Source organism: Zobellella maritima (assembly GCF_003075035.1).
Classification (GTDB): domain Bacteria; phylum Pseudomonadota; class Gammaproteobacteria; order Enterobacterales; family Aeromonadaceae; genus Oceanimonas; species Oceanimonas maritima.
On the sequence record NZ_QCZE01000002.1, the window covers coordinates 1 to 114,032 of the forward strand.

The 114,032-nt window shown below is 58.6% G+C and carries 102 protein-coding genes, 5 tRNA genes and 2 rRNA genes (1 of these 109 running past the window's edge); 75 read left to right on the top strand and 34 right to left on the bottom strand.

Features of this window, described 5'->3' with window-relative positions; translation table 11 throughout:
- Nucleotides 1-10: 10 nt before the first annotated feature.
- The 6 genes from rrf (DCS96_RS11875) to DCS96_RS11900 all read left to right on the top strand — a co-directional run bounded on the left by rrf (DCS96_RS11875) (nt 11) and on the right by DCS96_RS11900 (nt 3,844).
- Nucleotides 11-125 (top strand): 5S ribosomal RNA (rrf, locus tag DCS96_RS11875).
- A 10-nt stretch (nt 126-135) separates the two neighbouring features.
- Nucleotides 136-211 (top strand) — tRNA-Thr (locus DCS96_RS11880).
- Between the two features lie 27 nt (nt 212-238).
- Nucleotides 239-353, top strand: a 5S ribosomal RNA gene (rrf, locus tag DCS96_RS11885).
- Between the two features lie 238 nt (nt 354-591).
- On the top strand, nt 592-2,010 hold the full coding sequence (gene ccoG / locus DCS96_RS11890; protein ID WP_116474629.1) for a cytochrome c oxidase accessory protein CcoG: 1,419 nt from the start codon (nt 592-594) through the stop codon (nt 2,008-2,010).
- Nucleotides 2,011-2,232: 222 nt separating this feature from the next.
- A complete protein-coding gene (locus DCS96_RS11895) occupies nt 2,233-3,201 on the top strand; it encodes a serine/threonine protein kinase (protein WP_116474630.1) in 969 nt (322 codons plus the stop codon).
- A gap of 40 nt (nt 3,202-3,241) precedes the next feature.
- A complete protein-coding gene (locus DCS96_RS11900) occupies nt 3,242-3,844 on the top strand; it encodes a thiol:disulfide interchange protein DsbA/DsbL (RefSeq protein WP_116474631.1) in 603 nt (200 codons plus the stop codon).
- 29 nt (nt 3,845-3,873) lie between these two features.
- On the opposite strand, the gene DCS96_RS11905 is transcribed toward DCS96_RS11900, so the two are convergent.
- Both DCS96_RS11905 and DCS96_RS11910 read right to left on the bottom strand, forming a co-directional pair.
- The gene (locus tag DCS96_RS11905) at nt 3,874-4,179 is read right to left on the bottom strand and encodes a hypothetical protein (RefSeq protein WP_116474632.1); all 306 of its coding nucleotides are present in this window, start codon (nt 4,177-4,179) and stop codon (nt 3,874-3,876) included.
- 65 nt (nt 4,180-4,244) lie between these two features.
- Nucleotides 4,245-5,756: a YifB family Mg chelatase-like AAA ATPase gene (locus tag DCS96_RS11910; protein WP_116474633.1), complete on the bottom strand. Its 1,512-nt coding sequence runs from the start codon at nt 5,754-5,756 to the stop codon at nt 4,245-4,247.
- A 381-nt stretch (nt 5,757-6,137) separates the two neighbouring features.
- Here DCS96_RS11910 and ilvG point away from each other — a divergent pair, with 381 nt between their 5' ends.
- The 7 genes from ilvG (at nt 6,138) to DCS96_RS11945 (ending at nt 14,502) form a co-directional block, all read left to right on the top strand.
- Nucleotides 6,138-7,787: an acetolactate synthase 2 catalytic subunit gene (gene ilvG / locus DCS96_RS11915; protein ID WP_116474634.1), complete on the top strand. Its 1,650-nt coding sequence runs from the start codon at nt 6,138-6,140 to the stop codon at nt 7,785-7,787.
- The gene (gene ilvM, locus DCS96_RS11920; protein WP_116474635.1) at nt 7,784-8,044 is read left to right on the top strand and encodes an acetolactate synthase 2 small subunit; all 261 of its coding nucleotides are present in this window, start codon (nt 7,784-7,786) and stop codon (nt 8,042-8,044) included. Before ilvG ends, ilvM begins: the two co-directional genes overlap by 4 nt.
- Nucleotides 8,045-8,055: 11 nt before the next feature.
- A complete protein-coding gene (locus tag DCS96_RS11925; protein ID WP_116474636.1) occupies nt 8,056-8,979 on the top strand; it encodes a branched-chain amino acid transaminase in 924 nt (307 codons plus the stop codon).
- A gap of 229 nt (nt 8,980-9,208) precedes the next feature.
- Nucleotides 9,209-11,059, top strand: a complete 1,851-nt coding sequence (ilvD, locus tag DCS96_RS11930; RefSeq protein ID WP_116474637.1) for a dihydroxy-acid dehydratase — start codon at nt 9,209-9,211, stop codon at nt 11,057-11,059.
- A 1-nt stretch (nt 11,060) separates the two neighbouring features.
- Nucleotides 11,061-12,614, top strand: a complete 1,554-nt coding sequence (gene ilvA / locus DCS96_RS11935) for a threonine ammonia-lyase, biosynthetic (RefSeq protein ID WP_116474638.1) — start codon at nt 11,061-11,063, stop codon at nt 12,612-12,614.
- 168 nt (nt 12,615-12,782) lie between these two features.
- Nucleotides 12,783-13,622, top strand: a complete 840-nt coding sequence (locus DCS96_RS11940) for an urea transporter (RefSeq protein ID WP_116474639.1) — start codon at nt 12,783-12,785, stop codon at nt 13,620-13,622.
- A gap of 7 nt (nt 13,623-13,629) precedes the next feature.
- Entirely contained in the window at nt 13,630-14,502 is an 873-nt protein-coding gene (locus DCS96_RS11945) for an NAD(P)-dependent oxidoreductase (protein ID WP_232818261.1), read from the top strand.
- 66 nt (nt 14,503-14,568) lie between these two features.
- Here DCS96_RS11945 and DCS96_RS11950 read toward each other — a convergent pair whose 3' ends face one another.
- The 4 genes from DCS96_RS11950 to hemC are packed head-to-tail and all read right to left on the bottom strand — an operon-like array spanning nt 14,569 to nt 18,517.
- Nucleotides 14,569-15,747: a heme biosynthesis HemY N-terminal domain-containing protein gene (locus tag DCS96_RS11950; RefSeq protein WP_116474640.1), complete on the bottom strand. Its 1,179-nt coding sequence runs from the start codon at nt 15,745-15,747 to the stop codon at nt 14,569-14,571.
- Between the two features lie 10 nt (nt 15,748-15,757).
- Nucleotides 15,758-16,849, bottom strand: coding sequence for a uroporphyrinogen-III C-methyltransferase (locus DCS96_RS11955; protein WP_116474641.1), 1,092 nt, complete (start codon nt 16,847-16,849; stop codon nt 15,758-15,760).
- Nucleotides 16,839-17,591 carry a uroporphyrinogen-III synthase gene (locus DCS96_RS11960; protein WP_116474642.1) on the bottom strand — a complete coding sequence of 251 codons (753 nt, stop codon included), beginning with the start codon at nt 17,589-17,591 and terminating at the stop codon, nt 16,839-16,841. Before DCS96_RS11960 ends, DCS96_RS11955 begins: the two co-directional genes overlap by 11 nt.
- On the bottom strand, nt 17,588-18,517 hold the full coding sequence (hemC, locus tag DCS96_RS11965) for a hydroxymethylbilane synthase (RefSeq protein ID WP_116474643.1): 930 nt from the start codon (nt 18,515-18,517) through the stop codon (nt 17,588-17,590). Before hemC ends, DCS96_RS11960 begins: the two co-directional genes overlap by 4 nt.
- A 203-nt stretch (nt 18,518-18,720) precedes the next feature.
- On the opposite strand from hemC, the gene DCS96_RS11970 reads away from it, so the two are divergent.
- Entirely contained in the window at nt 18,721-21,240 is a 2,520-nt protein-coding gene (locus DCS96_RS11970; protein ID WP_232818262.1) for a class I adenylate cyclase, read from the top strand.
- Nucleotides 21,241-21,259: 19 nt separating this feature from the next.
- Here the strand turns inward: DCS96_RS11970 and cyaY are convergent, their stop codons facing one another.
- Nucleotides 21,260-21,571, bottom strand: coding sequence for an iron donor protein CyaY (cyaY, locus tag DCS96_RS11975; RefSeq protein ID WP_116474644.1), 312 nt, complete (start codon nt 21,569-21,571; stop codon nt 21,260-21,262).
- Between the two features lie 72 nt (nt 21,572-21,643).
- Here cyaY and lptM point away from each other — a divergent pair, with 72 nt between their 5' ends.
- The 7 genes from lptM (at nt 21,644) to uvrD (ending at nt 28,623) form a co-directional block, all read left to right on the top strand.
- The gene (gene lptM / locus DCS96_RS18610; RefSeq protein ID WP_157953632.1) at nt 21,644-21,766 is read left to right on the top strand and encodes an LPS translocon maturation chaperone LptM; all 123 of its coding nucleotides are present in this window, start codon (nt 21,644-21,646) and stop codon (nt 21,764-21,766) included.
- Between the two features lie 11 nt (nt 21,767-21,777).
- A complete protein-coding gene (gene lysA, locus DCS96_RS11985) occupies nt 21,778-23,034 on the top strand; it encodes a diaminopimelate decarboxylase (protein WP_116474646.1) in 1,257 nt (418 codons plus the stop codon).
- 9 nt (nt 23,035-23,043) lie between these two features.
- Nucleotides 23,044-23,871 carry a diaminopimelate epimerase gene (gene dapF, locus DCS96_RS11990; protein WP_116474647.1) on the top strand — a complete coding sequence of 276 codons (828 nt, stop codon included), beginning with the start codon at nt 23,044-23,046 and terminating at the stop codon, nt 23,869-23,871.
- On the top strand, nt 23,868-24,551 hold the full coding sequence (locus DCS96_RS11995; RefSeq protein WP_116474648.1) for a DUF484 family protein: 684 nt from the start codon (nt 23,868-23,870) through the stop codon (nt 24,549-24,551). Before dapF ends, DCS96_RS11995 begins: the two co-directional genes overlap by 4 nt.
- Nucleotides 24,538-25,455 carry a tyrosine recombinase XerC gene (gene xerC / locus DCS96_RS12000; protein ID WP_116474649.1) on the top strand — a complete coding sequence of 306 codons (918 nt, stop codon included), beginning with the start codon at nt 24,538-24,540 and terminating at the stop codon, nt 25,453-25,455. The genes DCS96_RS11995 and xerC overlap by 14 nt, the downstream gene beginning before the upstream one ends.
- 128 nt (nt 25,456-25,583) lie before the next feature.
- Complete coding sequence (locus DCS96_RS12005; RefSeq protein WP_116474650.1) at nt 25,584-26,291, top strand: HAD-IA family hydrolase; 708 nt, start codon at nt 25,584-25,586, stop codon at nt 26,289-26,291.
- A 163-nt stretch (nt 26,292-26,454) separates the two neighbouring features.
- Nucleotides 26,455-28,623, top strand: coding sequence for a DNA helicase II (gene uvrD / locus DCS96_RS12010; protein WP_116474651.1), 2,169 nt, complete (start codon nt 26,455-26,457; stop codon nt 28,621-28,623).
- Between the two features lie 225 nt (nt 28,624-28,848).
- Here the strand turns inward: uvrD and DCS96_RS12015 are convergent, their stop codons facing one another.
- From DCS96_RS12015 to rarD, 3 genes are all read right to left on the bottom strand, one after another.
- Nucleotides 28,849-29,484, bottom strand: a complete 636-nt coding sequence (locus tag DCS96_RS12015; protein ID WP_116474652.1) for a LysE family translocator — start codon at nt 29,482-29,484, stop codon at nt 28,849-28,851.
- A gap of 61 nt (nt 29,485-29,545) precedes the next feature.
- A complete protein-coding gene (locus tag DCS96_RS12020; RefSeq protein ID WP_116474653.1) occupies nt 29,546-30,334 on the bottom strand; it encodes an AraC family transcriptional regulator in 789 nt (262 codons plus the stop codon).
- Nucleotides 30,335-30,338: 4 nt separating this feature from the next.
- Nucleotides 30,339-31,259 (bottom strand): EamA family transporter RarD, encoded by a 921-nt coding sequence (gene rarD, locus DCS96_RS12025; protein ID WP_116474654.1) that lies wholly within the window; start codon nt 31,257-31,259, stop codon nt 30,339-30,341.
- A gap of 233 nt (nt 31,260-31,492) precedes the next feature.
- Between rarD and recQ the strand changes: the two genes are divergently transcribed.
- The gene (gene recQ / locus DCS96_RS12030; RefSeq protein ID WP_116474655.1) at nt 31,493-33,319 is read left to right on the top strand and encodes a DNA helicase RecQ; all 1,827 of its coding nucleotides are present in this window, start codon (nt 31,493-31,495) and stop codon (nt 33,317-33,319) included.
- A gap of 26 nt (nt 33,320-33,345) precedes the next feature.
- Here recQ and DCS96_RS12035 read toward each other — a convergent pair whose 3' ends face one another.
- Entirely contained in the window at nt 33,346-33,645 is a 300-nt protein-coding gene (locus DCS96_RS12035; protein ID WP_116474656.1) for a c-type cytochrome, read from the bottom strand.
- 119 nt (nt 33,646-33,764) lie between these two features.
- Between DCS96_RS12035 and DCS96_RS12040 the strand changes: the two genes are divergently transcribed.
- From DCS96_RS12040 to DCS96_RS12055, 4 genes are all read left to right on the top strand, one after another.
- Complete coding sequence (locus DCS96_RS12040; protein ID WP_116474657.1) at nt 33,765-35,201, top strand: protein adenylyltransferase SelO; 1,437 nt, start codon at nt 33,765-33,767, stop codon at nt 35,199-35,201.
- Entirely contained in the window at nt 35,201-35,455 is a 255-nt protein-coding gene (locus DCS96_RS12045) for a DUF3630 family protein (RefSeq protein WP_232818263.1), read from the top strand. Before DCS96_RS12040 ends, DCS96_RS12045 begins: the two co-directional genes overlap by 1 nt.
- A 130-nt stretch (nt 35,456-35,585) precedes the next feature.
- Entirely contained in the window at nt 35,586-36,485 is a 900-nt protein-coding gene (locus tag DCS96_RS12050) for an EamA family transporter (RefSeq protein WP_116474659.1), read from the top strand.
- A gap of 121 nt (nt 36,486-36,606) precedes the next feature.
- Nucleotides 36,607-37,269: a 7-cyano-7-deazaguanine/7-aminomethyl-7-deazaguanine transporter gene (locus tag DCS96_RS12055; RefSeq protein ID WP_116474660.1), complete on the top strand. Its 663-nt coding sequence runs from the start codon at nt 36,607-36,609 to the stop codon at nt 37,267-37,269.
- Nucleotides 37,270-37,276: 7 nt separating this feature from the next.
- On the opposite strand, the gene DCS96_RS12060 is transcribed toward DCS96_RS12055, so the two are convergent.
- Nucleotides 37,277-37,852 carry a hypothetical protein gene (locus DCS96_RS12060; protein ID WP_116474661.1) on the bottom strand — a complete coding sequence of 192 codons (576 nt, stop codon included), beginning with the start codon at nt 37,850-37,852 and terminating at the stop codon, nt 37,277-37,279.
- 266 nt (nt 37,853-38,118) lie between these two features.
- The gene (elbB, locus tag DCS96_RS12065) at nt 38,119-38,766 is read right to left on the bottom strand and encodes an isoprenoid biosynthesis glyoxalase ElbB (RefSeq protein ID WP_116474662.1); all 648 of its coding nucleotides are present in this window, start codon (nt 38,764-38,766) and stop codon (nt 38,119-38,121) included.
- Between the two features lie 345 nt (nt 38,767-39,111).
- On the opposite strand from elbB, the gene polA reads away from it, so the two are divergent.
- The 8 genes from polA (at nt 39,112) to mnhG (ending at nt 48,182) form a co-directional block, all read left to right on the top strand.
- Complete coding sequence (gene polA, locus DCS96_RS12070; RefSeq protein ID WP_116474663.1) at nt 39,112-41,856, top strand: DNA polymerase I; 2,745 nt, start codon at nt 39,112-39,114, stop codon at nt 41,854-41,856.
- Between the two features lie 553 nt (nt 41,857-42,409).
- The gene (locus tag DCS96_RS12075; protein WP_116474664.1) at nt 42,410-44,704 is read left to right on the top strand and encodes a putative monovalent cation/H+ antiporter subunit A; all 2,295 of its coding nucleotides are present in this window, start codon (nt 42,410-42,412) and stop codon (nt 44,702-44,704) included.
- Nucleotides 44,704-45,135 carry a Na+/H+ antiporter subunit B gene (locus tag DCS96_RS12080; protein WP_198650058.1) on the top strand — a complete coding sequence of 144 codons (432 nt, stop codon included), beginning with the start codon at nt 44,704-44,706 and terminating at the stop codon, nt 45,133-45,135. Before DCS96_RS12075 ends, DCS96_RS12080 begins: the two co-directional genes overlap by 1 nt.
- Nucleotides 45,136-45,483 (top strand): Na+/H+ antiporter subunit C, encoded by a 348-nt coding sequence (locus tag DCS96_RS12085; protein ID WP_116474666.1) that lies wholly within the window; start codon nt 45,136-45,138, stop codon nt 45,481-45,483.
- Nucleotides 45,480-46,982, top strand: coding sequence for a Na+/H+ antiporter subunit D (locus DCS96_RS12090; protein WP_116474667.1), 1,503 nt, complete (start codon nt 45,480-45,482; stop codon nt 46,980-46,982). The genes DCS96_RS12085 and DCS96_RS12090 overlap by 4 nt, the downstream gene beginning before the upstream one ends.
- Before the next feature lie 17 nt (nt 46,983-46,999).
- Nucleotides 47,000-47,452, top strand: coding sequence for a Na+/H+ antiporter subunit E (locus tag DCS96_RS12095; RefSeq protein WP_232818264.1), 453 nt, complete (start codon nt 47,000-47,002; stop codon nt 47,450-47,452).
- Between the two features lie 4 nt (nt 47,453-47,456).
- Entirely contained in the window at nt 47,457-47,732 is a 276-nt protein-coding gene (locus tag DCS96_RS12100) for a cation:proton antiporter (protein ID WP_116474669.1), read from the top strand.
- A gap of 63 nt (nt 47,733-47,795) precedes the next feature.
- Entirely contained in the window at nt 47,796-48,182 is a 387-nt protein-coding gene (mnhG, locus tag DCS96_RS12105) for a monovalent cation/H(+) antiporter subunit G (protein WP_232818265.1), read from the top strand.
- Between the two features lie 28 nt (nt 48,183-48,210).
- On the opposite strand, the gene DCS96_RS12110 is transcribed toward mnhG, so the two are convergent.
- Complete coding sequence (locus DCS96_RS12110; protein ID WP_116474670.1) at nt 48,211-49,212, bottom strand: 4-hydroxyproline epimerase; 1,002 nt, start codon at nt 49,210-49,212, stop codon at nt 48,211-48,213.
- Between the two features lie 137 nt (nt 49,213-49,349).
- Between DCS96_RS12110 and DCS96_RS12115 the strand changes: the two genes are divergently transcribed.
- From DCS96_RS12115 to DCS96_RS12145, 7 genes are all read left to right on the top strand, one after another.
- A complete protein-coding gene (locus DCS96_RS12115; protein WP_116474671.1) occupies nt 49,350-50,660 on the top strand; it encodes an NAD(P)/FAD-dependent oxidoreductase in 1,311 nt (436 codons plus the stop codon).
- Between the two features lie 30 nt (nt 50,661-50,690).
- Nucleotides 50,691-52,154 (top strand): Na+/H+ antiporter NhaC, encoded by a 1,464-nt coding sequence (gene nhaC, locus DCS96_RS12120; RefSeq protein ID WP_116474672.1) that lies wholly within the window; start codon nt 50,691-50,693, stop codon nt 52,152-52,154.
- A gap of 54 nt (nt 52,155-52,208) precedes the next feature.
- Nucleotides 52,209-53,084, top strand: a complete 876-nt coding sequence (locus DCS96_RS12125) for a dihydrodipicolinate synthase family protein (protein WP_116474673.1) — start codon at nt 52,209-52,211, stop codon at nt 53,082-53,084.
- 10 nt (nt 53,085-53,094) lie between these two features.
- Nucleotides 53,095-54,579, top strand: a complete 1,485-nt coding sequence (locus DCS96_RS12130) for an aldehyde dehydrogenase (RefSeq protein ID WP_116474674.1) — start codon at nt 53,095-53,097, stop codon at nt 54,577-54,579.
- A gap of 143 nt (nt 54,580-54,722) precedes the next feature.
- Nucleotides 54,723-55,784 carry a TRAP transporter substrate-binding protein DctP gene (gene dctP, locus DCS96_RS12135; protein ID WP_232818266.1) on the top strand — a complete coding sequence of 354 codons (1,062 nt, stop codon included), beginning with the start codon at nt 54,723-54,725 and terminating at the stop codon, nt 55,782-55,784.
- A 112-nt stretch (nt 55,785-55,896) separates the two neighbouring features.
- Nucleotides 55,897-56,460: a TRAP transporter small permease subunit gene (locus DCS96_RS12140; RefSeq protein ID WP_232818267.1), complete on the top strand. Its 564-nt coding sequence runs from the start codon at nt 55,897-55,899 to the stop codon at nt 56,458-56,460.
- The gene (locus tag DCS96_RS12145; protein WP_232818268.1) at nt 56,453-57,766 is read left to right on the top strand and encodes a TRAP transporter large permease; all 1,314 of its coding nucleotides are present in this window, start codon (nt 56,453-56,455) and stop codon (nt 57,764-57,766) included. The genes DCS96_RS12140 and DCS96_RS12145 overlap by 8 nt, the downstream gene beginning before the upstream one ends.
- Before the next feature lie 42 nt (nt 57,767-57,808).
- On the opposite strand, the gene rsuA is transcribed toward DCS96_RS12145, so the two are convergent.
- From rsuA to yihA, 3 genes are read right to left on the bottom strand one after another with little or no spacing between them, the layout of a single operon-like run.
- On the bottom strand, nt 57,809-58,495 hold the full coding sequence (gene rsuA, locus DCS96_RS12150) for a 16S rRNA pseudouridine(516) synthase RsuA (protein ID WP_116474677.1): 687 nt from the start codon (nt 58,493-58,495) through the stop codon (nt 57,809-57,811).
- 16 nt (nt 58,496-58,511) lie between these two features.
- Complete coding sequence (locus DCS96_RS12155; protein WP_116474678.1) at nt 58,512-59,171, bottom strand: GntR family transcriptional regulator; 660 nt, start codon at nt 59,169-59,171, stop codon at nt 58,512-58,514.
- A gap of 37 nt (nt 59,172-59,208) precedes the next feature.
- Entirely contained in the window at nt 59,209-59,859 is a 651-nt protein-coding gene (gene yihA / locus DCS96_RS12160) for a ribosome biogenesis GTP-binding protein YihA/YsxC (RefSeq protein ID WP_198650059.1), read from the bottom strand.
- A gap of 142 nt (nt 59,860-60,001) precedes the next feature.
- Here yihA and DCS96_RS12165 point away from each other — a divergent pair, with 142 nt between their 5' ends.
- From DCS96_RS12165 to hemN, 5 genes are read left to right on the top strand one after another with little or no spacing between them, the layout of a single operon-like run.
- Complete coding sequence (locus tag DCS96_RS12165) at nt 60,002-60,619, top strand: c-type cytochrome (protein ID WP_116474679.1); 618 nt, start codon at nt 60,002-60,004, stop codon at nt 60,617-60,619.
- A 41-nt stretch (nt 60,620-60,660) separates the two neighbouring features.
- Nucleotides 60,661-61,323 carry a class I SAM-dependent methyltransferase gene (locus DCS96_RS12170; RefSeq protein ID WP_116474680.1) on the top strand — a complete coding sequence of 221 codons (663 nt, stop codon included), beginning with the start codon at nt 60,661-60,663 and terminating at the stop codon, nt 61,321-61,323.
- A complete protein-coding gene (gene yihI, locus DCS96_RS12175) occupies nt 61,320-61,883 on the top strand; it encodes a Der GTPase-activating protein YihI (RefSeq protein WP_116474681.1) in 564 nt (187 codons plus the stop codon). Before DCS96_RS12170 ends, yihI begins: the two co-directional genes overlap by 4 nt.
- On the top strand, nt 61,880-62,338 hold the full coding sequence (locus tag DCS96_RS12180; RefSeq protein ID WP_116474682.1) for a DUF2489 domain-containing protein: 459 nt from the start codon (nt 61,880-61,882) through the stop codon (nt 62,336-62,338). Before yihI ends, DCS96_RS12180 begins: the two co-directional genes overlap by 4 nt.
- A 16-nt stretch (nt 62,339-62,354) precedes the next feature.
- A complete protein-coding gene (gene hemN, locus DCS96_RS12185) occupies nt 62,355-63,725 on the top strand; it encodes an oxygen-independent coproporphyrinogen III oxidase (protein WP_116474683.1) in 1,371 nt (456 codons plus the stop codon).
- 34 nt (nt 63,726-63,759) lie between these two features.
- On the opposite strand, the gene DCS96_RS12190 is transcribed toward hemN, so the two are convergent.
- Nucleotides 63,760-64,803 (bottom strand): LacI family DNA-binding transcriptional regulator, encoded by a 1,044-nt coding sequence (locus DCS96_RS12190; RefSeq protein WP_116474684.1) that lies wholly within the window; start codon nt 64,801-64,803, stop codon nt 63,760-63,762.
- A gap of 345 nt (nt 64,804-65,148) precedes the next feature.
- On the opposite strand from DCS96_RS12190, the gene DCS96_RS12195 reads away from it, so the two are divergent.
- From DCS96_RS12195 to DCS96_RS12205, 3 genes are read left to right on the top strand one after another with little or no spacing between them, the layout of a single operon-like run.
- The gene (locus DCS96_RS12195; protein ID WP_116474685.1) at nt 65,149-66,507 is read left to right on the top strand and encodes a uracil-xanthine permease family protein; all 1,359 of its coding nucleotides are present in this window, start codon (nt 65,149-65,151) and stop codon (nt 66,505-66,507) included.
- 51 nt (nt 66,508-66,558) lie between these two features.
- Entirely contained in the window at nt 66,559-67,998 is a 1,440-nt protein-coding gene (locus DCS96_RS12200; RefSeq protein WP_116474686.1) for an amidohydrolase family protein, read from the top strand.
- Nucleotides 67,988-68,695, top strand: coding sequence for a sulfite exporter TauE/SafE family protein (locus DCS96_RS12205; protein ID WP_116474687.1), 708 nt, complete (start codon nt 67,988-67,990; stop codon nt 68,693-68,695). The genes DCS96_RS12200 and DCS96_RS12205 overlap by 11 nt, the downstream gene beginning before the upstream one ends.
- 73 nt (nt 68,696-68,768) lie before the next feature.
- Here DCS96_RS12205 and add read toward each other — a convergent pair whose 3' ends face one another.
- The 4 genes from add to DCS96_RS12225 all read right to left on the bottom strand — a co-directional run bounded on the left by add (nt 68,769) and on the right by DCS96_RS12225 (nt 72,880).
- Entirely contained in the window at nt 68,769-69,773 is a 1,005-nt protein-coding gene (gene add / locus DCS96_RS12210; protein ID WP_116474688.1) for an adenosine deaminase, read from the bottom strand.
- 36 nt (nt 69,774-69,809) lie between these two features.
- Nucleotides 69,810-71,237 (bottom strand): nitrogen regulation protein NR(I), encoded by a 1,428-nt coding sequence (glnG, locus tag DCS96_RS12215; RefSeq protein WP_116474689.1) that lies wholly within the window; start codon nt 71,235-71,237, stop codon nt 69,810-69,812.
- Nucleotides 71,238-71,245: 8 nt separating this feature from the next.
- Complete coding sequence (gene glnL, locus DCS96_RS12220) at nt 71,246-72,298, bottom strand: nitrogen regulation protein NR(II) (protein WP_232818270.1); 1,053 nt, start codon at nt 72,296-72,298, stop codon at nt 71,246-71,248.
- Nucleotides 72,299-72,370: 72 nt separating this feature from the next.
- Entirely contained in the window at nt 72,371-72,880 is a 510-nt protein-coding gene (locus DCS96_RS12225; protein WP_157953633.1) for a hypothetical protein, read from the bottom strand.
- A 119-nt stretch (nt 72,881-72,999) separates the two neighbouring features.
- On the opposite strand from DCS96_RS12225, the gene slyA reads away from it, so the two are divergent.
- Genes slyA through DCS96_RS12240 form a run of 3 tightly spaced genes read left to right on the top strand, consistent with a single transcriptional unit; the run spans nt 73,000 to nt 75,519 of the window.
- Entirely contained in the window at nt 73,000-73,440 is a 441-nt protein-coding gene (slyA, locus tag DCS96_RS12230) for a transcriptional regulator SlyA (RefSeq protein ID WP_232818271.1), read from the top strand.
- Nucleotides 73,441-73,447: 7 nt separating this feature from the next.
- Entirely contained in the window at nt 73,448-74,497 is a 1,050-nt protein-coding gene (locus tag DCS96_RS12235) for an HlyD family secretion protein (RefSeq protein ID WP_116474693.1), read from the top strand.
- A gap of 8 nt (nt 74,498-74,505) precedes the next feature.
- Nucleotides 74,506-75,519 (top strand): DUF2955 domain-containing protein, encoded by a 1,014-nt coding sequence (locus DCS96_RS12240; protein ID WP_116474694.1) that lies wholly within the window; start codon nt 74,506-74,508, stop codon nt 75,517-75,519.
- 88 nt (nt 75,520-75,607) lie between these two features.
- Here DCS96_RS12240 and glnA read toward each other — a convergent pair whose 3' ends face one another.
- On the bottom strand, nt 75,608-77,017 hold the full coding sequence (gene glnA / locus DCS96_RS12245; RefSeq protein ID WP_116474695.1) for a glutamate--ammonia ligase: 1,410 nt from the start codon (nt 77,015-77,017) through the stop codon (nt 75,608-75,610).
- A gap of 330 nt (nt 77,018-77,347) precedes the next feature.
- Between glnA and typA the strand changes: the two genes are divergently transcribed.
- The 7 genes from typA to DCS96_RS12280 all read left to right on the top strand — a co-directional run bounded on the left by typA (nt 77,348) and on the right by DCS96_RS12280 (nt 83,919).
- Nucleotides 77,348-79,174 carry a translational GTPase TypA gene (gene typA, locus DCS96_RS12250; protein ID WP_116474696.1) on the top strand — a complete coding sequence of 609 codons (1,827 nt, stop codon included), beginning with the start codon at nt 77,348-77,350 and terminating at the stop codon, nt 79,172-79,174.
- Between the two features lie 204 nt (nt 79,175-79,378).
- On the top strand, nt 79,379-79,900 hold the full coding sequence (locus tag DCS96_RS12255; RefSeq protein ID WP_116474697.1) for a cytochrome b: 522 nt from the start codon (nt 79,379-79,381) through the stop codon (nt 79,898-79,900).
- Between the two features lie 26 nt (nt 79,901-79,926).
- Complete coding sequence (locus DCS96_RS12260) at nt 79,927-80,505, top strand: YceI family protein (protein WP_116474698.1); 579 nt, start codon at nt 79,927-79,929, stop codon at nt 80,503-80,505.
- Nucleotides 80,506-80,660: 155 nt separating this feature from the next.
- Nucleotides 80,661-81,563, top strand: coding sequence for a virulence factor BrkB family protein (locus DCS96_RS12265; protein WP_116474699.1), 903 nt, complete (start codon nt 80,661-80,663; stop codon nt 81,561-81,563).
- Nucleotides 81,563-82,522, top strand: coding sequence for a prolyl aminopeptidase (gene pip / locus DCS96_RS12270; protein ID WP_116474700.1), 960 nt, complete (start codon nt 81,563-81,565; stop codon nt 82,520-82,522). Before DCS96_RS12265 ends, pip begins: the two co-directional genes overlap by 1 nt.
- The gene (gene dtd / locus DCS96_RS12275; protein ID WP_116474701.1) at nt 82,519-82,956 is read left to right on the top strand and encodes a D-aminoacyl-tRNA deacylase; all 438 of its coding nucleotides are present in this window, start codon (nt 82,519-82,521) and stop codon (nt 82,954-82,956) included. The genes pip and dtd overlap by 4 nt, the downstream gene beginning before the upstream one ends.
- A 72-nt stretch (nt 82,957-83,028) precedes the next feature.
- On the top strand, nt 83,029-83,919 hold the full coding sequence (locus tag DCS96_RS12280; RefSeq protein WP_116474702.1) for a bifunctional GNAT family N-acetyltransferase/hotdog fold thioesterase: 891 nt from the start codon (nt 83,029-83,031) through the stop codon (nt 83,917-83,919).
- 55 nt (nt 83,920-83,974) lie between these two features.
- Here DCS96_RS12280 and DCS96_RS12285 read toward each other — a convergent pair whose 3' ends face one another.
- From DCS96_RS12285 to DCS96_RS12310, 6 genes are all read right to left on the bottom strand, one after another.
- Complete coding sequence (locus DCS96_RS12285) at nt 83,975-86,002, bottom strand: AsmA family protein (protein WP_116474703.1); 2,028 nt, start codon at nt 86,000-86,002, stop codon at nt 83,975-83,977.
- Between the two features lie 69 nt (nt 86,003-86,071).
- The gene (gene recG / locus DCS96_RS12290; protein WP_116474704.1) at nt 86,072-88,144 is read right to left on the bottom strand and encodes an ATP-dependent DNA helicase RecG; all 2,073 of its coding nucleotides are present in this window, start codon (nt 88,142-88,144) and stop codon (nt 86,072-86,074) included.
- 115 nt (nt 88,145-88,259) lie between these two features.
- Nucleotides 88,260-89,609 carry a CDP-diacylglycerol--serine O-phosphatidyltransferase gene (gene pssA / locus DCS96_RS12295; RefSeq protein WP_116474705.1) on the bottom strand — a complete coding sequence of 450 codons (1,350 nt, stop codon included), beginning with the start codon at nt 89,607-89,609 and terminating at the stop codon, nt 88,260-88,262.
- A 173-nt stretch (nt 89,610-89,782) separates the two neighbouring features.
- Nucleotides 89,783-91,573, bottom strand: coding sequence for an aminopeptidase P family protein (locus DCS96_RS12300; RefSeq protein WP_116474706.1), 1,791 nt, complete (start codon nt 91,571-91,573; stop codon nt 89,783-89,785).
- Nucleotides 91,574-91,911: 338 nt separating this feature from the next.
- A complete protein-coding gene (locus tag DCS96_RS12305) occupies nt 91,912-92,832 on the bottom strand; it encodes a DMT family transporter (RefSeq protein ID WP_116474707.1) in 921 nt (306 codons plus the stop codon).
- 80 nt (nt 92,833-92,912) lie between these two features.
- Nucleotides 92,913-93,113: a hypothetical protein gene (locus tag DCS96_RS12310; protein WP_116474708.1), complete on the bottom strand. Its 201-nt coding sequence runs from the start codon at nt 93,111-93,113 to the stop codon at nt 92,913-92,915.
- A 111-nt stretch (nt 93,114-93,224) separates the two neighbouring features.
- On the opposite strand from DCS96_RS12310, the gene DCS96_RS12315 reads away from it, so the two are divergent.
- From DCS96_RS12315 to DCS96_RS12340, 6 genes are all read left to right on the top strand, one after another.
- Entirely contained in the window at nt 93,225-94,202 is a 978-nt protein-coding gene (locus tag DCS96_RS12315) for a LysR family transcriptional regulator (RefSeq protein WP_198650060.1), read from the top strand.
- Between the two features lie 330 nt (nt 94,203-94,532).
- Entirely contained in the window at nt 94,533-95,969 is a 1,437-nt protein-coding gene (eat, locus tag DCS96_RS12320) for an ethanolamine permease (protein WP_116474709.1), read from the top strand.
- Nucleotides 95,970-96,056: 87 nt separating this feature from the next.
- A complete protein-coding gene (locus tag DCS96_RS12325) occupies nt 96,057-97,427 on the top strand; it encodes a glutamine synthetase family protein (protein WP_116474710.1) in 1,371 nt (456 codons plus the stop codon).
- A 27-nt stretch (nt 97,428-97,454) separates the two neighbouring features.
- Nucleotides 97,455-98,846 (top strand): aldehyde dehydrogenase family protein, encoded by a 1,392-nt coding sequence (locus tag DCS96_RS12330; RefSeq protein ID WP_116474711.1) that lies wholly within the window; start codon nt 97,455-97,457, stop codon nt 98,844-98,846.
- Nucleotides 98,847-98,855: 9 nt separating this feature from the next.
- Entirely contained in the window at nt 98,856-100,019 is a 1,164-nt protein-coding gene (locus tag DCS96_RS12335; RefSeq protein ID WP_116474712.1) for an iron-containing alcohol dehydrogenase, read from the top strand.
- 19 nt (nt 100,020-100,038) lie between these two features.
- Complete coding sequence (locus DCS96_RS12340; protein ID WP_116474713.1) at nt 100,039-100,740, top strand: glutamine amidotransferase-related protein; 702 nt, start codon at nt 100,039-100,041, stop codon at nt 100,738-100,740.
- A gap of 68 nt (nt 100,741-100,808) precedes the next feature.
- Here the strand turns inward: DCS96_RS12340 and DCS96_RS12345 are convergent, their stop codons facing one another.
- Genes DCS96_RS12345 through DCS96_RS12355 form a run of 3 tightly spaced genes read right to left on the bottom strand, consistent with a single transcriptional unit; the run spans nt 100,809 to nt 105,610 of the window.
- Nucleotides 100,809-103,886 (bottom strand): multidrug efflux RND transporter permease subunit, encoded by a 3,078-nt coding sequence (locus DCS96_RS12345; RefSeq protein ID WP_116474714.1) that lies wholly within the window; start codon nt 103,884-103,886, stop codon nt 100,809-100,811.
- 12 nt (nt 103,887-103,898) lie between these two features.
- Nucleotides 103,899-105,020: an efflux RND transporter periplasmic adaptor subunit gene (locus DCS96_RS12350; RefSeq protein WP_116474715.1), complete on the bottom strand. Its 1,122-nt coding sequence runs from the start codon at nt 105,018-105,020 to the stop codon at nt 103,899-103,901.
- Nucleotides 105,021-105,040: 20 nt separating this feature from the next.
- Entirely contained in the window at nt 105,041-105,610 is a 570-nt protein-coding gene (locus DCS96_RS12355) for a TetR/AcrR family transcriptional regulator (RefSeq protein ID WP_116474716.1), read from the bottom strand.
- Between the two features lie 221 nt (nt 105,611-105,831).
- On the opposite strand from DCS96_RS12355, the gene DCS96_RS12360 reads away from it, so the two are divergent.
- The 4 genes from DCS96_RS12360 (at nt 105,832) to DCS96_RS12375 (ending at nt 106,262) form a co-directional block, all read left to right on the top strand.
- Nucleotides 105,832-105,908, top strand: a tRNA-Arg gene (locus DCS96_RS12360).
- A gap of 27 nt (nt 105,909-105,935) precedes the next feature.
- Nucleotides 105,936-106,011 (top strand) — tRNA-His (locus DCS96_RS12365).
- A gap of 38 nt (nt 106,012-106,049) precedes the next feature.
- Nucleotides 106,050-106,135 (top strand) — tRNA-Leu (locus DCS96_RS12370).
- A 50-nt stretch (nt 106,136-106,185) separates the two neighbouring features.
- Nucleotides 106,186-106,262, top strand: a tRNA-Pro gene (locus DCS96_RS12375).
- Between the two features lie 235 nt (nt 106,263-106,497).
- On the opposite strand, the gene DCS96_RS12380 is transcribed toward DCS96_RS12375, so the two are convergent.
- Complete coding sequence (locus DCS96_RS12380; RefSeq protein ID WP_116474717.1) at nt 106,498-106,695, bottom strand: hypothetical protein; 198 nt, start codon at nt 106,693-106,695, stop codon at nt 106,498-106,500.
- Between the two features lie 668 nt (nt 106,696-107,363).
- Here DCS96_RS12380 and DCS96_RS12385 point away from each other — a divergent pair.
- Entirely contained in the window at nt 107,364-108,554 is a 1,191-nt protein-coding gene (locus DCS96_RS12385) for a diaminopropionate ammonia-lyase (RefSeq protein WP_116474718.1), read from the top strand.
- A gap of 96 nt (nt 108,555-108,650) precedes the next feature.
- Here the strand turns inward: DCS96_RS12385 and DCS96_RS12390 are convergent, their stop codons facing one another.
- A complete protein-coding gene (locus tag DCS96_RS12390) occupies nt 108,651-109,133 on the bottom strand; it encodes an Lrp/AsnC family transcriptional regulator (RefSeq protein WP_116474719.1) in 483 nt (160 codons plus the stop codon).
- A 575-nt stretch (nt 109,134-109,708) separates the two neighbouring features.
- On the opposite strand from DCS96_RS12390, the gene DCS96_RS12395 reads away from it, so the two are divergent.
- The 5 genes from DCS96_RS12395 to DCS96_RS12415 all read left to right on the top strand — a co-directional run.
- On the top strand, nt 109,709-110,527 hold the full coding sequence (locus DCS96_RS12395; RefSeq protein WP_116474720.1) for a maleate cis-trans isomerase family protein: 819 nt from the start codon (nt 109,709-109,711) through the stop codon (nt 110,525-110,527).
- Entirely contained in the window at nt 110,520-111,683 is a 1,164-nt protein-coding gene (locus tag DCS96_RS12400) for a M20 aminoacylase family protein (protein WP_116474721.1), read from the top strand. The genes DCS96_RS12395 and DCS96_RS12400 overlap by 8 nt, the downstream gene beginning before the upstream one ends.
- Before the next feature lie 67 nt (nt 111,684-111,750).
- The gene (dctP, locus tag DCS96_RS12405; RefSeq protein WP_116474722.1) at nt 111,751-112,803 is read left to right on the top strand and encodes a TRAP transporter substrate-binding protein DctP; all 1,053 of its coding nucleotides are present in this window, start codon (nt 111,751-111,753) and stop codon (nt 112,801-112,803) included.
- 36 nt (nt 112,804-112,839) lie between these two features.
- Complete coding sequence (locus DCS96_RS12410) at nt 112,840-113,415, top strand: TRAP transporter small permease (RefSeq protein ID WP_198650061.1); 576 nt, start codon at nt 112,840-112,842, stop codon at nt 113,413-113,415.
- A protein-coding gene (locus tag DCS96_RS12415) for a TRAP transporter large permease (RefSeq protein WP_116474724.1) crosses the window boundary here: on the top strand, nt 113,412-114,032 show its 5' portion. The gene runs 723 nt beyond the window's last position; the window shows 621 of its 1,344 coding nt (coding positions 1-621); it begins with the start codon at nt 113,412-113,414; the stop codon falls past the right edge of the window. The genes DCS96_RS12410 and DCS96_RS12415 overlap by 4 nt, the downstream gene beginning before the upstream one ends.

Below are 114,032 nucleotides of genomic sequence, written 5' to 3' on the forward strand. Positions count from 1 at the left end.
CCAGTTTATGCCTGGCGGCGATAGCGTTGTGGTCCCACCTGATCCCATGCCGAACTCAGAAGTGAAACGCACCCGCGCCGATGATAGTGTGGCAGCTGCCATGTGAAAGTAGGTCACTGCCAGGCACCAAATTCTGCTGATATAGCTCAGTCGGTAGAGCGCACCCTTGGTAAGGGTGAGGTCCCCAGTTCAAATCCGGGTATCAGCACCATATTACAATTAGATGTAGAAAGTTTTGTTTGACTGCCATAGCGTTGTGGTCCCACCTGATCCCATGCCGAACTCAGAAGTGAAACGCACCCGCGCCGATGATAGTGTGGCAGCTGCCATGTGAAAGTAGGTCACAGTCAAACACCTATTACCAAGCCCCGCTCAACAGCGGGGCTTTTTCGTTTTTGCATTCCGCTCAAGCACCTATACCCATATTTTTAATAAGTGATCATGCTATTAAAAGGTGAAGATGATCACCTTTTTTTATCTGTATTTGCCGCAGAATGTGGCATAACACGCATTTTATCTGCAAGTTAACAAAAGGTTACCAGCTTGCCTGGCGATCAGCTGCAGCAATGTCCAACTAACCATGTGAGCAAGATGAACGACAAAAACAACCAGATTGACATTAAAGATGTCACAGGCGCTGTGCGTTCCCACAGGCCGGTAGACAATGGCCATATTTATGTCCGATCCCAGCAAGGCCGGTGGCAGCGTCTGCGTAAACAGATGGGCTGGTTTTTTATGTTGTTGTTCCTGATGGGACCCTGGCTGACCTGGAACGGCCGTCAGGCTGTATTGCTGGATGTGGTTGAGCAGCGTTTTCATATCTTTGGTACGACCATCTGGCCACAGGATTTCACTTTATTGGCCTTGTTGTTTGTGGTGGCGGCGTTTGGCCTGTTTTTTATTACCACTTTTCTGGGCCGGGTGTGGTGCGGTTACCTGTGTCCGCAAACCGTATGGACCTTTCTATTTATCTGGTTTGAGGAAAAGTTTGAGGGCAGTGCCAACAAACGCAAGGTGTTGGACAAGTCTCCTTGGAATTTCAACAAGGTATGGCGTAAGACCGGCAAGCATCTGAGCTGGTTGCTGGTTTCGCTGTTTACCGGTTTCACCTTTATCGCCTACTTCGTGCCGGTAGAGGAGCTGGGACTGGGTTTGCTCACCTTCTCCGCCGGCTTCTGGGTTACTTTCTGGGTGGTTTTTTTCGCCTTCTGTACCTACGGCAACGCAGGCTGGATGCGCACTATTATGTGTACCCATATCTGTCCCTATTCCCGTTTCCAGTCGGCCATGTTCGACAAAGACACCTATACCGTCAGCTACGATGTGAAGCGGGGTGAGGCTCGTGGTCCCAGGCCCCGCAAGAAAGATCCCAGGGAACTGGGGCTGGGCGACTGTATCGATTGTGATATGTGTGTACAGGTCTGCCCGGCGGGTATCGATATCCGTGACGGCCTGCAGTATGAGTGCATCAACTGTGGCGCCTGTGTCGACGCCTGTGATCAGACAATGGATCGCATGGGCTACCCAAGGGGGCTTATCAGCTATACCACGGAGCACAAGTTGCAGCATGATCACACCCATGTGGCCAGGCCCAAGCTGATAAGTTATGGACTGGTCATGGTTATCATGCTGGCGGCCTTTGTATATATGGCTGCCAGTATCATGCCCATGGGACTGGAAGTGATCCGCGACCGTAACCAGCTGTATCGTGAAACGGCCGAGGGCCTGATCGAAAATACCTATACCCTCAAAATCATCAATAAGACCCTGGCGGCGGAAACCTATCAGCTGCATGTGGAAGGGTTGGATGAGGTTGAGTGGATAGGCGCGACCGAAGTAACCGTCCAGGGAGGAGAGGTCTATACCCTGCCCATCAGTTTGTCGATAGATCCTTATAACCTGAATGGGACGGTGCGAGATCTGGAGTTTGTGGTGACCCGCAAGGGCGTGAGTCCGGATCAGCGGAAAGCGGTTATCCGCAATCCAAGCAAGTTCTTCAGCTCACTCTAAATGCTTTAGGTCACTCGAGACAGCGAGCGAGTATTGCCAAACAGACGCTCGGCGCCAGGGTCGGAAAGGTCCCTGCCATTTCGGCATCTCTGTCGTTCAATGGCGCGGCGAAGCCTGTGACCCGGTCGATGTAGTAGCATTCGAATCGGCTATTTAGCAAGCCCTGCAGCCATGGAGGTGATAATCTCCATGGCTGCCTTCCTGTTATTTGTAGGATTTCTTATGGAATATACCCAGCTAACGCCGGACTTCATTGCCGATGCCCTCGGCAGCATAGATATTTATCTGGACTCCGGCCTGTTGGCGCTCAACAGTTATGAGAACCGGGTCTATCGATTCAAAAATGATGAGTTGGGCGCCTTGGTGGTGAAGTTTTATCGCCCGATGCGTTGGACCAGGGAGCAAATCCGGGAAGAGCATGGCTTTCTGACCGCCCTGTCTCAGGCCGGCGTCAGGGCGGCGGCACCCATGAGTCTGCAGGGGGAAACCCTGTTCGAGTATCAGGGACGTTTGTTTGCCCTCTGGCAAAGTGTGGGAGGCCGGCAATTTGAGGCCGATAATCTGGATCAGCTGGAGGCGCTGGGCGAGCAGTTGGGGCGCTTGCATCAGGTGGGAGAAACCTTTTCTTTACAGCACAGGCCGAAGCTCACCACCGCCGACTACCTGCATCGCTCCCGTGACACCTTGAAACAGAAGGCACAGATCAAGGCCGACACTGCCAGGGAGTTCTTCGATGTCTTGGAAAGGCTGATAACCAAATCGGAGCAGCTGTATCGTCCCCGCCATGAGTTGACCCTGCATTGTGATTGTCATGTCGGCAACATTTTATGGCGGGATGGTCCCTTGTTGGTGGATTTTGATGATTGCCGTCGCGGACCTGCAGTACAGGATATCTGGATGATGCTCAGCGGTTCTCGCCAGGAGCAGCTGGTACAGCTCGATACCTTGCTGGCGGGCTATGAAACGGTGCGGGATTTTCCCCAGGCTGAATTGGCGCTGATAGAGCCGTTGCGAGCCATGCGCATGGTGCACTATATGGCCTGGCTGGCGGCACGTTGGCAGGATCCGGCGTTTCCGGCCAGCTTTCCCTGGTTCAATACTGATGAGTATTGGCAGCAGCAGATCCGAATACTCGGCGATCAGCTGATGGCCCTTGATGCCCCGCCTTTGTCCTTGACGTCCTGGAATTGATTGCTTAATTTGAAGGCGCCTTTACTGAATAGGATCCACTATGAAAAATATACTGTTTTCGCTGTTCGTGTTTATGTTTGCGCCCTTAGCGATGGCTGCCACTGAGTTCAAGGAAGGCGTTGAATACACAGTCGTTAAAGAGACCGCGACCAGTACTCCCGAGGTGATCGAGTTCTTCTCTTATGTCTGCCCTCACTGCTACAGCTTTGAACCCTTGGTAAACGGCCTGGCGAAACGGGTGCCTGAAGCCGAAATAAAAAAAGTGCCGGTGGGCTTCCTGGGGCGTGACATGGGGCCGGTATTGCAAAAGGCCTATGCCGCTGCCCGCTTGTTGGAGGTAGAAGACAAGATGACCCCGGTTATCTTCGAGCAGATCCATCGGCAGAAGAACATGCCCCAGTCCATGGATGATGTGAAGGCGATATTTGTCGCCAATGGGGTGGAGGCAAAAACATTTGATGGTGTTATCAATAGCTTCGCCCTGAATGGCATGGTGGCTCAGTATGACAGGACGACCGAAGCCTTCAATATTAGGGGAACGCCGACCATAGTGGTTAATGGCAAATATGAGCTTAATATGGGTGAGATCGGTTCGGAAGAGCGTTTTTACCGTGTTGTTGAATATTTGCTTAGCGCAGAATAAACGCTATCGGGGCCCTGGCTGGCCCCATATCAACATTTTGTTTTTTTATCGGTAATGGAGTGTACATTGCTGGTTTTAGGCTCTTGGGAGCCTTCACCATGCACGATCCATTGCTTGGTGGGGAGGTGAAACAGGTAGTATTTTTCTCGGTGGAGATCGCCGACAAAGCCCATCCCATAGAATGCCAGCTCATAGTGAACATCGCGGATAAAATCCGGGGTGAAGCGTTGTCGCCCCGACAAGGTGCCAATATCGTTTCTGGTTAGATAGACGCCGGATTTTACCTCTTTCAGCTGCCCAGCCAGCCAGTTGGCGAACTCTTTTGCACTTTTCATCCATACTTCCTTTTGCCGCCTCATCCTATTTATAGCAGTAGTGCAAGCCCCAGTCTTGTTATTGTTTAGCCTTGCAGTTCTCGCAACAGCCTGTCCATGGCCCGATAGCCGAGGGCTTCGATTAGGTGTGCCCTGGCTATCTCCTGCTCCCCTTCCAGATCGGCGATGGTGCGGGCAACCCGTATCAGCTTGTGCCAGGCGCGGATGGATAACTGCATGCGGTTCAGAGCCAGTTCGAGGAAGGCGGCATCATCGCGTTTGAGCGGACACAGCTTGTCCAGCTCGGATGAGTTCAGACGGCCATTGGTTTTGCCGGCCCGGGCCAGCTGCCGCGTCCGGGCTGCCAACACCCGCTCCCTGACCGTTGCCGTGCTTTCGGATTTGGGCCTGGGACGACTCAGGGCACCGGGGGGCAACAGGGGGATTTCAACCGACAGGTCGAACCTGTCCAGGAAAGGCCCGGATACCTTGCCCAGGTAGCGCAGTATCTGTTCGGAGGAACTGCGGCTCATGCCGTCCCCATAGTGGCCGCAGGGGCTGGGGTTCATGGCACCGATCAGCTGAAAATGGGCGGGAAAGGTAACCCTGTGAGCCGCCCTGGAAATGGACACAATTCCGGTCTCAAGTGGTTCCCTTAGTGCATCCAGTACCCGCCGCTCAAACTCGGTCATTTCGTCGAGAAACAAGACGCCGTTATGGGCCAGGGATATTTCTCCCGGCCTGGGGTAACTGCCACCGCCTACCAGGGCAACGGCCGAAGCGGAATGATGAGGTTGGCGGAAGGCCCGCCGCCGCCAGTCATGGGGATCCAGTCCCTGGCCGCTGATGGAACGAATCGCCGCCGCTTCCAGCGCCTCTCGCTCAGACATGGGCGGCAACAATCCGGGCAGACGGCTGGCAAGCATGCTTTTTCCTGTGCCCGGTGGTCCCAGCAACAAGAGGTTATGTTCGCCAGCAGCGGTAATTTCCAGGGCCCGCTTGCCACTTTCCTGACCGATTACATCGCTGAGGCAGCCGTCTTGTGGTTGATGATGGTGTGCTGTCGGCGTCGGTGTCGGCAAATCTCCCTGCTGGTGCAGCCAGCCGGTAATGGCCAGCAGGTGGGGGGCGATCCTGGCTGGGGTAGGGTGGATCAGGCCGGACTCGGCTTCATTGCCGGCAGGCAATATCAGCTGCCGGCCGGCTTCCCTTGCAGCGAGTACGGCCGGCAGGGCGCCTTTGATCGATCTCAGCTCACCTGTCAGTGCCAGTTCCCCCAGGAACTCCAGCTGTTCCAGTGACTGAGCCGGGATCTGTCCGGAGGCGGCGAGGACGGCGATCGCGATGGGCAGGTCGAAGCGACCTCCCTCCTTGGGCAGATCGGCGGGAGCCAGGTTGACAGTGATCCGCTTGGCGGGAAATTCAAATCCGGCATTAAGCAGGGCGCTGCGTACCCTGTCCCTGGCCTCCTTGACCGTGATCTCCGGCAGTCCGACGATATTGAATGCCGGTAGGCCATTGGCCAGGTGGGCTTCAACCGTGACCAATGGGGCGTTAATTCCCAGACTGGCCCGGGCAAAAACAACGGCTAGTGACATCCCTGCACCCTTATGTTTATTATTCTGATAAAGCTTATTTAGCTGGTATTTTATACTGATGTTATTCGAACCAAATTTAGCGGTTAACTTGCCTTTTTGTGATAAAAATCTTGTTAATGATAGCCGGCCATGCTAGTTCTATAGGCCAGTTGCAGCCGGTTTAGCCGGCAATCTTATTTATTATGGTCGGTATATGAATTTGTTCGCTCGTTTCGTCAACATTATCGTGGTCCTAGTGGTGGTGATTTACTCACCGCTCGGGGTACCGTGGTCTGACGAAAAGTAACAACACCGGCAGACGACAACAAAACCCCCGAGCCAATCGCTCGGGGGTTTTTTTTTACGCATACTTTCAGGCAAGTGACAGGGACAAAAACGCAAATGAATGGCGCTCAATACATTGTTCAGGCATTAAAACAACAAGGGGTAACCCAGATCTTCGGCTACCCGGGAGGAGCCATCATGCCGCTGTATGATGCCCTGTACGATGGTGGTGTCGAGCATCTGCTGTGTCGACACGAGCAGGCCGCCGCCCTGGGCGCCGTCGGCTATGCCAGAGCCAGTGGTCAGGTAGGTGTCTGTATGGCCACGTCAGGTCCGGGCGCCACCAACCTGATCACCGGTCTGGCGGACGCCATGCTGGATTCCATTCCGGTGGTGGCCATCACCGGCCAGGTGCCGATGGCCGCCATCGGCACAGATGCCTTCCAGGAAGTGGATGTATTGGGCATGTCCCTGTCCTGTACCAAGCACTCCTATCTGGTTGAACGAGCGGAGGATCTGGGTGCCATCATCGCCGAAGCCTTCGAAGTGGCCTGCTCCGGCCGTCCCGGCCCGGTATTGATCGACGTGCCCAAGAATGTCCAAACAGCGTTGGTAGAACCCAAGCCACTGAGCGCCAGTCGTATCGAGTCTGAGCCTCTGGATAACCAGGGTATCGAGGCCGCCAAGACCCTGCTGGCGGCTGCCGAAAAACCGATCCTGTATGTGGGGGGCGGTGTCGGCATGGCGTCGGCAGAGGCAGAATTACGTGCTTTTGCTGCCAACAGTCAAATCCCTTCGGTGACCACCCTCAAGGGCATAGGAACGCTGGAGCCGGAAGATGAACTGTTCCTGGGTATGCTGGGTATGCATGGAACAAAATCTGCAAACCTGGCTGTTCAGCAGTGTGATCTGCTGATGGTGGTCGGTGCCCGTTTTGATGACCGGGTAACCGGCAAACTGGATGCCTTTGCAGTAAATGCCAAGGTCATCCACCTGGATAAAGACGCAGCCGAATTCGGTAAGGTACGTCATGCCCAGGTGGGTATAGCGTCCGAGCTGAAGGAGGTCCTGCCCGCCCTGAATGTCGGTAAATTGCAGATTGATGCCTGGCGGCAGGAATGCCGGGCGTTAAAGGCCGAACATCCCTGGCGCTACGATCATCCGGGCGAGAATATCTTCGCACCCTTGATGCTCAAGCAATTGAGCCAGGCGCTGGATGACAGCGCCATGGTCAGCTGCGACGTGGGCCAGCATCAGATGTGGGTGGCACAGCATATGCGTTTTACCAGTCCCCGCAACCATCTGAGCAGTTCCGGCCTGGGCACTATGGGCTTCGGCCTGCCGGCAGCGATCGGTGCCAAGCTGGCCCGGCCCGAGGATGAGTCGGTACTGGTCTCCGGCGACGGCTCCTTTATGATGAATGTACAGGAGCTGGGGACCCTCAAGCGCGCCCAGCTGCCGGTGAAGATGGTGCTGCTCGACAATCAGCGGCTGGGCATGGTGCGCCAGTGGCAGGAACTGTTTTTCGACGGCCGTTACAGTGAAACCATCCTTACCGATAACCCCAACTTCGTGGCTCTGGCCGCCGCCTTCAATATTCCCGGGGAAACCATTACTCGCAAGGCCGAGGTCGAGCCGGCCATCCAGCGTATGCTGGCGGCCGAGACCGCCTATTTATTGCATGTTCGCATTTCAGCGGAAGACAACGTCTGGCCTCTGGTGCCGCCGGGCGTCGCCAATGATCAGATGATGGAGGATCAATCATGAACCAGCACAACCTGCAGATAGAAACCCAGTTTCGCCCGGAAGTACTCGAAAGGGTGCTGCGTATGACCCGCCACCGCGGTTTCCGGGTCGATGATATGGAGATGTCGACCTCGGTTGACTGTAAAAAGTTGAACATTCGGGTTACTGTCAGTAGCGAAAGACCCATACAGCTGTTGAGTCGCCAGCTCGAAAAGCTGATGGATGTCACCCGTGTAGAAGCACAGCTACTGGAACAGCAGCTTAGAAAAACGGCTTGAGGAAACAATCCATGTCTACCGCGAAATATATCTGGTTCAATGGTGAAATGGTGCCCTGGGAAAACGCCCAGGTGCATGTGATGACCCATGCCCTGCATTATGGCTCTTCGGTGTTTGAAGGCATCCGTGCCTACAAGACTCCCCAGGGTTCAGTGGTGTTCCGCCTGGAGGAGCATGTGCAGCGGCTGTTCGACTCCGCCAAGATCTACCGGATGCATATTCCCTATACCAAGACCGAGCTGATGGATGCCTGCCGTCATGCGGTCAGCAAGAACGATCTGGACAGCGCCTACCTGCGCCCACTGGCCTTTATCGGCAATGTGGGTCTGGGCCTGAATGCCCCCAGGGATGTGCCCTGCGAAGTCATCGTCGGCGCTATTCCCTGGGGCGCCTACCTGGGCGAAGAAGGGCTGGAGCAGGGGGTGGACGTGTGCGTGACCTCCTGGAACCGGCTGGCGCCCAATACCATGCCCACCGGTGCCAAGGCCGGTGGTAACTACCTTTCTTCTCAGCTGATTTCCGGTGAAGCCAAGCGTCACGGTTACGCCGAGGGGATTTCCCTCGATGTACACGGCCACCTGAGCGAAGGGGCCGGCGAGAACCTGTTCCTGATCAAGAACGGCGTGCTCTATACCCCGCCGGTTACTGCCTGTATCCTGCCCGGTATCACCCGCGATACCCTGATGACCCTGGCTCGCGAAGCCGGATATCAGGTTCGCGAAGAAGCCATCTCCCGTGAGGCCCTGTATCTGGCCGACGAAATGTTTATGACCGGCACCGCCGCCGAAGTCACCCCGGTGCGTAGCGTGGACGGCATCACCCTGGGCGAGGGTAAACGTGGTCCCATCACCGCCCAGTTGCAGCAGGCGTTCTTCGGGCTGTTTGACGGTACCACTGCCGATAAATGGGGTTGGTTGACCCCGGTGAAGGATTGATTTTCAGATAGAGAGAAGGGTGCTATGTGTCTGATGCCGGTTAGTTAGGAAGTACATCAGGATAAGGATCCCCCGTGCCAGCCTCGCAGCAAGTACATCCATGTATGCTCGACGATGGCATCCATGCCATCAACGGCTGGTCCGGGGGACACCTTATCCTGCCTGGCTGAACAGCAGACAGACCGATAGCGCCCCTGTTTTACTCAATTGTTTTTTCAGGAGTTATAGAATGCCAAGGTATCGTTCAGCCACCACCACCCACGGCCGCAACATGGCCGGCGCCCGCGCCCTCTGGCGTGCCACCGGTATGACCGAAGAAGACTTCGGCAAACCGATTATCGCCGTGGTCAACTCCTTCACCCAGTTCGTGCCGGGTCATGTACACCTCAAGGACATGGGCCAGCTGGTGGCGCGTGAAATCGAGGCTGCCGGCGGGGTTGCCAAGGAATTCAATACCATCGCCGTGGATGACGGCATCGCCATGGGCCACGGCGGCATGCTCTACAGCCTGCCCAGCCGAGATCTGATCGCCGATTCTGTCGAGTATATGGTCAATGCCCACTGTGCCGATGCCATGGTGTGTATCTCCAACTGTGACAAGATCACCCCGGGCATGCTGATGGCCGCGCTGCGGGTCAATATACCGGTGATCTTTGTCTCCGGCGGCCCGATGGAAGCGGGCAAGACCAAGCTGTCCGATCAGATTATCAAGCTGGATCTGGTGGATGCCATGATCCAGGGCGCCGATCCCACTGTATCCGACGCCCAGAGCGAGCAGATCGAGCGTAGCGCCTGTCCGACCTGCGGTTCCTGCTCCGGCATGTTTACCGCCAACTCCATGAACTGCCTGACCGAAGCCCTGGGGCTTTCCCAGCCCGGCAACGGTTCGCTGTTGGCTACCCATGCGGATCGGGAGCAGTTGTTCAAGGCGGCCGGGCATCGTATCGTCGAGCTGACCAAACGCTATTACGAGCAGGAAGATGCCTCTGCCCTGCCTCGCGCCATCGCCACCAAGGCGGCGTTCGAAAACGCCATGGTGCTGGATATCGCCATGGGCGGCTCCACCAATACGGTGCTGCACCTGCTGGCCGCGGCTCACGAGGCTGGCGTCGACTTCACCATGACCGATATCGATGCCCTGTCGCGCAAGGTGCCCCAGCTGTGCAAGGTGGCTCCGTCCACCCAGAAATACCATATGGAAGATGTGCACCGCGCCGGTGGCGTTATGGGCATCCTCGGCGAACTGGCCCGGGCCGGCCTGCTGCATACCGATGTGCCCACCGTGCTGGGCATGACCCTGGCCGATCAGCTGGGCCGGTATGACGTGATGGTGACCGAGGACGAGGCGGTGAAGACCATGTTCCGTGCCGGTCCTGCCGGTATCCGTACCACCAAGGCCTTCAGCCAGGATTGTCGCTGGCCGACCCTGGACGATGATCGCACTGAGGGCTGTATCCGCAGCATCGACAACGCCTACAGCCAGGAAGGCGGTCTGGCGGTGCTGGCCGGCAACCTGGCGGTGGACGGCTGTATCGTCAAGACCGCCGGTGTCTCCGACGACAACCTGACCTTCCGCGGCCCCGCCCGCATCTATGAAAGCCAGGATAGCGCCGTGGCCGGTATCCTCGGCGGTGAAGTGCAGGCCGGCGAGGTGGTGGTGATCCGCTACGAAGGCCCCAAGGGCGGTCCTGGCATGCAGGAAATGCTCTATCCGACCACCTACCTCAAGTCCATGGGCCTGGGCACCAAGTGCGCGCTGATCACTGATGGCCGTTTCTCCGGCGGTACCTCCGGCCTCTCGATCGGCCATGTGTCGCCGGAAGCGGCTTCCGGTGGCACCATAGGTCTGGTACAGAACGGTGATATGATCAATATCGATATCCCGACCCGTAAAATCGAGCTGGATGTACCTGCAGCCGAACTGGCAGCCCGCCGTGAGGCGATGGAAGCCAGGGGCGAGCAGGCCTGGCGCCCGGAAAACCGGGAGCGGGAAGTGTCCTTTGCCCTGCGCGCCTACGCCTCTCTGGCGACCAGCGCCGACAAGGGCGCGGTACGCGATCTCAGCAAGCTGGGAGGCTAACATGGCAGATTCGGGACCCAAGGAAAGCGTACAGCCCCGTTCGGCGGCCGAGTATTTACGCAAGATCCTGCTGTCCCCGGTGTACGAGGCGGCCCGGGTGACGCCGCTGTCTCCGCTGAAGAAACTCTCCGAGCGTCTGGGGCACTCTGTGTCCCTGAAACGGGAGGATATGCAGCCGGTGCACTCTTTCAAGCTCAGGGGCGCCTATAACAAGATCGCCCAATTGAGCCAGGCACAGCAGCAGGCCGGGGTGATTGCCGCTTCGGCAGGCAACCATGCCCAGGGGGTGGCCCTGTCCGCCGCCAAGCTGGGCATAGACGCTACCATAGTGATGCCGACCACCACCCCGGATATCAAGGTGGAGTCGGTACGCCGTTTCGGCGGCAAGGTGGTGCTGTTCGGCAACAACTTCGATGAGGCCTATGGCCACTGTTGCCAACTGGCCGCGGCCCAGGGGCTGACCCTGATCCCGCCATTTGACGATGAAGAGGTGATTGCCGGCCAGGGCACCGTCGGCCGGGAACTGCTAGAGCAGGACACTCGCCTGACCCATGTGTTTGTGCCGGTGGGCGGCGGCGGCCTGGCCGCCGGGGTGGCTGTTTATATCAAGCAGTTATTACCCGAGGTCAAGGTGATCGGTGTTGAGGCCGAGGGCTCCGCCTGCCTGAAGGCGGCGCTCAGTGCCCGTGAGCCGGTTACTCTGGAACGGGTCAGCCTGTTTGCCGATGGAGTGGCGGTTAAGCGTATCGGCAGTGAAACCTTCCGTCTGTGTCAGCAGTATCTCGATGGGGTGATTACTGTTACTTCCGACGAGATCTGTGCTGCGCTCAAGGATATCTTTGAGGATACCCGGGCCATCGCCGAGCCTTCCGGGGCGCTGTCACTGGCCGGTCTGAAAAAATACAGCCAGGCCGGTGATTACCGCCACGCCCGTATGGCGGCCATCCTCAGCGGCGCCAATGTCAACTTCCATGCACTGCGTTATGTGTCGGAGCGTTGCGAGCTGGGTGAAAAGCGGGAAGGGTTGCTGGCGGTGACGATCCCCGAACGCAAGGGCGCCTTCCTTGAGTTCTGCGAGGTGCTTGGCAACCGCATGGTCACCGAGTTCAACTATCGCTATTCCGCCGAAAACAAGGCGGCCCTGCTGGTGTCGGTTCGGCTCACTGAGGGTGACCGGGAGCTGGCGCAGATCATGGCAGAGCTGGAACAGGCCGGTTATCCGGTGGCCAACATGACCGACAACGATCTGGTCAAGTCCCATGTACGTTACATGGTCGGTGGTCGGCCACCCAAGCCGCTGCAGGAGCGACTGTATAGCTTCAAGTTTCCGGAGCAGCCGGGGGCCCTGATGCGCTTCCTGCGCACCCTGGGCACCTTGTGGAATATCAGCCTGTTTCACTATCGCAACCATGGGGCCGAATACGGTCGTGTGCTCTGTGCCTTCGAACTGCCCGAGGCGGATCTGGCGTCGTTCGAGCAGCACCTGGCCGAGCTGGGCTATGTCTGGCACGACGAGACCCAGGATCCCGCCTATCGGTTCTTTCTGGCGAATTGAACGCTGCATCCAGGCGCAGGCCTGTGTGATTAAAGGAGTGGCCGGTTCTGCCGGCCCCTTAATTTGTCAGCGTTATTGTGCACAATGATGTATTGATAAAGATTGATAAAGCCCGCTTATCCTGCTCTAATCCCGAACGTTTCTTTTTGCTTTCAGGGGTCCCTGTCGATGGGTCTGTTGTCTGCTGTACTGGCTGGGATTAGCCAAATCTATTTTATCAATCGTCCTCTTCCCGGTTTGCTGATCACCCTGGCGGTGGCCTGGGTCTCTCCCTACATGGCGCTGGTCATGCTGCTGGCTACGGCCAGTGCGACCCTGACCGCTCACAGGCTAAAGTTTGATGCACAGCCGTTGGCCGAGGGAGTCTATGGCTACAATGCCGCCCTGGTGGGGCTGGCCCTGACCCTGTTCGCACCGGATACTGTCTGGGTACCCTTGATAGCAGTAGTGCTGGGCTGTGTATCTTGCCTGGTGTATTTTTTGTTGCGTAAGCTTGGCAATATTCCCTGGTATACGCTGCCCTTCAACCTGCTGATCCTGCCTTGGTTATACTGGAGTGGACAGCGCCTGGCCGATGAGGTCCCGGGTGGGTATCAGTTTATCCTGTCGGCGGTGGGTCAGGTGGTGTTTCTGCCCGACACCCTGCCGGCGGTGCTGCTCTGCATTGCCTTGCTGACGGCGGGTATCGGTATGTTGGGCTGGGCGCTGGCAGGTGGGTTGCTTGCCAGCCTGGTGGCGTTGGGACTGCTGGTCAACCCGGATTATATGAACTTTGGATTGACCGGCTATAACGGGGTACTGGCGGCGCTCGCCATGTTCTGGCAGCGATCGAGGTTCGGCTGGAGTCTGATCGCCGCCCTGTTGGCTGGGGGGATGACGGCTGCCATGCTCAGGCTGGGTCTGCCGATGCTGACCATGCCCTTCATATTGAGTTGCTGGCTTTGCCTGCTGGCTCAATGGCTCGCCGGAAATAAGTGTCAACCGACACCTCCGAAGATAAGGATATAGAAAAGAGATGATGAAACTGGGATTTATTGGTATCGGCCTGATGGGTCAACCCATGGTGCTGCGTCTGCTGGCGGCGGGATTCGATGTTCGGGTATGGAACCGCAGCCCGGACAAACTGGAGGTTGTGAAGGCGGCGGGTGCCACCGAGGCGGCAACCATCGCCGAGCTGGTTGCCGGGGTGGATCTGGTGCTGCTGTGCCTGGCCAACACCCAGGTAGTGGAGCAGCTGGTGTTCGGCAAAGAAGGGGTGGCGGCCCATGGCCGGCTCGGGCAGCTGCTGGTGGATTTCTCCAGCTCGGATCCGGAGGCGACCCGTGATTTTGCCGCCCGCCTGCAGGCGGAGTGCGGCATGGGTTGGGTTGATGCGCCGGTGTCCGGCGGGGTGGCCGGAGCCGAAGAGGGAAACCTGGCGATCATGTGCGGTGGCCAGGCGGCGGATATCGAGCGCATCCAGCCGGTCTTGGCCCCCCTGTCCCACCGTGTCACCCATATGGGCCCGATTGGGGCGGGCCAGGTGACCAAGGTCTGCAACCAGATGATAGTGGGCTGCAACCTGATGGTGCTGGCGGAGATGATGGCCCTGGCCAAGTCCTGTGGCGTGGATGCGGAAAAGATACCCTATGCCCTGGCTGGCGGCTTTGCCGACTCCAGGCCGATGCAGCTGACCGGCCCGCTGATGGCCACCGAGTCGGATCCGGATCCGAAATGGCATGTGCGCACCCTGCTCAAGGATCTGGATATGGCGGTGGCCCAAAGCCAGCGTGCCGGCAGCGCCACCCCCATGTCGGGGCTGGCCGCCCAACTGATGCGTCAGCACGGCAGCAAGGGCTTCCTGGAGCGGGACCCCGCTACCCTGATCAGGCTGTACAAGGACGCCTGACCCACTTGGTCAAGCATCGAAAAAGAGGAGCCGATAGGCTCCTCTTTTTCGTTTCAAGAACACGGCTCAGGCCGTTTTGAGCGCCAGGCTGTGTCGGTAGTAGTCATTGGCCTTGGCCAGGTCCTTGCGCTGTTCAGCCAGGCCGGCCAGCAGCACATAGTCCCGGGCCTCTGGCTGGAGGGCCACCGCCTTCTGCAGGTGTTCCTCGGCCTCTTTGGGCTGATTGTCCTTCAGATACAACTGGCCCAATACCGAATGCAGTTGATGGCTGTTTTCCTGTTTGGCCCGCTTTTCCAGTATGGTCAACAGGGGGTGATAATCACTCAGTTGCAGCTGGGTCATGCAGGCCAGCAGGCGATTGTCGGCATGCTTGTCCATACCGTCCAGCAGCAGTTGCTGAGCCTCCTGGTGAGCCTTCAGATGGATCAGTCGATCGCAGAGGGGAATCAGGATATCGGGCTGGTACTTCTGCTTGCGGGGCAATCCCTGCCAGGCATTGAGCAGGCCTTCGCTGCCGTCCTGTCGGGCGGTGCGATCAAACCAGCCCTCATAGGCCTGTTGCTGAAGACGTTGTTTTTCATCGTCCTGAATCAGCTGCTTACGGCTCAGGTTGTCGAGGATGGCCAGCAGCTTTTCCCATTCACCCAAGGCCAGGTAGACCTCTTTCTGCAGCTTGAGGAGGGCCGGCTGGCTGCCGTGATCCTGTTCCAACTGCTCCAAGCCGGCCAGGGCCTGATCAAGCTGGCCCTGCTGTATCTGCAGCTTGGCCTGGGTAATCCCCACCGCCAGGCTGGCGCCAGGGCTCTGCTCGTGAGCCTGACGCAGGTAATCATCCCGCTTGCTGTCGTTTCCCTGGGCTTGGGCGGCGGTGGCGGCATTCAAATAGTTGAGCAACGCCAGCTCGTTACCCTTGGTGCCCTTGACCAGCATTTTTTCGGCGGTGGCATAATCCTCGGCCACCAGGGCCTGCATGCCGGTCTGGGTGAAATTCAGCGCCTTGCGACGGCGGCGGCCGATAAACCAGCCGCGGGTGCGGTGGCTCAGGCCAAACATACGGCCCAGCAGCCATTCCAGAAACAGCAGTAGCAGATAGAACAGCACGGCCGAAATCAGCAGCACGGTGACAGTCGATTCGATAGTATATTGGCCAGCGGCGATCAGCACATAGCCCTGACGACCGGCGATATCCGGGCCGATAATCAGGCCGGCGGCCAGGAAGGCGACAATAATGGCGAGGCGTATCATGGTCTCCCCCTTATAAACCGGTTAACAGGCGTTGCAGCCGGTCATCCAGCAGCTGTTGCAGACGATCCTGGGCACTGAACTGCTCGGGATACTCCACATCGATTTGCTGGTCACGCAGCTGGGCTATCTGCTCCAGCATGAACTGACGTACGCTGTCGTCCGCATAGTAGTCAGTCAGCCATTCACTGGCCTGGGCCAGGGAGCTGTCGTAGACCGCCTGTTGCTCACGGTAGACCGCCAGCTGGGCCTGCAGCAGCTTGCCCTTGAGGTTTTCGGTCAGGTACCAGTGCTGCTGAGGAGAGATCAGGGCTTCCACCTTGCCGTCCCGACGACGCACGGTCACAAAGTTTTCACTGAAGCCGGCCCAGCTCTTCTTGAGGTTTTCTTTCCAGTCGGTGACCGATTCGGACAGGGTATGATCGGGCTCGGCTGCTTCGGCCATAACAATGCCGGCCAACTTGAGCTTGTCAACCTGGTCGTTAATGGTATTCAGCTTGATCACCAGGCCCTCCCGGTCGACCTTTTTCAGCGACTTGATGCTGGCGATGTCCTGGGCCAGCGCCTGGCGTACGGCCACCAGGCTGGGATCATTGAGGGCGGCGAGACGGGCGTCGGCATTGGCCAGCATCATGGCGGCAGCGACCACATCCTGCTCCAGCCAGAGTTTGCGACCGGCCATCCTCACCAGGTATTCAGCCTCGGCCAGCATCCAGTCGCTGGGGCGCTTGTTGTCCAGATCCAGTACCTTGCGTGACAGGCCGGCGAGCTGTTCGTCGGTACTGGTCTGGCTGTTGTCCAGTCTGCCCAGATGGGACTGCAGGGCGGCCTGAGCGGCCTGTTGGCGTGTCAGCTCGGCCTCCAGTTTGGCCAGTTGCGCTGTCTGGGCCACGGTCTGATTATGCCCATGCCAATACAAGCCGGCGGTCAGCAGTATGGCCAGCACTATGGCGATGACAGCCAGCACTATGGCTGAGGAAGAGGATTTTTTCTCTTTGGCCCGGGGCTGGGTTGCTGCCGGTTCAACCGGCTTTCCGGCCGCTTTTTCAGGCACGGCGCTGCTCGTCACGGGTTTGGCTTGCTTGTCTTGGTTATTATTTGTCATTCCTTTTCCTCTCATCCAGCGCTTTGAGCAGCGCCTGGTTGGATGCACCTTCTGCATTGATGACCAGAGTAAATCCCAGTGTCTTGGCTGCTTGGGCCACCCGCTCACTGGGTACTATCAACAAACGGCTAAGCAGCCAGTCCTTTGCTCGGGTGGCAGCCAGCTGAAAAAGATGGTTCAGCAATCCGCCACTGGTGACGATGATACTGTCGACACCCTGTCTCTGCCAACCTTTCACCAGCCCTCCGTCGGGATCCGGTCGATATTGGCGACGATAGACCTCGCAATAGCGCACCCGGGCGCCCCAGGCCTCGAGGGTCGGGGCTATCAGGTCTCTACCGCCATCACCGCGCAGGATAATCACCTGTCTGCCTGCCGGTTGTTGCAATTCGGGCAGGGCGATGATCCCCTCCGAACGGGGGTCATCGGGCACACTGACCCGACGGATGCCGATGCTGGCAAAGGCCTGTGCCGTGGCCTCGCCGACGGCAATATAATGGGTATCTGGCCAAGGTCGATTTTGGCTTTTCAGCGCATTATCGGCAAAAGTCACCGCCTGTACGCTGACCGCTATCACATAATCCCGGGGACCGCATAATGCCAGCTTTGGACCCAATCGGGAAATATCCCGGCCGGCGGCAAAGTCGAGCAACGGACAGGTTACGGGTTGATGTCCCGCCGCAGCCAGCTGCCGACAGAGAGATTCGGACTGGGGCTCGGGTCTGACGACCAGAGGGGTCATGCCTTGTAGATCTCGTCCAGTATCCGATCGGCTCCCTGGGCCAGTAGCCGTTTAGCCAGGGTCTGGCCCAACTGTTCGCCGGTGTCGGCCGGGCCGCGAATTTCATCATGGATAATCTGGCTGCCGTCCGGCCGGCCTACCAGGCCGCGCAACCACAGTTGGTCGCCCTCCAGCTCGGCATAGGCGCCGATCGGTACCTGACAGCCTCCTTCCAGGCCGTGATTCATGGCGCGCTCGGCCAGCACCCGCAAACGGGTTGGCTGGTGGTCCAGGGGGGCGAGCAGCGCCAGCAATTCCTGATCATCCAGCCGACATTCGATACCGACGGCGCCCTGACCATTGGCGGGCAAACTTTCTTCCGGGCTCATCAGCGCCTTAATGCGCTCGTCCAGCTCCAGTCGTTTCAGGCCGGCCGCCGCCAGAATGATGGCATGGTATTCCCCCTCATCCAGCTTGCGCAGTCGGGTCTGGACATTGCCGCGCAGGGTCTTGACCACCAGATCCGGACGGCGGGCGCGGATCTGGCATTCCCGGCGCAGGCTGGCGGTGCCGACTACGGCCCCGGCGGGCAGTTCGTCCAGGCAGGCATAATCATTGGATACAAAGGCATCCCGGGGATCTTCCCGTTCACAGATAACCGACAGCCCCAGGCCCGGGGGGAATTCCACCGGCACATCCTTCATGGAATGGACGGCGATGTCGGCGCGGCCTTCGAGCATGGCCACTTCCAGTTCCTTGACGAACAGGCCTTTGCCGCCAACCTTGGACAGGGGGGTGTCGAGCAGTACATCGCCCTTGGTGGTCATGGGTACCAGATCAACCTGGATATGGCTATGGAGTGCCTCCAGGCGCGCCTTGACATGGTTGGCCTGCCACAGGGCAAGCAGACTTTTGCGGGTGGCGATACGGATAATGCGACTGGCCATTTGCGTCTCTGTGTTGGTCCTTGATGTCCCGATATTATCACCCTTGACAGCCGATTTCAGGGAAGAAAGGCGCACGGATTGGTTGTGCATCAAGATGTTGCAGGAATGTGTCATCGAACATGTTGTTCATTCCTTGGCTAATTGTTACCATGATCACACTTTTGACCTGTAAGGTCGTTGTCGGTCAACCAAAGGCCCTATCCTTGCACGAGAATTTTCATCGACTCGTTGAGCGATGTGAACAGTTTAATCAGCAAAAACAGGCTCGGGCGCTCGCCGTTATGAGCCGTCACGGCCAGCAGGTTTTCCAGCTGTTGCCCGTGTTGCTGCATTATCATCACCCTCTGTTACCGGGCTTTGTGCCGGGGAAGGTGCCTGCAGGTGTCTGTCATTTCCAGCCCAACCGGCGGCAGCAGGAATTTATAGATGAGCTGTGCCTGGCGGCGAATGGCTGCCAGGGATTGCACAATGAGAGTCCAGAGATCTTCGGCCTCTATTCCATGGGCAGTACCTCCTCCATCGGTCAGTGCCGGCATTCGGATCTGGATATCTGGGTATGTTATTCCCACCACCTGCCTGTTGAGCGGGTCGAGCTGCTGCAACAAAAATGTCTGCTGATCTCCAAGTGGGCCGAACAACGGCAGGTTGAACTGAACCTGTTTCTTATTCCCGACAATAAATTCCGTACCGACAACCAGCAATGGGTCGAAGGCGAAAGCTGCGGCAGTGCCCAGCATCTGCTGCTACTGGATGAGTTTTATCGCAGCCACCTGCGGATCGCCGGCAAGAAGCTGGTATGGATGTTTGCCCCGGGCAAGCTGGGGCCCAACTACGACAAGTTTGTGACCGAGCAGTTTGCCAACGGCACCCTGAACAGCGATGAATGGCTGGACCTGGGGGGCTTTGCCCGTATTCCGGCCGAGGAATATTTCGGTGCCGCCCTGTGGCAGCTGTATAAAGGCATAGATTCGCCTTACAAGGCGGTGCTGAAAACCGTGCTGATGGAGGCCTATTCCCATGAATATCCGGATACCCAGCTGCTGTGTCGTGATCTGAAGGGACACTTTCAGACCGCCGAGCAACTGGACGAGCGTCAGGATCACTATATGCTGATGCTGAAAAAGGTCACCGACTATCTGAGCTCGATCGGTGACACCACCCGGCTAGATCTGGTGCGGCGCTGTTTCTATCTCAAGGTATCGGAAGGGTTGCATCTGACTCACGGGGATAACGAACAGTACGGCTGGCGGAATCAGCTGATAAGCCGGCTGGTGGCGGAATGGGGCTGGTCGGAAGACAAGCTCGCCTACCTGAACAACAGGGCCAACTGGCGGGTGGAAGAGGTGAAAACCGCCTACGGCGAGCTGCTTGATGCGCTGATGCACAGCTATCGCAACCTTATCCAGTTTGCCCGTCGTAACAACATCAGCGAGTCCATCAACCCGGAGGATATCGGCATACTGTCGCGCAAGCTGTATGCGGCGTTCGAGAACCTGCCCGGCAAGGTGCGGTTGATCAACCTCAAGATAGCCCCCAACCTGAGCGAGGCCGACATCAGCCTGGTGCAGGTGCCGGAGGGCAAGGTCAACAGGGCCGGCTGGTATCTGTATAAATATGGCCTGACCCCGGGCGAGATCATCGGTCGCAGCCCTCTGGAATACAATGCTTACATCAGCAAGCTGGTGGCCTGGGCGCATTTTAACGGTCTGTTGGTGCCGGCAACCCGGGTGCACCTGTTTAATCAGGGATCGGACGTGATCCATCAGCATCTGCGGGAATTTTGTCGCGATCTGGCACAAACCTTTCCGGTGCGTTGTCCCGCCCCGACCAACCTGGCCCTGAGTCGTCCCTGTGAGGTGCGCAACCTGGGCATCTTCCTCAACCTGGAGGTCGATCCCACCAGTCACTGGCAGGGTAAGGCCATCGAATTCAGCGCCGAAACCAGCGATCCCTTCAGCTTTGGCCACCAGCTGGAAAACCTGGTGGGGTCGGTGGATATCCTGTACCGCAACTCCTGGGACGAGATCCGCACCCTGCATTTCAACGGGCCGACGGCGGTTGTGGATGCTCTGACCACCATACTCGGCAAGATGCATCAGGATGCCAGCGGACCGGAAAGCCTGAACGTATTCTGCTACAGCCGGCACTTCCGTAGCCTGTTGCGTACCCGTTTCGAACAGCTGGTGAAAGAAAGCGTCAAGCTGCGGCTGGCCCGTCAGCGGGAAAGCGCCGTCAAGACGCTGGTGCTGGGCCGGGAAAAATACGGCATCTTCTTCGAGCGTCGCGGAGTCAGCGTACAGAAGTTGGAGAATGCGGTGGATTTCTACAACCAGCTGTCCGCCCAGAAACAGCATCGCCACGCCCTGCGCCTGGACAAGACCGAAGACAGGGCGGTGCCGGATATCGTCGATGCCTATGCCAGCGAAGGCCTGATGCAGTTTTTCTTTGAAGATACGGAGGAAGGCTTCAACCTGTACATACTGGATGAAACCAACCGTATCGAGGTATACCCGGATGTGTTCGGCAGCAAGGATGAGCTGGTGCAAAGCATCAACCGCTTCTACACCTCCAACCACGAACACCAGCCGCCTGCCGGCAACTTCGCCAACTTCAACCTGCCCCAGTACTACGAAATTGTGGCCGGGGACGATGGCCTAGCGCAGGTATTACCCTACCGCAGCGTCAAGGAAGACAAGGACAGTTCCCGGGCCTGTACCGGCTGAGGAGCCGGTACCGCCGCGATTAAAACGTGATTTCGGTGTCACCCTGGCGTTGTGCCTGCAGGGTCAGCCAGGCCATCAGCTCATGGCCCTGGCGGTTATCTATCCAGCGGCCCTCCTGGTAGGCGAAATGGTGGCCGTTTTCCCGGGTGGCCAGCCAGATCTGGTGCAGGGGCTCCTGGCGGTTGAGTACAAACTTGATGCCGTTCTCGAAGGTCAGGTTCATGACCCCACCGATGGTCTCGCAATCGATATCGACTCCGCTCTGATCGATGCATTCTTCTATATGCTGATAAATGGCGTCCGCCAAGGCATGGAATTCACTGTCGTTCATCGCCTGCTTCCTATTGCTTTTGAGAATCTGAATGCGATTATAAGAGCCTGGAACCATATTCACAGTCATATGATGCACAAAATCAAGCTGACCGTTCTCGCTGCCCTGGCACTGACCCTGGCGGGCTGCGGCCTCAAAGGCCCCCTGACCCTGCCCCAGGCCGAACAGAACAGCACTCAGGTTGCGCAACCTTAAAGGGAAGAACCTTGGATTACTTTAATTATCAGGATAACGGCCACCTCTTTGGTGAAGCCTGCGAACTCGCCCGTTTGGCCGAACAACACGGCACCCCCTTGTACGTCTATTCCCGGGCGACCCTGGAGCGCCACTGGCATGCCTTCGATCAGGCTGCCGGTGAAGTGGAGCATCTGATCTGTTATGCGGTCAAGGCCAACTCCAACCTGGCGGTGCTCAACGTGCTGGCCCGCCTGGGCTCCGGCTTCGATATCGTCTCCAAGGGCGAATTGTGCCGGGTGATCGCCGCCGGTGGTGATCCCCGCAAGGTGGTGTTTTCCGGAGTCGGCAAGCGTGTTGACGAAATCCGCTTCGCCCTGGAACAGGACATCTTCTGCTTTAATGTCGAATCGGTGGCGGAGCTGGAGCGCATCAACCGGGTGGCCGGCGAGATGGGCCTTCAGGCGCCCATCTCCATCCGGGTCAATCCGAATATTGACGCCGGTACCCATCCCTATATCTCCACCGGCCTGAAAGAGAACAAGTTCGGCATTCCCATCGAACAGGCCCTGGACATCTACCGTCAGGCGGCTGCCTTGCCGCACCTCAATGTCAGCGGCGTGGACTGCCATATCGGCTCCCAGCTGACCGAGCTGTCCCCCTTCCTGGAGGCGGTCGACAAGCTGCTGTTGTTGATCGATAACCTGGCCGCCGAAGGTATTCATATCCGTCATCTGGATGTGGGGGGCGGACTGGGTGTGAAATATGATCAGGAGGCGCCACCCGAGCCCAGCCGCTATGCGGAGCAGTTGAAAGCCCGGCTCAGCAACCGCGATCTGACCCTGGTGTTTGAACCGGGCCGGGCCATCGCGGCCAATGCCGGTGTGCTGTTGACCCGGGTGGAGCACCTGAAACCCAGCGAAGCCAAGAACTTCGCCATCGTCGATGCGGCCATGAACGACCTGATCCGCCCGGCCCTGTACAGCGCCTGGCAGGCTATCATCCCCACGGATCTAAATTTGCAGCGCGAGGCGGCGGTCTATGATGTGGTTGGGCCCGTGTGTGAGACCGGCGACTTCATCGGCAAGGACCGCGAGCTTGCCATCGCCGAAGGCGACCTGCTGGCGGTTCGCTCGGCCGGCGCCTATGGCTTTGTGATGGCGTCCAACTATAACAGCCGGCCCCGTGCCGCCGAGATCATGGTGGATGGGGATCAGGCCTATGTGGTGCGGGAGCGGGAACAGCTGGCCGAACTGTGGCAGGGCGAAACCCTGTTGCCCGACGCATAAGAGGTTGTCGTGATTCATTTTTCCAAGATGCATGGCCTGGGCAACGATTTCATGGTGGTGGACGGGGTGACCCAGAAGGTGTTCTTCAACCCCGAGGTGATCCGCCAGCTGGCGGACCGTCATTTTGGTATCGGTTTCGATCAGCTGCTGCTGGTCGAACCCCCCTATGATCCCGAGCTGGATTTTCATTACCGCATCTTTAATGCCGACGGCTCCGAGGTGGAGCAATGCGGCAACGGCGCCCGTTGCTTCGCCCGTTTCGTACGGCTCAAGGGGCTCACCAACAAGGACAGGGTCAGAGTCAGCACTCAGAAAGGCACCATAGTGCTGCAGCTGGAAAATGACAACCAGGTCACCGTCAATATGGGGGTACCCGAATTCGAGCCGGCCAATATCCCTTTCAAGGCGCAGAAGGCGGAAAAAACCTACCTGGTTCGCACCCGGGAGCAGACCCTGATGTGCGGCGCCGTGTCCATGGGTAACCCTCACTGCGTGCTGGAAGTCGATGATGTGAACACGGCACCGGTTGAAACCCTGGGGGCCGAGCTGGAATGCCATGAACGGTTCCCAGAACGGGTGAATGTCGGCTTTATGCAGATAATAAATGCCAAGGAGGCCCGCCTGCGGGTCTTCGAACGGGGTGCAGGTGAAACCCTGGCCTGCGGCACCGGCGCCTGTGCCGCCGCCGTGATGGGCATGAGCTGGGGTAAGCTGGCAGAGCGGGTGCAGATCCATCTGCCGGGCGGCACCCTGACCATTTCCTGGAAAGGCCCGGGCAAGCCCGTCTATATGACGGGGCCGGCCGAACATGTCTTCGATGGACAGCTTAACCTATGACAGACGGTACCCTGGTGGACGACACCGAACTGGATGAGGCGCAGGTAGCGGACTACCTGCGGGATACCCCTGACTTCTTCGTGCGTCACGGCGCACTGCTGGAACGACTCAGACTGCCCCATGAGCAGAAAGGCAGCATTTCCCTGGTGGAAGCCAGGCTGGAGCGTCAGCGCCAGCGCATCCAGGCCCTGGAAGAGGAGATTACCGGGCTGATGACGGTGGCCGGAGAGAACGAACGCATTTTCCGGGTCTATGTGGATCTGTTCCCCCGGCTGTTCGCCTGCTCCAGCCTCAGTCAACTGGAGCGGCTGCTGGCCCGCACCTTCCAGCAGCAACTGCGGCTGTCGGCCATCATGCTGGTGATCGATCCGCGTTGGCGGCCGGTGTCATCGACATTGTCCGGCGAGCAGCTGGAGCGTTTGTACCGGGAGCGCATGGTCAGCAGGGATATCTATCTGGGACGGCTCGGCAAAGACGAAAAACAGCGGCTGTTCGGTGATGCCATGGTCAGCTCCTGTGCCCTGGTGCGGTTGGGCGCCAGGGGCGAGCAGGGGCTGTTGGCCTTCGGCAGCGTCGATGCGGGACATTACGGGGCGGAAAAGGACACCCTGTTCCTCAGCCAGCTGGCCGATGTGGTGTCGCTGCTGTTGCCCAGGCTGGTGGCTGATGAGCAGCCCTGAGCTGACCACCGACATTGCCGACTTTATCGACTACCTGCGGGTCGAGCGCCAGCTTAGTCCGCATACCCGGGATGGTTACCGGCGGCATCTTACCGCCATGGCCAGCCAGCTGGCGGAACTTGGCCTCGACTGCTGGCGGGAGCTGTCCGTCAGCCATGTACGGGGGCTGGCCACCCGTATGCATAAGCGGGGTCTGGCACCCCGTTCCATTGCCACCCAGCTGAGCGCGCTGCGCAGTTTCTGCGACTGGCTGATCCAGCGTGGTCTGCTGGCCGCCAATCCCGCCAAAGACGTGAGTGCGCCCAAGCAGGGCCGACCGCTGCCGAAAAACCTGGATGTGGATGAACTGCATCAGCTGATGAATATCGACGAGTCGGATCCGCTGGCGCTGCGCGATCGGGCCATGATGGAGCTGATGTACTCTTCCGGACTGCGCCTGGCCGAGCTGGTAGCGCTGGATCTGGGAGATATCCAGTTTGCCGAGCGGCAGGTGCGGGTGACCGGTAAGGGCAACAAGCAACGTATATTACCGGTGGGCAGGATGGCGCTGGAATGGCTGGATAAATGGCTCAAGGTGCGTGACTCCCTCGCCGGCCCCGCTGAGCAGGCGCTGTTTGTCAGCAAGCAGCAACGGCGTATCTCTCATCGCAGCGTGCAGCTGCGGCTGGCGGAGTGGGGCAGCAGGCAGGCGCTGTCCAGTCATATTCACCCGCACAAGCTGCGCCATTCGTTCGCCACCCATATGCTGGAGTCGAGCGGCGATCTGCGGGCCGTGCAGGAGCTGTTGGGCCATGCGGATCTGGCCACCACCCAGATCTATACCCACCTCGACTTTCAGCACCTGGCCAAGGCCTATGATCAGGCCCATCCCAGGGCCAGGCGCGGCAAGAAGGATGAAGAGTGAGCAAGGTCGAACCATAAGGTCAAGGGTCAAGCGAGGTCGAGCCTTGGCTTGGCAGTGCCCTTTCATCAATCTGTATAGTGCGTAGGTCGGTCCTTGGGCCGACATCTTTTATCGTCAAGGGAGACCCCATGCGCTTTTATAAACGACTGACATCCATCAAGGTGGTCAGCTTCGATCTGGATGATACCCTGTACGACAATGTGCCGGTGATCGCGGCGGCGGAAAACTGGCTGCTGGATGCGCTCAAGCATGATCACCCGGAGTCGACCCTGCTCGACAAGGCCAGCCTGGCGACCATAAAGCGGCAAGTATTACAGGCCCGACCCGAGCTGGCCCATGATGTCGGTGCCTGCCGGCTGGCTGTGCTGACCGAAGGGCTGACCCGGCAGGGCGTGGCCAACGGCCGGGCCAGGGAGCTGGCGGAAGAATACTACCGGGGGTTCCTGGCGGTGCGTGGCCGAATTCAGGTACCGGAGGCCACCCACAGGGTGTTGACCGCCCTGGGCAGACACTACCGGCTGGCGGTGATTACCAATGGCAACCTGCCGATCGAGCATACCGAGCTGGCCCCCTATTTCGAACTGGTGCTGCAGGCGGGCAGGGACGGCCGGATGAAGCCGGCCCCGGACATGTTCCAGCGACTGGCCGAACAGGCCGGAGTGAGTCTGGCTGAGATACTGCATATCGGTGACCACAGAAGCACGGATGTGGCCGGGGCCGTACTCAGTGGCTGCCAGGCGGTGTGGCTGAACGACGCCAACCAGTCAGAAGCCGGGTTAAGCTGTTTGCCCCATCTTACCCTGGAGCGGTTGGAGCAGCTGCTGGAGCTGTTATAATCGCCGGCATACCGCAATACCGGTCAGCCTCTGCGCTATCGGAACAGAGGGTGGCCATGCCAACACGCAGCAAGTACTTTCCTGTATGCTCGACGATGGCTTAGACCACCCCCCTGTTCTCTAAACGCCCGGTATTGCTTTTAAAGTACAGACAGGAGTTGTGATGGATGTATCCAGCCTGCTTGACGGCATGAACGACAAGCAAAGGGAGGCCGTGGCGGCCCCCGCCCAGAACATGCTGGTGCTGGCCGGCGCCGGCAGCGGCAAGACCCGGGTGCTGGTGCATCGCATCGCCTGGTTGATGCAGGTTGAGCAGGCGCCGGCCTCGGCCATACTGGCGGTGACCTTTACCAACAAGGCCGCGGCGGAAATGCGCGCGCGCGTCGAGCAGCTGCTCGGCGGCCAGTTGTTCGGGCTCTGGCTCGGCACCTTCCATGGCCTGGCCCATCGTCTGCTGCGCGCCCATCACCTGGATGCCGGCCTGCCCCAGGATTTTCAGATCCTCGATTCGGACGACCAGCTACGGCTGCTGCGCCGGATCCTGAAAAGCATGAACCTGGACGAGAAACAGTGGCCGCCACGGCAGGCCGCCGGCTTTATCAATGCCCGCAAAGACGAAGGCTTGCGCCCCAAGGACATCCAGGTACTGAATGATCCCCTGCAGCAAACCTACCAGCGCATCTATCAGGTGTATCAGGATACTTGCGATCGGGCCGGGCTGGTGGACTTCGCCGAATTGCTGCTGCGTGCCCATGAGCTGTGGCTGCACCAGCCCCATATTCTGGCCCACTACCAGGACAGGTTCCGCCATATCCTGGTGGACGAGTTCCAGGATACCAACAGCATCCAGTACGCCTGGCTGCGGATGCTGGCCGGCGATCGCGCCCGGGTGATGATAGTGGGTGACGACGACCAGTCCATCTACGGCTGGCGCGGTGCCCGGGTGGAAAATATCGCCCGCTTCCTGGCCGACTTCCCCGGTTCTGACACCATTCGCCTGGAGCAGAACTACCGCTCCACCGGCACCATCCTCAAGGCCGCCAACACCCTGATCGCCAACAATGCCGAGCGCATGGGCAAGGAGCTGTGGACCGAAGGCAGCGAAGGCGAACCCATCGCCCTCTATGGCGCCTTCAACGAGGTGGATGAAGCCCGCTTCGTGGTGGAACGCATCAAGCAGTGGCGGCAGCAGGACGGCACCCTGAGCGAAGCCGCCATCCTCTACCGTAACAACGCCCAGTCACGGGTGCTGGAAGAGGCGCTGATCCAGGAGCGTATTGCCTACCGTATCTACGGTGGCCTGCGCTTCTTCGAACGTCAGGAAATCAAGGACGCCCTCGGCTACCTGCGGCTGATCAACAACCGGGGCGACGAGGCGGCGTTCGAGCGCATCGTCAATACACCCACCCGTGGTATCGGCGAGCGTACCCTGGGGCTGATTCGCGATGCGGCCCGGGATCGTCAGCTGACCCTGTGGCAGTCGGCCTGGGCGCTGGTGGAGGAAAAAATCCTCACCGGGCGGGCCGCATCGGCGGTCAGCCGCTTCCTGGCGCTGATCAACCAGCTGGAGGACGATACCCGCGAGTTGCCGCTGCATGTGCAGGCCGACCGGGTGATCGAATTGTCCGGGCTCAAGGCCATGTATCAGGCCGAAAAAGGCGAAAAGGCCCAGGCCCGGGTGGAAAACCTGGAGGAACTGGTCAGCGCCACCCGTCAGTTCACCCCGTCGGAAGAGGACGATATGCCGCTGCTGTCTGCGTTCCTGTCTCATGCGGCGCTGGAGGCGGGCGAGGGCCAGGCGGATCAGTTCGACGATGCGGTCCAGCTGATGACGTTGCACTCTGCCAAGGGCCTGGAATTCCCGCTGGTGTTCATGGTGGGCGTGGAGGAAGGCATGTTTCCCAGCCAGCAGTCGGCGGAAGAGAGCCAACGGCTGGAGGAAGAGCGGCGGCTGGCCTATGTGGGCATGACCCGGGCCATGCGCAAGTTGTATATCAGCCACGCGGAGAGCCGGCGGCTCTATGGCCGGGAAATGTTCCACCGACCCAGCCGTTTTATCAGGGAACTGCCCGGCGATTGCCTGGAGGAGATCCGGCTCAAGGCGACCGTTAGCCGGGCGATGCCCAACGGTCGCTTCAGCCAGGACAGGGTACAGCAGACCTTCGACCAGACCGGATTCCGCCTTGGCCAGCGGGTTGCGCATCCCAAGTTCGGCGAAGGCATAGTGCTCAACTTCGAAGGCGCCGGCGCCCAGAGTCGGGTACAGGTCAACTTCGACGATGGCGGCGCCAAATGGCTGGTCACCGCCTATGCCCGGCTGGAAGCGCTTTAACAGACAGCGGCAAGTCGTAAGCGGTCAGCCATAAGTAAAAATCAACCCGGACGAATCATGCTTGTTATTGGTCCGGGCTTGGTTTCATTCCTCACTTTGCTTGTTTCGTCCGTTTCCCGGGTTTTCGGGAACCTTTTGCTCCCTCGCCGTCCCGGGCGTCGTTGGCCGGCGGGCTCCTCAGACCGTTATTTAGTTGGCTGTTCTCTGGCAGTCGGCCAGGCGCAGCTACCTCAATCTCTCACCCAGCACCAGCCACAGGATGGAGCCGGCCACACCGCAGAACAACAGGCCGCACAGGCCATTGAGCGGGCGACCCCAGGCCAGCAACCGGGCCTGCACCCGCGGCGATGACAGCCACCAGGCGAGCAACACAAACCAGGCCAGGCTCAGCAGGAACAGTTCCACCACCAGGGCGGTGCGGGTCAGCCAGTTGATTTCCGGGCCGACCAGGGCGGCGAGCAGGCCGATAAAAAACACCAGGGCCTTGGGGTTGAGCAAATTGGTGCTGAAGCCGGTCCAGAAGCCGTGGGCCGGCAGGCCTGGGGTAAACCCTTCCGTGGTGCCGGCCACCTGTTGTGGGAAGAGGGCTGCCCGTAGCGCGGACAGGCCCAGCCAGCCGAGATATACAGCCCCCGCCAGCCGTACCAGGGTAAACAGCAGCGTATGGCCCTGGAGCAGCAGGCTGATCCCGGTGATGCTCAGTACGCTGTGCACCAGGATGCCGGCGGCGATGCCTACCGCCGCACCCAGCGCCACTCGGCGGTGGACCGAAAAGCGCAGCATCAGCGCCAGATCCGGTCCTGGGCTGGCCAATGCCGCCAGGTGGATGACGCCTATTGTCAAAAGAAGTGAGAGATTCATGTTTGGCTCCTGCGATGAGTTGCCCACAGGTTAAGGAGTCGGACGACGGCCGGCTTGTAAGTTATTGCATTTGGCTGCGAAAGCGGGCCGGGGTGATGCGATAGGCGGCCACGAAGGCGCGGTGGAAGTGAGCCTGATCGAAAAAGCCCACCGCTTGGGCGGTGTCGGCAACGGTAGCGCCGGAAGCCAGGTATTTCTTGGCCGTTTCCAGGCGCAATCGCTTGAGGTAGGCGTGAGGGGTGATACCAACCGCCGCCTTGAACCGGCGTAAAAACTGGAAGCGCGACAGGCCCTGTTCATCGGCCAGCTGTGTCAGACTATGGGGCAGGGCCGGCTCGGCAAGCAACCGCTCCCTGATCTTGAGCAGGGTGTCGGTGGCCAATGGCCGGTTGCCCGCCTGGGGGAAGAAGGCGGACAACAGGCTCAACTGCTGGCTCTCGGCTTCCCGGCAGTCGAGCCATCCCTGTTCCAGCCGCCGATGCAGGGCCAGGCTTTGCCGGTACAGGTCGGGATGATCCAACAGGGGTTGGCCGAAGAAGGGGAGGGGCTGTTCCAGCTCGTTGGCCAGGCTGGCCATCAGCTCCGGGGCGATGGAAAATACCCGGACCCGGAAGCCTCGTTCGTCGAAGCAGCCGCCGTCATGGGCGATATCCGGGTTGAGCAGCGACAGCCGGCCCGCGGCTAGCGGCGCCGAACTGCCTTTATGGATAAACTTCTGGGCACCCGATTCGACCAGACCGATATGGTAGTCGAGATGAACATGCCGACCGTAGCTGAAGGCGGCATGGTCAGCCAGGCACAGTTCCATGCCCGGCAGTGAAGGATGTTTCCAGTATCTGGCAGTGTTCATGGCCCTATTTTAGCGGTACCGCCGAGGGGTCGTTTTGTAAAGAATTGCGCCGCCGCTGCTTGACGCCGTCCAGGGTATAGATGACCAGTGCCACCCAGATCAAGGCAAAGGTGATCGCCTTGTCGAGGGTAAAGGGTTCGTCATAGAGCAGCACCGCCAGCAGGAACATCAGGCTGGGACCCAGGTACTGGAAAAAGCCCAGGGTCGACAGCCGGAGCCGCCTGGCGGCCCCGGCGAACAGCAGCAGAGGTGCCGTGGTTACCAGCCCGGCGGAGATCAGCAACAGGTTGGTGTTCAGGGAGTTGTGGCTCATCTGGCTGGTGGCGCTGTCGGCAAATCCCCACAGGTAGAGGGCGGCGGCGGGCAGCAGGACCAGGGTTTCCAGCATCAAGCCGGTAAAGGGATCGACCGGCACCTTCTTGCGGATCAGCCCATAGCAGCCGAAGGAGGTGGCCAGCACCAGCGCCACCCAAGGCAGGCTGCCGAATACCAGCAACTGGATCGCCACGCCGCTGCAGGCCAGCGCCACCGCCAGCCACTGAGTGGGCCGGAAGCGCTCCCCCAGGAACAGCATGGCCAGCACTATGTTGAACAGGGGGTTGATGTAGTAGCCCAGGCTGGCGTCCAGCATATGATCGTTATTGACCGCCCAGATAAAGATCAGCCAGTTCAGCCCTATGATGACCGAAGAGGTTAGCAGCATCAGCAGGTGTTTGGGTTCGCGCAGCATGGCCCTGACCCTGGGCCAGTAGCCGAGTGCGCTGATCAGTGCCAGCAGTAGCAGAAAGGACCAGATCACCCTGTGGGTGAGGATCTCATAGGCCGGCACATGCATCAGCTGTTTGAAATAGATGGGGGCTATGCCCCATAGAAAATAGGCCCCGAGGGCGTACAGGGCACCCTGGGCGGCGTGATCTTTTTCCATAGCAAGAAATCTGGCAAGAAGGTAGAAAACTAGTTTAGCCACAATAGCCGGCCGCTGGCCAGTAGCAAATATAACTAAATAACCGGGCCAGTTCCGATCCCCGTCTGTTGCCGGCAGGGCTGCATCCTGGCGCCGTTCGGCCGGCCGCCGGGGAAGATACCCATGGCCGGCCCGGTTTATTGTTTGCCCCCCCTGCTTTACAATGCCCCTTCCTTCTGAAATAGCGGATTCACATGACTGCCTTGCCCGAACAGCCCCAGGCCCTGGCCATCCCCGATACGCCCCTGGCGGTGTTGCAGCAGGTGTTCGGCTACCAGAGCTTCCGGGACGGTCAGGAAGACATTATCCGCTCGGTGGCCGATGGCCGCGATGCCCTGGTCATCAAGCCCACCGGCGGTGGCAAGTCCATCTGCTACCAGATCCCCGCCCTGTTGCGGCCCGGATTGACCATAGTGGTGTCGCCGCTGATTTCCCTGATGAAGGATCAGGTAGACAGCCTGGTGGCCAACGGGGTGGCCGCCGTCTATATCAACAGCGCCCTGAGCCGCGAAGAGATGGTGCGCCATTTCGCCGCCATGCGCCGGGGCGAGATCAAGCTGGTCTATGTGTCGCCGGAGCGCCTGCTGCAGCATGAGTTTATGGAGCGACTCGGCGAACTGCAGCTGGCGCTGTTTGCCATCGACGAGGCCCACTGTATTTCCCAGTGGGGTCATGACTTCCGGCCCGAATATGCGGAACTGGGCAGGCTCAAGCAGTGGTTTCCCCATATTCCGGTGATGGCGCTGACCGCCACCGCCGACGAGGCTACCCGCCAGGATATGCTGGGCCGGCTGGGCCTGCATGACCCCCTGATCCATATCGCCAGTTTCGACCGGCCCAATATCCGCTACACCCTGGTGGAAAAGTTCAAGGGGATCGACCAGCTGTTGCGCTATGTGGCCGAGCAGCAGGGCCAGTGCGGCATCGTCTATTGTTCCAGCCGCAAGCGGGTGGAAGAGGTGGCCGAGCGGCTACTGTCCCGGGGCTACCGGGCGGCCAGCTACCATGCGGGCCTGCCGCTGGCGCTGCGCCAGTCGGTGCAGGAGCAGTTTATTCGTGACGATGTCGACATTGTGGTGGCGACCGTGGCCTTCGGTATGGGCATCGACAAGCCCAATGTGCGCTATGTAGTGCACTATGACATTCCCAAGAATATCGAGTCCTATTATCAGGAAACCGGCCGGGCCGGACGGGATGGCCTGCCTTCGGAGGCGCTGCTGCTCTATGATCCGGCCGATGTCGGCCGGGTGCGGCGGCTGCTGGAAAACAGCGATAACGAGCAGCAGCTGCAGGTGGAGCTGTACAAGCTCAATGTGATGGCGGCTTTTGCCGAGTCACTGACCTGTCGGCGCCAGGTCCTGCTCAACTATTTCGGCGACTACCAGAGCCAGCCCTGCGGCAACTGCGATATCTGCCTGGACCCGCCCCAGAGTTATGACGGCACCGAAGACGCGCGCAAGGCGTTGTCCTGTGTGTACCGGGTCGGTCAGCACTTCGGTGTCATGTATGTGGTGGAAGTGTTGCGCGGCGCCGCCACCCAGCGGGTGCGTGACCATGGCCATGACAAGTTATCCACCTATGGTATCGGTCGGGACAAAAGCCAGGAGCACTGGGTCAGCGTGATCCGCCAGCTGATCCATCTGGGGCTGTTGACCCAGAATATTACCCGTAACATGGTATTGCAGCTGACCGAGGCGGCCCGTCCGGTACTGCGTGCCGAGGTGTCACTGCAACTGGCCGAGCCCCGGCTGGTGCGAGTCAGGCAGAAGGACAAGGGAGAGTCGGTGCTCAGCCGGGCCGAAGACAGGGCCCTGTTCAAGGAGCTGCGCCAACTGCGCAAGAGCCTGGCGGAGGAAGCCGACGTGCCGCCCTATGTGGTGTTCAGCGATGCCACCCTGACCGAGCTGGCCCGTTACCGGCCACGCACAGAGGCAGAACTGCTGGGCATCAACGGCGTAGGGGTACGCAAGCTGGAACGTTACGGTGCGGCCTTTCTGGCGCTGCTACGCCGGCAGGGATAAGGCCCGCAAGGGCGGACCTTAGCACATTACAGGCCGGCGAAGTGGGCGGCCAGATCCTCGATATCCTGATCAGACAGGGGCTTGGCCATGGGTGCCATGATGGGGTCGTTACGATCGCCGTCGCGGAAGGCTTTCAGCTGTTTTACCAGGTAGCCTTCTTTCTGACCGGCCAGGTTGGGGTAGATATCTATGGCGGAGATACCTTCGGCACCGTGGCAGGCAGCACAGACCGCAGCCTTGGATTTGCCGGCGGCAGCGTCACCGGCCGCGAAGGCAGGGGCACTGAGCAAGGCCAGCATGGCGGCGGCTGTCATCAATTTCTTCATCGTGGACTCCGTTATTGTTAGAAAGACGAATTGCTTCCGGGCTCCTTTATTGAGCAGAAGCAGTATAAAGTAAGCTATGGTGAAAAATAAAACGCTGGTGCAGGCCAGAGGATGAAAGTGTGATATTAAAGAATTTGTATGCGACTTTTGACTGGGCCGGCACCCGGGTTGAACCCACGCCGTTGACGGACCCCCGGTTGCTGTTGGTTAACCATGAGTTGGCGAGTCAGATGGGGCTGCAAGGGCTGAGTGATCGCCAGTGGCTGGAGATCACCAGCGGTACCCGGCTGCCGGCCGGGATGGAGCCGTTCGCCCAGGTTTATGCCGGCCATCAGTTCGGTGGCTACAGTCCGCGGCTGGGGGATGGCCGCGCCCTGTTGCTGGGCGAGGTGGAGGCACCCGATGGCCAGCGCTGGGATTTGCACCTGAAAGGTGCCGGTAAGACCCCCTATTCCCGCTTCGGTGATGGCCGGGCCGTGTTGCGTTCTTCGATTCGTGAATATCTGGCATCCGAAGCCATGCACTACCTGGGCATTCCCACCACCCGTGCCCTTTGTCTGGTGGGTAGTGACGAGCCGGTGTACCGGGAAGAGGTGGAAACCGGCGCCGCCCTGTTGCGCGCTGCCGCCAGCCATGTGCGCTTCGGTCATTTCGAATACTTCTTTTACAGCGGTGAAGAACAGCATATTGCCGCCCTGCTCGATTACCTGATCGACACTCAGTGGCCGGATCTGACCAAGGACCAACAGGGTTATGCGGCCCTGTTCGAGCGGGTGGTGGAGCGCACCGCGCGCTTGATTGCCCAATGGCAGGCGGTGGGTTTCTGCCACGGGGTGATGAATACCGACAACATGTCGATCCTGGGGCTGACCCTGGACTACGGTCCCTACGGCTTTCTCGATGCTTATGATCCCTTCCATATCTGCAACCACTCGGACCATGCCGGTCGCTACGCCTATGATCAGCAGCCGGCGGTGGGTTTCTGGAATCTGCAGCGTCTGGCCCAGGCCCTGTCCAGGTTGATCCCCATCGAGCAGCTGCAGGAGGCCCTGGGCAAATACGAGTATGGCCTGTTGTCGACCTTTTCCGAGTTGATGCGACAGAAACTGGGGTTAAGCGGCTGGCAGGACGAGGATCCCGAGCTGTTCCGGCAGATGTTCGAGCTGATGGCCGAGCAGAAGGTGGACTATACCGCCTGGTTCCGCCGGCTATCGAGCCTCGAGGCCGGCCACCCCGTGCCCGAGGCGATCCTGGCCCTGCTGGCCAAGCCCGATGCCTGGCAGCAATGGTTCCGCCGCTATCAGGCTAGGCTGGCGGTCGAGCACCGTGAGCAGGCGGAGAAAAAAGCGCAGATGGATCTGATCAACCCCAAATACGTGCTGCGCAACCACCTGGCGGAGCAGGCCATCAAGGAGGCTGAACAGGGGAACATGGGCGAATGCGAGCGGCTGCTGGCCGTCTTGCGTCGTCCCTTCGATGAACAGCCCGAAGCCGAATCCTATGCCCAGCCGGCGCCGGAATGGGCCAAACAAATCTGTGTATCCTGCAGCTCATGATGAACATACTGACAACCGAACCCCCGCTGACCATGGACAGCTTCCCCGCCTGGGCCGCCGCCCTGGTAGACACCCTGGAACTGCGGCTGATAGAACAGGAGATCGGGGCCGACTATCACCAGTGGTTGGTGGAATTTGAAGGCACCCGTCTGCTGCTCTGTTACCAGCATTATCTTGACTGTGCCTGGTTCAGCCCCCTGAGCGAGCAGGATCAGCCGGTGGCTGACTGGCTGGCCGGCCGTTGGAACGACTGAGCACAGTGGAAACGAGGGATTGGCTAGTCCCTCGTTATCAACTTCTTCTTTTCCCGCTTGCCTTCCAACCCGGTACTGCAGGCTTCCTGCATTCTTTCATCCTGTCTTGTTAACTAAAGGAAACCCGGATATGGCGCTCAAGGATTTGTTACTGGCACTGGTGGTGATTGGGGTCTGGGGCATGAACTTCGTGGTGATCCTGGTGGGGTTGGAAGGGGTGCCGCCCATGCTGCTCGGCGCACTACGCTTTACCCTGGTCGCCGTTCCCGGGATATTTCTGATCAGGCGACCTCAGGTACCCTGGCGCTGGTTGATTGCCTATGGCAGCACCATTTCGCTGGGCCAGTTCGCCTTCCTGTTCTACGCCATGGCCAATGGCATGCCGGCGGGCCTGGCCTCTCTGGTGTTGCAATCCCAGGCCTTCTTCAGCCTGCTGTTTGCCGCCGTGCTGCTGGGGGAGCGGGTCAAGCCGGTCCATCTGGTCGGGTTGTTGTTGGCGGCGGCCGGGCTGGCGGTGATTGGCCGGGGTGGCGATGGCAATATGACTATGTTGGGGCTGGGACTGACCCTGACGGCGTCAGCCATGTGGGCATTGGGTAATATCGTGACCAAGAAAATAGGCCGGGTCGATCTGGTAGGCCTTATCATCTGGGGAAACCTGGTACCGCCGCTGCCGTTTCTCGGCTTGTCGCTCTGGCTGGAAGGGCCGCAACAGATAGCGGACGCCTTGCGCCACATCGGCAGCCATACCCTGCTGGCGCTGGGATATCTGGCATTTGTGGCCACGTTGCTGGGCTATGGCCTGTGGAGTCGCCTGTTACAACGCTATCCGACGTCCATGGTGGCGCCGTTTTCGCTGCTGGTGCCGGTGGTGGGCTTAAGTTCGGCGGTATGGTTGCTGGACGAGCGACTCACATCGGCCCAGTGGGCCGGAGCCCTGCTGGTGATGCTGGGATTGGGGCTGAATGTATTTGGTGCGCGCCTGTGGCAATTATTTTCAAGTAAAGACAAAGTGGAAGCGAAAGGGTAAGATGCGGCGCACGCATTCCGGTTTTGGTCAGAAAAAAGCGCTTGTCAATGTTGGCCCTGTGACTGTACTGGCCCCGCTTCCGGGATGGGTTCCCTAACCCCATTGATCAAAAAGGTAAAAGATGGTTATTTCCACCGCCCAATACCGTACCGCCCTGATCCGGTTGTCGCTGCTGCATATTGCCATTATTGCCGCCAGCAACTACCTGGTGCAGCTGCCCTTTAGCGTTTTCGGCCTGCATACTACCTGGGGAGCGCTCAGTTTCCCCTTTATCTACCTGGCCACGGATCTGACGGTGCGCATCTTTGGTGCCGGGCTGGCCCGGCGTATTATCTTTTATGTGATGCTGCCGGCGCTGGCCACCTCCTATGTGCTGTCCGTGCTCTTCTATGAAGCCGACTATCAGGGGTTGGCTTCTCTGGGTGAGTTCAACCTGTTTGTCGCCCGTATCGCCCTGGCCAGCTTTATGGCCTATGTGCTCGGCCAGATCCTCGATGTGTCGGTGTTTAACCGGTTGCGACATCTGCGGGCTTGGTGGGTGGCGCCCACCTGCTCCACCATTTTCGGCAACCTGCTCGACACCCTGGCCTTCTTCAGCCTGGCCTTCTACCGCTCACCGGATCCGTTTATGGCGGCCAACTGGATGGAAATCGCCCTGGTGGACTATGGGATCAAGCTGTTGTTCAGCCTCGGACTGTTCGTTCCTGCCTATGGCCTGCTGCTCAAGTATCTGAGCCGCAAGATAACCGGCGAGGCGCTCCGGCAACCAGAGACTTTGTGTTGAGGCACCGCTACAGCCGGGTCAGGGCCTGATAGTCGACGGCCTCGGCATAGGCCGTCAGCTCTGCTTCGCTGAGGCCTCGGCCATTGAATTGCAGCAGCAGGGTGTTGGCGATCAGCATTTGCAGCTCCATGCTGGTGCCTTCCTCCTTGAACATGGCGGTATGCCCCTGAATGCGCCTGACCTTATAGCCGCCCATGGTCGCCATGCTGGGATTGGTAAACAGCATGGCCATGGTTTGCAGCAGGGGTGAATCCTTGGTGATGACGATTTCCAGGCGCTTATCGGCCATCCGGTAGGTGCGGGAAGCATTGAGGCCGCCGCCGAAGAAGGCGGCCGATCCTGCCTGACTGCTGACTTCCCCCGCCTGCCAGCCGTCCAGCGGTTCTGGAAACAGCTCGCCCATCCCGGCCGCCTGTTGCTGGCGGATCAGGGTGGCGACATAGTCGAACTGGGAGGCCGCCCGGGACAGCTCGCCGGCCAGGTAGGCCTTCTGACCCTCTTCGATGGCCTGTTTGATATCGGCCTCGTTGGCGGTGAGCAATAGTGGCAGACACAGACCTAACAGCCATAATCCGTATTTCATCGGTTTTCCCCTGCACGCTTAATGCTACCTAGTTTAGTCAAGGGGAGGCTGATAGGGGCGACTGGAAAGGAGTCGGGCAGGAAAAAGTGTTGCAATCGGTAATGATAACGATTATCGTTAACTTGCGTTCCAGACAGGCTTCGGGTTTTCTCTCAATGCTGATGAAGGCTGCTTGTGAAGGCACGACATTGCTCACATTGCTTCCAGAATTTCAGGCCGGCGTTTGCCGGCCTTTTTTTATTTTGCCAACCTCTGTTGGCGTCGGCTTACATTTCCAGCAGTCGCTTCACCAGCTTGCCGATGCCGGTGTCGGCCTCGGCGATATTGCCGGCCAGCATATAGGCGGGGGTAGAGAGTACCTGGTAGTGGCTGTCTTCCACCACATCGGTCACCGCGCAGCCCACATGATCGCCACCCATGGCGTTAAATGCCTCGGCCACCCCAGCGTCCGTCCCTATGGTGCCTCTGACCCCGGCGGGATAGGCATGGGGGATCAGCACGGGGGCGATGCAGCAGTAGCCGGCCGGTTTGCGGGCCTTGGCGAAGGCCTTGCAGGCGGTCAGTACCTGGGGATCGATCTCGGCGTCGGCTCCCTTGGCTGCAAAGTCGCACAGGTTCTTGGCGGCACCAAAGCCGCCGGGCAACAAGAGGGCATCAAACTGGCTGGCATCCAGCTCCTGCAACGGCTTGATTTCACCCCGGGCGATACGCGCCGATTCTTCCAGCACATTGCGCGTTCCGGGTTGTTCTTCGCCGGTCAGGTGATTGACCACATGCTGTTGCGCCTTGTCCGGGGCAAAACACTGGTAACGGGCTCCCTGTTTGGTCAGGTGCAACAGGCACAGTACGGCCTCGTGAATTTCGGCGCCGTCATAGACGCCACAGCCACTCAGGATCACGGCTACATTCTTCATCAATGCTTATCCTTATTGAGTCCCAAACAATATCTATCGCGACTGGCGCCCCGATAAAACTATGCTAGCATTAATTCACTTTACGGGTTACCTGCGTTCCACTCTTCGCTGATTTTCCACATTCAATAACAGTTTTCATTGATCCATATGTTGATCCTATCACTCTGATAAATTAGGAAAAATATTATATCTTCCAGGTTTTGGTCGGCACTTGTTGCACAGACTTATCCACAGGCCTGGCAGGCGGGAGGACGGCCGGTAAGGCGGGGCGCCTGCCCCCGATGATTTGGAACGGTCAGGTAGCTATGGCATGCTAGCGGCCAATCGAACAAAGAGAAAAAAGTCATGGTCGCCATTCCTGCCAAACCCCTGATCCTGGTCGATGGATCCTCCTATCTGTACCGGGCCTATTTCGCTTCCCAGCAGGCGGATCTGAGAACCAGCGACGGCCGTCCCACCGGCGCTATCCGAGTGGTTACCAATATGCTGCGTAGCCTGCACAAGCAGTTTCCCGAATCCCGGGTGGCGGTGGTATTTGATGCCAAGGGCAAAACCTTTCGCGATGACATCTATGCGGACTACAAGGCCAACCGACCGGCCATGCCCGATGAGCTGCGGCAACAGATAGCGCCGATCCACGACATTATCCGAGGCATGGGCCTGCCGCTGATCATCGAAGAAGGAGTGGAAGCGGACGATGTGATCGGTACCCTGGCCCGGCAGGCAACCGAGCAACAGCTGGATGTGCTGATTAGCACCGGCGACAAGGATATGGCCCAGCTGGTATCCGATCATGTCTTGCTGATGGACACCATGAAAAACAGCTTTATGGACAGGGAGGGGGTGATCGAAAAGTTCGGTGTGCCGCCCGAGCTGATTGTGGACTTCCTTGCGCTGATGGGGGACAAGGTCGACAATATCCCCGGTATGCCCGGTGTGGGTGAAAAAACCGCCCTGGCGCTGTTGCAGGGGTTGGGCTCCATTGATGATGTTGCCGCCAACCTGGAGAAGGTTGCCGGGCTGGGATTTCGCGGTGCCAAGAGCTTTGCCGCCAAGTTCCAGGAGCATCAGGAAATGGTGCGGCTTTCGCGCCAGCTGGCGACCATCAAGACCGATGTGGAGCTGGAGTTCGGCCCGGCCGAGCTTCAGCAGAGCGAGCCCGATAGCGAAGCCCTGCGCGACATTTACCGGGAATATGAATTCCGCAACCTGCTGGAGGAGCTGGAGCGCGGCGAGGGTAGCGAACCGGCGCATGAAACCGAGCCGGAGGCACAGCTCGCCACCGACTACCAGACCATCCTCGAGCAGGCGCAACTGGACGACTGGCTCGCGCGGCTGGCGCAGGCCCCCTATTTCGCCTTCGATACCGAGACCACCAGCCTGAATTATCGGGATGCCCGGGTAGTGGGGGTCTCTTTCGCGGTTGAACCGGGCCAGGCCGCCTATGTGCCCTTTGGTCACGATTATCTGGATGCGCCCGAGCAGCTGAGCGAAGCGGCGGTATTGGGGGCGCTCAAACCGCTGCTGGAGGATGAGAACCGCATCAAGCTGGGCCAAAACCTGAAGTACGATGCCAATGTGCTTAAGAATCACGGCATCGACATGAAAGGCATCGGCCTGGACACCATGCTGGAGTCTTATGTGCTCAACTCGGTGCAGACCCGCCATGATATGGACAGCATGGCCGCCTTTTACCTGAATCATGACACCATTTCCTTCGAATCCATTGCCGGCAAGGGCGCCAAACAGTTGACCTTCAACCAGATCCCGTTGGAGCAGGCAGGACCCTATGCGGCAGAAGATGCGGATATCACCCTGCGGTTGCACCATCATCTCGCGCCCAGGCTGGCCGCCGAACCGGAGCTGCAGCGGGTGTTCAACGACATCGAAATGCCACTGGTGCCGATCCTGGCGAAGATGGAATATACCGGGGTGCGCATCGACAGCGGGCTGCTGGCCATTCAGAGCGACGAGATCGCCAAGCGGCTCAAGGCGCTGGAAAAGGAAGCCCATGAGCTGGCCGGCGAGCCTTTCAATCTCAGCTCCACCAAGCAGCTGGGCCAGATCCTGTTTGAAAAACTGCAGCTGCCGGCGCTGAAGAAGACTCCCAAGGGGGCACCGTCCACCTCGGAAGAAGTACTGCAGGAACTGGCCCTGGACTATCCTCTGCCCAAGGTGCTGATCGAATACCGGGGGTTGAGCAAACTCAAGTCCACCTATACCGACAAGCTGCCGCAGATGGTCAATCAACACAGTGGCCGCATCCATACTTCCTATCACCAGGCCAACGCTGCCACCGGCCGGTTGTCGTCGTCGGATCCCAATCTGCAGAACATTCCCATCCGCACTCAGGAAGGACGGCGTATCCGCCAGGCCGTTGTGGCCGAGCCCGGTTACCGGCTGGTGGCGGCCGATTACTCCCAGATCGAGCTGCGTATTATGGCCCACCTGTCCCAGGACAAGGGGTTGCTCGATGCGTTTGCCCACGGCCTGGATATTCACAAGGCGACTGCTGCAGAGGTGTTTGGAGTGGCGGTGGACGAGGTCACCACAGAGCAGCGCAGGCGGGCCAAGGCCATCAACTTCGGCCTTATCTATGGCATGAGCGCCTTCGGCCTGTCGCGTCAGCTGGGTATCCCCAGATCCGAATCCCAGGCCTATATGGATATCTATTTTGAACGTTATCCGGGGGTGCTGCGTTATATGGAAGAAACCCGCACTCAGGCTGCCGAACAGGGTTTTGTATCGACCCTGTTCGGCCGGCGACTCTACCTGCCGGACATCAAGTCCAGGAACGGCGCCCGCCGAAAGGGCGCAGAACGGGCTGCCATCAATGCGCCCATGCAGGGCACGGCGGCGGACATCATCAAGATGGCGATGATCAAGGTGGCTGCCTGGATCGACCAGCAGCCGGCTGACAGCATCCGCATGCTGATGCAGGTGCACGATGAACTGGTATTCGAGATCAGGGAAGACCAGGTAGAGCACTACAAGACGGTGCTGACCGGGCTGATGGAGCAGGCGGCCAGCCTGGATGTGCCCCTGCTGGTGGAAGCAGGGGTGGGGGATAACTGGGATCAGGCGCACTAAGTCAGGTTGTCAAAAAACAAAAGTGTAAAAATATTACAATTCTGGCTTTTTTTATCTGTACAGCTGTTGTACAGTGCGAGAGTAGGGTACAGAGGTAGGACGCAAGTCTTGCTGACCTTTTATTCACGTAATTGAAGCTGGCTAGCTAAGCCGCCCCCGGACTTCGTTCGGGGGCATTTTTTTCTGTCAAAGTGCGATTTTCCAGGGCCTTGGGCGTAGGCGATATGACCACTGCCGGCAGTGCCATAGCGGCCAGTGAAGCGCCTTGAAGCCGGTCCTCATCAGGTATCCCCCCGAATTTTTATGTTTTTTTATTACATTTTTGTTCGTGCTGATGGCGCGGCATGGCCGGCTCGACAGGGGCGGGGGCAACGGCTTGCCATCTTGCCTTTTACCGGGGGCTTGCTAGTATCCAAGGTGTTAATAATTAAAAATAAATAACCGCGCGAAGGGTTATCCATCCATTCCCAAACTATAGTCTGCACAGTGCTGTTTCTCTGTCCCCTCAGCTGATCCCGGGCTGTTTCAGGTGTAGAAAGGAGGCGGTCTGACCATGCTTGTTGCTGTTCTGGCGGGGTTTATCCTGGCCTGTATCGTGCCCCGGCTGTCTCTGTTGATGGGGCGTCATATCGGTTGGTGCCTGGCCTTGCTGCCTGCGGCCCTGTTTGTCTATTTTGCCGGTTTCCTGCCCGGGATAGTGCAGGGGGGCAGCCGGGTGATCGAATATCCCTGGATCCCCAGCCTGGGGATCAGCCTCAACTTCCTGGTCGATGGTCTCAGCCTGATGTTCGCCCTGCTGATCACCGGCATCGGCACCTTTATCCTGGTCTATGCGGGCGCCTATCTCAAAGGCCATAAGGATATCCATAAGTTGCTGATGTATCTGCTGGCCTTTATGGCGGCCATGCTTGGCCTGGTGCTGTCCAGCAACCTGATTGCCCTGTTTGTGTTCTGGGAGCTGACCAGCATTACCTCCTATCTGCTGATCGGTTTCAATCACGAGCATGACGCCGCCCGCAAGGCGGCGCTGCAAGGCCTGATGGTGACCGTGGGCGGCGGGCTGGCGCTGATGGCGGGGTTGCTGCTGCTGGGCGGAATGGGCGGTAGCTTCGAGTTGCCCGAATTGCTTGCTCAGGGCACAGTACTGCAGGCCAGCCCGTTGTTTATGACGATGATGGTGCTGATACTGGCGGGCACTTTCACCAAGTCGGCCCAGACCCCTTTCCATTTCTGGCTGCCCAATGCGATGGCGGCGCCCACCCCGGTAAGTGCCTATCTGCACTCGGCGACCATGGTCAAGGCCGGGGTCTATCTGATGGCTCGGCTGCAGCCGGTGATGGCGGGTCATCAAAGCTGGGCCCTGACGCTGACCCTGATCGGGGCGCTGACCATGCTGGTGGGCGGAGTGATGGCGGTATGCAGTACGGATCTGAAACGCATCCTGGCCTTTTCTACCGTGATGGCCCTGGGTACCCTGACCATGCTGATCGGCATTGGCACGCCGGGAGCCCTGATGGCGGCCATGGTGTTTCTGCTGGCCCATGCCCTCTACAAGGGGGCGTTGTTTATGGCGGCGGGCACCCTGGATCACAGTACTGGCACCAAGGATGTCCATGATCTGGGCGGCTTGCGCCGGCTGATGCCCCAGACCGCCCTGTTTGTCGGGCTGGCGGCCCTGGCCCTGGCCGGGGTACCGCCCTTGTTCGGATTTATTGCCAAGGAACTGATGCTGGAAGCCACCCTGCAGGCGGGCGCCCTGTCCGGTCTGTTGCTGGTGATGGCCATGCTCACCGCCGTTTGCATAGTGGCGGCTTCCGCCCTGGTGGCGGTCAAACCCTTTATGGGCGAACTCAAGCCAACCCCGAAAACACCCCATGAGGCGCCGTTCGCCATGCGCCTGGGATTCAGTGTGCTGGCCCTCTCCGGCTTGCTGCTCGGCTTGTTTCCCGGCCTGGCCGAACCCTTGCTGCGGGCGGCGGTGCAGGCGATCAGTGGTCATCCGGTGGCTCCGCTCGAGCTGGCACTCTGGCATGGCTTCAATTTGCCCCTACTGTTCAGCGGCCTGGCCCTAGTGGCGGGGGTCTGGCTGTACCGGGAATGGGACCGATGGCGCGAGCCATTGGCGCGGCTGATCAGGCCATTGGCCTATGGCCCTGAGCGGGGCTATGAGCGGATGATGGACGGTCTGGTGCGGCTCGCCGACTGGCAGACCCGGGTGCTGCAGAACGGTTACATGACCCGCTATATTCTCACCATACTGGTGACTACCATAGGGTTGCTGGCCTATACCCTGGTTTCCCGAAATGCCTTGGTGTATAGCCTGTCCTTCGAGGGGGTGCGCTTCTACGAGGTGGTGGTCAGCCTGTTGATGCTGGTGGCAGTGGTCTATGCCAGCGCGACCCATCTGCGGTTGGGCTCGGTCGCCGCCATCGGGGTGCTGGGTTTTGCCATGGCGCTGATCTATGTGTTCTTCAGTGCCCCGGATCTGGCGATTACCCAGGTGTTGGTTGAAACGTTGACGGTGATCCTGCTGGTACTGGTGTTGTTCCGGTTGCCCGGTTTTCAGGACTTGTCCACTCCCTGGACCCGCTGGCGCGACGCCCTGGTCGCCGGCAGCTTCGGAGCTCTGATCACCCTGCTGGTGTTGACCGTCAACCAGTCTTCCCTCGGCGACAGTATCAGTAGCTTCCTGGTGGAAAACAGCTACGTAGTCGCCCACGGTCGTAATATCGTCAACGTGATCCTGGTGGATTTCCGGGCGCTGGATACCCTGGGTGAAATCTTTGTGCTGGCATTGGCGGCGATTGGCGTCAATGCCATGATCCGCTTTCGTGGGGAGGCGTCATAGTGAGAACCGATACCTCGCTTATCCTGCAGATGGCGACCCGCTTTCTGGTGCCCCTGTTGCTGCTGTTTTCGGTGTTCCTGCTGTTGCGCGGCCACAACGAGCCGGGTGGCGGTTTTATCGCCGGCCTGGTGGCGTCCAGCGCCTTTGCACTGCACCTGTTTGCCTTTGATGCCGGCAGTACCCGCAAGCTGATGGGAGTGGAGACACAGCTGCTGATGGGCATAGGCCTGCTGCTGGCCCTGTTCAGCGGTCTGTTCGGCATGCTGGTGCATGGCCAGCCGTTTCTGAGCAGCCAGTGGTGGAGCCTGAGTCTACCCGGTATCGGTGAGGTGAGTCTGAGTACGCCACTGTTGTTCGATATCGGTGTTTATCTGGTGGTGGTCGGGGTGGTGACCACCATAGTGCTGTCCCTGGCCAAGGCGGAGGAATAAATGGAAAACCTGTTCGCATTCGTGATTGGCGGTCTCTACGCCACTGCCCTGTTTATGATGCTCAGGCGCAGTATCGTCAAGCTGGTGATCGGCCTGATGATACTGTCGAATGCCGCTAACCTGCTTATTTTTACCGGCGGTGGACTGGTGCGCGGTGCGCCGCCGCTGATCCCCGAGGGCATGACGGTGCCGGACGGTCCGATCGCCGATCCCTTGCCCCAGGCGCTTATCCTTACGGCCATCGTCATCAGCTTCGGGGTGCTGGCCTTTGCCGTTGTGCTGATCCACAGGGCCTACGAGGTGATTGGTGCCGATGACATGAACGAAATGAAGAGCACCGACACGTGAGAACCGAAGTGGTCATTCCCATCCTGATCCCCATGCTGGCCGGGTCCCTGTCCCTGATCAGCTGGCGTTCACGCCTGATCCAGCGCTGGATAGCGGTGCTGGCCACCGGTGCCCTGTTGGGCGCCGGCCTGATACTGCTGATGCAGGTGCAGCAGGACGGCATACAGGTCACCTATGTGGGCCGCTGGGCGGCGCCCTTCGGCATCACCCTGGTGGCGGATCTGTTCAGTGCCATCATGGTGCTGGTGGCCGGAGTGATCGGCTTTGCGGTGGCCGTCTATGCGCTGGCCACCATGAGCCGCAGCCACGAGGCGTTCGGCTATTTTCCCCTGCTGCACCTGATGCTGGCCGGGGTGGTGGGCTCCTTCCTGACCGGGGATATCTTCAACCTCTATGTGTGGTTCGAGATCATGCTGGTGGCCTCGTTCGGCCTGTTGATACTGGGGGGGGAGCGGGCCCAGATGGAGGGGGCGCTCAAGTACGTGACCCTCAACTTGATCTCTTCGGCGCTGTTTCTGACTGCGGTGGGCCTGCTTTACGGCTATGCCGGCACCCTCAACATGGCGGATCTTTCCCAGAAGCTGGGCCAGGCGGAGCAGACCGGCCTGGTGACGGTAATCGCCATGCTGTTCCTGGTGGCCTTCGGCATCAAGGCGGCGGCCTTCCCGCTGTTTTTCTGGTTGCCCGCGTCCTACCATACGCCGCCGGTGGCGATTTCGGCGGTATTTGCCGGTCTGCTGACCAAGGTCGGGGTCTATGCCCTGTACCGGGTGTTTACCCTGATCTTCACCCAGGATGTGGCCTTTACCCATCATGGCATACTGCTGTGGATGGGCATGGTGACCATGGTGACCGGGGTGCTGGGCGCGGCGGCCCAGTACGAGGTCAGGCGGATACTGTCGTTTCATATTGTCAGCCAGATAGGCTACATGCTGGTGGGGCTGGCGCTGTTTACCCCGCTGGCCATTGCCGGCGGTGTCTTCTATATCTTCCATCACATAATAGTCAAGACCAACCTGTTCCTGGTCAGCGGGATCATCTATCGCTACCACGGCAGCTACGAGCTGGGCAAACTGGGCGGCCTGTACCGCTCGGCACCCTGGCTGGCGGTGCTGTTCATGATCCCGGCCATGTCGCTGGCGGGCATTCCGCCCCTGTCCGGCTTCTTCGCTAAATACACGGTAATCCAGGCGGGCTTGCTGGCCGAGTCCTGGTTGATGGTGGCGGTGGCGTTGCTGGTGGGGCTGCTGACGCTTTTTTCGATGATTAAGATATGGGCCGAGGCCTTCTGGAAGGAGATACCGGAGCAGGCCAAACCGATGCGCGGCGCGCAGGATCCTCACCTCTATCTGCTCTACCTGCCGGTGCTGGGACTGGCGCTGATCACCCTGTCCATCGGCTTTGGGGCCGAGGGGTTTGTGCGGTTGGCGACCGATACCGCCGATCAACTGATGACGCCGTCCGGTTACATTGATGCGGTTTTGGGGGGGAGGCGATGAGGGCGTTTGGATGGAACATGCTTCTGGCCCTGGCCTGGATGATACTGTCCGGCACCTATACCATCGGCAATTTGGTGGTGGGCATGGTATTGAGTTACCTGGTGCTGGCCTATGTGCTGCGCGACAAGCCGATGTTTGCCCGCTATTTCGGCAAGCTGCCGAAGATTGTCGGCTTTATCCTGTTTTTTATCTGGGATTTGATCAAGGCCAACGCCCGGGTTGCCTACGATGTGATGACCCCGACCCACCTGATGCGGCCCGGGGTGATCGCCATTCCCCTGGATGTGAAGGACGAAGGCGCCATCACCATGTTTGCCAACCTGATCACTGTGACTCCGGGTACCCTGACCCTGGACGTGTCCAGCGACCGCCGGGTGCTGTATGTTCATATCATGTATCTGGACGACGAGGCCCGCCAGCTGGCGGAACTGAAGGCCCTTGAGGCCCGTGTCATCGATTTGCTGGGATAAGCCTATGTTCGATCTTGCCCTGACCATTGCCTTTGTTTTTCTGAGCCTGGGTCTGGTGTTGGCAGCCATCCGTCTGCTGCTGGGCCCGACCCTGCCCGACCGGGTGGTAGCGCTGGAGCTGATCGCCTCCATTACCGCCGGCTTTATCCTGCTGTATGCGGTGGCTTTCGAGCGGCCCCAGTTTATCGATGTGGTGATCGTGCTGGCGCTAACCTCCTTTATGACCGCCGTCGGCTTTGCCCGTTACCTGGAGCGGGGAGGCAAGCGCGATGATGACTGAACTGCTGACGGGATTCCTGCTGTTGTTGAGCTCCTTCCTGATGCAGTCCGGAGAGAAGGAGGTATGCCTGTGGTGACCGAGCTGTTGACCGGGTTCTTGTTATTGTCGGGTTCCTTCCTGATGTTGCTGGCCGGTATCGGCATTATCCGCATGCCCGATCTGCTGACCCGCATGCACGCCACCAGCAAGGCCGGCGCCCTGGGGGTCGGTCTGATGGCCTGCGGCTTTGCCGTGTACTTTCAGGAGACAAGCGTGGTGGTGCGGGCCCTGGCGGTGGTGGTGTTCGTAATCATGACGGCGCCGGTGGCCGCCCATGTGCTGGCCCGGGCCGGCTATTTCGTGGGTATCAGGCTATGGGAAGGCACCGTCAAGGATGTGATTAAGGAACGTTACGATCTCAACACCCACCAGCTGGGCAGCTCCTCCCGCAAGCGGGAAGAAGAGGATTGAATGGCACCCATGTCGGATGCCAGCTCTATCATTTCACTTCAAAGCCGTAGGCGTAGGGGTCTTCGCTGTCGACCCAGATGGTGTTGTGACCGGTGACCCGGGCCCACCCCTGAATGCTGGGCATAATGGCTGGATAGTCACCCACTGCAGCCTCGCTCTCCACCCGGCCGACAAACAGGCTGCCGATAATGCTTTCGTGCACAAACTCTTCACCAATCCCCAGTTTGCCTCTGGCCACCCACTGGGCCATGCGCGCGCTGGTACCGGTGCCACAGGGGGATCTGTCGATCGCACGGTCACCGTAGAACACCGCATTACGGGCATGGGCGCCCGGTTGGGTTGGCTGGCCGGTCCACATCACATGGCTGGCGCCGCGCACAGTCGGGTCCAGCGGGTGCACACAATCCACCACCTTGTTGATCGCTTCCCGTACCTTGGGAGAGTAATGCAATACCTGATCGGCGCTGAACGACTCTAAACCAGGGAAGTTAGCCTGAGGGTCGACGATGGTGTAGTAATTTCCGCCATAGGAAACGTCCACGGTCAGCTCGCCCAGTCCCTCCACTTCTATGGTGACATCCCTGTGCGCCAGATAGCTGGCGACGTTGTAGATGCGTACCTTCTCAACCTTGCCACCATTTTGCTCGTAATCGATACGGATCTGCCCGGCGGGCACGTCGAGGATCAGCTTGCCCGGGGTTTTGGGTCTGAGCAGACCATGTTCGATAGCGCTGGTAACGGTACCTATGGTGCCGTGGCCACACATGGGCAGGCAGCCGCTGGTCTCGATAAACAGAATGGAGGCATCGGCCTGCTCGCTGCACGGCGGGTAAAGGATGGAGCCGGACATCATCGAATGCCCCCGAGGCTCGAACATCAGTGCCTGGCGAATCCAGTCGTGATGGGTCAGAAAGTCCTGCCGTTTTTCACTCATGTTACTGCCTTGCAAGGCAGGATAGCCTCCTGCCACCAGTCGTACCGGGTTGCCACAGGTGTGGGCATCTATACAGAAAAAAGTACCTTCTCGCATCGCATGTTTCTCCTGGAAATGATTTCGACTTGTGAGATCTGGATCATGATTTTACAAATGATTAACCAGCATCACTGGCATCCAGATATAAATTGTATATTTTATACAATCAAGAAATTTGGTGAAGGGATACACAGATGCAAGACCTGAATCACGATTTGGTGGTCATCGGTGGTGGAATTATCGGCGTTACCTGCGCCTGGCAACTGACTCGTGCGGGTTACAGGGTCTTGCTGCTGGAAAAGAATGAAATCGGACAGGGTGCTTCCTTCGGCAATGCCGGCCATATCGCCACCGAGCAGGTCTTGCCACTGGCCTCACCCGCCGTATTACGGCAGTTACCGCGTATGTTGCTGGATCCGTTGGGGCCCTTGCGCCTGGACTGGCGTTATCTGCCTCGCATAGCACCCTGGTTGTTAAAGCTGGTTGCGAACATGTGCCCCCAGGCCCAGCGCACCAGCAGTGATGGATTACGCTCGCTGAATGAAGCCAGCCTGTCGGCCTGGCAGCAACTGTTACAGCAGGCAGGTCTGAGCCGGTTGCTGAAGGAAGACGGTTCCTTGCTGGTGTGTGAAAGCGAGTCTGCATTTGCCGAGTTGCAGCGGCATGCGCAGGTGCTGGCCACACTGGGAGTGGTGACCGAGTCCTGGTCCGCTCCGACATTACATCGGCAGTTTGATGGCTTGGCATCGGCGGTCAGCGGCGGTTTGTTCTTCCCCGCGACCGGCCATGTGACCGACCCTTATCAGCTGGTGGCGCAGCTGTTTGCCAAGGCGCAGGCCGGCGGCCTGGAGCGGTGGCAGGCGGAGGTTCATGGTGGACGTTGTCTGGATAACGGCATCGAGCTAAGTACCAGCAAGGGCAAGCTGTTCGCCAAGCGGGTGCTGGTCGCCACCGGCGCCTGGTCCGCGCCTCTGGTCAGGGAGCTGGCCGGTATCAAGATACCTATGGATACCGAGCGGGGCTATCACCTGATGCTGCCGGCCGAACCCGACCGCCTGCCGATGGCGGTCAGCTCCCTGGAGAGAAAATTCATCATGACCCCGATGTCGGGCGGGCTGCGTCTGGCCGGTACGGTGGAATTTGCCGGTCTGCACAAGGCTCCGGATTACCGTCGAGCCCAGGGGTTGTTGCGCCATGCGGATGCGCTGTTCGATCGGCATTTGGATACTCGGGATGCAACCCCCTGGATGGGCTGCCGTCCTTCCTTACCGGATTCATTACCGGTTATAGATCGGGTTGGCCCGCAAGGGCGTCTGTTGCTGGCCCTGGGTCATCATCATCTGGGGCTGACCCAAGCGGCGATCACTGCCCAACTTATTCAGGGCCTGCTGTCGGGAAAACCGTCCGGGCTCGACATCGCTCCTTTCCGCCTGGCGCGGTTTGGGCAACTACCACCCTCGCACACCTTAAACAACAGTGTTTGCCTGCCCGGCTCAGAAAGCTGACCGGACAGGCGTCACACAGGGAGAACGTATATGGATATCAAGCAGTCAACTCCGGCGGATCGGATTCGCCTGCCCAGCAGCGTTGAAGTGCTGGGCCTGCTGGCGGCCTTTATTGGCGTTATGTATTTGTTTTTGAATGTGTGGGCCCTGCCCATACAACTGGCATTGTTCGTGTCCTGGTTTCTGGTCATCGGCTTGGGCATTCGCTTGGGGCTGGGGTATGAGACCATCCAGAAAGGCTTGCTGAACGGGATCAACAACGGCATGGAAGCCGTGCTGGTGCTGATTACCGTCGGGGCGCTGATCGGTACCTGGATTGCCGGTGGCATAGTGCCCAGCATCATCTATTACGGCCTGTCGGTGATGAGCCCCAGCATCTTCCTGTTTGCGGCTTTCATTATCTGCGGCCTGACCTCGCTGGCGACCGGAACCTCTTTCGGTACCGCGGGCACCGCCGGCATCGCCATGATGGGTATCGGCCACAGCTTCGGCATCCCAATGCCGCTGGTGGCCGGCGCGGTTATTTCCGGGGCCTATGTAGGTGACAAGCTGTCGCCCCTGTCCGACACCACTGTGATGACAGCATCACTGTGCCGGGTGGATCTGATTGACCATATCAAGTCCATGTTGCATGTCAGTGCGCCTTCTGCGCTGATCGCCAGCCTGCTGTTCCTGGGAGTCGGTTATTTCTATGTTGACGGTGCCGTTGATACCAGCCGGGCGGATGCGGCCATGGTGGCCCTGGCCGAACAGTTCAACATCAGCTGGTATCTGCTGCTGCCGACGGTGGCGGTCATCGGCCTGCTGGCCATGCGTAAGCCGTCCATCCCGGTGATCAGCTTTGGCGCCGTAATGGGCATCGTCTGTGCTGTGTTGTTTCAGGATATGGCGGCGCTGGATGCAGTCAACACTGCCTACTTCGGCAATACCATGAGTTCAGACGTCGACTTCCTCAACACCCTGCTCAACCGGGGCGGTATCGAGTCCATGTTCGGGGTTATCGCCCTGGTGCTGTTCGCGCTCGGGCTGGGCGGGCTGATGGATCGCATCGGTATCCTGACCGTTATTTGTAACGGCTTCCTGTCCTGGGCCAGCAACGCCGGCCGCCTGACCTTGTCGACCCTGCTGGGCGGTTTCTTCGGCAACTTCTTTGGTGGTGCGGCCTATGTGTCGCTGATCACCGCCAGTACCATCACCGAGAAAAATTACGACAAGCAGGGTATCGACCGTCGAGTGCTGTCCCGTAATGCCGAGGCCGGCGGTACCGTTACTACCCCCATGGTGCCCTGGTCCGATGGTGGTGTCTTCATGGCCACCACCCTGGGGGTCAGTACCCTCAGCTATCTGCCTTTCCTCTGGTTCCACTTCCTGGTGCTGATCATCTCGCTGATTTACGGCTACGCCAATATCGCCATCTGGCGCACTGGTGGCGACGGTGCAGTGGCCGCAGACGAACTCGAAGAGAATCTGGCTCTGGCAAAGGTTTCTTCATAACTCACTTTTCCGGGCCTGTGTCTCAGGCCCTTTATCACGATAAGGATATGCATAATGAAAATTGAAGGTGTAATGGTTCCGGTCGTCACCCCGTTTGCTCAAGACGGTCAAATCGATTACCCGGCATTGGCGGCGCTGCTGGCCCACCAACTGGACGCCGGTGTCAGCGGCATCGTCGCTTGCGGTACCACCGGTGAGTATTACGCCCTGAGCCAGGCTGAGCGCCGTGAGCTGATGGCCTTTATTGCCAAAGAGGTGGGTGACAAGGCGTTACTGGTGGCCGGTGTTAACGACACTCACTCGGCAGGATCCATTGCCAAGGCGCTGGAAGCGAAGGAGCTGGGCTATCAGGCACTGATGCTGGCTCCCCCCATCTACTGCCTGCCGGAGCAGGACGAAATTATCGCCCATTACCAGACCGTGAGCCGCGAAGCAGACATGCCCATCATCATGTACAACTTCCCGGCCCGCTCCGGGGTGGAGATCGGCATCGAGGCAGTCAAGGTACTGGCGAAGGATCCCAATATCGTCGGCATCAAGGAAAGCAGCGGCGATTTCACCCGCGCCGTCACCCTGCTCAACCTGGGTCTGGAAGACTTTGAAGTGGTGTGTGGCTCCGATGACCAGGGAGCGGACTATCTGTTCTGGGGCGCCCGCTCCTGGATTGGCGGTGGCGCCAACTACCTGGCCGCCGATCATGTCAACATGATCGAAGCGGCCAAGACCGGCGACTGGCAGCAGGTGCGAAGCATTATGGCTCATATTCTGCCCGTGCTGCAGAACATGGAGTCCGGTGGTTATAACCAGAAAGCCAAGCTGGGCTGCGGCCATATCGGTTACCCGGTCGGCCCGGTCAGGGCGCCCCTGTACCCGGTGAGCCAGCAGGATGAAGACGACTTTCTGACCCTGCTGACCCAGGCGCTGAAGTAAGGAGATAGGCATGTCAGAACAAGTGCAAAACGTCTTTGCCAAGGCAAGGCAGGGAGAACTGCGAGCCGAGGCCATCATCGTCGGTTATAGCACTGGTAGCCAGACACTGGAAACCCGGGATCCCTTTGATGAGTCTGTTATCGGTCAGGTTGAAGCCTGTACCGAAGAACAGGTGAACCTGGCGGTGGCTGCCGCCCGTGCCAGCTTCGAGCAGGGTGAGTGGCGTAAGCTGGCCCCGGCCGAGCGCAAGCAGCGGATGCAGGACTGGGTTGCGCTGCTGGAGCAGCACCAGGAAGAGCTGGCGGCGCTGGATTGTGTTGATGGTGGCAAGCCGATCAGCGAGTGTCTGAACACCGACATTCCGGAAACCATCAACACCCTGGCCTGGTATGCCGAAGCGGTGGACAAGGTGTTCGGCAAGGTGGCACCGACCGGGGATGATACCCTGGGCCTGGTGGTCAACGAGCCCATCGGGGTGGTTGCTGCCGTGCTGCCATGGAATTTTCCGGCGCAGATGTTTGCCTGGAAGGTGGGCCCGGCGCTGGTGACCGGCAACTCGGTGATTGTAAAACCGGCCGAACAGACTTCCCTGAGTGCCTGGCGCATGGTGCAGCTGGCCCATCAGGCCGGAATTCCGCAAGGAGTGCTGCAGCTGGTGACCGGTCTGGGTGAGCAGACCGGTATGCCGCTGGGGCTGCACCCGGATGTGGACATGGTGTCCTTCACCGGCTCGACCGAGGTCGGCCGTTTGTTCCTGCAGTATTCGGCCCAGAGCAACCTGAAAGAAGTGGTGCTCGAGTGTGGCGGCAAGAGCCCGCAGCTGGTGTTCGATGATGTGGAAGATCTGGATGCCATCGTCGACGATGTGCTGGCGGCGGCCTTCTGGAATATGGGCGAAAACTGCAGCTGTGGATCCCGTCTGCTGGTGCAGCAGGGCATCAAGGAGCCGTTGCTTGACAAGCTGTGTTCCCGTCTGGCTGGCTGGAAACTGGGTGATCCCAAGGAAGCAGACACCATGGTCGGGCCCATGGTGGAGCCGGTGCATTTCAACAAGGTGAAGGCCATGGTCGAGCTGGCCGGGGAACAGGGGGCCAGGCTGCGTTACGGCGGTAATACGCCCGCCTTGGGTGCCGGCCTTTTCGTGGAGCCCACCATTTTCGATGAGGTCAGTGCCGACATGACCCTGTTCCGGGACGAGGTATTCGGTCCGGTACTGGCGGTAACCGAATTCTCCAGCGAGGAAGAAGCGGTGTCGCTGGCCAACCAGACCCAGTATGGCCTGGCCGCTTCCCTCTATACCAGTCATATGGGGCGGGCCCACCGGGTTTCCCGGGCACTGAAGGCGGGCACCGTCTCCATCAACTGTTTCAGTGAAGGCGATATTACCACCCCCTTCGGCGGCTATGGTCAGTCCGGCTTCGGTGGCAGAGACAATGGTCTGGAAGCCATGGAACAATATCTGCAAAAGAAAACCATCTGGTATAACCAGGGGTGAATAAATAGTTAATAGCATGGCGTCAGACAAATGAATGGCGCCATTTTTAATAAAGTTAAATTATTAAACTTCTGATTATGATGTTCGTCATATTGTTTCCCATTGTATGGGAAGCAATGATTTATTTTTAAAAGGATATAAAAATGAAAATAGCTAATAAATGTGGTTCCATTATTACAGCCTGTGCTCTTCTTGTCGCACCGGCTTTAGCAGCCAAGGAAGTGACCTGGAAGGTTCCCACTTCTGTGCCGGAAGGCTCCTTTTTCTACAATAACTTTCTGCAACGTTTCAGCGACCATCTGAAGGTATACTCCGAAGGGGAAATAAAATTGAGAACCTTCGGTGCCGGTGTAGTGGTGCCGGCATTTCAGGTATATGAAGCGGTGCAGGATGGTATTGTTGAAGCAGGACATTCCACCCCTTCCTATTTGGTCAATCAGGATCCGACCAATGCCATATTTGCCGGTTTTCCCGGAGGTATGTCTCCCGAGGCAACCATTACCTGGCTTTATGAAGGCGGTGGACTGGAAAGTCTGCAGCAATATCGGCAGGAAACCATGGGACTGCATACCATGGTGGTAGGGTTGGGTACTTCCGAAATCCTGGCGCATGCCAATAAACCGATTCATGGTATTACCGATTTCGAGAATCTCAAGTACCGAACCTCCGGTGCCTGGGCCGGGGTATTAAAAAATCATCTCAACGGTGTCCCTACTGTTGTGCCGTCCGGTGAGATATATACACTGCTGCAACGAAAAGGGGTCGATGCGGTGGAATGGGCCACTCCGGGCTCGAATATTATGGAGGGGTTCCATGAGGTAGCGCCTTATATTATTACTCCCGGTATTCACCAGCCTACCTTTGTGTGGGAGTTCTTTGTGAAACAGGAAACCTGGGATGAGCTGTCTCCCGAATTACAGGGACGTATCGAAGATGCCGCCCGTCTGACGACGATGGAGTCTTATCTTCACTTTGCCCACGAAGATATGAAAGCCATGGACAAATATAAGGATTATGGCACTGAAGTCATCACTCTGGATCAGGATGTCATCGCGCAGATACGAGGCTATGGTCATCAATGGATGGAAGAGCGGGCCAGTGAACAGGCCGAGAAAGGAAATAAAAAAATGATGGGTATTCTCAAGGATTATCAGAATTATCAGGATCGTTGGTCGAGGAACTCATCCGTACTGGTAAGAGATTGAGTCTCTTACTTATAACCTCCTGACTCAGAATTAGGAACAGGCTGTCTATACAGCCTGCCCTGTATTTATTTTGAAATAATAGGGTTGTTTTGATAATGACAAGGTAAACCTTATGGTGTCACTTGTTAATGGGGTGAAAGTTTTGAATGCGTTATTTTTACGTCTCGATGGTATCTCCGGTTTATTGGCGAAGACCTCCATGGCTATGGTGCTGATGCTGGTTACTTCTATCCTGTATGAAGTGGTATCACGCTATGCGTTTGGTGCGCCGACATTATGGTCATTTGATATATCCTATATGTTAAATGGCGCTTTATTTTTATTGGCGAGTGGTTATTCACTCAAGGTAGAGGCTCATGTAAGAATTGATTTTCTTTCTTCCAGGCTCTCTTTGCGACGTCAACAGTTAATCAATCTGTTTTTTTACTTCTTCCTGATAGGGCCATCATTTTTCTTGCTGAGTTATGTGGCAGGAGAGAAAGCCATCAGTGCATGGATAACGGGTGAAGTGGAAAGTGTCAGTCCCTGGTCGCCTCAGGTCTGGCCTTTCTATGGTGCTATCGCCATCGGTTTGATGGCGTTTACCCTGCAGGTCTATATAGACGGTATCAGATATTTACAGGGGGACAAGATCCCCGGAGAGTCGGTTACCAAGGATGAGATGAGTCATGGCTGAGTTAATTCCATTGTGGATGTTTATCATCCTGTTTGTATTCGTGTTTCTCGGTATTCCCGTGGCGCTGTCATTGATAGTCACCTCGGTAATTTTTGGTTTTTTCACCTTTGGCGATCTGCTGTTTAGTCAGCTTTATGGCGCCATATTGCATACCGCATCAAACTTCACGCTGTCGTCCATTCCGTTGTTTATTTTAATGGGCGCCATCCTGGAGAAAACGGGTCTTGCGCTCCGGCTGTTTCAGGCATTGCAACTGTGGTTTGGTCGTCTACCCGGCGGTCTGGCGCTGTCTACCATAGTGATGTGTGCCATCTTTGCCGCCGCTTCGGGAGTGGTAGGCGCGGTGGAAATCGTCGTGGGCATGATGGCCCTGCCCGCCATGGCCAAATATAAATACAACAAGGGACTGATGGCGGGTACCGTCTGTGCCGGCGGTTCTCTCGGTACCATCATACCGCCTTCCATTGTGGTGGTGGTTTATGCCTCTATGGCCCAGTTGTCGATTGGGCAGTTGTTTGCGGCCAGTCTGATCCCCGGTGTGATGATGGTTGCTTTCTTCATGATCTATATGGTTGTCGCCTGTTATTTCAAGAAAGACCTGGGGCCGGCGGTGATACTGGAACAGGAAGTGGCATTGTCAGAAAAACTGCTGATTACTGCCAAGGCCATCTTGCCTCCCCTGCTGTTGATCAGCTCGGTACTGGGTTCTCTGCTACTGGGTATCGCATCACCGACAGAGGCGGCTGCGGTAGGCGCTGCCGGTGCGGCACTCATTGCCCTAGTTTTTCGTGAGTTGTCCTGGCCCAGTTTTATCGGTGCCCTGAAAACCACGATACAGATTACCGCCATGATCATGATGATTGTGGTTGGCGGAACCATGTTCACCAGTATCTTCGCGGTTTCCGGCGGCGGCTGGATGATAGTCGATATGATTAACAGCCTGGATATCGGTGTCTATCAGCTTACCTTTATACTGATGGCGGTAATCTTTCTGGCCGGTTTCGTGCTGGACTGGATCTCAATTGTGCTGATTTTTGTACCTATCTTCACGCCACTTATAAAAATGGCCGGCATAGATCCTATCTGGTTCGCGGTGATGTTTATGGTGGTGATACAGACTTCCTATCTGACTCCACCAATGGCACCTTCGATTTTTTATCTGAAGTCCATAGCACCGAATGATATGACATACAGGCACATGTACCAGGGGGTGATGCCCTTCGTTATCCTGCAGTTACTGGTCTTGTTGTCGGTGGTGGTATTTCCGATGGCGGCAACCTACCTGCCCAGCTTGATAACTAATTAAAATAATGGCGCCAGCAAGGCGCCATTTTCATGAGGGGTATACCTATATGCTGGCGATTTCTTCTTCGGTCAGGTGTCGCCACTGACCGGGCTCCAGGTTGTCATCCAGCCGGATATCTCCGATCTGAAGCCGGTGCAGGCTTTCAACGTGGTTGCCGACGGCGGCAAACATGCGCTTAACCTGATGGTATTTGCCTTCCTGTATGGTCAGCAGGACCCGGGTCGGGGTGATGGTTTCAAGGGTGGCGGGAAGCGTGGCCTTGTCTTCGCCATGGAGCATCACACCTTCGGCAAAACGTTGGGAGACATCGCTCGCCAGCGGCTCGGACAGGTCGACCTGGTAGACCTTATTGCAGGCTTTTTTGGGGGAGCGCAGGCGATGCGACCATTGGCCGTCATCGGTGAGCAGCAACAGACCCGTGGTATCCACATCCAGTCGGCCGGCACACTGCAGACCGCGACACAGTTCGGGTGGCAGCAGCCGCAGTACACAGGGATAGTTTTCATCCTGAGTGGCGCTGATGTAGCCGGCGGGCTTGTGTAACAGCAGGTAGCGTGCGGACGGCGCGCTCAGCAGTCGACCTTCGAGACGTACTTCCTGGTCGTTGATTTGCAGGTCGCTCTTTTTGACGACTATGCCATCGACGGTGACGTCACCCCGATGCAGGGCTTTTTTGGCTACAGAACGGGTCAGGCCGGTGCTTTCACATAAAAAACGATCGAGGCGCATTAAATTTCCAGTGTTGTCAGCAATCCTGTTGCTGCTGTTGATGTAGTAGGGCGACGATATCATCGGCCGCAACCAGAATGTGACGTCGCAGCAGGTCGCAGGCGGCGGCGATATCGCCACGGCGGCACAGTTCCAGCAGTTCCCGGTGCTCTGCCTCGGCTTTGTGTACGCCGGCGGCATGCAGTAAGTGAATCCGGATATAACGGTCGGACTGGGTGTTCAGCTGGGTGATCAGTGCCATGGTTTCCGGTTTTTCAGCGGCCTCGTAGAGGGCCCGGTGAAAGGCGAAGTTATGATCGCTCCAGTGATCAATCTGGCTTGAGGTATCCAGCAGATGATCCAGTTCAATTAACAGGGTTTCTGCGTTATCCAGCTGCTCCTTGGTCAATCTGGGAATGGCCGCCGCCAGGATGTGACATTCCAGCAACACCCGCAGCTCAAACAGTTCCAGGATCTTGGGGGCCGACAGCTCGGTGGCGTAGGCGCCCTTATGGGCTTCGAATTCCACCAGCCCTTCCGCTTCCAGGGTGAGCAGCGCCTCGCGCACCGGTATACGGCTGACATTGAACTCCTTTGCCAAGGCATCCTGGCGCAGGGCCGAACCGCCTTTTATTTCACCGCGCAGGATCTTGGTCCTGACGGCGTCGGCGACAAATTGCGTTCTGGTTTTGTGCATATCATTCCTGGCAAAGGTGTTGTTGGTGGGGCGGTGATTATGCTAGTTCGTCGGGTGTTGTTGCAGTGATGGCTTCATCATCGCCCTGCAGCAGCCATTCTCCGAGGATTTCCTTGACCTTGTCCAGCCCAGTACCTTTGAGTGAACTGAAGGCTTCAACCTGGATATCGCCACCGAATACGGTGACCGCTTCGCGTACCTTGAGGACCTCGGCCTTGCGGGCGCCGGACTTGAGCTTGTCACATTTGGTCAGCAGCGCCAGCACCGGCAGCTTGCTTTCGCAGGCCCACTGCAGCAACTGCTGATCGATGTCCTTGAGCGGATGACGAATGTCCATCAGCACCACCAGACCCTTGAGGCTGTCGCGTTTCTGCAGGTATTCCGACAGGGCCTCCTGCCACTTCAGCTTCATTTCTTCCGGCACCTTGGCATAGCCATAGCCGGGCAGGTCGATAAGCCGCTTGCCTTCACTCAATTCAAAGACGTTGATGAGCTGGGTTCGACCAGGGGTTTTACTGGTTCTTGCTAGACTTTTCTGCTGTGTTATTGTGTTCAAAGCAGATGATTTGCCAGCATTTGACCTTCCTGCAAACGCAATCTCTATTCCGGTGTCTTCCGGCATATGTTTGATATTGGGCGCGCTGGTGATAAAGCGGGCGACTTGAAAATTTATCTGCTTGCTATTCAATGTTAAATCCCCGTGGTTCTGAACCAGCCTTGCTTACTTTCTCGCAAATTTGTGTAAAATGGTGCCGTTTTCTAAGTCGCATTGTAACATGCCCCATCAGGTATGTGATCTGGAAGCTATTACAACGAGAAGTCGGAACATCATGAAAAAAATTGTCTTCACGCTAGCCTTAATGCTCGGAGTCGTCGGTGTAGCACAGGCTCAGGGCGATGCCGAAGCCGGCAAAGCCAAGGCCGCTACCTGCGTCGCCTGTCATGGTGCTGATGGTAACAGCCCTACCGACATGTATCCCAAGCTGGCTGGCCAGCATGCCAGCTATCTGGAAAAACAGTTAGTCGAATTTAAGTCCGCCGCCAGCGGTGGTGCTGGTCGTAGTAATGCCATCATGGCCGGTATGGTGATGCCCCTGTCCGAACAGGACATGGCTGATCTGGCTGCCTATTTTGCCAGCGAATCCGTCACGCCAGTTGCCGTATCGGAAGACGTGATCGAACAGGGGGCCGCCTTGTATCAGGGAGGTGACATAGAGCGCGGCATTACCGCCTGTATCGCTTGCCATGGTCCCCGTGGCGAAGGCTTGGAATCAGCCAAGTTCCCGCGTATTTCCGGTCAGCATCCGGCCTATGTGGCTGCTCAGCTGAAGGCATTCCGTGCCGGTGAGCGGGATAATGACCCCAACGGCATGATGCGCGATATCGCCAAAAAACTGACCGATCAGGATATCGAAATCCTGTCTCAGTATGTAGTTGGTTTACGCTAACACCGAAGGGGGCATATGCCCCCTTGTTTCCTGGTTTGCCCATGCAATGTCAGTCTAGCTACTTGTTGTGTCCCCTCTGCGATCATTCCGGAACTTCCCCTTTCTGGCAGGACAAAACCCGAGATTATTACCGTTGCGACCGCTGCCGGCTGATTTTTGTCGATCCCGCTCAACGGCTGGATGCGAATGCGGAAAAAGCCGTTTACGATATCCATCAGAATGATCCCGGCGATCCCGGCTATCGGCGTTTTCTGGCACGCCTGGCCGAGCCGTTGACGGCCCGGCTGGCGGCAGGCAGCCGGGGCCTGGATTTTGGCTGTGGCCCGGGTCCGGCACTGGCCCAGATGATGGGGGAGGTTGGTTTCTCCACCCGGACCTATGATCCCTATTATGCACCTTATTCCGAGCACCTGGAGCAGACCTATGATTTTGTCACCTGCACCGAGGCGATCGAGCATTTTTATCAACCGGGCAAAGAATGGCAGCGCCTGCTGGGCTTGCTCAAGCCCGGTGGCTGGCTTGGACTGATGACCAAGCTGGCCTTGGGCAAAGATGCCTTTGCCAACTGGCACTACAAACAGGACCCCACCCACGTCAGTTTTTTCAGCCGGGAAACCTTCCACTGGCTGGCGGCGCGGGATGGGCTGAGCATCGTCATCATTGGTGCCGATGTGATATTACTGCAAAAACCGGAGTCCGTATGACACGTATCAAGAAGACCCGTACCCCGGGTCAAATCGGTTCCCGCAAGGAAAGTCGCGAAAGTGCCGATCAAAGCAGGGAGCGCAAGCGCAAGGCCAAACGCAAGGGCCTGGCCCCCGGTTCCCGTCATAATACGGAATCGGGTTCTGGCCAGGGCGGCGGTGCCAAGGCTGCCCAGGATCCCCGTCTGGGCTCCAAAAAACCGATTGCCCTGATCAAGGGTGAACAGCCAGCAGCGGTAGCCCAGCAAGCCAGGCCCAAGGCCGAGAAAGTAACGGTGCCGGCGCTCGAGCTGACCCCCGAGCAGGAACTGGAGCAGCTGGAAAACAACGAGCGACTCAACGCGCTGCTGGATCGAGTAGAGGCCGGCGACAAGCTGAACAAGGACGACACCCTCTGGCTGGACAAGACCCTGGCCCGCCATCAGCAGCTGTTGGAGCAACTGGGCCTGCTGGACGAAGACGACACGGAAGCCGGGGATGAGCCCGATGATCTGTGGAACCGTTTTATGGACGCAGAGTTTGATCCTGCTCAATACCAGGAGAAAAAAGACAAGTCATGATCTCCCCCTGGCTAATCGCCGCCCTCATGGGCGGCGTTATTATCGTAGGCCTGGCCGGCTATGCCGGCGTCCTGTTGGCCCGGCTAAAACAACAACAGCAGCGTCGCGAACAGGCGATTGCCCGGCGCAACGCCCGTATTCTCGACAGCATACGGGTGATTGCCGCTGCGGTGCGGGATGAGCAGTGCAATCCGTCCGAGGGGGCGATACGCCTGACCAACCTGCTCGATACCCTGCAGTTTCGTCAGCCGAGAGACTTTACCAGCGAGTATCCCGGCCTCTATGGTCTGTACGACAAGGTAAAGCATATGCCGACCCACGAGGCCCGCAAGCAATACAAGCGCAATGAAATCATGCGTATGGACCTGGACCGGGCCGGTTTTGAACATGAATTGGAAGGGCAGATAAAGACAGAGGTAGCACTGCTGGCGACCCTGGAGCTGTCCGACCGATAAGCTATCGGAGACGGACATGTCGCTACAGATTGAATGGGACCAGGGGTTAATCGAAAAATACAACTACTCGGGTCCCAGATACACCTCCTACCCGACGGCGCTTGAATTCAACGAATCCTTTGGCATGGCGGAATTCGGTGCTGCCGTCGGTCGCTACCCGGATCGGCCACTATCCCTCTATGTGCATATCCCGTTCTGCCACAAGCTCTGTTATTACTGCGGCTGCAATAAGGTCATCACCCGTCACCAGGGCAAGGCCGACACCTATCTGGATTTTCTCGAACGGGAAATAGAAACCCTGGCGCCCCGCTTTGCCGGCCGCACCGTGACTCAGTTGCACTGGGGCGGCGGTACGCCCACCTTCCTTAGCGAGCCACAGATCCGCCGCCTGACTGGCCTGCTGCGCAGCCACTTCCACTTTGCCGAACAGGGCGAGTTCAGTATCGAGATCGACCCGCGGGAAATCGAACTGGATGTGCTGGCGCTGCTCAGGCGGGAAGGCTTCAACCGCATCAGCCTGGGGGTACAGGACTTCAACAAGGAGGTGCAGCAGGTCGTCAATCGGGAGCAGGATAACGACTTTATCAAGGCGCTGGTGCTGCGCGCCCGGGAGCTGGGTTTTGTATCCACCAACCTGGATCTGATCTACGGCCTACCGCTGCAGACGCCGGAAAGCTTTCACCATACCCTGGAGCAGATAGTGGCCCTGTCACCGGACAGGCTATCGGTGTTCAACTATGCCCATTTGCCCGGTCGCTTCCCGGCCCAGCGCAAGCTGAATGAGGCGGACATACCCAAGCCGGCCCGGAAGCTGGCCATGTTGCAGGATACCATCGGCTACCTGACCGCCGAGGGGTACCAGTTTATCGGCATGGATCATTTCGCCAAGCCGGACGACAGCCTGGCGGTGGCCCAGCGCCAGGGCCAGCTGCACCGTAATTTCCAAGGCTATACCACCCAGGGTGACTGTGATCTGCTGGGGCTGGGGGTGTCGGCGATCAGCATGATCGGCGATGCCTATTCCCAGAACCATAAAGATCTCAAGCGTTACTACGGGCAACTGGACAAACTGGGCCATGCCCAGTGGCAGGGTTATGCCCTGAACCAGGATGACTGCCTGCGCCGGGATCTGATCAAGACCCTGATCTGTAACTTCGAACTGGATTTTGCCCCGCTGGAGCAGGCTTACAACATCAACTTTGCCGACTACTTCGCCGAAGATATCCGCCTGATGCAGACCTTTGTCGACGACGGCCTGGTGGAGCTTTCCGCCGATCGCCTCTCGGTCCCGCCCAGGGGACGGCTGTTGATCCGCAATATCTGCATGTGCTTCGACGTACATCTGCGTCGCCCGGCCCGGTTGCAGCAGTTCTCAAGGGTGATTTAATACCTCACTAAAAACGCGTAGAGGGGCATGGGCCCTATGCCTGCCCCTGGCTTCCAGAGGAGGCACGGACGATCAGCTGTGGGCGGGGGCCTCTAACGATGGTGCGCTTTCCTTTACCGTTGATGTGTTCCAGCAGCAGTGCGATGGCCTGGGCGGAGATATCTTCCAGGTGCAAATTCACGGCCGTCAGCGGCGGCTGGCATTGCTGTGCCCGTAGGCCATCGTAGCGGGTGACCACCCTGACGTCTTCCGGTATCCGCCGGCCGGCCTGCCGCAGGGCCCTGACGGCACCGACGGCAAAGGCATCCACCGGGGCGCAGATGGCGTCCAGATCTGGATGGCTGGCCATCAGTTGGCGGCAGGCCTCGGCTCCCGCGGCTTCGCCCCCGGCTTCGTCGGCCTTGGCAATCAGGCAAGGCATGCCCCGGGCAGAGGTGAACTCCCGGTAGGCCTGTTCTACGTCCACATAGGAGTGGCGGCGTTGCTCGCCGATCAGCAGGGCTATCTGCCTGGCCCCCTGTTCCGCCAGATGATCAAGCAACAGCAGCCCGGTTTCCCCGGCCTGCAGATCGATATAGGGCAGGGTGGTGTCTGCCTCCGGCTGACGGCCGATGGACACTATACCGATACCGCGACGTTGCAGTTGGGCTATCTGTGTATCCTGAGCCGACGGCTCTATGATAATGGCGCCGTCTATATCCAGCTCGTCCAGTAGCCTCCTGGCTTCCTCCAGGGGCGGTACCAGCACCAGCGCCAGCCCCTGTTTCAGGGCCGCTTCCGCCGCCGTAGCGGCAATCTCCATCATAAAACCCAGGCGGGAGGCGCCGCCGGCCACGGCAAAAGGCATGGAGGAGAGCAGAGCGATGGAATTGGTGCGGCCGGTGCGCAGCCGCTGGGCCCGTAAATTGGGCCTGTATCCAAGCAGCTTGGCGACCTCCTTGACCCTGGCCCGGGTCTGGGGATCTACCTGTCCCCGGTCGTTGAGGGCATGGGATACCGTGGTACGGGACACGCCCGCCGCTTCGGCGACATCGGCAATGGTAAGGCGACGTAAACCGTTGTGCTTGGCTGAACTCATAACTTCCCTGGGCGCTGATAGCAGAACCAGTCGAGTATACAGGAGCCCAGGCCCTCAGCCAAATCGATTTAGGTTGGCATGTAAGCCCGATTAAATTCGGGCTGTTTTCCGATTGACAAGCTGACAAACCCAGATTACGGTTTAACCAAATCGATTTGGGTTTGCAATATATAACTCCGAAATCGATTTTATCTGGACCTTTTCCTTGGGTTGGGCGATCCGTATAGCCAAGATTACCTGCGGATCGTTTTCGCCCACTACCCAAATCGATTTGGGTTTGGTTCATGATGATAAGGACCCGGTATTTACCGCCACTTAGCAAGGTATTGCTTTAAGGAGATTATCATGTTGAAAGAACACAAGGACGTCACCGCCCCGGTAGACGAAAAGCTGCCGCTGAAGACGCTGCTGGCGTTTGGACTGCAGCATGTACTGGTGATGGCGGCTTCCCCCATCGCCTCCGTATTCCTGATGGCCACGGCCCTGAACTTCCCTTCCGAACTCACCATTAACCTGCTGAGCGCCACCTTCATCATCTGCGGCATAGGTACCCTGCTGCAGTCGGTCGGCTTCAAGGGATTCGGCGCCCGCCTGCCCTTTATCATGCTGCCGGGCGGCGCACCCGTCATCCTCTTTATCCTGATCGCTCAACAGACCGATGTAGCCACCGCTTCGGGGGCTGTGATACTGACGGCGCTCTTCTATTTCTTGGTATTGCCCGTCTTCAAGAAGTTCCTGCGCTTTTTTCCCTCTGTGGTGGTGGGCACCATGCTGTTGCTGGTGGCCGTCAACCTGGTGAAGATCTCCGGTTTCCTCATCGTGGGCAAGGCCGGCTCGGCGGATTATGCCAACCCTACGCATCTCTTGCTGGCTTTCGCCACCATCGCGTTTACCGTGCTGTTCGCCCGCCTGCTCAAAGGCATGTGGAGCCAGCTGGCCATCCTTCTCGGCCTACTGGGGGGGACTCTGGTGGCAATGGTTCTGGGCGCTTTTCATTTCGAGCACCTGTCGCTGTTCCCCCTGTTCAGCCTGCCGTCGCTGATGCCCTTCGGGATGCCCAAATTTGACCTCTTCGCGGCCCTGCCGCTAATGATCTTCTGCGTCATCTCCATGGTGGAGGCCACGGGCCAGACTATCGCCATCGGTGAGGTGGTGGACAAGAAACTCGATACCGAAAACGACGTCGCCAAGACCATCAGGGGGGATGCCGCCGTTTCCCTGTTGGGGGGGCTGTTCGGAACCTCGCTGATCATCACCAGTGGCGAGAACATCGGTGTGGTGCGGGCCACCGGTATCCGCTCCCGCTATGTCACCCTGATGTCCGGCCTGATGTTGATAGCCTTTGCCCTGCTCGCGCCCCTGGCCCGGGTGATTCATGGCGTGCCCGAGGCCGTGGTTGGCGGCACCGGCTTGGTGGTGTTCGCCATCGTCGGCACCATGGGCATCGACATGCTGCGGCGTGTCGATCTGCGTCATCACGCCAACATGTATGTGGTGGCCGTGGCTCTGGCGGTGGGACTCTTCCCGATACTGGTGCCGGGGGTGTACAGCCAGTTCCCCGCCGGGCTGGCTTCCTTCTTGGGTAACGGCGTGGCCATGGGGGCCATCACCGCCGCCCTGATGAACGCCCTCTTTCATTGCCTGGGCAAGAAAGCGGCCCAGGCTCCGGTGACCGAGGAAAAGCCTGAGTTACAGAGCCAATAACCCATGAGTGGGGCAATTACGTTCTGCCCCCAGTTTGACACAAGGATCAATATGAACAGTCAACTCAGTCCCCAACAGTTCGACAATCAGGCTCAGCTCCTGGCTCCCGACTGGTTACTGCTGCCGGAAGGACCGGCACGGGAGCAGGCCATTCTGGTGGACGGCGATAAATTTGCCGCCGTCGGCCCCCTGACCCAGCTGCAGGACAAGTACCCCGGCCTGCCATTGACCCGGCTCCCCGGCAAGTTGCTGATGCCCGGTTTTGTCGATACTCATCATCACCTGACCCAGGCCTTCGGCAAGGCCCTGGTATTCGGGGAGCCTTCGGAAATCTTTCGTCGGGTCTGGGTGCCGATGGAAGCCACTCTGAACCCGGATAGCCTCTACCTTACCGCCAAGCTGGCAGCCCTGGAGGCCCTACGTGGCGGTTTTACCACCGTCTGCGATGCGGGTACCCGGGCAAGCCAAGGTCTGGACGCCATCGCCCGGGCGACCATTGAGGCGGGCATCCGCTGCGTGTTGGGCCAAGTATGTAACGATAAACGGGGTCCGGAGCAGCTGGACAGGGCGCGGCTGATGGGCCAGGCCGAGCGGCACATAGCCGCCTGGGAAGGGCATGAACTGGTGGTGCCTTCCCTGGCGATTCCCATTCCGGAGATCGCCACGGATCCCATGCTGCATGCAGTTTCCTCGCTTTGTGCCGAGGCCGGCATTGTGTTCCAGACCCATGTCAACGAGCATCTGGTTGCGGTTGAGCGCTCCCTGGAACAGCGTGGCCTGAGACCGGTGGAGCACCTCTACCGGGTGGGCGCCCTCGGCCCCCAGGCCCTGCTGGCCCACGCCACCTTGCTCACACCCACTGAGCTTAAGATGGTCAAGGACACAGACGCCGCTGTCAGTTACAACCCGGTGGCCAGCGCCTGGAAGGGCAACGCCGTGGCCCAGGCTCAGCTGATGGACACCCTGGGTATTCGTCTCGGTCTAGGTACGGACGGCACCCGCAGTGACGGCTTCCGGCTGCTGGATTACGCTGAGGCGGCCCAGCGTTTCGCCTTCGGGCTGGCGGTGGGGGATTCTTCCTGCGGTGGCGGTTGGCCTTGGCTGGAGCAGGCGACCCAAGGCGGGGCCGGTGTGTTGGGTCTGGCTACGGGGGTGATAGCCGAGGGCAATGCTGCCGATTTCCTGCTGGTGGAGTTGGAAGTGCCTGAGATGCTGCCCTCCTGGGATCTGTCCTGGGAATTGGTACGTCTGGCTAACCGGGATCAGATCCAGGGCGTTTTTGTCGCCGGACGGCTGAGGCTATGGCAAGGCTGGCCCCTGGACTGGGATGCCAGGGCACTGATGCGGGAAGTCAGTGTGCTGGCCAAGGCGGCCGTGGATCAGGCCCCAATCCAGAAGATCCACGCCTTCTCTTCCCAGCACCGGAGCGAGCTCTGGGAGCTGCCGACCCCGCCTTGCTGCACGATGACGGAAAGTACGCATGAATCCTGACACCTTTATCTGGGTCGCTTTGGCGGTAGCGGGGGGCGCTTTTATCCAGGGTACTACCGGCATGGGCTTTGCCTTGGTAGTGGCGCCCGTGCTGGGACTGCTGGCGCCATCGTTGCTGCCGATTAGTCTGCTGTTGTTGATGCTGCCGCTCAACGCACTGGTCGCCTGGCGGGAGCGGCACGCCATCGATATGTTGGGCACTAAATGGATATCTCTCGGCCGGGTATTGGGGACTTTTGGCGGGCTCTGGGTGCTGGTTGTATTGCCCCTGAGTCAGCTCAATATCCTGATCGGTGTTTCCACCATTGCCGCCTCCCTGGTCAGCTGGTTGGCACCGGCCTTCTCTCCGGGCCGCAAGGCCTTTGTTTCCACCGGCGTGATCACAGGCATTACCGAGACCGCTACCGGTATCGGCGGGCCGCCCTTGGCCCTGGTCTATCAGCATATGCCGGTGGCGACCCTGCGTGCCTCTGTGGCTCTGTGCTTTCTTATTGGTGAACTGGTGTCATTGCTGGTGTTGGCGGCCAGCGGTCACCTGCACGGTGAGCTTCTATTACCGGTGTGCTGGATGCTGCCGGCCTTGGCGGCTGGCCTGATCCTGAGCCAGCTGGTACACAAGACGGTCAACGCCCGTTTCCTGCGTCAGTTTGTGCTGGTGTTTGCCTTGGGTTCGGGCATCTTGGTGTTGCTGCAATAACCTGGATAGGCTGATCGTACCCAGTCGGGCACGATCAGCCTATCCAGAGTCAGAGCTAAAAGGTGTCCTGCTGCTATTGCCGTTCGGCGCTGGCCGTCAGCAGCGTGGCTTTTTCCTCGGCGCTGATAAAGGCCATGGCCAGGGCGTTTTCCTGGCACTGGCGGGTCTGGGCGGCGGTCAGCCCGGCCTTGACGGCAGCAACCTGGTACTCATGGCGCAGCTCTATACCTTCCACCGCCGGATCGTCGGTATTCAGGCAGACCGCAATACCGTGTTCCAGAAAACGGTGAATGGGGTGGGAGCCCAGCTCGGTCACCGTGCTGGTCTGCAGGTTGGAGGTCAGGCAGGATTCGATGCCGATGCGCTGCTCGGCCAAGTGGCTCAGCAGGGCGGGATCCTGCACGGCGTTGACCCCGTGGCCGATACGTTCGGCGCCCAGCTCTCTAATTGCCTGCCAGATGCTGGCGGCGCCGGCGGCTTCGCCCGCATGGACTGTGATACGCAAGCCCGCATCGCGTACCCGTTTGAAGTGCTCGTTAAACAGTTCACCGGGAAAGCCCAGCTCGTCGCCGGCCAGGTCCATCGCCACCAGCTTGTCTTTGTGGGCCAGGCAGGCAGCCAGCTCCCGCTCGCAGGCATCCTGACCGAAGGTGCGGCTCATGATGCCGATCAGCTTGACCGGTATGCCGAAATCCCGACTGCCGGCGGCCACGCCGTCGATCACTGCCTCCACCACTCCCTGGGGATCAAGGCCGTGAGTCATGGCCATATAGGCCGGGCTGAATCTGAGCTCGGCATAATCGATGCCGGCGGCCTGCAGGTCTTCGACATTTTCAAAGGCGACCCGGCGGCAAGCGTCGTAGTCGCCCAGCACCTTGACACCCCAGTCCAGCTTGCTGAGGAAAGACACCAGATCCGGGGCATTGTCCATGACCTGTACGTGCGGCCTGAGCCCTGCCAGATCGGTGGCCGGCAGCATCATGTCAAAGGTGCGGCCCAGCTCCAGTATGGTGGAAGCCCTGATGTTACCGTCCAGGTGGCGATGCAGATCGAGCAGGGGCAGGCTTGGGTCTATCATGGTTTTTCCCTTTATCATTGCGGTCTGCGCTATATGTTAGTCTTCGACCAGGCTGTCGTCACCATGCAATTCCTTTAACTTGCGGGTCAGGGTATTACGCCCCCAGCCCAATAGACGGGCGGCTTCCTGCTTGTGACCCTGGCTGTGTGACAGGGCGCAATCCAGCAGGATACGTTCAAATTCCGGCTGCAGCTCCGACAGCAACTCCTGCTGTCCCCTGGCCAGTGCCTGCTCGGTCCAGTCTTTCAGGGCCTGGCGCCAGTCATGGTCGCCCCCTTCCCGGTCTTTTTCCCGCTCCTTCTGCATCAGTTCGGGGGGCAGGTCGGCGATCAGCACCTCCTGGCCCGATGCCATTACCGTCAGCCAGCGGCAGACATTTTCCAGCTGACGCACATTGCCCGGCCAGGACAGGGTCTGCAGATAGGCCTGGGTATCCGGATGCAGACTCTTGGCCTCTACCGACAGCTCCTTGGCCGCCCGGGCCAGGAAATGCCGTGCCAGCTTGGGGATATCTTCCCGCCTGTCCTTCAACGCCGGCATATGTACCCGGATCACGTTCAGGCGGTGGAACAGATCTTCCCGGAAATCCCCTTCCTCCACCTTCTGTTCCAGGTCCTGGTGGGTAGCGGCGATGATGCGCACATCCACCTTGATCGGCTGGTGGCCGCCGACCCGGTAAAACTGGCCGTCTGCCAGCACCCGCAGCAGCCGGGTCTGGATATCGAGGGGCATATCGCCAATTTCATCGAGGAACAGGGTGCCGCCGTCGGCCTGCTCGAAGCGGCCCTGGCGCACGCTGTTGGCGCCGGTAAAGGCGCCTTTTTCATGGCCGAACAGCTCAGACTCGATCAAGTCTTTTGGAATGGCCGCCATATTGAGGGCGATAAACGGATTGCGCGCTCGCGGGCTGTGTTTGTGCAGGGCGTGGGCAACCAGCTCCTTGCCGGTCCCGCTCTGGCCGTTGATCAGCACCGAAATGGAGGAACGTGCCAGCCGACCAATAGCCCGGAACACCTCCTGCATGGCCTGGGCCTCGCCGATGATCTCCGGGGCATTGACGGCCTCCGGTTCGCTGGCCCTGCCCTTGGACTTGCTTTCCTTGAGATGGGCCACGGCCCGCTGCACCAGGGCAACCGCCTCATCGATATCGAAGGGCTTGGGCAGATACTCGAAGGCGCCTTGTTGATAGGCGCTGACCGCGCTATCCAGATCCGAGTGGGCAGTCATGATGATGATCGGCAGCTGGGGGGCCTGGTCGTGGATGGCGTTGAGCAGCGCCAGGCCATCCATGCCACCCATGCGGATATCGGAGATCACCACGCTGGGCTTGCCCTGGGGCAGAGCCGTCAGCACGCTCTCGCCATCTTCAAAACTGCGGCAGCGGAAGCCGGCCTGTCCCAAGGCCCGCTCCAGTACCCAACGGATTGAGCTGTCGTCGTCCACTATCCATACCAGTTCAGCCATAAGCCCTCCTATCGTCGTAGCGGCAGATAGATAATAAATTCGGTGTGTCCCGGCCGGCTCTGGCATTCGATGCGGCCCTGATGCTGGTGGATCAGGTCCTGGGCAATTGACAGGCCGAGGCCGGTGCCTCCCTCCCGTCCGGTGACCATGGGGTAGAAGAGGGTATCCCGCAGTTGCTCGGGAATACCCGGACCATCGTCGATAATGCGAATTTCCGCGGCCAGTCGGTAGCGGCGGCCCTGCAGCATCACCTGGAAGGCGGTTCGGGTGCGGATATGGATCTGCCCCCGCCCGGCCAGGGCTTCGACCGCGTTGCGTACAATGTTGAGTATGGCCTGCTGCAACTGTTCGGGATCCATCTCGAAGTCGGGGATGCTGGGGTCGTAGTCGCGGCCGATACGGATTTCCTGGGGGATCTCCATGACTACCAGCTGTCGAACCTGTTCCAGCACCGAATGCAGGTTGGTGACCTGGCGCAGCCCCGGTCGTTGGGGGCCCAGCAGCCTGTCGACCAGGTTTCGCAGTCGGTCGGCCTGGGCGATGATCAGTTGGGTGAATTCTTTCAGTTCTTCCTGGGCCAGTTCCCGTTCAAGCAGCTGGGCCGCACCGCGCAGGCCACCCAGCGGATTCTTGATTTCATGGGCCAGGCCGCGCACCAGCTCCCGTGCCGCCTGCTGCTGGGCTCGCTGCTGCAGTTCCTGAGTGATTTTCTTTTGCTGATCAATCAGGCGCAGTTCGATCAGGGCCAGGGTACTGCCTTCGAGAATAAACGGCGAGACGGTCACATCGACCCAGCGGGGCGCACCATCGATCACCAGTTGCACTTCGCTGTCGGTAAAGCCCTGCTCGGTCTCGATGCAGCGTTTGATACGCCGGATATCCAGGGAGATATCCTCGACCAGCTGGTCGAGACAGGCTTCCTGCAGGCGCCGCTGGCTCAGGGTCAACAGCTGCTCGGCGGCGGTATTGGCATAACAGACCAACAGGCCGCCATCGACCACCAGTACGGCGGTCAGCAGGTTGTCAATAATCGCTTTGGTGGTGATTTGGGATTCCGGCACCCTTGTCCCCTCAATGGTATCTGCACCAATATGGTGCATTCATTCTAACCGGCCCGGACGCTGTCTGCAGCCTTATGGTGCGGCCTGACTGGCCTGGCCGACCCGAGCCCTGCGTAGGTAGAAGGTTATGGTAGAGGATTCTGCAAGAAACTTGCCGTTTTTATCTAACAGCTTGAAAAAAGCCTGATATTGCTCACTCGCCAGGTTTTCCAGGGTCAGTCGAGGGCTGTTACTGACCCGGGCGGCGGCCTGCCCATCGAGCCACAGTTCCAGTTGATAGTATTCCGGCAACGGATCGAGGGCGGCAGACAGGCTGACATTGCCCTGCTGGCTGCAGAGGGTGTCGCCATCCCTGGGGCTGTTGAAGGTAACCCGATAGTTGGTAATGGGCAGGGGCGGGGCTGCGGCCATGGGTGAGGAGCCGACGGCTATGCCTGCCGCTTGCTGGTGGTCCGAGGCCCTCTCGGTGTGCGGATGGGGGACATCGGAAAGGTGACTGACCCCGCTGTCATCTACCCGCTGGGACAGGGTGTCAGCCGCTGCCGGCAGGCTCAGCAGCAGGGATAACAGGCAGTATTTCATCATAGCCCCAAGGGCGTGATCATCTTTTAATCATAGTGAAGGCCATCGGCGGGATAAATAAATCTTGTAGATATAGTTAGCATTAATATAATTAGCATGCTAACTATATTGGAGCCACTATGAACACATTGGGAATGACCCTGGCCTACATAGTACGCCAGTGGCGCTGGGTGAATGATGAGCGGCTCAAACCACTGGGTCTGACCCAAAGTCGCTGGATCACCCTCTATCACCTGAAAGTGAAAGATGGCGTGCTGCAGACTCACTTGGCCCGTTGTGTCGGGGTAGAGAATCCGACCCTGGTGCGTACCCTGGACGGCCTGGAAGCGGCGGGCCTTATCGAGCGCCGACCCTGTGCCGATGACAGGCGTGCCAAGACAGTGCACCTCACCGAGCAGGCCACGCCCCTGCTGGTGCAGATGGAGACAGTACTGGATGACAGTCGGCAGCAGATACTGGACGGCCTGAGCGAACAGGATCTGCAGCATTTCTGTCGGGTGATGGATCAGATAAAGAATAATCTGCAGCATATGAGCGGTCATTCCCCCCTATCGAGTTGAGGCGATCATGACTCCCGAACAAAGCTTCAGTCATTGGGTCAGGGGGGCGCTGCTCGTCTTCCTGCTGCTCTTTGCCTATTTTATTCTCGCCGACAACTATATGCCGATGACGCCCCAGGCTCAGGTTCAGCGTTATGTGGTGCCGGTTGCATCCCGTGTGGCCGGCCAGGTGAGCCGGGTTTACGTAGAAAACAATCAGCATGTCGAGGCGGGCACCCTGCTGTTTGAACTGGATGACAGTGACTATCGGTTGGCCGAACAGCAGGCCGAGCTGGCACTGGCGCTGGCCAGGGTGGAGCAGCGACGGTTGCAGGCGGCCCGCCAGGCCGCCGCAGCGACCCTGCAGCAGGAACGCATCCAGGCCGATGAGTTGTCGCGTGAGGCCGGGAGGATCGGCCGTCTGCACCAGCAGGGACATATGTCGGTGCAGCAGCGGGAACAGGCGGCCAGCCATGCGGAGCAGGCGCAGAGCCGGCTGCGGGCCATCGCCGCCCGGCTGAACGAGACGGAGCAGGCGGTCAAGGCGGGCGAGGTGCGGTTGCAGCAGGCTGAGAATACCCTCAGCCAGGCCCGGCTGGCCTTGTCGCGCACCCGGGTGCGGGCCGAGTTGTCCGGGAAGATCGGCAATCTGCAGCTGCAGGAGGGTACCTATACCCAGGTTGGCCAGCCATTGCTGGCGCTGGTATCGGACCAGGCCTGGGTGACGGCGGATCTGCGGGAGAAAAGCCTGCGTCATGTCACCGGGGGCACGCCGGTCGAGATCATCTTCGATGCTCTGCCCGGGCAGATCTTCAGCGGACAGGTCAGCGACATCGACAGCGGGGTGCGTGACGGTCAGCAATTGGCCGATGGCCGGCTGGCCCAACCGGCCAACACGGATCGCTGGGTGCGTGACGCCCAGCGGTTGCGCGCCCATATCCGCCTGGATCAGGACTGGCCGCCACTGGCCACCGGCGCCAAGGCCACGGTGCAGTTGTATCCCAGTGATAACCCGTTGTTGCGTGGCCTGGGCAGGATGCAGGCCCGGCTGGTCAGCCAACTACGCTATCTATATTAGGTGACGGCATGGCGCTGAGTGAAGACCGGTTGCGCCTCTGCCTGCGGGTTGCCATCGGCAGTACCGCCGGTATGGTGCTGGCCAAGGTGATGAACTGGAACTTCGGGGTGTTCTTTACCGTCTATCCCATGTTGCTGCTGGGCATGGTGCCGGTGCTCAACCATTCGGTGGCGCTGCAGTTTATTGCCTCGTCCCTGCTCACCTCCCTGGAGGTCATGATCCTGCCCGGGCTGCTGAGCCACTGGCCGCCGGCCTATACGGTGGTAGTGTTCGTGCTGTTTCTGGGGCGCTTCTTTTTAATGGCCAGGGGGCCGCTGATGTTGTTCGGGGCCACGGGTTGCGTCAGCCTCAGTATCATGCTGCATTTTGCCAGCTATCCTCAGTTTGACTTGACGGATATGGCGATGAGCAACATCACCGCCTCGGTGCTGTCGGTGGGGGTCGCCTATCTGCTCTATGCCCTGTTGCCCAATAGCTCTCCTCTCCAGGTGCGGGCCTTGCCTGAGAAGGGGGCCAGCCTGATCCGTCACCAGACACTGCTGGGGGCGATAGTGGCGACCCTGAGTTTTGTGGTGTTCCAGACAATGGATCTGGTGGATTCGCTGTCGGCTCAGGTGGCCACTGTGCTTATCCTGTTTCCCATGAGTTTCAGCGGCGCGGTCCAGTCTGGCAGGCAGCGCTGTATGGGAACTCTGCTGGGGTGTGGCTTGGGCATGCTGTTCCAGCTGCTGCTCTATGACCATTATCATAACCTGTTGTTGCTGGTACCGGCGTTCTGGATATGCGCCATGCTGTTTGCCCGTATGCATGCCAGAGAGGGGCTGCCTGGTGTCGGCTTTGCGGGACTGACCACCATAGGCATTCTGTTTGGCCAGTATGTCACGCCGGAGCACGATCTGGTTTACAGCGCCCTCTACCGGATGAGCTCGATGACGGTGGCCATACTGCTGACTCTGTGCTGTGTCTATCTGGTGCACAAGCTGCTGAATGTCTTTCCCGCCACCAGGCTCTTTGAGCCGTAAGCGGAAAGCGTGAAACTGGAAGTAAAAACAAAAAGGCCCGGGATGACCCGGGCCTTTCATTTCTGGCTTCCAGCTTATTGCTTCAAGCTTAAACTGAGTAGTACAGGTCAAACTCCAGCGGGTGGGTGGTCATGTTGATCAGCTCGGCTTCCTTACGCTTGTACTTGATGTAAGAGTCGATGAAATCGTCGCTGAACACGCCGCCACGGGTCAGGAACTCGCGATCCTTGTCCAGTGAGTCCAGGGCGTTGTCCAGCGAGGTGGCCACGGTCGGGATCTCGGCGGCTTCTTCGGCCGGCAGGTCGTACAGATCCTTGTCCATGGCGTCGCCCGGGTGGATCTTGTTCTGGATACCGTCCAGGCCGGCCATCAGCAGGGCGGCGAAACACAGGTAGGGGTTGGCTGCCGGATCCGGGAAGCGGGTCTCGATCCGACGGGCCTTGGGTGAACCTACCAGCGGGATACGGATGGAGGCGGAGCGGTTACGGGCAGAGTAGGCCAGCATCACCGGGGCTTCGAAGCCGGGCACCAGACGCTTGTAAGAGTTGGTGGACGGGTTGGTGATGGCGTTCAGGGCGCGAGCATGCTTGATGATACCGCCGATATAGAACAGCGCCATTTCGGACAGGCCGCCGTACAGGTCGCCGGAGAACAGGTTTTCACCGTTCTTGGCCAGAGACTGGTGTACGTGCATGCCGGAACCGTTGTCACCGACCAGCGGCTTGGGCATGAAGGTGGCGGTCTTGTTGAAGGCATGGGCAACGTTGTGCACGACATACTTGTAAATCTGGATTTCGTCGGCCTTCAGGGTCAGGGTATTGAATTTACAGGCAATTTCGTTCTGACCCGCGGTAGCCACCTCATGGTGATGAGCTTCGACCACCAGACCCATTTCTTCCATGATCAGACACATGGCGGAACGGATGTCATGAGAGGAGTCAACCGGAGCTACCGGGAAATAACCGCCCTTCACGCCGGGACGGTGACCCTTGTTGCCTTCGGCGTAGTCACGGCCGGAGTTCCACTTGGCTTCTGAGTCGTCGATCTTGTAGAAGCTGCCGGACATGTCGGTGCTGAAACGCACGTCGTCGAACATGAAGAATTCGGGCTCCGGGCCGATCAGCACGGTATCGGCGATACCGGTAGACACCAGGTATTCTTCTGAACGGCGGGCGATGGAGCGCGGGTCACGGTCGTAGCCCTGCATGGTGCTTGGCTCAAGCACGTCACAGCGGATGTTCAGGGTGGCATCTTCGGTAAAGGGATCCAGCACGGCGGTAGAGGCGTCAGGCATCAGCACCATGTCAGATTCATGGATGGTTTTCCAGGCGGTCATGGAAGAACCATCGAACATTTTGCCATCTTCAAAGAAATCATCATTGATTTGGTTGAGCGGAATCGTCACGTGCTGCTCTTTACCCTTGATATCGGTAAAACGCAGATCGATGAATTTGACATCGTGTTCTTTGATCATAGCCATTACGTTTTCAGCTGACATCTATGTCGACCTCCAAAGTTGTTATCCAGGATCTGATGAGCAAATTCATCAGTTGAAAAATATAAAGCGAAAACCGTGCCAGATCGTAAACCTGCTGTCACACAGGGATTTTAACCTCAGGCCCAGGCCAGGATAGGCCGGAATTGCACTATCGTGGTGCAATCTCGGATCTTTTTGGTGCAAGCACCTACTGGCAATGGCCATCATGGTGCATTCCGGCCCGCTTGAACAGCCGTTGTGCAGTAATTTTCAAATCTGCTAGGCAGATCATCGGTGGCCGAGTAAAATGACCGACCATTTTTTATCCACCCCGGTATTTTTGAGGCAGGAATGTTAGACAACTTACGTAATATCGCCATCATTGCCCACGTTGACCATGGCAAGACCACCCTGGTAGACAAGTTGCTGCAGCAGTCAGGCACGCTGGAGTCACGCGGTGAAACCGAAGAGCGGGTCATGGACTCCAACGATATAGAGCGGGAGCGCGGCATTACCATTCTTGCCAAGAATACCGCCATTCGCTGGACTTCTCCCGACGGCCAGGACTATCGCATCAACATCGTGGACACCCCCGGTCACGCCGACTTCGGTGGCGAAGTCGAACGGGTGATGTCCATGGTCGACTCGGTACTGCTGCTGGTCGACGCCCAGGAAGGCCCCATGCCACAGACTCGCTTCGTGACCCAGAAGGCGTTTGCCCAGGGCCTGAAGCCGATCGTTATCATCAACAAGGTCGACAAGCCTGGCGCGCGTCCCGACTGGGTGATGGATCAGGTATTCGACCTGTTCGATAACCTGGGTGCCACCGACGACCAGCTGGACTTCCAGGTGGTCTATGCCTCTGGCCTGAACGGCTGGGCATCTCTGGACGCGGATACCCCGGCCGAGGACATGACCGCCCTGTTCCAGACCATAGTGGATCAGGTGCCGGTTCCCGATGCGGATCTGGAAGGCCCGCTGCAGATGCAGATCTCCCAGCTCGACTACTCCTCCTATGTGGGCGTTATCGGTGTGGGCCGCATCAAGCGTGGTACCGTCAAGGTCAACCAGCAGGTCACCGTGGTCGGTGCCGATGGCAAGACCCGCAACGGCAAGATTGGTCAGGTCATGGGGTATCTGGGCCTCAAGCGTCACGAAGTCACCGAGGCCAATGCCGGCGATATCGTCGCTATCACCGGCTTGGGCGAGCTGAAGATCTCCGATACCGTCTGTGCCCAGGGCGCGGTCGAAGCCCTGCCGCCGCTGTCGGTCGATGAACCGACCGTGACCATGACCTTCCAGGTCAACACTTCGCCCTTCGCTGGCCTGGACGGCAAGTATGTCACGTCCCGTAACATTCTGGAGCGCCTGACGTCAGAACTGGTGCATAACGTGGCCCTGCGCGTGGAAGAAACCGGTGACCCCGATAAATTCCGTGTATCCGGCCGGGGTGAACTACACCTGGGTATCCTGATCGAAAACATGCGTCGCGAGGGCTTCGAGCTGGCGGTGTCCCGCCCCGAGGTTATCTTGAAGGAAGAAGACGGCCAGCTGATGGAACCGTTCGAAACCCTGACCGTGGATGTGGAAGAAGACAGCCAGGGCTCCATCATGGAAAAACTGGGTGAGCGCAAGGCCGAGATGACCGACATGGTACCGGACGGCAAGGGTCGGGTACGCATCGACTTCATGATCCCGGCTCGTGGCCTGATTGGCTTCCAGACCGAGTTCATGACCCTGACTTCCGGCTCGGGCCTGATGTACCACAGCTTCGACCATTACGGTCCGCACAAGGGTGGCAACATCGGCCAGCGCATCAACGGTGTGCTGATCTCCAACGGCAAGGGCAAGGCCCTGGCCTACGCCCTGTTCAACCTGCAGGAGCGTGGCCGCCTGTTTATCGAACACGCCACCGAAGTGTACGAAGGTATGGTGATCGGTATTCATAACCGTTCCAACGATCTGACCGTCAACTGTCTGAAAGGCAAGCAGCTGACCAACATTCGTGCCGCCGGCACCGATGAAGCATTGACCCTGGTGCCGCCGATCAAGATGACCCTGGAGCAGGCGCTGGAATTCATCGATGACGATGAGCTGGTGGAAGTGACCCCCAACCATATCCGTATCCGCAAGCGTCTGCTGACCGAAAACGATCGCAAACGTGCCGGTCGCGCGTAACGCGTAAACAGGCGGTTGGCCTGACAGCATACAAGGGCGCCTCGGCGCCCTTTTTGCTGTCTGCAGCCCAGATATTCAAATTATTTGAATATATAGAACAATAATCGTCGCTTGGATTGTGCCGTTGGATGGTTACACTGGGGTCCGGTTAACTATATGAAGTTGAACTCGCTGCCATTTTAGCGGGCGGAGGGGAGAGTATTTATGCATAAATATTCGGTTGCAATACGTCTTTTACACTGGGTGACCGCCTTGCTGGTGCTTGGCCTGTTCGGCGTGGGGCTATGGATGCGCAGCCTGGGTTACTACGATGCCCTCTATCAGGTGCTGCCTTACTGGCATAAAAGTGTCGGGTTTCTGCTGGCGGCCCTGGTGGTGGTTCGTTTGTTGACTCGCTGGATGGCAGCCCTTCCGGGGCCGCTGGACAGCCATCAGCAGTGGGAACGCCTGCTGGCGCGGCTGATGCATTGGCTGCTGTACGGCCTGTTGTTTGCCCTGTTTATTAGTGGCTACCTGATCGCCACTGCCGACGACAGACCCGCCTCCTTCTTTGGTTGGTTCGACATTCCGGTGTTGTTTGCCCCGTTTGAAAATCAGGAAGAAGTGGCCGGTCTGATCCATGAATACTGTGCCTGGTCACTGATTGGCCTGGTGGTGCTGCATGCGCTGGCTGCAGTCAAGCATCACTGGCTGGACCAGGACGACACGCTCAAACGCATGTTTTAAGTCTTACCCAAGAGGAGATATCTCAGATGAAAAAAACCGTGATGGCTGCCGCTCTGCTGGCAATGACCGCCCCTCAGGCCTTTGCCGCCGTGGAAAACTACACTGTGGACTCCGAGGGCATGCACGCCTCGGTGAACTTCAAGGTCAGCCACCTGGGCTACAGCTGGTTGGTGGGACGCTTCAACGATTTCAAGGGTAGCTTTGCCTATGATGAAGACAATGCCGCCGACAACAGCGTGGAAATCACCATCAACACCGCCAGCCTGAATACCAACCATGCCGAGCGGGACCGCCACCTGCGCAGTGACGACTTCCTGGACGTGAGCAAGTTTCCCGAAGCCAGCTTCAAAAGCACCAGCGTCACCAAGACTGACGATGAAGGCGAATATCTGGTGCGCGGCGATTTGACCCTGCACGGTGTCACCAGACAGGTGGAGTTCGAGGTTGAGCAGGTCGGTGCCGGCAAGGATCCCTGGGGTGGCTTCCGCCGGGGGTTTGAAGGTGAAATGGAACTCAAGCCTGCCGATTTTGGCATCGAGTACGATCTGGGGCCGGCCTCATCCACCGTCTATTTGGAAATGCACCTGGAAGGGGTGCGTAGTTAATTACCCAGGTTACGGCTTTCCAGGTCCGTTACTTACCGCCCGAGCCGCAAGGCCGGGCGGTTTTTCATTTGAAGCCGGTTATTTGGGGATTGGCTGGCGACCGGTGCACAAAATTTGCCACAATAGACACACCTTTGTTGCAAACAGGACTCGCCATGACCAAGGTTATCGTCCCTATCGGAGACCGACTGCACTTTATTCGTGAGCATGGTGCGGGTTTCGGCCGCTTCCTGCTTAAGCGGATCAATCAGGACCGGCTGACGGTGACCGCCGGTTACCTGGCCTATATCACCCTGCTGTCGCTGGTGCCTCTGGTGTCTGTGGTGTTTGCCATGATGTCGGCCTTTCCCATGTTTGCCGAATTACGGGATACCCTGCAGGACTTCGTGTTTGCCAACTTTGTGCCGACCGCCGGTGAGGTGGTCAAGCAGCATATCGAGGGCTTTGTGGACAATGCCTCCGGCATGACGGCGATAGGGGTGGCCGCCCTGGCGGTGACCGCCATGTTGCTGATCTCCGCCATCGAGCAGAATTTCAACCATATCTGGCGGGTTACCCATAAACGGCGCTGGTCGGTGGCCTTCTCCACCTACTGGATGATACTGACCCTGGGTCCGATACTGGCGGGGGCCAGCCTGGCGGTGAGCTCCTATGTGGTGTCGCTGCGTATCTTCCAGGCCGAGAGCTTCCTCGGTATCGGCGCGGTGCTGCTGTCGCTGCTGCCTTTTATTCTTTCCTGTCTGATGTTTGTGGTGTTTTATATGGTGGTGCCCAATACCCGGGTACGCTTCGGCCATGCCATCTGTGGGGCCCTGGTGGCGGCCCTGCTGTTCGAACTGGCCAAGCGGGCATTCGCCTTGTACATCACCCAGTTTCCCTCCTATCAGTTGATTTACGGCGCCCTGGCGACCATTCCCATCCTGTTCGTTTGGGTCTATGTCAGCTGGCTGGTGGCACTGCTGGGCGCCGAATTGACAGCCAGCCTGGGTGACTATGAGCGCAGCCACGGGCTAAGCTTTAGGAAAAACGAAGAACAATCAGCGAAGGATGGCTCCTGATGCGAATTTTATATCCGGCGATTGCCGAGAATCACAGCCGTTGGCTGGCGGTATCCGAGCGCCACCGGCTCTATGTGGAAGAAAGCGGTAATCCGCTGGGTATTCCTGTGGTGGTGGTTCACGGTGGTCCGGGGGCCGGTACCAGTCCGGAACACAGGCGTTTTTTCGATCCGCGATTGTACCGTATCATTTTGTTTGACCAGCGCGGTGCGGGGCGCTCCGAGCCCCATGCCGAGCTGGCAGACAACCATACCCAGGCGCTGGTGGAGGATATGGAAACCATCCGCAATGAGCTGGGCATAGATCGCTGGCTGTTGTTTGGCGGTTCCTGGGGCTCCACCCTGGCGCTCTGTTATGCTCTGTCCCATGCCGATAGGGTACTGGGACTGGTGTTGCGAGGCCTGTTCCTGGGCAGGGAGCAGGATTTGCACTGGTTGTATCAGCCCGATGGCGGGGCTGCCCAGCTGTTTCCCGATTATTATCGGGATTTCCTGGCTCCTCTGGGCGGCGATGCCCGACACCTGCTGAGTCATTATTATCGCTTGCTGACCAGTAACGATGAACTTGCCCGGCTGCAGGCCGCCCGGGCCTGGGCCATCTGGGAAGGCAGGATCTCCACCCTCTTGCCCCGGATCGATGCCGAACAGTATTACGGTGAAACCCACAGCGCCCTGGCGCTGGCCAGAATTGAATGCCATTACTTTGTAAATCGCTGTTTTTTCGTGGAAAACCATATCATTCGTAACATAGAAAAGCTTCGCCACCTACCCGCGGTCCTGATCCATGGTCGTTACGATGTCATCTGCAAGCCGGCGGGCGCCCTGAGCCTGAGCGACCACTGGCCCGAGCTGGAGCTGCAAATCGTGCCCAATGCCGGACATTCCGCCTTTGAACCGGGTATGATAAATGCCTTGGTTAAAGCCACAGATACCATGGCACGGGAGTTGGCACACGCATGATTGCATTGATCCAGAGAGTGAGTCGGGCGTCGGTTACCGTCGCGGGTGAGCGGGTGGGGGCCATAGGGCCCGGCCTGCTGGTGTTGTTGGGGGTTGAGCGTGAAGATGACAGGGCCAAGGCCGACAAGTTGTTGAACAAGGTGTTGGGTTATCGGGTGTTTGCTGATGAGGCGGGCAAGATGAACCTCAACCTGAAGCAGGCCGGCGGTGAACTGCTGGTGGTGTCCCAGTTCACGCTGGCGGCGGATACCAACAGTGGATTGCGACCCAGCTTTTCACGTGGGGCCAGTCCGGCGGAGGCCGAGCGCTGGTACGATTATTTCGTGATGGCGGCTCGTGACCTGGGAATCAGGACCGAATCCGGCCGCTTCGCCGCCGATATGCAGGTATCCCTCGAAAATGATGGTCCGGTAACCTTCTGGTTGCAGGTATAATTCCCCGCCTTAATTGCACTCTGTCGGTACTCGCGGCAAGATGGGTACTGACAAACTAAACAGGAGCAGACCATGTACCGGGTGGTCACCCCGCAAACGGACGCGGAACTGGAAGCCTATTATCGGCTGCGCTGGGAGTTACTGCGCAAGCCCTGGCAACAGCCGAGGGGTTCTGAACGCGATGAATTTGACGAGTATGCCCTCCATCGGATGATGGTGGACGACGACGGCAGGCTGGCTGCCGTCGGACGCCTGTATGTGAGCGGGGACGAAGCGCAGATTCGTTTTATGGCGGTGGCGCCCGATTGCCGCGACCAGGGGTTGGGCACCAGGATGGTGCAGGCGCTGGAGCAGGTCGCCCGCCAGCAGGGAGTGCGCCGGCTGGTCATGAATGCCCGGGAAGAAGCCGTGGCCTTCTACAGTCGTTGTGGTTTTACCGTGGTGGGGGAAGGGCCGATCAGCTTCGGCAAGATCCCCCATCGGCAGATGATCAAGACATTGACGCCCATTCACCAGATCAGCCATCGGCCGGAATTGTGTGACGAGCTGCAGCGGCTGTGGCACCGGCGGATCCCCATCAGCGACAAGATGGGGATCAAGATCATCCAGTACACGGGTTCCAGATTCAAGACCAAGGCCAACCTCAACGCCAACCTCAATCTGCATGAATCCATGTTTGCCGGCAGTATCTACAGCCAGTGTGTACTGACCGGCTGGGGTCTGATCTGGCTGCAGATGCAGGAGTTTGGCGTAACCGGTGACATAGTGCAGGGGCATGGCGATATCAAGTACCTGACACCGGTTTGGGACGAACCCACGGCCGAAGTCCAGGGACGGCTAAGGGAGCAGTTGATGCCGTTGCAGCGAGGTGAAAGGGTCAAGATTGAGCTGGATGTGACCCTGTACAGCGGTGACACCAAGGGTGCCCGGTTCAGCGGTCGCTATGTGATACTGCCGCAATAGATCCCTGAGCCGGCAGGGAGCCGGGTTGGGCTCCCTGCTGGCTGTTCCCTATTCCCTATTCCCTATCTCCTATTTCCCCAGAACCCAGCGCGCCTTTCAATCGTCCCGGTATGCCGGCGGCGGGATAGGGCACGTGCCCTTGATACCAGGCCTTGCAGGGTTCGGCGAGGGGCGGCTGATACAGGCTGAGGGAAGGGCTTTGCCAGCGGCCCCCGAGGCGGATGGCCAGCTCGCGACAACCGCGATCATTGATGGCGCCCAGGTCCAGCAGCCAAGCGCCGTCCAGATCCAGCTCGCCGCGAACAGCCAGCAGGTGGCGCACCGTCTGCAGGGCACTGCCGGTCAGCTGCCAGCGCCCCCGGTTGATGGGGCCGGCCAGCTCGGCCTGATGGATAAAGGCACTTCCCCCGGTTAACGCCATGGCGGCCAGCAGCGGATCGACCTGTTTCGGACTGGGATAGTCCTCCTGCAGCCGGTCCCGCAGCCAGCCGTCCAGGTTGAACTGCTCGATAAAAATATCCTGGCCGGATAGCGTCAGCTGTCCCTGCCAACCGGAGATATCGGCGGGGGCCCCCGTCAGTTTGGCACTGATATCCAGTGTGCCGGAGAAATCCTGGCCAGCCTGCAACCAGCGGCTGACCCGGCTTAAATCGAGATCCTGACCGTTCAGCTCAAGCTCGGCCTTATAAGGCGGGTAGACAGCCATACTGCCACTGGCGTTCAGCTGGCCCTCGAGCAGCTGGCCCGCCAGCCGGTCGAGGGTCAGGCGGGTATCGGTCAGCCGCGCCGCGACGCTGGTCTGGCGGGCGATCAGGCTGTCATAGGCCAGTTCAAACCAGTTACTGTCCAGCCGCGCCTGTTCGGTCAGCGGCCGCCATTGATCCCCCGCCCAGGCCAGATCGGTGATGAATAGCTGCCAATCATGGATTGACAGGGGCAGCTCCGGATCGGCTGACAGCAGCTGGCCCTGGCTCATGTTGAGCTTGTGTATGCGGATGTCCGGCAGCGGCCAGCTTAGCTCGGGCAGCCACACCAGTTTGGTGTTCAGCAGCTGGAGCGTATCTATATCCAGCCGGCCCTGTTCAGGAAACCAGCCCAGCTCCGCCTCGACGCTGCCCTGATAGGCCCTGCCCTGCAGGCTCAGGCCCAGGCGTTCCCGGCTGCCGAGCAGCTGGCCCCGGTGCTGCTCGAGCCGCAGCCAGTCGAGCACGGCTTCTTCCGCCTGCCATTGGCCGCGCGCCTCGGGCAGTCCCTCCCCCTGCCACTCCCCGTAAGTCAGGGTGCCGCTGACCCCGTTGGCGGTCAGGGCCGGAAAGTTCAGGCTGAGCTCGCTGAAACTGGCCCGGTTGATAAAGATTTTCCAGTCCGTTGCCAGGTCGGGCAAGTGCTCGAACTGGAGCCGGTTGTGGCTGAGCTGGGGCTTGGTCAGGCTCAGTTCCCGCATGGGCCAGTTCAAAGTCAGTTGGCTATCGAACAGGCCGTCATAGAGGCGACTCTGTAGCTTGCCCAGGACCAGCTGCTGTCCGCGGATATTGCCTTCCAGCTCGATCTGGGAGGCATCCAGCAAGGGGTGGGACAGTCCACCGGCGGTGGCGGAGACCGTCAGCGCGGACCACAGTTGCCACTGGCCGTCTTTCCTCGGTTGCCAATCGCTGAGGTGGAGATTTACATCATGGGCCTGCCAGTCGGCCAGGGTCAGCGACAGGTTGTCGGTATTCAGCTCCTGGATCTGTATATCGGCCAGGTTGGCGGGCAGGGTAACCTCGGTGGCTCGCTCCAGGGCGATATGAGGGTCTATCAGGTCGACCAGCTTCACCCTGACCGGCGACAATTCGGCCAGTTCCAGATAGACTTCTTTGGCGCTGAACCAGTCGCCCAGGCGTACATCCTTGGCCAGCAGAGTGTAGGGATGCAGGGGATTGAAGTCGAGGCTGCCGACCTCCAGGGCCAGCTCGGTTTGCTGGTTGAGCCAGGACAGTACCGGCTTTTTCAGCCGGTTGGCATCAAAAAAGCCCAGCAGCAACCAGCCGGAGACCAGCAGCAGCAACACCAGTACCAGCAAAAAACCGCCCAGCTTCTTCATGCATCATCCCTTTTAAATCCGTGACTTAGCCATCATACCCGGCTTGGCGCGGCGGGCAAACCGGTGGGTTCACACCTTGCCGAAATGGTCGCGCAGCCCCAGCCAGCGACGGATCAGCGGTGCCACCGCCTGGGGGTGCCGGTCCGCCAGGTACCGGGCCAGCCTCTGGACCTCGGGCAGCAGGTGCTGATCCCGCACCAGGTCGGCAACCTTCAGGTCGGCCAGGCCGGTCTGACGGGTACCGAGCAACTCGCCCGGGCCACGGATTTCCAAATCCTTCTGGGCGATGACGAAGCCGTCTGCGGTATCCCGCAACACCCCCAACCGCTGACCGGCGGTTTTTGACAGCGGTGCGTGGTAGAGCAGCACACAGTGGGACTCGGTGGCGCCCCGACCGACCCGGCCGCGCAGCTGATGCAGCTGGGCCAGGCCCAGCCGCTCCGGATTTTCGATGATCATCAGTGAGGCATTGGGTACATCCACCCCCACCTCGATCACGGTGGTGGCCACCAGCAGGTCCAGTCCGCCGTCTTTGAAGTCGGTCATCACCGCCTGTTTTTCCGCCGCCTTCATCCGGCCGTGCACCAGGCCCACCTTCAGCTCGGGCAATTGTGCGAGCAATTGGGTGGCGGTGTCTTCCGCCGCCTGGCATTCCAGCACCTCGGACTCTTCGATCAGGGTGCACACCCAGTAGGCCTGACGGCCCTGTTCCCGGCATACTTCACGTACCCGGGCAATCACCTGATCGCGGCGGGTATCGGGGATGGCAACTGTGGTGACCGGGCTGCGCCCGGGCGGCAGCTCGTCGATGATAGAGGTATCCAGATCCGCATAGGCGGTCATCGCCAGGGTGCGGGGAATGGGGGTGGCGGTCATGATCAGCTGATGGGGACAGACTTCGCCCTGGCTGCCTTTCTCCCGCAGTGCCATGCGCTGATGCACGCCGAATCTGTGTTGCTCGTCGATAATGACCAGCTCGAGGGCGTTGAAGACCACTTGTTCCTGAAACAGGGCATGGGTGCCCACCACCATTGCCAGCTCGCCGCTGGCGATCCTGGCCAGCTGTTCGGTGCGGGCCTTGCCCTTGACCTTGCCCGCCAGCCAGCCCACTTCTATGCCCAGTGGCTCGAGCCAGGCGGCGAAGTTGGCCGCATGTTGTTCAGCCAGCAGTTCGGTGGGCGCCATCAGCGCTACCTGGGCCTGATTGCCGATCACTTGCAGTGCTGCCAGGGCCGCCACCAGGGTCTTGCCCGAACCCACGTCGCCCTGTACCAGGCGCATCATGGGCACCGGCTTTTGCAGATCCCGACGGATGTCGGCCACCACCCGCGACTGGGCGCCGGTCGGTTCGAAGGGCAGCCGGGCCAGGAAATTGTCTATTAAGGGCTGGGGGCAGGGCAGGGGGCGGGCGGCATGGGCCTGGCTTTGTTCACGCACCTGCAATACCGACAGGTTATGAGCCAGTAACTCTTCCATGATCAGCCGGGTCTGGGACGGGTGGGTGCCGTGCTCCAGCTGTTCCAGCGGCACATCGGGCGGTGGCCGGTGCAGTAGGCGTACCGCCTGGTTCAATCCGAGCTGGTGGGGGTAGAGGCCCTCGGGGAGCCACTCCTGCAGCGGCTGCTGTTCCAGCAGCTGCAGCGCCTGCTCGGTCAGCTGGCGCAGGCTGAGCTGGCGCAGCCCTTCAGTGGTGCCATAGACAGGGGTGAGGCTAGCCTCTGCGGATACGGCCTCGCCGTCACCGAGCAGGCTGTATTCGGGATGGATGATTTCCAGTCCATGGTGACCGGGACGGACCTCGCCGTAGGCCCGCAGCCGGGTGCCGGCGGTCAGGCTGTTTTTCTGGGCGGCGGCAAAGTTGAAGAAACGCAGGGTGAGCGAGCCGCTGTGATCCTGCATCCGGCAGGTGAGCATGCGCTTGCGGCCGAATACCAGACGGTTGTCGGTGATCTCGCCGACCACGGAGACATGCATGCCGGGCACCAAGCCGGCGATGGGGTAGACCCGGGTCCTGTCCTCGTAGCGCAGGGGCAGATGGAACAAGAGATCCTGCACCGTCTCCAGGCCCAGACGGTGCAGTTTTTCCTGCATCTTATCACCCACGCCCTTGAGCAGGCTGAGCGGCATCTTGTCCAGATTCATAGCGGCCCTACACTGTAAATATTTACAGAGGATAGCAACAAGAGTGGGAAGCTGGAAGCGCGAAGCCGGAAGATGCGATGAGCTGGCTTCCAGCTTTAGCTGATGGCTTCCCGCTTTAGAGCAGTCGCTTCAGCAGCACATTGGCGCGGGTACGCTGGACGCGTTTAAGCAGCTTCTGTACCGCCTGGGGATAGTCGGCCAGCTCTTCTATCTCGCTGAAATGCTCGATGCGTTGGCAGTGGGTCAGGATATTTTGTCGTTCTGTCTCGAAACGGGAGCTAAGCAACAACTCCGGATCCTGCACCAGCAGGCCGTTTTCCAGATCCAGGCCCCAGGCACGGGGGTTGAGGTTGTTGCCGGTGATCATCGCCAGGTCATCATCGACGAACAGCCCCTTGAGGTGATAGGAGTTGCGCTCATGGCGCCAGAGCATGATATTGAGATGCCCCTGATAGATAAAGGTCTGGTTGGCACGAGCGAAGCGACGCAGGTTGGACTCGTACAGGTAGGGAAGGCCGCCGATGGTGCGAAAGGTCTCTTCCGGCGCGATATAGAAATCGTTGGCGGTCTTGTCACCGAGTACCAGGGTGACCTCGATCCCTTTCTTGAGCAGGTTGCGGATATCCCTGGCCAGCGGCTTGGGCAGGTTGAAATAGGGGGTACAGACAAACAGCCGTTGGCGCGTGCCCCGCACCAGGGTACGGATGGCGCGGTTTAGCCGGTTGCCGCGTTTGCCCAGGCCGGCCAGCGGGGTGATGCTGACCTGTCCCGGGTTACGGAGGGTATCGCGGAACTGGTACTGGGTACGACGCAGCGCCTGCTTGAACTGGCGAATTTCGTTGCGCAGCTGGCGGGCCCGGGGGATATCCGTCTGGGTAAGGGAGGGCACTGCCGGGTTATCGGCAAACAGCTTGTGGATATAGTTGACCATGGTCTGTGCCAGGGGCGGGTCGGTTATTTCGTGGTAACGATCGAAGCGGTATCTATCCTGCTGATGCAGGTAGATATCATTCAGGCTGGCGCCGGAATAGAGCAGGGTATCGTCGAAGATAAATCCCTTGAGGTGTAATACCCCAAGGATCTCCCGGCCCTTGACCGGAACCCCGTGGATGGCTATTTGCTGTTGATAGCGAGCGGCGAACTCTTTATACATGAGGTGATTGCCGGCCTGTCCCTGATGGCCGATCAAGCCGCGCTGGGCCCGGTGAAAGTCGACGAACAGGCGGACATCCAGGGCGGGGTTGGCCTGCTTGGCTTCATAGAGGGCGGTGAGAATTTCCCGGCCGGCTTCGTCATCCTGCAGGTACAGGGAGACCAGGTAGATGCGGGTTTGAGCCCTGCTGATCAGTTCCAGCAACCGTTGCTTGAATGCCTTGGCAGAATGGAGCACCTGCACCTGGTCGGCGTCGACCGCCAGTTTGGGCATGCGTTCGAGCAATTTTCTGTAGTAATTCGCTAGCTGCATAGATAACCCTGAAGAAAATAGGTTGCCGTTTAAGACCATACTTAAACGACAAAATTCGGGGGCAGTGTACCGAATTTATCGGAAGGGCGGCAAATCGCTGCATGGAAAGCCGGGATAGGTGGATGGGGATCCGGGAACGGGCAATCCCGAGTCCCCAATCCCCGCTTTTGACGTTACAGCGGTTGGGTGGCCCGCTCCAGCCAGGCCAGATCCTCGCCGTCCAGCCATGGACTGACTTTTTCCCATACCTGCCGGTGGTAGTCGTCAAGCCAGGCGATGTGTTTGTGCTCGAGCCAGGACAAGTCGATCAGCCGCCGGTCGAAGGGGACGAAGGTCAGGGTTTCGAGTTCGAACACCGGGATGTCACCGTCGGTGGCGGCGGGTTGCACCACCACCAAGTTTTCACAGCGGATGCCGAAGGCGTCCTCCCGATAATAGCCGGGCTCGTTGGACACTATCATGCCGGTGGTCAGCGGCACCATGCTGCCCTTTGGTGAGATCCGCTGGGGACCTTCGTGCACGCTGAGGAAGTGGCCGACCCCGTGGCCGGTACCGTGATCGAAGTTATAGCCTTGTTGCCACAGCGGCATGCGGGCCAGGGCGTCGAGCTGCAGGCCGCCGGTGCCGGCAGGGAAACGGGCCTGGGCCAGATCGATATGGCCTCGCAACACCAGGGTGAACAGCTTGAGCATGTCGTCATCGGGCTGGCCGACCGCCACGGTACGGGTGATGTCGGTGGTGCCGTCCAGATACTGGCCCCCGGAGTCGACCAGGTAGATGGCATCCTGGCCCAGACGGCGGGGCACGCCATTGGCATGATGGTAGTGACACATGGCGGCATTGGGCCCCAGGGCGGATATGGTGCTGAAGCTGGGCTCGATAAACTCCGGGTTCTGTCGACGGCAGTCGGCCAGCTTGTCGGCCAGGGTCCCCTCGTCTTCCAACTCGGGGTTTGGCTCGGCCAGGCGGCGGTCGAGCCAAGCCAGAAAACGGCACACGGCGGCGGCATCGCGCAGGTGGGCGACGCGGCTGCCGTGAACCTCGACCGGATTCTTGCAGGCCTTGAGCAGCATGCAAGGGTCGTCCCCATAGACCAGTTCGGCACCTGCCTGACTCAGCACCAGGGCGCTCCAGGCATTGGCGGTGCCGGGATCCAGCTGTACCCGTGCGCCCTGCTGACCCAATTCGGTCAGCGCCTGTTCCAAGGCATCCAAGGGCGCCAGGATCACGTCCTGGCCGCAGTGGGCCTGCAGGTCCAGCTCGGTGAATTTGTCGGGTTCGGCAAACAGCTGCACCCGGCCGTCTTGATGCAGCAGGGCGAAACTCAGCACCACCGGCAGGCAGGGAATGTCTCGGCCGCGAATATTGAGCAGCCAGTTGATCGGTTCTGCCTGGGTCAGCAGCTGGGCGTCTATGTTGCCGGCAGCCAGGGTTTCGGCGATGCGGTGGCGTTTGGCCTCGCTGTGCTGTCCGCTGAACTCCTGGTCCAGCGGGCTGGCGGGGTGATGACCGGGGACGGGTCTGTCATGCCAGAGCTGATCGATGGGATTATGGCTCATGGGTACCAGATGAATGCTTTTTGCCGCCAGCCTGGTATCCGCATCCTGATACCACTTCTGGCTGTGCAGCCTGGGATCGAAGCCGACCCGGGCACCGGGGGCAAGCCGCTCGGTCAGCCAGTCCAGATAGGGTTCGTTGATCAGATGGCGGAATTCAAACACCGCCGGGTCGCACTGGTGGCGGACCTGCACCGTGTAGCGACCGTCGACAAAGATGGCGGCCTGTCCGGTCAGCACTACCGCGGCCCCGGCCGAACCGTTGAAGCCGCTAATCCAGTTCAGCCGTTCGGCATAGGGAGGAATATATTCACCCAGGTGCTCGTCATCATGGGGAACAATAAAGGCATCCAGGCCCTGTTGCTGCAGGCTCTGGCGCAGATCGGCAAGACGGTTGGCGTGCATCATAAAGCTTCCTTAACGAGATGTGAGCAGTTGTGTAATGGTTGACCCGCCGATCCAATATGCTGTTGCGACAGGGCGGCGGCATTGATATGACGGCACAGTGGCAACGGCTGGGCATGTTCCCGTCCGGCGGGGAGGGTACCCCGGCGGGAGAGGAGCAGCTCCATCCAACGATATCGAAGCTGACCTGGTTGATACGAGCAACCCGCACCAGGGGATGCGGCTTCCTCGAATTGGCCATCGAACAGGCGAGCCCAACGGTTTTCAACGACCGGCTGGGTCAGGGGCTTATGAAGAGCCCGGCTTATCTGACATCGTACTCGGTCCTGGTTTTGGTCACTCTACTCCGCCTTCCGACCCTTGGCAAACGGGCGCGAGGCCCGCACCGGCCCCTTGATCTGCTGAATAAGCAGGGCCGCCACTATCATCACCAGGCCCACCAGGGTGGCGGTATAAATCTCTTCGCCGACCAGCAGCCGCAGCAGCAGCAGGGAGGCGAACGGTGCGATGAAAATCAGGTTGGAGATGCGTGCCGTGTTCTCCGCGTAACGCATGGCCATCAGCCACATCACGAAGGCGAAGCCCATCTCAAACAGCCCCACATAGATGGCGCCGACCCAGCCTTGCCAGGCAGTGAGCCTGAAATCGGACCAGACGGCGGTGACCAGTACAATCACCGGCAACGCCAGCATAAAGCTCAGGGTCAGCGCGACGACCGGATCCCCCTGATTACGGGTGTTGAGTATCCAGTAACCGGCCCAGATCAGGGTGGAGATAAGCGCCAGGGCGACCCCCAGGGGGTCGTCAAAATCCAGGCTGAGCAGGTTGCCCCTGGTGGCGATCACCATGGCCCCCAGGTAGCCGAGCACGATGGCTATCCAGTCCTGCTTGCGAATCTTCTGGCCCAGGAAAGGCACCGCCAGCAGGGTCAGGGTAATGGCCCAGGTATAGTTCAGGGTTTGTGCCTGTTGTGCCGGGAGCCGGTCATAAGCCTGGAACAGGATCAGATAATAGAGTGCAGGATTGAGCAGCCCCAGCAACAGATAGAAACCGGGGCGGGCCTGCAGGTAGGTACCGAGCAGGGCCAGCTTGCCCTTACGGGCGAGCAGCCCCAGCAGTACCAGGATGGAGCTGGCGGTGGCCACCAGCAGCAGCTGGGGCGGAGAAAAATGGTTCAGGGACAGCTTGAAGGCGGTCGCCACCGTTGACCAGCAGGCGACGGCCCCCAGGCCGAACAGATAGGCTTTCTTTTGATCTTTCATTGTGGTTATCAACCCGTGCACAGAATGGGCCAGTGTAGGGAGCCGGCGTGTGCCGGGCAAGGGGGAGCGAGTCGAGCCTATCATTTCAGTTCGTCGAAGGGACGCTGCTTTTCCTTTTCCAGCACCAGGCTTTCCAGGGTGGTTACCCGCTCCTGCAGCCGTCGGTTGTCTGCCTCCAGGGCATCAAGCCGGGTTGCCAGATCCACCCGGGAGCGGCCGTGATTGATAAACAGGAACAGCAGCAGGGCGGCACTGGCGAGCAAGAGTATCCACATCAGCATAATAAGTCTCCTCGAACGAGTATAGCGGGATTCAGCCCGGAGTATTTGTGCCTGTCGTCCATGTTCATTAGGTTACTGAACCATTACAGTAAGTGGATGTTAAGGATTTAGATGAAGACCATGCATCATTCTTTCGGTTTCGATCTGAGGGCACTGGAAGTGTTCGTACAGATAGTAGACAGTGGCAACATGACGGCGGCGGCGGAAAATCTGGGCATGACCCAATCCTCGATTTCCCAGAATCTGTCCAATCTGGAAAAGAGCCTGAATACCCAACTGCTGGATCGTTCTGTGCGGCCCATTGCCATCACCCGTGCCGGCCGTTTCTTTTATGACAGAGCCTGCCAGCTGTTAAAGGAAGCCAGGATGACCAGCCAGGCCATGCAAAAAGGCCGCTTCGACAAACTGCGTCATGTGCGCATCGCTCTGGTGGACTCACTGGCCACTGCTGTGGGCAAACCGCTGGCGGATGCGGTCAAGCGTCATACCGAGCAGTGGTCGATGACCACAGGTCTGTCTCATATGCATGGAGAATCCCTGCTTTCACGCAGTGTGGATATCATCATTTCCGATGATGCTCTGATGGACTATCCGGAATTAAGCCGATTCCGCATTTTGCGCGAGCCTTTCATGCTGGTTTTGCCCAAGACATTCACCGGCGAGGTCAAACAGCTTGAATCTCTGATAAAACGACTGGATTTTGTTCGTTATCCCGCCCACTCCCTTATTGGACAACGTATCGAACGCAATCTTCGTTACCGCCGTCTGGAGCCTCCGCATCGGCTGGTTATGGACAACAGCTATGCGGTTTCTTCTATGGTAGCGGCTGGTCTGGGCTGGACCATCACTACGCCGCTTTGTCTGTTCCAGAGCGGGATCTGGTTGTCACAGGTACGCTGCCTGCCGATACCCGGAGGCAGTTTCTATCGCAACTTGACCCTGCTGACCCGCAAGCACGAGCTGCACGAGTTACCTCAGGTCATCGCCGATGATATCCGGAATATCCTGACTAGCGAGTATTTGTCAGAGGTCACCCGACACCTGCCCTGGGTAAGCGAGATGATCGAAATTGGTGAGCTCTCGCACTGAATAATTTATGTCAATACCGCTAGATTTCGAGGCGGAGCTCAGGAGCCGGTGAGCAGACCCGCCGCGCCTTGATATCTGTCTATCGAATTCATGTCTCCTCCTTCCGGGCAACCTTAATTTATCAATCCTTACCTATCACATTGAAATGAAAGTACTATTTGTAAATCTTATAGTGCTCTTCAAACAAAAAGTGATGCTTGTTGAGATGTTTTCAGCCGGCTTTAGACTGACTCCGACAATTGAAGACTCGCAAGGAATGCTGGAGTTCGTCGATTCGATGTCTGCCAGTCTTCGAACCAACAAACACACCACAAAGGATGAGGGTGAGTTATGTCCGAGTACGAAATGACGAAAACAGTGTCCTATGATTCGGTATCGCAGGACTATCTGGAAAAACGACAGCTGAGAAAAGGCGCTGCCGGCTGGATTTTGTTGGCTGGTCTGGGGGTGTCCTATGTGATTTCCGGTGACTTCGCCGGCTGGAACTTCGGTCTGGGCCAGGGTGGCTTCGGCGGCATGTTGGTAGCTACCATACTGATGGCCACCATGTATATCTGTATGGTGTTGGGCCTGGCCGAGTTATCTTCTTCCCTGCCTACCGCCGGTGGTGGTTACAGCTTTGCCCGCCGGGCCTTTGGTCCCTGGGGCGGTTACCTGACCGGCACTGCCATCCTGCTCGAATATGCCATAGCGCCGGCTGCCATCGCCATCTTTATCGGCGGCTACGTCAATGAGCTGTTCGGCCTGGATGGTCCCCTGGTGTATGCCCTCTTTTACACGATCTTCGTCGGTATCCACCTGTGGGGGGCCGGTGAGGCACTGAAAATCATGTTTGGTATTACCGCCCTGGCGGCGGTGGCCATACTGGTGTTCATCATCGGCCTCATTCCCCATTTCCAGTGGGACAACCTGTTCAATATCGCCACCAACCCAACTGCCGTGGGGGCATCCGACTTCCTGCCCCAGGGTTATATGGGGATCTGGGCGGCGCTGCCGTTCGCCATGTGGCTGTTTCTGGCGGTCGAAGGGGTGCCGCTGGCGGCTGAAGAAGCCGGAGACCCGGCCAGAGACATGCCCAGAGGTATCATTACCGCCATGGTGATTCTGCTGGTGTTCGGGGGTTGCGTGCTGTTCCTGGCGCCTGGTGCCGCCGGCGCCGATCTGATGCAGGCTCATGGAGCACCGCTGGTGGGAGCCCTGCAATCCGTGTATGGCAGTGATTCACAATTGGCCTCTTTCGTGAATCTGGTCGGTCTGGCGGGCCTAATCGCCAGCTTTTTCTCGATAATCTATGCCTATTCCCGTCAGGTATTTGCCCTGTCCCGGGCCGGCTACCTGCCCCGCTTTCTGTCGCTGACCAGCAAGCGCAAGGTGCCAACCCTGGCGTTGATCATCCCGGGCGTGATCGGCTTCATGCTGTCGCTGAGCGGTGAGGGTGATCTGATGATCACCATGGCAGTGTTCGGAGCCACCCTTTCCTACGCCATGATGATGCTGTCCCACATAGTGCTGCGCCTGCGCGAGCCCGATATGGAGCGGCCCTACAAGACGCCGGGTGGCATTCTGACCACCAGCCTTGCCCTGCTACTGGCGATAGCCGCCTTTATTTCCACCTTCCTGGTGAGTGTGGAGGCCGCTCTGTGGTCGGCTCTGTTCTATGCCCTGATGGTCGGCTACTTCTTTTTCTACAGCCGCAAGTGCCTGGTCGCTCAGGCACCGGAAGAGGAGTTTGCCGCCATCGCCCAGGCAGAAGCCGAATTGCAATAACCCTATATTGCAGGCCCGGCTTGGCCGGGCCTGAATACGGCCAGAGTGAATTTGGCTCGTACATCGACAAGGAACCAAGGTGACAATATGTTAGAACCAAGACAGGTAACCAATACAGAACAGGCTCGCCAGATAGTCGAAGAGCGGGGTCTCACCCACGTCAAGGTAGGGGTATTCGATCAGGATGGTGTGTTGCTGGGGAAATATCTGAGGAAAGACAAGTTTTTCTCGGCCCTCGAAGGCGGCTTCGCCTTCTGCAGTGTGGTGTTGGGCTGGGATTCCAAGGATCAGCTCTACGACAACGTCAAATATACCGGCTGGCATAATGGCTATCCCGACGCCGAGGTTCGGATCCTGCCTCACACCTGTCGCGAACTGCCGATGGAGGACAACATGCTGTTGTTCCTGTGCGAGTTTACGGGGCAGGCCGAGGCCATTTGTCCGCGGGGAACACTCCGGCGAGTACTGGAGATGGCCGACAGCATGGGGCTGAATGCCAAGGCGGCGCTGGAATATGAATTCTTCATGTTTAAGGAAACCCCCGAGTCTGTGCGGCAGAAAGGGTTCCGCAACCTGGAACCGCTGACGCCTGACTGGTTCGGTTATTCGGTATTGCGTAACTCGGTGCATGCGGAGCTGTACCACCAGATCATGGATCTGGGTGAGACCATGGACTTTCCCTTGGAAGGCATTCACACCGAAACCGGCCCCGGTGTGCTGGAAGCGGCCATCGCGGTGGATGATGCGGAAAATGCCGCCGACAAGGGCGCGCTGTTCAAGACATTCATGAAGGTGCTGGCCCAGCGAAACAACCTAATGGCTACCTTTATGGCCAAGTGGTCCGGTGATTATCCGGGGCAGAGCGGCCACATTCATATTTCCCTCTATGACGATGCCGGCGCCAATGTGTTCTATGACCCGAGTCAGACTCACAACATGAGCCAGTTACAGCGGCATTTTATCGCCGGCCAGCAGAAGCTGATGCCGGAATTTTTGGCCATGCTGGCGCCAACGGTGAACAGCTACAGCCGGTTGATCCCCGGTTTCTGGGCGCCGACCGAAGCGACCTGGGGCGTAGAAAACCGTACCACCGCCCTGCGGGTGATACCCGGCAGCAACAAGAGCCAGCGGGTGGAATACCGGTTGGGCTCGGCCGACGCCAACCCCTATCTGGCGCTGGCGGCGGCGCTGGCGGCTGGCTTGTACGGCATTAAATACAAGTTGGAGCCGGAAGCCGAAATAAAGGGCAATGCCTATGAGCAGGAGCATCCCGAGTACCTCAACCTGCCCCGCACCTTGTGGGAATCGGCCCAGCGCCTGAAACAGTCGGAAGCGGCGCGGGAAATGTTCGGCAATGAATTTGTCGAGCACTTTGCCGCCACCCGGGAATGGGAAGAGCGGGAGTTCCGCAAACACATTACCGACTGGGAAATGGATCGCTATTTCGAAATTATCTAACCCTATTCTTATGGAGTCAGGTGTCATATGAACGACAAGGTAAAAACGATTTCTCCCATCGACGGAAGTGTCTATGTGGAACGCCCCTTTGCTGACCAGGCGGCCGTCACAGAAGCACTGCGTCTCGGCAAGCAGGTTCAGCGGCAGTGGAGTCGGGTGCCGGTGGCCGAGCGGGCGGCCCTGTGCCAACGTGCGGTAGACGCCTTTGTGGCCAACAAGGCAGCGATTGCCGAAGAAATCAGCTGGATGATGGGGCGTCCAATCCGCTATGCCGGCGGTGAAGTCGATGGTCTGGCCGAAAGGGCGCGCTACATGATAGATGTGGCGGAAGAAGCGCTGGCGCCGGTGCGCTTGCCGGAAAAGCCCGGTTTCGAGCGCTATATCAAGCGCGAGGCCCTGGGCCTGGTGCTGGTGGTCGCCCCCTGGAACTTCCCCTACCTTACCGCCATTAATGCGGTGATGCCGGCCATCATGGCGGGTAATACGGTGATCCTCAAGCATTCCGCCCAGACTCCGCTGTGCGCCGAGCGGTTGGCCGAGGCCTTTGACGCTGCCGGTCTGCCGAGAGGTGTGTTCCAATATCTACACCTTTCTCACCCGGACACCACCGGCCTGATCCAGGCCCCCGAGGTGGACTATGTGGCATTTACCGGTTCGGTTGCAGGCGGAGCCGCCGTCGAACAGGCGGCAGCCGGGCGCTTTATCGGCGTCGGACTGGAGCTGGGTGGTAAGGATCCGGCCTATGTGCGGGCCGATGCGGATATCGATCAGGCTGTGGATACCGTCATCGATGGCGCTTTCTTTAACTCGGGTCAGTCCTGCTGTGGCATAGAGCGTATCTATGTGCATGCGGATGTACACGATGCCTTCGTGGACAAGGCCATCGCCCTGGTCAAGGGTTACCAGCTGGGTCGTGCTGATGATCCCAATACTACCCTGGGGCCTCTGGTGCGTGCTGGTGCCGCTGATTTTGTGCGTGACCAGATAGCCGAGGCGGTCGCCCAGGGTGCCACCGCCCATATCAATCCGGCGGACTTTCCCCTGGACAAGCCAGGCACCCCCTATCTGGCGCCCCAGGTTCTGACCGGGGTCAACCACAGTATGAGAGTGATGATGGAAGAGTCCTTCGGCCCTGTGGTGGGCATTCAGAAGGTGCAGTCCGATGAAGAAGCCATTGCACTAATGAACGACAGCGATTTCGGCTTGACCGCCGCCATCTTTACCCGGGATATCGATACCGGGGTTAGCCTCGGCGAACAGCTGCATACCGGCACCTTCTTTATCAACCGCTGTGACTACCTGGACCCGGGCCTGGCCTGGACCGGGGTCAAACAATCCGGGCGGGGCTGTACCCTGTCGAAGTTGGGTTACGAAAGCCTGACCCGACCCAAGTCTTTTCATATCAAACTGCCGAACTGAGGAGAGATTATGACTACCTATGTCGCCAACTGGAATTATCCCACTCAGGTCAAAGTAGGCAATGGACGCATCAGGGAGCTGGCCGACGCCTGCCGTCAGCTGGGTATGACTGCCCCCCTGCTGGTGACGGATCCGGGCCTGGCCGCCCTGCCCATGGTTCCGGCCATTGTGGCCGTCTGCCGGGAGCAGGGCATGAAGCTGGCGGTGTTTTCCGCCATCAAGGGCAACCCGACCGGAGAAAACGTCGAAGACGGGGTCGCCGCCTACAGGGCGGGCGGGCACGACGGTGTGATTGCCCTGGGCGGAGGCTCCGCGCTGGATGCGGGTAAGGCCATTGCCTTGATGGTTGGCCAGGACAGGCCTCTATGGGATTTCGAGGATGTAGGGGACAATTGGTCCCGGGTGAAAGAAGAAGGGGTGGCGCCTGTGGTGGCGGTGCCGACCACGGCGGGGACGGGATCCGAGGTCGGCAGGGCATCGGTGATCACCGATCAGGCCAACCATATCAAGCGCATCATTTTTCATCCGAAGATGCTGCCGGCGCTGGTGATCCTGGATCCCGGGCTGACAGTCGGTCTGCCGGGCAAGATTACCGCCGCCACCGGTATGGATGCCCTGTCTCATAATTTGGAGGCCTTTTGCGCCCCCGGGTATCATCCGATGGCGGAAGGAATTGCCCTCGAGGGCATTCGTCTGATCCATACCTATCTGCCGCGAGCGGTGCGGGACGGCAGCGATCTGGAAGCCCGTTGCCAGATGCTGGTGGCGTCCAGCATGGGGGCCACCGCCTTTCAGCGGGGGCTGGGCGGCATGCATGCTCTGGCTCATCCCATCGGTGCCCTGTATGACGCCCATCACGGCCTGCTCAACGCCATTCTCATGCCTTATGTGCTCAAGGCCAACGAAGAGGCCATTACGCCGGCTATCGAGCGGTTGTCCCGCTACCTGGGCTTGGAGCACGGCGGCTTTAACGGTTTCCTGGACTGGGTGTTGACCCTGAGGGCCGAGCTGGGTATCCCATCCAGCCTGGGCGAGATCGGTATTGAACTGGACCGGGCCGAACAGATTGGCGCCATGGCGGCGGTAGACCCGTCGGCCGGCGGAAATCCCATCCCGTTTACGGCAGAGCAGTATGAACAGCTGTGCCGCAATGCTATCACCGGCACCTTGTGAGGCCGGTTAAGGAACGCCGATGAAGATAGGTATTTTGCAGTGCGACGATGTATTGGAACAACTGCAGCCGCGGCATGGCAATTATCCGCAGATGATCCGCCAGTTACTGACCGCCGTGGACAGTAGTCTGGAGTTTGAGGTATATCGGGCCCTGGATAACGAACTGCCGGAAGATCCCTTTGTCTGTGATGCCTATATCACCACCGGCAGTCGCCACGGGGTGAACGATGGCCTGAGTTGGAGCAATCGTCTGGCCGACTTTGTGGCCTTGTTGTATCAGGAACAGCGCAAGCTGGTGGGAATCTGTTTCGGTCACCAGCTGATCGCCAAGGCCCTGGGCGGGGAGGTGGTCAAGTCGGAGAAAGGGTGGGGCATAGGGGTGTCGTTCAACCAGATCCACCAGATGAAACCCTGGATGGAGCCTCAATCCCGGGCTCTTGATCTGGTGGTCAGCCATCAGGATCAAATCAGCCGCTTGCCGGCCGACGCGGAAGTGCTGGCCAGCAGCGAGTTCTGTCCTTTTTATATGGTGCAGTATCAGGATCATTTCCTGAGCATACAGGGACACCCCGAGTTCAGCCGACCCTATTCGGCCGACCTGATGGCAACCCGGCTCGAACGTTTTCCGCCCAATCGTTACCGGGAAGCACTGGCGTCACTCAATGCGGAAGTGGATGATCAATTGCTGGCGCGCTGGATACTGACCTTCATGAAAACGTAAGCAAGGCTGGATCATGACACCATGAAAAAGGGCTGCGGTTGCAGCCCTTTTGCTGTATGACCTGCCTGTCAGTGAAGTCCCTTGGCCTTGGGGGCCAGCTTTTCGTCAAAGACGGGCAGGGGCTTGTGGCTGGATGCCATAAAGGTATAGATCACCGGCAGCACGAACAGGGTGAACAGGGTACCTATGCTCAGCCCGGAAACGATGACGATACCCATGCCGAAGCGGGAAACGGCGCCGGCACCGACCGCGAACAGCAGCGGGATCAGGCCGGCCACCATGGCGGCCGTGGTCATCAGGATGGCGCGCAGACGGATGCGCGCCGCCACCCGAATCGACTCGGTGCGGCTGCGGCCGTGATGCAACTGTTCTTCCTTGGCTACCTCGCACATCAGGATGCCGTGCTTGGTAATGATGCCGACCAGGGTGATCAGGCCTACCTGGGTGTAGATGTTCATGGTCGCCAGGCCCCAGGCAAGGGCGACCAGCGCCCCGGAGATGGCCAGCGGCACCGACACCATGATCACCAGCGGGTCACGTATACTCTCGAACTGGGACGCCAGCACCAGGAAGATGATGAACAGCGCCAGCAGGAAGGTCATGTACAGGGCATTGCCTTCGGTCACGAACTGACGGGCCGCCCCCAGGTAATCGTGGTTGTAGCCGCTCGGCAGCTGAGCGGTGACTTCCTGTTCGAGGAAGCCGATGGCGTCACCCATGGACACACCCGGGGTCAGCACGGCGCCAACGGTGGCCGAGTTCAGCTGATTGTAGTGGGGTAGGGAGCGGGGCTGGGCTTCCATGGTAATCGATACCAGGTTGGCCAGCGGCACCATGTCGCCATTGTGGGCGCGGACATAATAGTCCTTGATGGAGTCCGGGTTGAGTCGGTTTTCCCGGGAGACCTGGGGGATCACTTCATAGCTGCGACCATCCAGGTCGACCCGATTGACATAGCCGTCGCTCATCATGGTCGACAGGGTGATGGCGATGTCCTGCATGGTCACCCCGTAGGCGCCGGCCTTGTCCCGGTTGACTTCTATCTTCATGGTGCCCGAATCGAAGGCCAGATCCAGCTCGCTGTAGACAAACAACGGGCTCTGGCTGACCTTGGTCAACACATCCGCGGCCACTTCATACAGGCTTTCGAAGTTGTTGGGCGTGGTCAGCACATACTGTATCGGCAGGCCGCTGGAGGCACCGGGCAGCTCGGGAAACTCGAAGGCACTGATGGCCACTGCCGGAATGGCCTGCAGCGGCGGGGTGAGGCGGCCGATGACGTCTTTCTGGGCATCCCGCTGGCTCCAGGGTTTGAGCACCGCCACCGCCAGCCCCTGGTTGGCATTGGGCACCCCGGCGATGGTCAGCGAGGTGCTGAGGGCATCGTCCTTATTGAGCACCTCTACCGCCTTGCGCATATTGTTCTCGATATAGTCGAGGTTGGCGGTGTTGGGTGCCTTGGCCATCATCAGGAAGGCGCCGCGGTCTTCGTTTGGCGCCAGCTCGCTGGGAATAAAGCTAAACAGTACCGGCAGGGTGCCGAACACCAGCACCGCGAAGGCGATCACCACGGGACGTTTCTGCAGCACTGCGTCCAGCATACGGGCATAGCCGTCGGTGAGCTTTTCCAGGGTGTTTTCAACGCCTTTTTCAAAGCGGCTGGGGTTGTCGTGGGCCTTGAGCAGCTTGGAACACATCATCGGCGAAAGAGTCAGCGCCACTATCCCGGAGATAAACACGGCCCCGGCCAGGGTCAGGGCAAACTCCTTGAACAGCGAGCCGGTAATACCGCTCATCAGCGCGATGGGCGCATACACGGCCGCCAGGGTGATGGTCATGGTGATCACCGGCAGGGCGATTTCCCGGGTACCCAGGATCGCCGCCCGGTAGGGAGGTTCGCCGGCCTTGATGTGCCGGTCGACGTTTTCCACCACCACGATGGCGTCATCCACCACCAGACCAATGGCCAGCACCATGGCCAACAGCGTCATCAGGTTGATGCTGAAGCCGAACATGCTCATCAGCATGACCACTCCGATCAACGACAGGGGGATGGTGACGATGGGGATCAGCACGGCCCGCAGCGAACCCAGGAACAGGGTGATCACCACGATCACGATCAGGGAGGCCTCGAGGATGGTCTTGACCACTTCGAAAATGGACTCGTTGATGGCCTCGGTGGCATCGTACAGCAGCTTCATTTCGATGGTGTCGGGCATGTTGCGCTCGAGGGTCGGCAACATGGCGCGGACACTGTCCGCTACAACCAGGGGGTTGGCGGAGGGGGTGGGATCGACGCCGATAACCACCGCCGACTGGCCGTTGGCCAGGGCGCGCACCACGTCGTGGCTTTTTTCCAGCGAGACCCTGGCCACGTCGCGCAGGCGTACCACGGCATCGTCTCGGGTGGCAATCACCAGCGACTCCAGCTCATCGGTATTCTCGACCTGGGAGTTGATATCGCTGTTATAGAGCATGAAATAGCCGGTGGACTGGCCGGCCGCGGACTGGTAGTTATTGGCCTGCAGCACCGACAGGATTTCACTGGCGGTCAGCTGGTGGGCAGCCATACGCAGCGGATCCAGCCAGATGCGCAGGGCAAACTTGGCGCCGCCGAACAGGTTGATCTTGGCCACTCCGTCCACCGAGTAGAACTGGGGACGGATCACCCGTTCCAGGTAGTCGGTGATCTGGGAGGCATTGAGCTGCTCACTGCTGAAGGCGATGTACATGATCGAGGTCGATGAGCCCGTGCTCATCGCCAGGCTGGGGTCTTCCGCCTCTTGGGGCAGCTGGGAGCGCACCGAGTTGACCCGCGCCAGGATATCCGACAGGGCCGCGTTGGGGTCCGTGTTCAGCTTCATCTGCACCGTGATCTGGGAGCTGCCGTTACTGCTGGAGGAGCTCATGAAATCGATGTTGTCCGCTTGGGCGATGGCCTGCTCCAGGGGCTGAGTAATAAAGCCCTGGATCAGATCGGCACTGGCGCCGTAGTAACCGGTACTGACGGTGACCACCGTATTGGTCATCTCCGGGTATTCCCGCACCTGCATTTTCTGCAGGGCCTGCAGCCCCAGCAACACGATCAGCAGGCTGATGGAAACGGCCAGCACCGGCCGTTTGATAAATATGTCGGTAAAGCGCATCAGATTCTCCGCTTACAGCAAGGGGGCAGACTCAGGGGTGTCCAGGGCATCGCTTTCCACCGGCTTGACGTGGCTACCGTTTGACAGGCGCACCTGGCCTGAGGTGACTATCTGTTCACCCGCCTGCAGACCCTTGATCACCCGGGCGACATCTTTTTCCCGTTCGGCGACTTCCACCACCCTTTGTCGGGCAATCAGCAGGGGCTCGCCGTCATCGGTTTGCTGTTCTTCCACCACATAGACGGTCTGACCGTAGAGGGTGAAGTTGATGGCATGCTGGGGCACCAGCAGCTGATCGGAGAGGGCTGGCAGATTAACATTCAGCTTGGCGAACATGCCCGAGCGCAGCTTGCCGTCCTGATTGGGGATGCTGGCCTGCACCTGCACCACTCCGGACTCCGGATCCACCACCGGCTCGATGGCGGTGATTTTGCCCTCGAAAGGAGTGTCCGGATACGCGTCAACAAAAATGTTCAGGGTCTGGCCCACGGCAATATCGGCGATACGGGTCTGGGGGATGGTGAAGCGGATACGGAAACGGCTGGTGTCTTCCAGTCGGGCTATGTCGGTACCTGCGGTCAGGTACTGGCCGAGAAAGGCGTTGCGTATCCCCATGATGCCATCGAAGGGTGCGCGTATGGTGCGTCGCTCTATGGTGGCCTGCAATGAGTCTATCTGGCCCTGCAGCTCGCGGTAGTCGGCCTCGGCTTCATCCACTTGCCCCCTGGAAACCGAACCGCGCCCGTACAGCTCTTGCATTCGCTTCAGGTTGGCCTGTACCGAGGGCAGCCGACCCTGGGCGCTGCGCAGGTTGGCTTTTTCCACGTCGGCGTCCAGCTCGACCAGTATCTGGCCGGCGGTAACCTGTTGGCCGGATTCAAAATTGATGGCACGAATGATGCCGGCCGACTCGTTGCTGACGTCGATGCCCTGGATTGGTTCGATAAAGCCGATGGCGGCGATGGTGGGCGACCAGTTCTCGGCCTTGACTGTCAGGGTGGTGACCGGAAAGCTGGGCACGGGCTGGTTGGCGAAAAACTGTGCCATCATCTTTTGTTTGAACAGATTAAAACCGATCACGCTGCCAAAGATCACTGTGACTATCAGCAGCATGGACAGGGTCCATTTTTTCATCAGGTAGCTCCCGCAAATTTTTATCGTTTTAGGATGGCATTCCAGCTGGCGTCGATCAGCGACTCATACAGCCCTTCGTGCAGATCGATACAGCCCTTGGTGTGTTTCTGGGTCAGCAGCATCAGGTTTTCCAATGCCAGGCTGCCCAGCAGCTCGGCCGGCAGATCCCTGAAGACTTCCTCTTGGCGGCCTTGCTCAAAAAAATCAAAGATAGGTTTGAAGTAACGGTCGTGCAGTTCCTTGTCTTCTTCCTTGCTGAACAGAGGCGAGGCTTCGTATTGCACCCGGTAAAGCAGGGCATCTGGACTGTCGAGCAGACAACGGATGGTATTCAGCCAGAGGGTGCGGAACTGTTCATAGCGGGATGCGTCGGGGTCGAGACCCTGGATGATATTGGCTCCGACTTCTCGCATCCGCTCTTCATGGACACAACGCAACAGGGCTTCCTTATCGGCAAAGTAGCGATAAATGGTACCGGTGGCGACGCCTGCCTGGGTGGCTACCAGCTGCATGGACATGCCGCGAAAACCATAGTGAGCGATTAGGGATTCAGTTGCATCCATAATCCGTGTTTTTTTGTCTTTTTCCATTGTAATCACCCATTTGTGAATGACCGTTCATTCATTTTTGTGATTTTAGGGGCTCTGGCGTCCAAGTCAACCATCTTTACCAGAGGCCTGGCGTGTCGAATCGGACAAACCGCGCTAAATATAGCCACCTTGGCGACAAATCGGCCAGATGAGGGTTTTTTATTAAAAAGTGCTGGACAAGGTAGGGGCGGGATCTTAGTATTCGCGTCGTCCAATATCGAGCGCCCGTAGCTCAGCTGGATAGAGCGCTGCCCTCCGGAGGCAGAGGTCACAGGTTCGAATCCTGTCGGGCGCGCCATCTGGTAATGGACGAAAAGTTATTTTGGTGACCGTAGCTCAGTTGGTAGAGTCCCGGATTGTGATTCCGGTTGTCGCGGGTTCGAGCCCCGTCGGTCACCCCAGATTTTGCCTGATAGGGCAGGATAAAGCAGTAAACAATGCGAGGGTGGCGGAATTGGTAGACGCGCTAGCTTCAGGTGTTAGTGTCCTATGGACGTGGGGGTTCAAGTCCCCCCCTTCGCACCACTGCTTTATTATGTTAGGCTCAGTCCTGACAACACTTTAAAAAGTTATTTCGGCGTTTAGCGCAGCTTGGTAGCGCATCTGGTTTGGGACCAGAGGGTCGCAGGTTCGAATCCTGCAACGCCGACCACTTTCAAAAAAAGCCAGCTATTGAAGCCGGCTTTTTTTGTTTGGGATCTGCACCGTCAGCGCAGCTTGGTGGCGCATCCATATGTTGGGAGTAGCGGGACCAGAGTGTGTTTTCTCGGGCTCGAATCCTGCAACGCCGATCACTTTCGAAAAGGCCAGCTAGTGAAGCTGGCCTTTATTGTGTCTGGCATCCATGTCGACTGTCCCGGTAGCGCCGGGCTTGGGTGTTGCCGGTATCAAATGCCGATAGCCGGCTGGGGCACGATACGAATCTGGGCTTCACGCAGGTCGGACAGGCGTTTCTCCAGGCGGTCAATGCCGTCATTGTCACTTTGCAGGGTAACGTGGGCTGGATCCCGGTTGGACGGCAGCTCGGCAGCCTGTACAGCACCAACGGCAAGCAGGGCAATAGCGGGTAGCAGGGTGATACGCATAATGATTTCCTCTCAATATTATTAACAAAGTATTTTGTTACTCCGCCATGCTAACCAGGGCATGCTGTTATTTAAACCGACAATAGTTGAGCAAGTTTGTCAGTTATTTTGAAGTGCTAAGGTTGGTCCGGCAGAGTCAGTCGGGGGGCGGTGGAACAGGCGCACTAAAGCAGCCGGTGGAATAAAGCAATAAATACGATAACGGCACAGGGCCTGCTTCTCCGAGCAGGCCCTGTGCCGTATTGGTCTTATTATGGTTGGTTCAGGACTTGGCTGCGTAGGCCACGATTTCGTAGAGCATTGCTTCCCGCGCCGGATCATTTTTCACTGTTGGATATCTGTGTTGCCCCGATGCATGACAAGCACACGTTGGTTGTTCATGCAGAGTTTCCTCGACGAACAAAACTAATCCGTTGTTTTTCCTCGGCTGGCCGGAGCAATTTGAAGAACGGCCGCCAGGCCGCCCGGTAAACTGGCTTTAACTGGCACTGAACAATTCATCATCATGCGTAATTGGTAATGTTGACAGGGTGTCGTTCACGGGCTCGGACTACCCTGAGCCGTTTATCTCCGGGACGAGCTGGGTTCACCGTTCACTGAACGGGTTTATTGCTGCAATTCAATGCAGTTGGGCACAGCGGCCAATTATAAAGAGGGTATCGACAGTTATGTTAGATCTCACAGGAAGGCTGACACATTTTTCCAACCACAAGGCTAACGCCGGGCTTGCTTATAGTCAGACGCAAAAGAATGTGATTTCCGTTGCCGCTGCGGACGAGGCAATTCGTGATATCAAAACCTGGCCCGGCTATGCGGCAACACCGTTACATTCCCTTGATGCGCTGGCGGCAGATACCGACCTGGCTCGTATCTGGTACAAGGATGAATCCCAACGCTTCGATCTGAAAAGCTTCAAGGCGTTGGGTGGCGCCTATGCGGTTGCCCGCCAGCTGCAGCTGGCGCTGGAACAGAAAACCGGCACACGCCCTGACATTGCCGAGCTGCTCGATGGGCGATGGAAAAACGAGGTGGCCGAGCTGGTTGTTAGCTGTGCTACAGACGGTAACCATGGCCGCTCCGTTGCCTGGGGTGCCCAGATGTTCGGTTGTGGCTGTGTGATCTATGTGCACCGTGATGTTTCCGAGGGTCGCAAGCGGGCGATGGAAGCCTACGGGGCTGAGGTTATTCGCATTGCCGGAAACTATGACGACTCGGTACGACTGGCCGACGTCGAAGCCAGGGCCCATGGCCGCATCATTGTCTCTGATACCAGCTATGAAGGTTACATGGAGATCCCCAAGGATGTGGCGCTGGGCTATACCGTCATGCTGTCCGAGCTGGTTGAACAACTGGATGGGGAAATACCGACCCATGTTTTTATTCAGGGGGGCGTCGGTGGCCTGGCATCGGCGGTATGTGGGTATTTCTGGGATTTGTGGGGAGAGCGTCGTCCGCGCTTTATTGTGGTGGAGCCGGAACAGGCCAACTGCCTGCAGATGAGCGCCAGGGCCGGCAAGCCGGTGACCGTGGACGGTGATCTGGAGACGCTGATGGCTGGCCTGGCCTGTGGCGAAGTCTCTCTGCTGGCCTGGGAGATACTGGCGACCGGAGCCAATGATTTCATGACGCTGAGTGAGGAGGCGGTACCGGCCACCATGCGCATGTTGGCCAGGGGCTATCGCCAGGATCCGGCCATTGAGGCGGGGGAATCCGCAGTACCGGGGCTGGCTGCGGCGATTCGGGCACGTCAGAGCGGCGAGTATGCGGCGGCGCTGGGTCTGGATCGTAACAGCAAGGTACTGGTGATTGGCACGGAAGGGGCGACGGATCCCGAAGTGTACCAGCAGCTGGTTGGTTAATTCCGCATTGAGAGCATGAAGAAACAAGGGGCGACGGTGGTCGCCCCTTTTCGTTTTTCTGGTTGCGATACAGGCTGGTTTTCATGTTGTTATTAGTTAGTCGTCAACCGGTACCGTCAGCCCGACCTTGACCGGATCCATAACCACATGAGTCTGGAAGCTGCGCACATTGGTATTGTCAAAGAACATGTCGCGTGTGAATTGTTCGTACTCTTCCATGTCAGCTGCCGTGACCACCAGAATAAAGTCGGCACTACCGGTCACGTAGTAACACTGCTGTACTTCTTCCCGCTTTTTGGTTTCTTTCTTGAACAGGTCAATCAGATCGACACGTTCGCGCTCCAGGCTGACTTGCACAATCAAGGTCATATTTCGGCCAATGGCCCTGGCATTCACGATCGACACATCGGCGCTGATGATCTGCTGCTCGCGCATGCGCTTGATCCGGCGTTGTATGGCCGCTGGCGAGAGTCCAACCTGCTCGGCTATTTGATCGGAGGTGGTGCGATTGGATTGTTGCAGGATCTTGAGGATTTTTTGGTCAAAAGCGTCGAGTAGGGTCGAGCTGGACGGGGGCATGAATAATCCTTTATGGTTTGGTCTTAAGTTTATGAAAAATATTAAAATAAGTATAAATAAGGGTCAGTTTTCGGGGCGTATGCGCCTGCGGGTCAGCCACTGTATATTATCGACTCAAACCCTCTGCTTGCGCAATTCTCGAGTCAGGTCCGTCTGGTTGTGAAGCTGGCGGGTGTCAGTCATTACTGTCGCAGTCTTGCATCGTTATCAAGCACCAGTGGTCGCTGACCCCTTGCCACCGGATATTTCTATTTAAGTTATTTACAACCGGCATTTTAGGGCTTTTTTTGGCCTGAAGTGCCTGCTGCCTCTTCCTTTTTTCTGAGCGTTCCCATGTGCTCCCGGGGGAGACCTCGAAGCATTGGCGGGGCTGAATGTATTGCCAGCCCCATTCTTCCCTCCGGCCCGGGGGAGTGGGTAATGAACACGCATATTGGCGTGGATTTGCATAAATTCCTCATTCATGACGGCAAATTGTATGAATGTCTTCAGGCGTGGCACGTAACATGAGTTCAAGTCGGGATAAGGGACTCGACAACAGTATTTAATCCGACATTGCGCGAGAGAAGGGAAGCATGAAAACCGAGACGTTGTCACCACGCTATCCGCTGGATCACCTGGCTCCCTTGGGGAGAGTCGGGGTGATTAGCCTGGCGACTGATTTCAATATCGAGCATGATCTGCGTCGTATCTACCCGGATGGGGTAGAAATGTTTACCAGCCGGGTACGCAACTTCAACCCGCTGACAATTGAAAACCTGCGCACCATGGCTCCGGGCATCAGCGCCGTTGCGGATGCCATACTGCCGGGCACCGAGCTGGATGTGATCATTTATGCCTGCACCTCAGGTACCGTTGCCATCGGCAGTAAGCGGGTGGAGGAGCTGATCCATGCCGCCCGCCCCGACGTCAAGGTCACCAACCCGCTTACCGCGGCCTTTGCGGCTTTCGACGCGCTGCAGGCCGGACGAATTTCCATGTTGACGCCCTACACCGACACAGTGAATGGAGATGTGGCCAGGGTCTTTTCCGGCTCCGGCTGTGAGGTGCTGAATATTGCCGGCTTCGGGTTTGAGGACGACACAGCGATGACCTTCATCAGCCCGCGGGACATTGAAGAGGCGGCCATCGAGATCTGTCACCCCGATGCCGATCTGCTGTTTATTTCCTGTACCGCATTACGCAGTGCTCAGGTGGTGGAGCATATCGAGCAGCGTCTGAGCAAGCCGGTCATTACAAGCAACCAGGTGCTGGCCTGGCACAGCCTGAGCCTGATGCACCACCCGGGGGCTGTCTTCGGTTATGGACAGCTGTTGTCGTCTCATCTATCCCCTGAATCCGATATCGGACGAACTTCCCTGAATACACCAGTAATGGAGAGCCACCATGATTAAGTTTGAACCTGGGCTGATTGCGGAAATGACGGAATGGCGGCGGCACCTGCACCGTTTTCCCGAGTGTGGCTTCGATGTGCATCAAACCGCCGACTTTATTGCAGAAAAGCTGGTGTCCTGGGGGCTGGAAGTCGTTCGCAACATTGGTCAGACCGGGCTGGTGGGTATCCTTAAAAACGGCGATGGCAAGGCCAGCATAGGACTGCGTGCCGACATGGATGCACTGCATATCGAGGAGCAGAATACCTTTGAGCATTGTTCTCGCCATCAGGGACGCATGCACGCCTGTGGCCATGATGGACATTCCGCCATGTTACTAGGTGCAGCCTGCCACCTTGCTCGGCACCGTAACTTCAATGGCACCGTCTACTTTATCTTCCAGCCTGATGAAGAGCATGGCTGTGGTGCCCAAGCGATGATTGATGATGGGCTGTTTGAACGGTTCGATATCGATGCCGTTTACGGCATGCACAACCTGCCCGGTTTGCCGGCCGGCCACTTGGCGGTTCGCCCGGGTTCGCTGATGGCCAGTGAAAGCAGCTTTGAAATTCGAATCCATGGTGTTGGCGGTCATGCCGCCATGCCGCATACCGGTGTGGATCCCATCGTGGTTGGATCCCAGGTCATTCTGGGGTTACAGACCATTGTTTCCCGCAACCTCAGTGCCATTCATGAAACGGCCGTGGTGTCTGCCACCGAGTTCATCACCGATGGTACTGTTAATGTGATTCCGTCTACGGTGACGATCAAGGGAGATTGCCGCTGCTTCACGGAAGCATCGCTGACACGTATTGAATCCCGCATGGAGCAGATCGTGGCCGGCATCTGCCAGGCGGCGGGGGCCCGATACGAATTTGAGTTCACCAACAGCTTTTATCCCACCGTCAACAGTGCCGATGAAACCCGCTACGCCATCGAAGCGGCAGAGCAGGCGCTGGGTGCCGAGCGGGTGAATCCCAGCTGTGATCCCTTCACCATTTCCGAGGACTTTTCCAGCATGCTAAGGGTCAAGCCAGGCTGTTACGCCCTGTTGGGGAACGGAACCGAATCGGTAGGAGGCTGTGCCCTGCACAACCCGAAATACGACTTTAATGACGATATTCTGCAGAGTGGTGCCGCCTACTGGGTCACCCTGGTACAGAATCGTTTGCAGTAGTGCGGCCAGGAACGGCCGTACCGAGTAACAATGCCCAAGCACAACAAGTACAACTGGAGGTACTTATATGAAAAAGCTTTTTGCACCCCTTCTCACCCTGAGTGTCAGCCTCGGTATTGCCGGCGCAGTTCAGGCCGAAACATGGAAGTTTGCGACCGAAGAAGACAAGGGCGATGTTCAGGCAATTTATGCCAAAACCTTTGCCGATGTCATTAAGCAGGAATCTGACGGAGATATCAGGGTAAGAACCTATTATTACGGCCAACTGGGCACCGAAAACGACATAGTGGAGCTGGCCGCCAACGGCACCATCCAGTTCGTGTCAGTGGGCACCGGCCATCTCGGCTCCTATGTGCCTGAGGTACAGGCCATCAGCCTGCCGTATGTACTGGGTACCGATGAAGCCGTGACCCGCAAGGTACTGACTGAAAGCAAGACCATCTACAACGATTTGTCATACAAGTTCGAGGATGTAAACCTGAAGCTGCTGTCCATGTTCTCTGAGGGCGAAATGGTATGGGGAGCCAACAAGCCCATCCGCAGCCCGGAAGACTTTGCCAACCAGAAGATCCGTACCTTTACCTCTACCATTCCCGTTGAAACCTACAAGGCGTTCGGCGCAACCCCCACGCCCCTGTCGTGGGGCGAGGTATACGGATCCTTGCAGCTGAAGACCATAGACGGCATGGTTAATCCGATTTACTTCATCTACAACGCCAAGTGGCATGAGGTGCAGAGCCACCTTATTTTCCCCGGACAGCAGCCATATGTGGGGACCGTGTCCACCAACAACAAGTGGTTCAGTAACCTGAGCCCGGAAAAACAGGAAATGGTCAGAAAAGCCGCCGCCGAGGCCGAGCAGGCAGCATTTGAATATCAGGCCCGGATTAACAAGGAAAACATGCAGCTGATCATGAAAGAGCGTCCTTCCATGCAGATCATCGTGCTGAACGAGGAAGAGCGCAGCCGCTTCAAAGAGAGGGCCGATACCTTGCATGAAACCTACTACCAGGTAGTGGAAAACGCCTATAAAGCGGGTGAAAAGGCAGCCGCACGAGAAGGGGCTCGCAATATTCTGCAGAATCTGATCAGTGAAGTGGCTGCAGCCAAAGCGTCCTGATCTCAGGTGTAATCCATAACCATTTATTCACCGGAGATGGCCGCCGGGTGGCGGCCAGGAGATGTGTCCGTGAAACACCTGCTTAGTAATATCAGTTCCATCACCGAGAAAGTAGAAAAATACATAGTGTGTTTTTCCATCGTGCTCATGATGATCAACTCCACCGCCAATGCCATTGGGCGCTATTTCTTTAACCAGAGTATTTTCTTTGCCGAGGAGCTGAACCAGTTTCTTATTGTTTCGGTCACCTTCATCGGCTTTGCCTATGCCGTGCGCAAGGGGCGCAACATCCGCATGACGGCGGTGTATGACGCGCTTGGTCATACTGCCAAAAAGATCATTTCGATATTGATTGCGGCGGGCTCCTCGGCGCTCATGTTTTTCCTTGCCTATCTGGCGTACCACTATGTAGTTGAGCTCAAGGAGATCAACCGGCTCAGCCCCGCCTTGCAGTTTCCCGTTTACATTATTTATGCGGTCATCCCGCTGGGCCTGGCCATGGCAGGCATTCAGTACCTGATCAGCCTGCTCATGAATTTGATCCACCATGACATCTATCTTTCGTTTGAGATCACCGAAGACAAGGCTGCTGCGCAGGGGGATATGATATGAGCTCTGTTAGCCAGTTTTTTGCGGATATTATTGCCGGTGAGCTGGATATTTACGTGATCACCTTTACGTTGGTGGTTGCGATGGTGGTGCTGCTGTTTCTCAGCTTTCCCATGGTGGTACCGCTGGCGGTCGGGGCCCTGATTGGCCTGGTTCATTTTTCTGGTACCGATCCCCAGGTTATTATCCAGCAGATGGTGACCGGTATTTCCCCCAATGCGCTGATTGCGGTGCCCATGTTCATCCTGGCGGCGGACATCATGACCCGCGGCCATACTGCGAATAACCTGCTTGGCCTGATCCAATCGTTTATCGGCCATATGCGCGGCGGCCTACCGATCACCACCTGCATCAGCTGTACCCTGTTTGGCTCTGTGTCGGGCTCGACCCAGGCCACGGTTGTCTCCGTCGGCCAGATCATGCGGCCCAAGCTTTTGCAGGCGGGGTACAAAGATAGCTTTGTGATGGCGCTGATCATCAATGCCAGTGATATCGCCTTTCTGATCCCGCCCAGCATCGGCTTGATCCTTTATGGCACTCTGGCCAATGCCAGCGTGGGCGAGCTGTTCATTGCGGGTATCGGCCCGGGGCTGGTGCTGGCACTGATGTTTTCCGTTTAC

What these genes read in the sequence shown, in the direction of transcription:
- DCS96_RS12060 (WP_116474661.1), bottom strand. Translation starts at nt 37,852, where the DNA reads ATGAAATACGGATTATGGCTGTTAGGTCTGTGTCTGCCACTATTGCTC.
- DCS96_RS11940 (WP_116474639.1), top strand. Translation starts at nt 12,783, where the DNA reads ATGGGTCTGTTGTCTGCTGTACTGGCTGGGATTAGCCAAATCTATTTT.
- DCS96_RS11950 (WP_116474640.1), bottom strand. Translation starts at nt 15,747, where the DNA reads ATGATACGCCTCGCCATTATTGTCGCCTTCCTGGCCGCCGGCCTGATT.
- recG (WP_116474704.1), bottom strand. Translation starts at nt 88,144, where the DNA reads ATGAATCTGGACAAGATGCCGCTCAGCCTGCTCAAGGGCGTGGGTGAT.
- DCS96_RS12005 (WP_116474650.1), top strand. Translation starts at nt 25,584, where the DNA reads ATGCGCTTTTATAAACGACTGACATCCATCAAGGTGGTCAGCTTCGAT.
- ilvA (WP_116474638.1), top strand. Translation starts at nt 11,061, where the DNA reads ATGGCAGATTCGGGACCCAAGGAAAGCGTACAGCCCCGTTCGGCGGCC.
- slyA (WP_232818271.1), top strand. Translation starts at nt 73,000, where the DNA reads ATGAACACATTGGGAATGACCCTGGCCTACATAGTACGCCAGTGGCGC.
- DCS96_RS12145 (WP_232818268.1), top strand. Translation starts at nt 56,453, where the DNA reads ATGGCTGAGTTAATTCCATTGTGGATGTTTATCATCCTGTTTGTATTC.
- DCS96_RS12310 (WP_116474708.1), bottom strand. Translation starts at nt 93,113, where the DNA reads ATGCTGATGTGGATACTCTTGCTCGCCAGTGCCGCCCTGCTGCTGTTC.
- DCS96_RS12180 (WP_116474682.1), top strand. Translation starts at nt 61,880, where the DNA reads ATGATCTCCCCCTGGCTAATCGCCGCCCTCATGGGCGGCGTTATTATC.
- DCS96_RS12390 (WP_116474719.1), bottom strand. Translation starts at nt 109,133, where the DNA reads ATGCCCCCGTCCAGCTCGACCCTACTCGACGCTTTTGACCAAAAAATC.
- DCS96_RS11945 (WP_232818261.1), top strand. Translation starts at nt 13,630, where the DNA reads ATGATGAAACTGGGATTTATTGGTATCGGCCTGATGGGTCAACCCATG.
- DCS96_RS12110 (WP_116474670.1), bottom strand. Translation starts at nt 49,212, where the DNA reads ATGCGAGAAGGTACTTTTTTCTGTATAGATGCCCACACCTGTGGCAAC.
- DCS96_RS12200 (WP_116474686.1), top strand. Translation starts at nt 66,559, where the DNA reads ATGAACAGTCAACTCAGTCCCCAACAGTTCGACAATCAGGCTCAGCTC.
- DCS96_RS12325 (WP_116474710.1), top strand. Translation starts at nt 96,057, where the DNA reads ATGTTAGAACCAAGACAGGTAACCAATACAGAACAGGCTCGCCAGATA.
- DCS96_RS12165 (WP_116474679.1), top strand. Translation starts at nt 60,002, where the DNA reads ATGAAAAAAATTGTCTTCACGCTAGCCTTAATGCTCGGAGTCGTCGGT.
- DCS96_RS12020 (WP_116474653.1), bottom strand. Translation starts at nt 30,334, where the DNA reads ATGAACACTGCCAGATACTGGAAACATCCTTCACTGCCGGGCATGGAA.
- DCS96_RS12170 (WP_116474680.1), top strand. Translation starts at nt 60,661, where the DNA reads ATGCAATGTCAGTCTAGCTACTTGTTGTGTCCCCTCTGCGATCATTCC.
- DCS96_RS12380 (WP_116474717.1), bottom strand. Translation starts at nt 106,695, where the DNA reads ATGCGTATCACCCTGCTACCCGCTATTGCCCTGCTTGCCGTTGGTGCT.
- DCS96_RS11905 (WP_116474632.1), bottom strand. Translation starts at nt 4,179, where the DNA reads ATGAAAAGTGCAAAAGAGTTCGCCAACTGGCTGGCTGGGCAGCTGAAA.
- typA (WP_116474696.1), top strand. Translation starts at nt 77,348, where the DNA reads ATGTTAGACAACTTACGTAATATCGCCATCATTGCCCACGTTGACCAT.
- rarD (WP_116474654.1), bottom strand. Translation starts at nt 31,259, where the DNA reads ATGGAAAAAGATCACGCCGCCCAGGGTGCCCTGTACGCCCTCGGGGCC.
- xerC (WP_116474649.1), top strand. Translation starts at nt 24,538, where the DNA reads ATGAGCAGCCCTGAGCTGACCACCGACATTGCCGACTTTATCGACTAC.
- yihI (WP_116474681.1), top strand. Translation starts at nt 61,320, where the DNA reads ATGACACGTATCAAGAAGACCCGTACCCCGGGTCAAATCGGTTCCCGC.
- DCS96_RS11925 (WP_116474636.1), top strand. Translation starts at nt 8,056, where the DNA reads ATGTCTACCGCGAAATATATCTGGTTCAATGGTGAAATGGTGCCCTGG.
- DCS96_RS12410 (WP_198650061.1), top strand. Translation starts at nt 112,840, where the DNA reads ATGGCCGCCGGGTGGCGGCCAGGAGATGTGTCCGTGAAACACCTGCTT.
- DCS96_RS12085 (WP_116474666.1), top strand. Translation starts at nt 45,136, where the DNA reads ATGGAAAACCTGTTCGCATTCGTGATTGGCGGTCTCTACGCCACTGCC.
- glnA (WP_116474695.1), bottom strand. Translation starts at nt 77,017, where the DNA reads ATGTCAGCTGAAAACGTAATGGCTATGATCAAAGAACACGATGTCAAA.
- DCS96_RS12235 (WP_116474693.1), top strand. Translation starts at nt 73,448, where the DNA reads ATGACTCCCGAACAAAGCTTCAGTCATTGGGTCAGGGGGGCGCTGCTC.
- DCS96_RS12130 (WP_116474674.1), top strand. Translation starts at nt 53,095, where the DNA reads ATGTCAGAACAAGTGCAAAACGTCTTTGCCAAGGCAAGGCAGGGAGAA.
- DCS96_RS12265 (WP_116474699.1), top strand. Translation starts at nt 80,661, where the DNA reads ATGACCAAGGTTATCGTCCCTATCGGAGACCGACTGCACTTTATTCGT.
- ccoG (WP_116474629.1), top strand. Translation starts at nt 592, where the DNA reads ATGAACGACAAAAACAACCAGATTGACATTAAAGATGTCACAGGCGCT.
- DCS96_RS11910 (WP_116474633.1), bottom strand. Translation starts at nt 5,756, where the DNA reads ATGTCACTAGCCGTTGTTTTTGCCCGGGCCAGTCTGGGAATTAACGCC.
- DCS96_RS12240 (WP_116474694.1), top strand. Translation starts at nt 74,506, where the DNA reads ATGGCGCTGAGTGAAGACCGGTTGCGCCTCTGCCTGCGGGTTGCCATC.
- DCS96_RS12305 (WP_116474707.1), bottom strand. Translation starts at nt 92,832, where the DNA reads ATGAAAGATCAAAAGAAAGCCTATCTGTTCGGCCTGGGGGCCGTCGCC.
- glnG (WP_116474689.1), bottom strand. Translation starts at nt 71,237, where the DNA reads ATGGCTGAACTGGTATGGATAGTGGACGACGACAGCTCAATCCGTTGG.
- DCS96_RS11900 (WP_116474631.1), top strand. Translation starts at nt 3,242, where the DNA reads ATGAAAAATATACTGTTTTCGCTGTTCGTGTTTATGTTTGCGCCCTTA.
- DCS96_RS12355 (WP_116474716.1), bottom strand. Translation starts at nt 105,610, where the DNA reads ATGGAAAAAGACAAAAAAACACGGATTATGGATGCAACTGAATCCCTA.
- DCS96_RS12035 (WP_116474656.1), bottom strand. Translation starts at nt 33,645, where the DNA reads ATGAAGAAATTGATGACAGCCGCCGCCATGCTGGCCTTGCTCAGTGCC.
- elbB (WP_116474662.1), bottom strand. Translation starts at nt 38,766, where the DNA reads ATGAAGAATGTAGCCGTGATCCTGAGTGGCTGTGGCGTCTATGACGGC.
- ilvD (WP_116474637.1), top strand. Translation starts at nt 9,209, where the DNA reads ATGCCAAGGTATCGTTCAGCCACCACCACCCACGGCCGCAACATGGCC.
- DCS96_RS11995 (WP_116474648.1), top strand. Translation starts at nt 23,868, where the DNA reads ATGACAGACGGTACCCTGGTGGACGACACCGAACTGGATGAGGCGCAG.
- DCS96_RS12195 (WP_116474685.1), top strand. Translation starts at nt 65,149, where the DNA reads ATGTTGAAAGAACACAAGGACGTCACCGCCCCGGTAGACGAAAAGCTG.
- DCS96_RS12095 (WP_232818264.1), top strand. Translation starts at nt 47,000, where the DNA reads ATGCTTCTGGCCCTGGCCTGGATGATACTGTCCGGCACCTATACCATC.
- DCS96_RS12260 (WP_116474698.1), top strand. Translation starts at nt 79,927, where the DNA reads ATGAAAAAAACCGTGATGGCTGCCGCTCTGCTGGCAATGACCGCCCCT.
- DCS96_RS11895 (WP_116474630.1), top strand. Translation starts at nt 2,233, where the DNA reads ATGGAATATACCCAGCTAACGCCGGACTTCATTGCCGATGCCCTCGGC.
- DCS96_RS11960 (WP_116474642.1), bottom strand. Translation starts at nt 17,591, where the DNA reads ATGACCCCTCTGGTCGTCAGACCCGAGCCCCAGTCCGAATCTCTCTGT.
- DCS96_RS12015 (WP_116474652.1), bottom strand. Translation starts at nt 29,484, where the DNA reads ATGAATCTCTCACTTCTTTTGACAATAGGCGTCATCCACCTGGCGGCA.
- DCS96_RS12285 (WP_116474703.1), bottom strand. Translation starts at nt 86,002, where the DNA reads ATGAAGAAGCTGGGCGGTTTTTTGCTGGTACTGGTGTTGCTGCTGCTG.
- DCS96_RS12050 (WP_116474659.1), top strand. Translation starts at nt 35,586, where the DNA reads ATGGCGCTCAAGGATTTGTTACTGGCACTGGTGGTGATTGGGGTCTGG.
- DCS96_RS12075 (WP_116474664.1), top strand. Translation starts at nt 42,410, where the DNA reads ATGCTTGTTGCTGTTCTGGCGGGGTTTATCCTGGCCTGTATCGTGCCC.
- DCS96_RS12330 (WP_116474711.1), top strand. Translation starts at nt 97,455, where the DNA reads ATGAACGACAAGGTAAAAACGATTTCTCCCATCGACGGAAGTGTCTAT.
- ilvG (WP_116474634.1), top strand. Translation starts at nt 6,138, where the DNA reads ATGAATGGCGCTCAATACATTGTTCAGGCATTAAAACAACAAGGGGTA.
- dctP (WP_232818266.1), top strand. Translation starts at nt 54,723, where the DNA reads ATGAAAATAGCTAATAAATGTGGTTCCATTATTACAGCCTGTGCTCTT.
- recQ (WP_116474655.1), top strand. Translation starts at nt 31,493, where the DNA reads ATGACTGCCTTGCCCGAACAGCCCCAGGCCCTGGCCATCCCCGATACG.
- hemC (WP_116474643.1), bottom strand. Translation starts at nt 18,517, where the DNA reads ATGGCCAGTCGCATTATCCGTATCGCCACCCGCAAAAGTCTGCTTGCC.
- DCS96_RS12280 (WP_116474702.1), top strand. Translation starts at nt 83,029, where the DNA reads ATGTACCGGGTGGTCACCCCGCAAACGGACGCGGAACTGGAAGCCTAT.
- polA (WP_116474663.1), top strand. Translation starts at nt 39,112, where the DNA reads ATGGTCGCCATTCCTGCCAAACCCCTGATCCTGGTCGATGGATCCTCC.
- pssA (WP_116474705.1), bottom strand. Translation starts at nt 89,609, where the DNA reads ATGCAGCTAGCGAATTACTACAGAAAATTGCTCGAACGCATGCCCAAA.
- DCS96_RS12100 (WP_116474669.1), top strand. Translation starts at nt 47,457, where the DNA reads ATGTTCGATCTTGCCCTGACCATTGCCTTTGTTTTTCTGAGCCTGGGT.
- DCS96_RS12395 (WP_116474720.1), top strand. Translation starts at nt 109,709, where the DNA reads ATGAAAACCGAGACGTTGTCACCACGCTATCCGCTGGATCACCTGGCT.
- DCS96_RS12055 (WP_116474660.1), top strand. Translation starts at nt 36,607, where the DNA reads ATGGTTATTTCCACCGCCCAATACCGTACCGCCCTGATCCGGTTGTCG.
- rsuA (WP_116474677.1), bottom strand. Translation starts at nt 58,495, where the DNA reads ATGCGCCTCGATCGTTTTTTATGTGAAAGCACCGGCCTGACCCGTTCT.
- nhaC (WP_116474672.1), top strand. Translation starts at nt 50,691, where the DNA reads ATGGATATCAAGCAGTCAACTCCGGCGGATCGGATTCGCCTGCCCAGC.
- cyaY (WP_116474644.1), bottom strand. Translation starts at nt 21,571, where the DNA reads ATGAACGACAGTGAATTCCATGCCTTGGCGGACGCCATTTATCAGCAT.
- lptM (WP_157953632.1), top strand. Translation starts at nt 21,644, where the DNA reads ATGCACAAAATCAAGCTGACCGTTCTCGCTGCCCTGGCACTGACCCTG.
- eat (WP_116474709.1), top strand. Translation starts at nt 94,533, where the DNA reads ATGTCCGAGTACGAAATGACGAAAACAGTGTCCTATGATTCGGTATCG.
- DCS96_RS12345 (WP_116474714.1), bottom strand. Translation starts at nt 103,886, where the DNA reads ATGCGCTTTACCGACATATTTATCAAACGGCCGGTGCTGGCCGTTTCC.
- add (WP_116474688.1), bottom strand. Translation starts at nt 69,773, where the DNA reads ATGATAGACCCAAGCCTGCCCCTGCTCGATCTGCATCGCCACCTGGAC.
- DCS96_RS12115 (WP_116474671.1), top strand. Translation starts at nt 49,350, where the DNA reads ATGCAAGACCTGAATCACGATTTGGTGGTCATCGGTGGTGGAATTATC.
- pip (WP_116474700.1), top strand. Translation starts at nt 81,563, where the DNA reads ATGCGAATTTTATATCCGGCGATTGCCGAGAATCACAGCCGTTGGCTG.
- DCS96_RS12045 (WP_232818263.1), top strand. Translation starts at nt 35,201, where the DNA reads ATGAACATACTGACAACCGAACCCCCGCTGACCATGGACAGCTTCCCC.
- ilvM (WP_116474635.1), top strand. Translation starts at nt 7,784, where the DNA reads ATGAACCAGCACAACCTGCAGATAGAAACCCAGTTTCGCCCGGAAGTA.
- DCS96_RS12335 (WP_116474712.1), top strand. Translation starts at nt 98,856, where the DNA reads ATGACTACCTATGTCGCCAACTGGAATTATCCCACTCAGGTCAAAGTA.
- dtd (WP_116474701.1), top strand. Translation starts at nt 82,519, where the DNA reads ATGATTGCATTGATCCAGAGAGTGAGTCGGGCGTCGGTTACCGTCGCG.
- DCS96_RS12315 (WP_198650060.1), top strand. Translation starts at nt 93,225, where the DNA reads ATGAAGACCATGCATCATTCTTTCGGTTTCGATCTGAGGGCACTGGAA.
- DCS96_RS12385 (WP_116474718.1), top strand. Translation starts at nt 107,364, where the DNA reads ATGTTAGATCTCACAGGAAGGCTGACACATTTTTCCAACCACAAGGCT.
- DCS96_RS11955 (WP_116474641.1), bottom strand. Translation starts at nt 16,849, where the DNA reads ATGACAAATAATAACCAAGACAAGCAAGCCAAACCCGTGACGAGCAGC.
- DCS96_RS12155 (WP_116474678.1), bottom strand. Translation starts at nt 59,171, where the DNA reads ATGCACAAAACCAGAACGCAATTTGTCGCCGACGCCGTCAGGACCAAG.
- DCS96_RS12350 (WP_116474715.1), bottom strand. Translation starts at nt 105,020, where the DNA reads ATGAAAAAATGGACCCTGTCCATGCTGCTGATAGTCACAGTGATCTTT.
- hemN (WP_116474683.1), top strand. Translation starts at nt 62,355, where the DNA reads ATGTCGCTACAGATTGAATGGGACCAGGGGTTAATCGAAAAATACAAC.
- mnhG (WP_232818265.1), top strand. Translation starts at nt 47,796, where the DNA reads ATGCCTGTGGTGACCGAGCTGTTGACCGGGTTCTTGTTATTGTCGGGT.
- DCS96_RS12340 (WP_116474713.1), top strand. Translation starts at nt 100,039, where the DNA reads ATGAAGATAGGTATTTTGCAGTGCGACGATGTATTGGAACAACTGCAG.
- DCS96_RS12125 (WP_116474673.1), top strand. Translation starts at nt 52,209, where the DNA reads ATGAAAATTGAAGGTGTAATGGTTCCGGTCGTCACCCCGTTTGCTCAA.
- DCS96_RS12225 (WP_157953633.1), bottom strand. Translation starts at nt 72,880, where the DNA reads ATGAAATACTGCCTGTTATCCCTGCTGCTGAGCCTGCCGGCAGCGGCT.
- DCS96_RS12300 (WP_116474706.1), bottom strand. Translation starts at nt 91,573, where the DNA reads ATGATGCACGCCAACCGTCTTGCCGATCTGCGCCAGAGCCTGCAGCAA.
- DCS96_RS12255 (WP_116474697.1), top strand. Translation starts at nt 79,379, where the DNA reads ATGCATAAATATTCGGTTGCAATACGTCTTTTACACTGGGTGACCGCC.
- uvrD (WP_116474651.1), top strand. Translation starts at nt 26,455, where the DNA reads ATGGATGTATCCAGCCTGCTTGACGGCATGAACGACAAGCAAAGGGAG.
- DCS96_RS12205 (WP_116474687.1), top strand. Translation starts at nt 67,988, where the DNA reads ATGAATCCTGACACCTTTATCTGGGTCGCTTTGGCGGTAGCGGGGGGC.
- DCS96_RS12400 (WP_116474721.1), top strand. Translation starts at nt 110,520, where the DNA reads ATGATTAAGTTTGAACCTGGGCTGATTGCGGAAATGACGGAATGGCGG.
- DCS96_RS12140 (WP_232818267.1), top strand. Translation starts at nt 55,897, where the DNA reads ATGGTGTCACTTGTTAATGGGGTGAAAGTTTTGAATGCGTTATTTTTA.
- dctP (WP_116474722.1), top strand. Translation starts at nt 111,751, where the DNA reads ATGAAAAAGCTTTTTGCACCCCTTCTCACCCTGAGTGTCAGCCTCGGT.
- DCS96_RS12190 (WP_116474684.1), bottom strand. Translation starts at nt 64,803, where the DNA reads ATGAGTTCAGCCAAGCACAACGGTTTACGTCGCCTTACCATTGCCGAT.